89 protein-coding genes and 10 pseudogenes are annotated in these 99,109 nt (G+C 71.4%); 50 read left to right on the top strand and 49 right to left on the bottom strand.

Annotated features, from left to right (window positions below; genetic code table 11):
• Positions 1-117 precede the first annotated feature (117 nt).
• The 3 genes from IE97_RS0135835 (at position 118) to IE97_RS0135845 (ending at position 3,996) form a co-directional block, all read left to right on the top strand.
• Positions 118-495, top strand: coding sequence for an FAD-binding oxidoreductase (locus IE97_RS0135835; protein WP_030250794.1), 378 nt, complete (start codon positions 118-120; stop codon positions 493-495).
• Positions 492-1,931 (top strand): NAD-dependent succinate-semialdehyde dehydrogenase, encoded by a 1,440-nt coding sequence (locus tag IE97_RS0135840; RefSeq protein WP_030250797.1) that lies wholly within the window; start codon positions 492-494, stop codon positions 1,929-1,931. The genes IE97_RS0135835 and IE97_RS0135840 overlap by 4 nt, the downstream gene beginning before the upstream one ends.
• Positions 1,932-2,028: 97 nt before the next feature.
• Entirely contained in the window at positions 2,029-3,996 is a 1,968-nt protein-coding gene (locus tag IE97_RS0135845; protein ID WP_030250800.1) for a heavy metal translocating P-type ATPase, read from the top strand.
• 10 nt (positions 3,997-4,006) lie between these two features.
• Here the strand turns inward: IE97_RS0135845 and IE97_RS0135850 are convergent, their stop codons facing one another.
• From IE97_RS0135850 to IE97_RS0135860, 3 genes are all read right to left on the bottom strand, one after another.
• Positions 4,007-5,071: a LacI family DNA-binding transcriptional regulator gene (locus tag IE97_RS0135850; RefSeq protein ID WP_030250811.1), complete on the bottom strand. Its 1,065-nt coding sequence runs from the start codon at positions 5,069-5,071 to the stop codon at positions 4,007-4,009.
• A gap of 386 nt (positions 5,072-5,457) precedes the next feature.
• Positions 5,458-7,224: a glycoside hydrolase family 35 protein gene (locus IE97_RS0135855; protein ID WP_030250820.1), complete on the bottom strand. Its 1,767-nt coding sequence runs from the start codon at positions 7,222-7,224 to the stop codon at positions 5,458-5,460.
• Positions 7,225-7,253: 29 nt separating this feature from the next.
• On the bottom strand, positions 7,254-8,447 hold the full coding sequence (locus IE97_RS0135860) for an MFS transporter (RefSeq protein ID WP_030250823.1): 1,194 nt from the start codon (positions 8,445-8,447) through the stop codon (positions 7,254-7,256).
• A gap of 342 nt (positions 8,448-8,789) precedes the next feature.
• On the opposite strand from IE97_RS0135860, the gene IE97_RS0135865 reads away from it, so the two are divergent.
• On the top strand, positions 8,790-9,452 hold the full coding sequence (locus IE97_RS0135865; RefSeq protein ID WP_030250825.1) for a maltokinase N-terminal cap-like domain-containing protein: 663 nt from the start codon (positions 8,790-8,792) through the stop codon (positions 9,450-9,452).
• Positions 9,453-9,632: 180 nt separating this feature from the next.
• Here the strand turns inward: IE97_RS0135865 and IE97_RS0135875 are convergent, their stop codons facing one another.
• Positions 9,633-10,442, bottom strand: a complete 810-nt coding sequence (locus IE97_RS0135875) for a serine hydrolase (RefSeq protein ID WP_030250826.1) — start codon at positions 10,440-10,442, stop codon at positions 9,633-9,635.
• A gap of 60 nt (positions 10,443-10,502) precedes the next feature.
• On the opposite strand from IE97_RS0135875, the gene IE97_RS0135880 reads away from it, so the two are divergent.
• The 4 genes and pseudogenes from IE97_RS0135880 (at position 10,503) to IE97_RS0135895 (ending at position 14,575) form a co-directional block, all read left to right on the top strand.
• Positions 10,503-11,516, top strand: coding sequence for a 3-carboxyethylcatechol 2,3-dioxygenase (locus tag IE97_RS0135880; RefSeq protein WP_420706167.1), 1,014 nt, complete (start codon positions 10,503-10,505; stop codon positions 11,514-11,516).
• Between the two features lie 245 nt (positions 11,517-11,761).
• Positions 11,762-12,262: pseudogene (locus IE97_RS41815) on the top strand (acetylating acetaldehyde dehydrogenase); the annotation flags it as partial.
• A gap of 496 nt (positions 12,263-12,758) precedes the next feature.
• The gene (locus tag IE97_RS0135890; RefSeq protein WP_030250835.1) at positions 12,759-13,847 is read left to right on the top strand and encodes a catalase family protein; all 1,089 of its coding nucleotides are present in this window, start codon (positions 12,759-12,761) and stop codon (positions 13,845-13,847) included.
• A 101-nt stretch (positions 13,848-13,948) separates the two neighbouring features.
• The gene (locus IE97_RS0135895; RefSeq protein WP_030250837.1) at positions 13,949-14,575 is read left to right on the top strand and encodes a TetR/AcrR family transcriptional regulator; all 627 of its coding nucleotides are present in this window, start codon (positions 13,949-13,951) and stop codon (positions 14,573-14,575) included.
• Positions 14,576-14,866: 291 nt separating this feature from the next.
• On the opposite strand, the gene IE97_RS0135900 is transcribed toward IE97_RS0135895, so the two are convergent.
• Positions 14,867-15,367, bottom strand: coding sequence for a hypothetical protein (locus tag IE97_RS0135900; protein WP_158708392.1), 501 nt, complete (start codon positions 15,365-15,367; stop codon positions 14,867-14,869).
• Between the two features lie 401 nt (positions 15,368-15,768).
• On the bottom strand, positions 15,769-17,382 hold the full coding sequence (locus IE97_RS0135905; protein ID WP_030250843.1) for an MFS transporter: 1,614 nt from the start codon (positions 17,380-17,382) through the stop codon (positions 15,769-15,771).
• 186 nt (positions 17,383-17,568) lie between these two features.
• Here IE97_RS0135905 and IE97_RS0135910 point away from each other — a divergent pair, with 186 nt between their 5' ends.
• Together IE97_RS0135910 and IE97_RS0135915 are read left to right on the top strand one after the other, a co-directional pair.
• Positions 17,569-18,207 carry a TetR/AcrR family transcriptional regulator gene (locus IE97_RS0135910; protein WP_037845324.1) on the top strand — a complete coding sequence of 213 codons (639 nt, stop codon included), beginning with the start codon at positions 17,569-17,571 and terminating at the stop codon, positions 18,205-18,207.
• A 37-nt stretch (positions 18,208-18,244) separates the two neighbouring features.
• Positions 18,245-19,027: a DUF2993 domain-containing protein gene (locus tag IE97_RS0135915; protein ID WP_030250847.1), complete on the top strand. Its 783-nt coding sequence runs from the start codon at positions 18,245-18,247 to the stop codon at positions 19,025-19,027.
• Between the two features lie 2 nt (positions 19,028-19,029).
• Here the strand turns inward: IE97_RS0135915 and IE97_RS0135920 are convergent, their stop codons facing one another.
• Positions 19,030-19,665, bottom strand: a complete 636-nt coding sequence (locus tag IE97_RS0135920; RefSeq protein WP_030250849.1) for a TetR/AcrR family transcriptional regulator — start codon at positions 19,663-19,665, stop codon at positions 19,030-19,032.
• Between the two features lie 135 nt (positions 19,666-19,800).
• Between IE97_RS0135920 and IE97_RS0135925 the strand changes: the two genes are divergently transcribed.
• From IE97_RS0135925 to IE97_RS0135950, 6 genes are all read left to right on the top strand, one after another.
• The gene (locus IE97_RS0135925) at positions 19,801-20,943 is read left to right on the top strand and encodes a VOC family protein (protein WP_030250858.1); all 1,143 of its coding nucleotides are present in this window, start codon (positions 19,801-19,803) and stop codon (positions 20,941-20,943) included.
• Positions 20,944-20,979: 36 nt separating this feature from the next.
• Positions 20,980-21,918 (top strand): fumarylacetoacetate hydrolase family protein, encoded by a 939-nt coding sequence (locus IE97_RS0135930; protein ID WP_030250863.1) that lies wholly within the window; start codon positions 20,980-20,982, stop codon positions 21,916-21,918.
• 19 nt (positions 21,919-21,937) lie between these two features.
• On the top strand, positions 21,938-23,518 hold the full coding sequence (locus tag IE97_RS0135935; protein WP_030250866.1) for a bifunctional 3-(3-hydroxy-phenyl)propionate/3-hydroxycinnamic acid hydroxylase: 1,581 nt from the start codon (positions 21,938-21,940) through the stop codon (positions 23,516-23,518).
• Positions 23,515-25,482: an acetoacetate--CoA ligase gene (locus tag IE97_RS0135940; protein ID WP_030250870.1), complete on the top strand. Its 1,968-nt coding sequence runs from the start codon at positions 23,515-23,517 to the stop codon at positions 25,480-25,482. The genes IE97_RS0135935 and IE97_RS0135940 overlap by 4 nt, the downstream gene beginning before the upstream one ends.
• Positions 25,479-25,823, top strand: coding sequence for a DoxX family protein (locus tag IE97_RS0135945; RefSeq protein ID WP_030250875.1), 345 nt, complete (start codon positions 25,479-25,481; stop codon positions 25,821-25,823). Before IE97_RS0135940 ends, IE97_RS0135945 begins: the two co-directional genes overlap by 4 nt.
• A gap of 362 nt (positions 25,824-26,185) precedes the next feature.
• Complete coding sequence (locus IE97_RS0135950) at positions 26,186-26,428, top strand: hypothetical protein (protein ID WP_030250879.1); 243 nt, start codon at positions 26,186-26,188, stop codon at positions 26,426-26,428.
• A gap of 460 nt (positions 26,429-26,888) precedes the next feature.
• On the opposite strand, the gene IE97_RS0135955 is transcribed toward IE97_RS0135950, so the two are convergent.
• The 3 genes from IE97_RS0135955 to IE97_RS0135965 are packed head-to-tail and all read right to left on the bottom strand — an operon-like array spanning position 26,889 to position 30,255.
• Positions 26,889-28,418: an acyl-CoA synthetase gene (locus IE97_RS0135955; RefSeq protein ID WP_030250883.1), complete on the bottom strand. Its 1,530-nt coding sequence runs from the start codon at positions 28,416-28,418 to the stop codon at positions 26,889-26,891.
• Positions 28,419-28,444: 26 nt separating this feature from the next.
• The gene (locus IE97_RS0135960; RefSeq protein WP_030250886.1) at positions 28,445-29,017 is read right to left on the bottom strand and encodes a flavin reductase family protein; all 573 of its coding nucleotides are present in this window, start codon (positions 29,015-29,017) and stop codon (positions 28,445-28,447) included.
• On the bottom strand, positions 29,014-30,255 hold the full coding sequence (locus IE97_RS0135965) for an acyl-CoA dehydrogenase family protein (RefSeq protein ID WP_051705253.1): 1,242 nt from the start codon (positions 30,253-30,255) through the stop codon (positions 29,014-29,016). Before IE97_RS0135965 ends, IE97_RS0135960 begins: the two co-directional genes overlap by 4 nt.
• Positions 30,256-30,327: 72 nt before the next feature.
• On the opposite strand from IE97_RS0135965, the gene IE97_RS0135970 reads away from it, so the two are divergent.
• From IE97_RS0135970 to IE97_RS43320, 3 genes and pseudogenes are all read left to right on the top strand, one after another.
• Entirely contained in the window at positions 30,328-31,272 is a 945-nt protein-coding gene (locus IE97_RS0135970) for a LysR family transcriptional regulator (protein ID WP_030250892.1), read from the top strand.
• A complete protein-coding gene (locus tag IE97_RS0135975) occupies positions 31,259-31,834 on the top strand; it encodes a DnaB-like helicase C-terminal domain-containing protein (RefSeq protein ID WP_234310417.1) in 576 nt (191 codons plus the stop codon). The genes IE97_RS0135970 and IE97_RS0135975 overlap by 14 nt, the downstream gene beginning before the upstream one ends.
• A pseudogene (locus IE97_RS43320) lies at positions 31,831-32,034 on the top strand (IS21 family transposase); the annotation flags it as partial. The gene IE97_RS0135975 and the pseudogene IE97_RS43320, both read left to right, overlap by 4 nt.
• Before the next feature lie 78 nt (positions 32,035-32,112).
• Here IE97_RS43320 and IE97_RS0135985 read toward each other — a convergent pair.
• The gene (locus IE97_RS0135985) at positions 32,113-33,453 is read right to left on the bottom strand and encodes an MFS transporter (RefSeq protein ID WP_051705254.1); all 1,341 of its coding nucleotides are present in this window, start codon (positions 33,451-33,453) and stop codon (positions 32,113-32,115) included.
• A gap of 184 nt (positions 33,454-33,637) precedes the next feature.
• On the bottom strand, positions 33,638-34,078 hold the full coding sequence (locus IE97_RS0135990) for a DUF6069 family protein (RefSeq protein WP_030250905.1): 441 nt from the start codon (positions 34,076-34,078) through the stop codon (positions 33,638-33,640).
• A gap of 139 nt (positions 34,079-34,217) precedes the next feature.
• On the opposite strand from IE97_RS0135990, the gene IE97_RS43890 reads away from it, so the two are divergent.
• A complete protein-coding gene (locus IE97_RS43890) occupies positions 34,218-34,523 on the top strand; it encodes a MarR family winged helix-turn-helix transcriptional regulator (protein ID WP_420706170.1) in 306 nt (101 codons plus the stop codon).
• Positions 34,524-34,655: 132 nt separating this feature from the next.
• On the opposite strand, the pseudogene IE97_RS41125 reads toward IE97_RS43890, so the two are convergent.
• The 4 genes and pseudogenes from IE97_RS41125 to IE97_RS43895 form a co-directional block, all read right to left on the bottom strand.
• Positions 34,656-34,895 (bottom strand): annotated as a pseudogene (locus IE97_RS41125) (hypothetical protein); the annotation flags it as partial.
• Positions 34,895-36,040, bottom strand: a complete 1,146-nt coding sequence (locus tag IE97_RS0136000; protein ID WP_030250908.1) for an acyl-CoA dehydrogenase family protein — start codon at positions 36,038-36,040, stop codon at positions 34,895-34,897. The gene IE97_RS0136000 and the pseudogene IE97_RS41125, both read right to left, overlap by 1 nt.
• A 15-nt stretch (positions 36,041-36,055) precedes the next feature.
• Positions 36,056-36,244: an AMP-binding enzyme gene (locus tag IE97_RS0136005; RefSeq protein WP_030250911.1), complete on the bottom strand. Its 189-nt coding sequence runs from the start codon at positions 36,242-36,244 to the stop codon at positions 36,056-36,058.
• Positions 36,244-36,336, bottom strand: a pseudogene (locus tag IE97_RS43895) (IS5/IS1182 family transposase); the annotation flags it as partial. The gene IE97_RS0136005 and the pseudogene IE97_RS43895, both read right to left, overlap by 1 nt.
• 84 nt (positions 36,337-36,420) lie before the next feature.
• Here IE97_RS43895 and IE97_RS41130 point away from each other — a divergent pair.
• Positions 36,421-37,239 (top strand): annotated as a pseudogene (locus tag IE97_RS41130) (LysR family transcriptional regulator); the annotation flags it as partial.
• Positions 37,240-37,250: 11 nt separating this feature from the next.
• Here the strand turns inward: IE97_RS41130 and IE97_RS43330 are convergent.
• From IE97_RS43330 to IE97_RS38965, 5 genes and pseudogenes are all read right to left on the bottom strand, one after another.
• On the bottom strand, positions 37,251-38,279 hold the full coding sequence (locus IE97_RS43330; protein ID WP_420706171.1) for a maleylacetate reductase: 1,029 nt from the start codon (positions 38,277-38,279) through the stop codon (positions 37,251-37,253).
• Between the two features lie 38 nt (positions 38,280-38,317).
• A complete protein-coding gene (locus IE97_RS0136025; RefSeq protein WP_030250922.1) occupies positions 38,318-39,214 on the bottom strand; it encodes an intradiol ring-cleavage dioxygenase in 897 nt (298 codons plus the stop codon).
• 6 nt (positions 39,215-39,220) lie between these two features.
• Positions 39,221-40,987 (bottom strand): FAD-dependent oxidoreductase, encoded by a 1,767-nt coding sequence (locus tag IE97_RS0136030; RefSeq protein WP_030250926.1) that lies wholly within the window; start codon positions 40,985-40,987, stop codon positions 39,221-39,223.
• On the bottom strand, positions 40,984-42,381 hold the full coding sequence (locus IE97_RS0136035; protein WP_051705255.1) for an alpha/beta hydrolase: 1,398 nt from the start codon (positions 42,379-42,381) through the stop codon (positions 40,984-40,986). The genes IE97_RS0136030 and IE97_RS0136035 overlap by 4 nt, the downstream gene beginning before the upstream one ends.
• 761 nt (positions 42,382-43,142) lie before the next feature.
• Positions 43,143-43,631, bottom strand: a pseudogene (locus tag IE97_RS38965) (TetR/AcrR family transcriptional regulator C-terminal domain-containing protein); the annotation flags it as partial.
• Positions 43,632-43,949: 318 nt separating this feature from the next.
• Between IE97_RS38965 and IE97_RS0136045 the strand changes: the two are divergent.
• Positions 43,950-44,351 carry an SseB family protein gene (locus IE97_RS0136045; protein WP_030250933.1) on the top strand — a complete coding sequence of 134 codons (402 nt, stop codon included), beginning with the start codon at positions 43,950-43,952 and terminating at the stop codon, positions 44,349-44,351.
• A 39-nt stretch (positions 44,352-44,390) separates the two neighbouring features.
• On the opposite strand, the gene IE97_RS0136050 is transcribed toward IE97_RS0136045, so the two are convergent.
• From IE97_RS0136050 to IE97_RS0136070, 5 genes are all read right to left on the bottom strand, one after another.
• Positions 44,391-44,786, bottom strand: coding sequence for a MarR family winged helix-turn-helix transcriptional regulator (locus tag IE97_RS0136050; RefSeq protein ID WP_030250936.1), 396 nt, complete (start codon positions 44,784-44,786; stop codon positions 44,391-44,393).
• 243 nt (positions 44,787-45,029) lie between these two features.
• The gene (locus tag IE97_RS0136055) at positions 45,030-46,061 is read right to left on the bottom strand and encodes a LacI family DNA-binding transcriptional regulator (protein WP_030250938.1); all 1,032 of its coding nucleotides are present in this window, start codon (positions 46,059-46,061) and stop codon (positions 45,030-45,032) included.
• Positions 46,058-46,966 (bottom strand): carbohydrate ABC transporter permease, encoded by a 909-nt coding sequence (locus IE97_RS0136060; RefSeq protein WP_030250941.1) that lies wholly within the window; start codon positions 46,964-46,966, stop codon positions 46,058-46,060. The genes IE97_RS0136055 and IE97_RS0136060 overlap by 4 nt, the downstream gene beginning before the upstream one ends.
• Positions 46,963-47,889 (bottom strand): carbohydrate ABC transporter permease, encoded by a 927-nt coding sequence (locus IE97_RS0136065; protein ID WP_030250946.1) that lies wholly within the window; start codon positions 47,887-47,889, stop codon positions 46,963-46,965. Before IE97_RS0136065 ends, IE97_RS0136060 begins: the two co-directional genes overlap by 4 nt.
• Positions 47,886-49,205 (bottom strand): ABC transporter substrate-binding protein, encoded by a 1,320-nt coding sequence (locus IE97_RS0136070; RefSeq protein WP_030250949.1) that lies wholly within the window; start codon positions 49,203-49,205, stop codon positions 47,886-47,888. The genes IE97_RS0136065 and IE97_RS0136070 overlap by 4 nt, the downstream gene beginning before the upstream one ends.
• 184 nt (positions 49,206-49,389) lie before the next feature.
• Here IE97_RS0136070 and IE97_RS0136075 point away from each other — a divergent pair, with 184 nt between their 5' ends.
• From IE97_RS0136075 to IE97_RS0136145, 14 genes and pseudogenes are all read left to right on the top strand, one after another.
• Entirely contained in the window at positions 49,390-51,411 is a 2,022-nt protein-coding gene (locus tag IE97_RS0136075; protein ID WP_030250954.1) for a beta-galactosidase, read from the top strand.
• A gap of 142 nt (positions 51,412-51,553) precedes the next feature.
• Positions 51,554-53,113, top strand: a complete 1,560-nt coding sequence (locus tag IE97_RS0136080; protein ID WP_030250957.1) for a glycoside hydrolase family 53 protein — start codon at positions 51,554-51,556, stop codon at positions 53,111-53,113.
• A 207-nt stretch (positions 53,114-53,320) separates the two neighbouring features.
• Positions 53,321-53,578, top strand: a complete 258-nt coding sequence (locus IE97_RS0136085) for an ArsR/SmtB family transcription factor (protein ID WP_030250961.1) — start codon at positions 53,321-53,323, stop codon at positions 53,576-53,578.
• A gap of 290 nt (positions 53,579-53,868) precedes the next feature.
• A complete protein-coding gene (gene crcB / locus IE97_RS0136095; protein ID WP_030250964.1) occupies positions 53,869-54,327 on the top strand; it encodes a fluoride efflux transporter CrcB in 459 nt (152 codons plus the stop codon).
• Entirely contained in the window at positions 54,324-54,704 is a 381-nt protein-coding gene (locus IE97_RS0136100) for a DUF190 domain-containing protein (RefSeq protein ID WP_030250967.1), read from the top strand. The genes crcB (IE97_RS0136095) and IE97_RS0136100 overlap by 4 nt, the downstream gene beginning before the upstream one ends.
• Complete coding sequence (crcB, locus tag IE97_RS0136105; protein ID WP_030250971.1) at positions 54,701-55,048, top strand: fluoride efflux transporter CrcB; 348 nt, start codon at positions 54,701-54,703, stop codon at positions 55,046-55,048. Before IE97_RS0136100 ends, crcB (IE97_RS0136105) begins: the two co-directional genes overlap by 4 nt.
• Before the next feature lie 84 nt (positions 55,049-55,132).
• Complete coding sequence (locus IE97_RS0136110; RefSeq protein ID WP_030250975.1) at positions 55,133-55,969, top strand: undecaprenyl-diphosphate phosphatase; 837 nt, start codon at positions 55,133-55,135, stop codon at positions 55,967-55,969.
• A 175-nt stretch (positions 55,970-56,144) separates the two neighbouring features.
• Positions 56,145-56,822 carry a FadR/GntR family transcriptional regulator gene (locus IE97_RS0136115; protein ID WP_030250978.1) on the top strand — a complete coding sequence of 226 codons (678 nt, stop codon included), beginning with the start codon at positions 56,145-56,147 and terminating at the stop codon, positions 56,820-56,822.
• Positions 56,819-58,255: an amino acid permease gene (locus IE97_RS0136120; protein WP_030250981.1), complete on the top strand. Its 1,437-nt coding sequence runs from the start codon at positions 56,819-56,821 to the stop codon at positions 58,253-58,255. Before IE97_RS0136115 ends, IE97_RS0136120 begins: the two co-directional genes overlap by 4 nt.
• A gap of 32 nt (positions 58,256-58,287) precedes the next feature.
• Positions 58,288-59,304, top strand: coding sequence for an asparaginase (locus tag IE97_RS0136125; RefSeq protein WP_030250984.1), 1,017 nt, complete (start codon positions 58,288-58,290; stop codon positions 59,302-59,304).
• A 133-nt stretch (positions 59,305-59,437) separates the two neighbouring features.
• Positions 59,438-60,499, top strand: a pseudogene (locus IE97_RS38970) (aspartate ammonia-lyase); the annotation flags it as partial.
• 123 nt (positions 60,500-60,622) lie between these two features.
• Positions 60,623-61,555, top strand: coding sequence for a glutaminase (locus IE97_RS0136135; protein WP_030250987.1), 933 nt, complete (start codon positions 60,623-60,625; stop codon positions 61,553-61,555).
• A 202-nt stretch (positions 61,556-61,757) separates the two neighbouring features.
• Positions 61,758-63,173: pseudogene (mptB, locus tag IE97_RS0136140) on the top strand (polyprenol phosphomannose-dependent alpha 1,6 mannosyltransferase MptB); the annotation flags it as partial.
• Entirely contained in the window at positions 63,170-64,567 is a 1,398-nt protein-coding gene (locus IE97_RS0136145) for a glycosyltransferase 87 family protein (RefSeq protein WP_030250993.1), read from the top strand. The pseudogene mptB and the gene IE97_RS0136145, both read left to right, overlap by 4 nt.
• Positions 64,568-64,626: 59 nt before the next feature.
• On the opposite strand, the pseudogene IE97_RS43335 reads toward IE97_RS0136145, so the two are convergent.
• The 4 genes and pseudogenes from IE97_RS43335 to IE97_RS0136165 form a co-directional block, all read right to left on the bottom strand.
• Positions 64,627-65,463, bottom strand: a pseudogene (locus IE97_RS43335) (D-alanyl-D-alanine carboxypeptidase family protein); the annotation flags it as partial.
• Positions 65,464-65,564: 101 nt separating this feature from the next.
• Positions 65,565-66,707, bottom strand: coding sequence for a transcription termination factor Rho (gene rho, locus IE97_RS0136155; RefSeq protein ID WP_030250998.1), 1,143 nt, complete (start codon positions 66,705-66,707; stop codon positions 65,565-65,567).
• Between the two features lie 252 nt (positions 66,708-66,959).
• Positions 66,960-67,787, bottom strand: coding sequence for a class I SAM-dependent methyltransferase (locus IE97_RS0136160; RefSeq protein WP_030251001.1), 828 nt, complete (start codon positions 67,785-67,787; stop codon positions 66,960-66,962).
• 70 nt (positions 67,788-67,857) lie between these two features.
• Positions 67,858-68,256 carry a nuclear transport factor 2 family protein gene (locus tag IE97_RS0136165; protein WP_030251004.1) on the bottom strand — a complete coding sequence of 133 codons (399 nt, stop codon included), beginning with the start codon at positions 68,254-68,256 and terminating at the stop codon, positions 67,858-67,860.
• Between the two features lie 70 nt (positions 68,257-68,326).
• On the opposite strand from IE97_RS0136165, the gene IE97_RS0136170 reads away from it, so the two are divergent.
• Both IE97_RS0136170 and IE97_RS0136175 read left to right on the top strand, forming a co-directional pair.
• Positions 68,327-68,890 carry a PadR family transcriptional regulator gene (locus IE97_RS0136170; RefSeq protein ID WP_030251009.1) on the top strand — a complete coding sequence of 188 codons (564 nt, stop codon included), beginning with the start codon at positions 68,327-68,329 and terminating at the stop codon, positions 68,888-68,890.
• 4 nt (positions 68,891-68,894) lie between these two features.
• The gene (locus tag IE97_RS0136175) at positions 68,895-69,677 is read left to right on the top strand and encodes a class I SAM-dependent methyltransferase (RefSeq protein ID WP_051705256.1); all 783 of its coding nucleotides are present in this window, start codon (positions 68,895-68,897) and stop codon (positions 69,675-69,677) included.
• 48 nt (positions 69,678-69,725) lie between these two features.
• Here the strand turns inward: IE97_RS0136175 and IE97_RS0136180 are convergent, their stop codons facing one another.
• The 3 genes from IE97_RS0136180 to IE97_RS0136190 form a co-directional block, all read right to left on the bottom strand.
• Positions 69,726-70,892, bottom strand: a complete 1,167-nt coding sequence (locus IE97_RS0136180; protein ID WP_030251016.1) for an EstA family serine hydrolase — start codon at positions 70,890-70,892, stop codon at positions 69,726-69,728.
• Positions 70,893-71,003: 111 nt separating this feature from the next.
• Positions 71,004-71,972: an acetylxylan esterase gene (locus IE97_RS0136185; RefSeq protein WP_030251019.1), complete on the bottom strand. Its 969-nt coding sequence runs from the start codon at positions 71,970-71,972 to the stop codon at positions 71,004-71,006.
• Between the two features lie 118 nt (positions 71,973-72,090).
• The gene (locus IE97_RS0136190; RefSeq protein WP_030251023.1) at positions 72,091-72,675 is read right to left on the bottom strand and encodes a hypothetical protein; all 585 of its coding nucleotides are present in this window, start codon (positions 72,673-72,675) and stop codon (positions 72,091-72,093) included.
• A gap of 418 nt (positions 72,676-73,093) precedes the next feature.
• Here IE97_RS0136190 and IE97_RS0136195 point away from each other — a divergent pair, with 418 nt between their 5' ends.
• A complete protein-coding gene (locus IE97_RS0136195; RefSeq protein WP_030251026.1) occupies positions 73,094-73,897 on the top strand; it encodes a putative protein N(5)-glutamine methyltransferase in 804 nt (267 codons plus the stop codon).
• 52 nt (positions 73,898-73,949) lie between these two features.
• Here the strand turns inward: IE97_RS0136195 and IE97_RS0136200 are convergent, their stop codons facing one another.
• On the bottom strand, positions 73,950-76,028 hold the full coding sequence (locus tag IE97_RS0136200) for a SpoIIE family protein phosphatase (RefSeq protein ID WP_030251029.1): 2,079 nt from the start codon (positions 76,026-76,028) through the stop codon (positions 73,950-73,952).
• Between the two features lie 240 nt (positions 76,029-76,268).
• On the opposite strand from IE97_RS0136200, the gene IE97_RS0136205 reads away from it, so the two are divergent.
• Entirely contained in the window at positions 76,269-76,637 is a 369-nt protein-coding gene (locus tag IE97_RS0136205; protein ID WP_030251032.1) for a hypothetical protein, read from the top strand.
• 7 nt (positions 76,638-76,644) lie between these two features.
• Here IE97_RS0136205 and IE97_RS0136210 read toward each other — a convergent pair whose 3' ends face one another.
• Positions 76,645-77,811 carry a M20 family metallopeptidase gene (locus IE97_RS0136210; protein WP_030251035.1) on the bottom strand — a complete coding sequence of 389 codons (1,167 nt, stop codon included), beginning with the start codon at positions 77,809-77,811 and terminating at the stop codon, positions 76,645-76,647.
• 97 nt (positions 77,812-77,908) lie between these two features.
• Here IE97_RS0136210 and IE97_RS0136215 point away from each other — a divergent pair, with 97 nt between their 5' ends.
• Positions 77,909-79,924: an FAD-dependent oxidoreductase gene (locus IE97_RS0136215; RefSeq protein WP_030251038.1), complete on the top strand. Its 2,016-nt coding sequence runs from the start codon at positions 77,909-77,911 to the stop codon at positions 79,922-79,924.
• A gap of 31 nt (positions 79,925-79,955) precedes the next feature.
• On the top strand, positions 79,956-80,516 hold the full coding sequence (locus tag IE97_RS0136220; protein ID WP_030251041.1) for a PadR family transcriptional regulator: 561 nt from the start codon (positions 79,956-79,958) through the stop codon (positions 80,514-80,516).
• Positions 80,517-80,583: 67 nt separating this feature from the next.
• Here the strand turns inward: IE97_RS0136220 and IE97_RS0136225 are convergent, their stop codons facing one another.
• Both IE97_RS0136225 and IE97_RS0136230 read right to left on the bottom strand, forming a co-directional pair.
• The gene (locus IE97_RS0136225) at positions 80,584-81,132 is read right to left on the bottom strand and encodes a hypothetical protein (protein ID WP_030251044.1); all 549 of its coding nucleotides are present in this window, start codon (positions 81,130-81,132) and stop codon (positions 80,584-80,586) included.
• Positions 81,133-81,321: 189 nt separating this feature from the next.
• Positions 81,322-82,284, bottom strand: coding sequence for a fibronectin type III domain-containing protein (locus tag IE97_RS0136230; protein WP_030251046.1), 963 nt, complete (start codon positions 82,282-82,284; stop codon positions 81,322-81,324).
• 376 nt (positions 82,285-82,660) lie between these two features.
• On the opposite strand from IE97_RS0136230, the gene IE97_RS0136235 reads away from it, so the two are divergent.
• Positions 82,661-83,461 carry a glycoside hydrolase family 75 protein gene (locus IE97_RS0136235; RefSeq protein WP_078603524.1) on the top strand — a complete coding sequence of 267 codons (801 nt, stop codon included), beginning with the start codon at positions 82,661-82,663 and terminating at the stop codon, positions 83,459-83,461.
• A 78-nt stretch (positions 83,462-83,539) separates the two neighbouring features.
• Here the strand turns inward: IE97_RS0136235 and IE97_RS0136240 are convergent, their stop codons facing one another.
• Genes IE97_RS0136240 through dhaK form a run of 3 tightly spaced genes read right to left on the bottom strand, consistent with a single transcriptional unit; the run spans position 83,540 to position 85,584 of the window.
• Positions 83,540-83,950, bottom strand: coding sequence for a PTS-dependent dihydroxyacetone kinase phosphotransferase subunit DhaM (locus tag IE97_RS0136240; protein WP_030251052.1), 411 nt, complete (start codon positions 83,948-83,950; stop codon positions 83,540-83,542).
• Positions 83,943-84,542, bottom strand: coding sequence for a dihydroxyacetone kinase subunit DhaL (gene dhaL / locus IE97_RS0136245; protein WP_030251055.1), 600 nt, complete (start codon positions 84,540-84,542; stop codon positions 83,943-83,945). The genes IE97_RS0136240 and dhaL overlap by 8 nt, the downstream gene beginning before the upstream one ends.
• Before the next feature lie 49 nt (positions 84,543-84,591).
• Complete coding sequence (gene dhaK / locus IE97_RS0136250; protein ID WP_030251058.1) at positions 84,592-85,584, bottom strand: dihydroxyacetone kinase subunit DhaK; 993 nt, start codon at positions 85,582-85,584, stop codon at positions 84,592-84,594.
• Positions 85,585-85,928: 344 nt separating this feature from the next.
• Between dhaK and IE97_RS0136255 the strand changes: the two genes are divergently transcribed.
• The 3 genes from IE97_RS0136255 (at position 85,929) to IE97_RS0136265 (ending at position 87,704) form a co-directional block, all read left to right on the top strand.
• Positions 85,929-86,138, top strand: a complete 210-nt coding sequence (locus IE97_RS0136255; protein ID WP_030251061.1) for a hypothetical protein — start codon at positions 85,929-85,931, stop codon at positions 86,136-86,138.
• A 62-nt stretch (positions 86,139-86,200) separates the two neighbouring features.
• The gene (locus IE97_RS0136260) at positions 86,201-87,178 is read left to right on the top strand and encodes a Rieske 2Fe-2S domain-containing protein (RefSeq protein WP_420706168.1); all 978 of its coding nucleotides are present in this window, start codon (positions 86,201-86,203) and stop codon (positions 87,176-87,178) included.
• Positions 87,156-87,704: a DUF1360 domain-containing protein gene (locus IE97_RS0136265; RefSeq protein WP_030251068.1), complete on the top strand. Its 549-nt coding sequence runs from the start codon at positions 87,156-87,158 to the stop codon at positions 87,702-87,704. Before IE97_RS0136260 ends, IE97_RS0136265 begins: the two co-directional genes overlap by 23 nt.
• 232 nt (positions 87,705-87,936) lie before the next feature.
• Here the strand turns inward: IE97_RS0136265 and IE97_RS0136270 are convergent, their stop codons facing one another.
• The 3 genes from IE97_RS0136270 to IE97_RS0136280 form a co-directional block, all read right to left on the bottom strand.
• Positions 87,937-88,311: a hypothetical protein gene (locus IE97_RS0136270; protein WP_030901619.1), complete on the bottom strand. Its 375-nt coding sequence runs from the start codon at positions 88,309-88,311 to the stop codon at positions 87,937-87,939.
• Positions 88,308-90,020, bottom strand: coding sequence for a cytochrome c oxidase subunit I (gene ctaD, locus IE97_RS0136275; protein ID WP_030251076.1), 1,713 nt, complete (start codon positions 90,018-90,020; stop codon positions 88,308-88,310). The genes IE97_RS0136270 and ctaD overlap by 4 nt, the downstream gene beginning before the upstream one ends.
• A 295-nt stretch (positions 90,021-90,315) precedes the next feature.
• On the bottom strand, positions 90,316-91,518 hold the full coding sequence (locus IE97_RS0136280; protein WP_030251081.1) for an acyl-CoA dehydrogenase family protein: 1,203 nt from the start codon (positions 91,516-91,518) through the stop codon (positions 90,316-90,318).
• A 279-nt stretch (positions 91,519-91,797) separates the two neighbouring features.
• Here IE97_RS0136280 and IE97_RS0136285 point away from each other — a divergent pair, with 279 nt between their 5' ends.
• A complete protein-coding gene (locus IE97_RS0136285; RefSeq protein ID WP_030251084.1) occupies positions 91,798-92,907 on the top strand; it encodes a winged helix DNA-binding domain-containing protein in 1,110 nt (369 codons plus the stop codon).
• Positions 92,908-93,027: 120 nt separating this feature from the next.
• Complete coding sequence (locus IE97_RS0136290) at positions 93,028-93,609, top strand: hypothetical protein (protein ID WP_030251088.1); 582 nt, start codon at positions 93,028-93,030, stop codon at positions 93,607-93,609.
• Positions 93,610-93,852: 243 nt separating this feature from the next.
• Here the strand turns inward: IE97_RS0136290 and IE97_RS0136295 are convergent, their stop codons facing one another.
• From IE97_RS0136295 to IE97_RS0136310, 4 genes are all read right to left on the bottom strand, one after another.
• Positions 93,853-94,311 carry a hypothetical protein gene (locus IE97_RS0136295; RefSeq protein WP_030251093.1) on the bottom strand — a complete coding sequence of 153 codons (459 nt, stop codon included), beginning with the start codon at positions 94,309-94,311 and terminating at the stop codon, positions 93,853-93,855.
• 297 nt (positions 94,312-94,608) lie between these two features.
• Positions 94,609-94,959, bottom strand: coding sequence for a hypothetical protein (locus IE97_RS0136300; RefSeq protein ID WP_030251096.1), 351 nt, complete (start codon positions 94,957-94,959; stop codon positions 94,609-94,611).
• Between the two features lie 88 nt (positions 94,960-95,047).
• Complete coding sequence (locus tag IE97_RS0136305; RefSeq protein ID WP_030251100.1) at positions 95,048-95,398, bottom strand: DUF6479 family protein; 351 nt, start codon at positions 95,396-95,398, stop codon at positions 95,048-95,050.
• A 38-nt stretch (positions 95,399-95,436) separates the two neighbouring features.
• The gene (locus tag IE97_RS0136310; RefSeq protein ID WP_030251103.1) at positions 95,437-95,850 is read right to left on the bottom strand and encodes a ChaB family protein; all 414 of its coding nucleotides are present in this window, start codon (positions 95,848-95,850) and stop codon (positions 95,437-95,439) included.
• A gap of 124 nt (positions 95,851-95,974) precedes the next feature.
• Here IE97_RS0136310 and IE97_RS0136315 point away from each other — a divergent pair, with 124 nt between their 5' ends.
• On the top strand, positions 95,975-96,349 hold the full coding sequence (locus IE97_RS0136315; RefSeq protein ID WP_030251107.1) for a ferredoxin: 375 nt from the start codon (positions 95,975-95,977) through the stop codon (positions 96,347-96,349).
• Between the two features lie 120 nt (positions 96,350-96,469).
• Positions 96,470-97,648, top strand: a complete 1,179-nt coding sequence (locus tag IE97_RS0136320) for an acyl-CoA dehydrogenase family protein (protein ID WP_030251110.1) — start codon at positions 96,470-96,472, stop codon at positions 97,646-97,648.
• 667 nt (positions 97,649-98,315) lie between these two features.
• Here the strand turns inward: IE97_RS0136320 and IE97_RS0136330 are convergent.
• Entirely contained in the window at positions 98,316-98,801 is a 486-nt protein-coding gene (locus IE97_RS0136330) for a RidA family protein (RefSeq protein WP_030251117.1), read from the bottom strand.
• Positions 98,802-98,856: 55 nt separating this feature from the next.
• Positions 98,857-99,109 (bottom strand): annotated as a pseudogene (locus tag IE97_RS0136335) (haloacid dehalogenase type II); the annotation flags it as partial.

Here is a 99,109-nt window from a genome sequence, read left to right on the forward strand (position 1 = left end):
CTGGAACCAGGTCGTCCGCATGATCCCGGCGCTCGTCATCGACGAGACGGGCGTGGACGAGGGCCTCCAGGCCTGGGCGAACGCCGTCGAGGCCGGCACCTCGGGAGCGTCGGACCGATGACCACCGCCACCCGCGACCTGGCGGGCCCGACGGCCCACCTCGCCGAGATCGCGCCCGGTCGGCGGGTGGAGACCGGCCCGGGGGCGACCGGCCCCTATGCCTACGACGCCTCCAACTACCGTGTCCCGCCGCGGGCCGTGGCCTTCCCGCACACCGCCGACGACGTGGTCGCGGTGCTGCGGGCTCGCGGTCTGACCTGGGTCAGCACCGGCCGGCTGTCCGTCGCCCGGCGGATCATGACCCGCACCTTCGTCGCCGTCGGCTTCAGCTGCGCCACCCAGATCGACCACCTCGCCGGTGACCGGGACATCCGCGCCCTGCACCTCGCCGAACTGCTCGACCCCGCCGCCGACCGACCAGGAGAGACAACATGACCGAGGTACTGACCCAGTTGTTCATCGGCGGTGCCTGGGTGGACGCCGCGGACGGCGCCACCATGCCCGTCGACGACCCCGCCACCGGCGAGATCCTCTGCCACGTCGCCGACGCCGGTCCCAAGGACGCCAGGCTGGCCGAGGAAGCGGCCGTCCAGGCGCAGGCCGAGTGGGCGCGCACAGCGCCCCGGGTCCGCAGCGAGATCCTGCGCCGTGCCTACGAACTCATCCTCGAACGCACCGACGAACTCGCCCACCTGATGACCTCCGAGATGGGCAAGCCGCTGGCCGAGGCCAGGGGCGAGGTGGCGTACGCCGCGGAGTTCTTCCGCTGGTTCTCCGAGGAGGCCGTCCGCATCGACGGCGGCTGCGGCACCCTTCCCGACGGGCGCAACCGCATGCTGCTCTCCCGCCGCCCGGTCGGCCCCTGCCTGCTGATCACGCCCTGGAACTTCCCGCTGGCCATGGGCACCCGCAAGATCGGCCCCGCCATCGCCGCCGGCTGCACGATGATCCTCAAGCCGGCCCCGCAGACCCCGCTGGCCGGCCTGGCCCTGGCCGGGATCCTCAAGGAGGCCGGCCTGCCCGACGGTGTGCTGAACGTCGTCACCACCTCCCGCGCCGGCGAGGTGTGCGAGCCGCTGCTGCGCGGCGGACGCATCCGCAAGCTGTCCTTCACCGGCTCCACCGCCGTCGGCCGGCTGCTGCTCGCGCAGTGCGCCGACACGGTCGTACGCACCTCGATGGAGCTGGGCGGCAACGCGCCGTTCATCGTCTTCGAGGACGCCGACCTGGATGTGGCCGTGGACAGCGCGATGATCGCCAAGATGCGCAACATGGGCGAGGCCTGTACCGCCGCCAACCGCTTCTTCGTCCATCGCTCGGTGGCCGGCGAGTTCGGGCGACGCCTCGCTGAGCGGATGGGTGCGCTCGTCGTCGGCCCCGGCACCCGGGAGGGTGTCGACGTCGGCCCGCTGATCGACTCCGCCGGACGCGCCAAGGTGGCGGAACTGGTCGCGGACGCGGTCGAGCGCGGCGCCCAGGTGCTGGTCGGCGGCCGCACGCCGGAGGGGCCGGGCTGCTTCTACCCGCCGACCGTGCTCACGGACGTGTCCCCCGAGAGCCGTCTGATGGACACCGAGATCTTCGGCCCGGTGGCCGCGATCCTGACCTTCGACGACGAGGACGAGGTCGTCTCCCGCGCCAACGACACCCCCTGGGGCCTCGTCGGTTACGTCTTCACCGAGGGCCTGGACCGCGCCCTGCGTGTCAGCGAACGCCTGGAGGTCGGCATGGTGGGCCTCAACACCGGCCTCGTCTCCAACCCCGCCGCCCCCTTCGGCGGCGTCAAGCAGTCCGGGCTCGGCCGCGAGGGCGGCCGGGTCGGCATCGACGAGTTCCTGGAGTACCAGTACCTCGCGGTGCCCGTGCGGTGACACTTCGCGTGAGGCCGCACATGAAGGGATGAATGAGTCTTCATGTGTTCCTGTATGGTGAGGGGCGCCTGACGCGCCCCCGCCAGAAGGACCCCCGATGACTTCCACCCTCACACCGCGGCCGGTCGACCGGGCGCGGCCCTCCCGTACCGGACCGGTGGCCCGGCGGCGTACCCGTGTCCTCGCCCTCCCCGAGGCGCGCTGGGCCGCCGCGGCCACCGTCCTCTTCCTGCTCGCGCTGCCCCTGCAGCTGACCGGCGCCCCCGCCTGGACCTGGGGCCCGCTGTACGCCCTGTCGTACGTCACGGGCGGCTGGGAGCCGGGGTGGGAGGGGCTCAAGGCGCTGAAGGACCGCACGCTCGACGTCGACCTGCTGATGGTCGTCGCGGCGCTCGGCGCGGCGGCGATCGGGCAGGTGATGGACGGCGCGCTGCTCATCGTCATCTTCGCCACCTCGGGCGCGCTGGAGGCCCTGGCCACGGCCCGCACCGCCGACTCCGTCCGCGGCCTGCTCGACCTGGCCCCCGCCACCGCCACCCGGCTGGCCCCGGACGGCGGCGAAGAGACCGTTCCCGTGGAGGACTTGGCCGTGGGGAACACGGTCCTCGTGCGCCCGGGGGAGCGCGTCGGCGCCGACGGCCGTGTGCTGGACGGCGCGAGTGAGGTGGACCAGGCGACCATCACCGGCGAGCCGCTCCCCGTGGCGAAGGAGCGGGGCGACGAGGTCTTCGCCGGCACCCTCAACGGCACCGGGGCCCTGCGGATCCGGGTCGAGCGTGACGCGTCCGACTCGGTGATCGCCCGGATCGTCCGCATGGTGCAGGAGGCGTCCGAGACCAAGGCGCCCACGCAGCTGTTCATCGAGAAGGTGGAACAGCGCTACTCGCTGGGCATGGTGGCCGCGACCCTGGCCGTCTTCCTGGTGCCGCTCGCCTTCGGCGCGCAGCTCACCGACGCGCTGCTGCGTGCCATGACCTTCATGATCGTGGCCTCACCGTGCGCGGTCGTGCTGGCCACCATGCCGCCTCTGCTGTCGGCCATCGCCAACGCCGGACGACACGGCGTACTGGTGAAGTCGGCGGTGGTGATGGAGCGGATCGGCCAGACCGACGCGGTCGCGCTCGACAAGACCGGAACGCTCACCGAGGGCAGCCCGCGCGTCACCGATGTCCTGCCGCTGGACGGATCCGGCCTCGACGAGGGCCAGTTGCTGACGCTGGCGGCAGCGGCGGAGCGGCCCAGTGAGCATCCGCTGGCCCGGGCGGTCGTCGAGGCGGCCCGCGAGCGCGGCCTCGACCTGCCCGACGCGGACGATTTCACGTCCACTCCGGGGGTGGGGGTGACCGCCGTCGTCGGCGGCCGCACGGTCGCCGTGGGCGCCCCCGACCGCCTGCTGGACCACGCCGTCGCGACCGCCGCGGAGCTCGAGGAGTCCGGCCGTACCGCCGTCCTGGTCGTCGTCGACGGCACCCCCGCAGGACTGCTCGGCATCGCCGACCGGCTGCGCCCCGACGCGGCGGCCACGGTCCGCGCGCTCACGACCCTCACCGGTACCGCCCCGGCGCTCCTCACCGGCGACAACCCCCGGGCCGCCGCCCGCCTCGCCGCCGAGGCGGGAATCGACGACGTGCAAGCCGGCCTCCTGCCGCAGGACAAGCTGGCCGCGGTCCAGGAGATGGAGCGCGCCGGCCACAAGGTGCTGGTCGTCGGGGACGGCGTCAACGACGCGCCCGCCCTGGCCGCCGCCCACACCGGCGTCGCCATGGGCCGGGCGGGCTCCGACCTCGCGCTGGAGACCGCGGACGCGGTGATCGTGCGCGACGAACTCGCCGCCGTCCCCGCGACCGTCGCCCTCTCCCGCCGAGCCCGCGAGCTGGTCGTGCAGAACCTCGTCATCGCCGGTGTGTTCATCGCCGGCCTCGTCGTCTGGGACCTGGCCGGGAACCTGCCGCTGCCGCTGGGCGTCGCCGGCCACGAGGGCTCCACGGTCCTCGTCGCCCTGAACGGTCTGCGCCTGCTGCGGGAGACGGCCTGGCAGCGGGCGGCCGCCCAGGGAAGTGGCTGACGGAGCGGCTTCAGCGCGGCGGCGGGCCGCTGCTGGCGCGCACCACGAGGTCGACGGGGACCAGGGTGTCCACCCGGGGCCGCTCCCCGGGCCCGTCGATACGGTCCAGCAGCAGACGCAGGGAGCGCGTGCCGATCTCCGCGAAGTCGGTGCGGACGGTGGTCAGCGGGGGCAGCAGATGCGCGGCCTCGGGGATGTCGTCGTAGCCCACGACGCTGACGTCCCCGGGGACGGACCGCCCGGACTCGTGCAGGGCGTGCAGCAGCCCCAGGGCCATCTGGTCGTTGGACGCGAACACGGCCGTCACCTCCGGGCGTCGGGCCAGCCGACGGCCCAGCTCGTAACCGGTGTCCGCACTCCAGTCACCGACGAGCGGAGCCGGAACGTCGGCACCGGCCGCCTGCAGCGTGGCCTGCCAGCTAGCCCGCCGGTGGTCGGCGGAGGTCCAGCCGGCCGGGCCGGCGATGTGCCAGACGGTGGTGTGGCCCAGAGCGAGCAGGTGCTCGGTGGCCTTGCGGGCGCCGGTGCGGGAGTCGCCGGTGATCAGGGGAGTGTCGTCGCCCAGGGCGTTCTCCAGCACGACCAGGGGAGTGCCCAGGTCGGTCTCCGCCAGGGCCCGGCCCACCCACTGCTGCGGGGCGATCGCGATGACGCCGTCCGCGCCCTCGGCCGACAGCCGGTCGACGGCCTCGACGACGGTCGCGTGGTCGGCCGTGTCGAGCGCGATGGAGCTCACGAGGTAACCGGCGTCCTGGGCCGCCGTGTTGATCGCGGTCAGGATGGACGCGGGCCCGTACCGGGCGGCGTCGAAGGAGATGACCCCGAGCATCCGGGTCCGGCCGCTGGCCAGCGACCGTGCGCTGCGGCTGGGCCGGTAGCCCAGCGTCCGCATGGCGTCCAGGACCGCCGCACGCGTCTCGGGACGGACGGCCGGGTGGTCGTTGAGCACCCGGGAGACGGTCTGCTTGGAGACGCCGGCCAGCCGGGCCACGTCGGCCATCACCGGCCGCGTCCCCGCGAAGTTGCGCCTGCTGCGGCCCTTGGGCACAGGGCTGTCGGTGGCGCTCGGTGTCATGGCGGGGGAGTCCTCGAGGTCGGGAACGGCGGTCCTGGCCCGCCCGGCTGGAGCACAGCATAGGCCGGGCGGCACGCGCGGGGCTCTCGGCCTGCCCGGGCCGTCCACGCGCGCGTCGCCAGCCACTCCGCGTGCCGGGTCCCGGCCGCCCGCCGGGTGTCGCCGACCCGCCCCGGCACGTGCACCGGGGCGTTCGCGGCCACCTTCCGGCGCCCATCCCGCCCGCCTTCATCTTCAGCAGTTCCTCCTCCCACTCCCCGTGCCTGCAACGCGAGTAGTGCAACTCCCCGGAGACCGGGAACCAGGGGCGTCCGCCACAGGTGAGCCGGCCGCTGGTGATCCCGATCCGGTCGGAGACGCCGGGCGGGGACCGCGCGGCACGTGCGTCACCAGGTGTTCTCCGGCCCGAGGTCCGGCGTGTCGGTGAGCTGGGCGCGCGTGGCGGTGGTGCCGTGCAGTTCCAGCAGGACCAGCTCGTTCGCACCGGGACGCAGCACGGGTGCGGGAACGTAGAGCGTGCGCTGCGGCCCGCGGTTCCAGTAGCGGCCCAGGTTGAAGCCGTTGACCCACGCCTGCCCCTTCGTCCAGCCGTGGAGGGAGAGGAAGGTGTCGGCGGGCGTCTCCACCTCGAAGGTGCCGCGGTGGAACGCCGGCACGGTGACCGCCGCCTCGCCGGCCGGGGGGAACGGCACCGCGGCCGGATCGTCCAGCGGCAGCGGGTGGCTGTCCCAGCCCCGCAGGACGGTGCCGTTGAAGGAGACCGGTCCGAGCAGGCCCTTCGGTGCGCTGATGCGCGGTCCGTAGTTGACGCCGCCCATGTTCTCGACGAGCACCTCCAGCCGGGCGCCGGGGCGGGGGACGCGCACGGGCAGTGTCTCGTCGTGGCGTTCGCGCTCCAGCACGCCGACCGGGGCACCGTCGACGAAGACCTGGGCACGGTCGCCGACCCCGCCGGCGAAGTGCAGCAGGCCGTCCCCCGGGGCGGGGAGGGTGGTGCGGTAGAGCACGTAGCCGGTGCGCTGCCCGAGCTCGCCCATGGTCAAGGGGCCGTCGGCGTGAACGGGACCGGCGAGTGTGGCGGCAAGCGGCAGCAGAGGCGCCCGGTTGTTCAACTCGACGTCGGTCGGCGGGAGTTTGGGACCCGGAGCCGGGACGGGCTCGTCGGGAACGGGCGCATGGCGGGCGATGACCTCGCGGAAGGCGTGGTACTTCGGTCCCGGGTCGCCGCACTCGGTTAGCGCCGCGTCGTAGTCGTACGACGTGACGGTCGGTGTGTAGGCGTGCTTGTGGTTGGCGCCGTTGGTGAATCCGAAGTTGGTGCCGCCGTGGAACATGTAGATGTTGACGGACGCCCCGGCGGACAGCAGCCGGTCCAGGTCGGCGGCGGCGTCGGCCGCGTCCCGCACATGGTGGGGACCGCCCCAGTGGTCGAACCAGCCGATCCAGAACTCGGCGCAGAACAGCGGGCCTTCGCTCTGGTGCTCGCGCAGCCGGCCGAGGGCCTGCTCGACCCGACTGCCGAAGGTACTCGTGGCCAGGACCCCCGGCAGGCCTCCCGCGGCCAGGTGCTCGGGATCGGCCTGGTCGCAGGTGAACAGCAGCTCCTCGACGCCCCGGGAGCGGAACGCGTCGGCCAGGTGCTTCAGGTACGGGGTGTCGTCGCCGTAGGCCCCGTACTCGTTCTCCACCTGCACGGCGATCACCGGCCCGCCCGCCGCGGCCAGGTGCGGCCGGAGCACCGGCAGCAGCCGGTCGAGATAGCGGTCGACGGCTCCGGTGAAGCGGGGATCGCTGGTACGCAGCCCTACATCCGGGTCGGAGGTCAGCCAGTCGGGCAATCCGCCGCCGTCCCACTCGGCACAGATGAACGGCCCCGGACGCAGCAGCACGTGCAGGCCCTCGTCCTGGGCGAGTCGGAGGAACCGGGGCAGGTCGAGGAAGCCGTCGAGCACGAGCGGCCCCTCGGGGTCGGGCTGGTGGTGGTTCCACGGCAGGTACGTCTCCACCGTGTTGAGACCCATCAGCCGCGCCTTGCGCAGCCGGTCGGCCCACAGGTCGGGGTGGACGCGGAAGTAGTGCAACGCGCCGGAGATGATCCGGAACGGCTCGCCGTGCAGCAGGAATCCGTCGGGCGTGGTGGTCAGAGCGGGCATGCGGAGGCTTCCCTTCGGGACAGCGGGAGTCAATGGGCACGGGTGCTGCGGATCAGCCAGAGCGTGGCGGCCAGGCAGAGCGCCGAGACGGCGCACAGCAGAAGCGGCACCGCACGGACCCCGGACCATTCGATGGCCTTGCCCAGGGCCGGCCCGGCGGCGACACCGCCGGCCATGGAGGCCGCGATGACCAGGGCGCCGGCCCTACGGGCCCGCGGTGCGGCCCGGTTCAGCCAGGGCAGGCCGGTGGGGAAGATCGGCGCGATGAACAGACCGACACCCGCGTAGGCGTAGGGCGCGAGCGCCGGTACGGACGCGGCCAGCAGACACACCGTCATACCCGCGCAGGAGACGGTGATGATGGCCTGGGCGGAGAAGCGCAGCGCGAGCGGGGCGACCAGGAAGCGGCCCACGGTCATCATCAGCCAGTACACGGACGTGGCGGTGGCGGCGACGCCCGCGCCGTAGCCGACGGCCTCCAGGTGCGTGGGCTCCCAGCCGCCGACACCGGCCTCGATGCCGACGTGCAGCACGTACAGCCCGACGAAGACGGCGAGCACCGAGCCGAGGCTCCGCCGCAGAACCGGATCACCGCGCGTGTCGCTCCCGGCCGGGACCGGCGCGTCGTTCCGTACGCCCCTCAGGCACAGCAGCAGTGGCAGGTTGGCGAGGGCGAAGCTCAGGAAAACGGCCGGGTAGTGCTCGGCGCCGACCGCGCCGATCAGGGCGGGGCCGAGGATGGCGCCGATGCCGAAGTGGGCGTTGAGGATGTTCAGCATCGCGGTCGAACGGTGACCGAAGCCGATGGCGAACAACTGGTTGAGGCCGTAGTCGATCCCGCCGAAGCCGAGCCCGGCGAGCAGGGCAGCGGCCAGGGCGAGCGACCAGTCGGATGCCAGCGCGAAGCCCCCCGCGCCCACCGCCATCAGCAGATAGGAACTGCCGAGGATCTGCCGGTTGCCGACCCGGCCGTAGAGCCGGTCGAACAGCAGCACGCCGGCCACACCGCCGACGAAGTGCGCGCTGAGCCCCAGCCCCGCGGCGGACGGGGACAGTCCGAACTCCTCCCGGAAACCGGGGATCCCGGGCCCGTACAGGGCCTGCAACGCGCCGATGAGCACGAAGCCCACGCAGGAGGCGACCACGGCGGCCTTGCTGAAGACGGCAGCCGGCGGGGTCGGTGAGGAGGGAGCGGCTAGCTGTGCGGTGGGCTGGTCGGTCACGCGGACTCCGGAGGACGGCCCACTGGAAGAGGGTGGGCGGAGGACACAGTCGCGTACGACGGAGACAGAGGTGATGTTACCGGTAACATGCCGGGCGTCAACACTGCTCGGCGCTGCGGGAGTTGTCGTCGCCCCGGTTCACGGGATGCGCCCGACTCCCGGCGTCCACCGACTCGGCCCGTTCGAAAAGGTCTGGTCAGGCTGTTATCGGTTGCTGATCCAATCGGCCCCCGACGGGTCGGCCGAACCGCCTCCGGCCGGTGCCTGACCAGCCGGGACCCGCTCGAACGTATCCTGCGTGATCTCAGGGAACGCGTCGACGCAAGGGAAAGGGACCCCGGCATGGCCGTCATCCACCGCACCACGCTCAAGCCGACCAAGCTCGAGCTGCTCACCTCCTGGCTGCCCTCCCGCCCCTGGTACCGCGCTGGCACGACGGCACCGCAGCTGGCCAAAGCCGGCGGGTTCCGGCTCGACGACCCGCAAGGTGAGGTGGGGATCGAGTTCATGGTCGTCACCGACACCTCCAGCCCCCACCCGACCGCCTACCTGGTTCCCCTCACCTACCGCGGTGCCCCGCTCGACGGGGCGGAGCAGGCTTTCGTGGGCACCATGGAGCACGGTGTGCTCGGACGGCGCTGGGCCTACGACGGGTGTCAGGACCCGGTGATGGCCGCACAGTTGGCCGCCTTGATCGAGGGGCGGGTGCAGGCCCAGGACCAGAACAGCAGTGATGTCCCCGACCGTGAGGTCACCGCCTCCCTCACCGGCGAAGGCCCCATCCCTTCGGACTTCGCCGCCGCCGTCGACGACCGGAACGGCACCCGGCTGACCACACCGCACGGCACGACCCTTCACCTGCACCGGGTCCTCGAACCCGCGCCGGACGGTCCGTTCTCTCCTTCGCGGGCAGTCACCGGTCGCGTCACCGGCACCTGGCAGACACCGGACGGCACCCGTGCCAAGGGTGTCTTCGCCGTTCTGCACACCGGCCTGCCGGCCTAGAGGGGTCTTTGCCAACGACGGGTGTCAGAGGGTGGCGATGCCTCGCCGGGCCTTCATCCTGTTGACTGCGCCCTCGAGGGTGTTCCGTTCCCCTTCTATACCCGCACCTTCTTCAGGTCAGGGATGAACCGCGAGCCGGCCGTCGCCCGGCCCGCCGTCGTCACGAACTGGATACGCACCCTAGACCCATCTCGAACGGAGCTCGTCACGCAGGCGCCGGGCCACCTGGCCCATGAGGGCGTCGGCGCCCGGCTGCCTGCCGGCGGCCACCCGTGACTCCGTCAGGACGGCCACGGCATAGGTCTGGCCGTCGGCGTGTTCGACTACGCCGACCTCGTGGCGCAGGTTGAGCAGCATGCCTGTCTTGGACGACCACGTGGAGGAGTCGGAGTCGAAGTCCGGGCCGAGGCGGTTGCGCACGAGGTTGTTGGCCATGAAGCCGCGCACCCGCGCCGCGACGTCGGGGTGGATCGCCGGGGGCTCGGCGCCCTCAGTACCGGGCCGCGACCGCCAGAGTGCCTGCAGGAGGTCGACGAAAGCCCGCGCCGTCCCGGTGTTGGCGCGTGAGACGTCGAGTTGCGGCACCCGGTGGCCGCGCCCGGGGGTGCCGGCGTCGATCGCGAGGGCGTGCGCGAGGTGTACGTCCGCCGGGTCGAAACGCTCCACCGGGGTTTCCATCAACTCGCGCATGGTGTGCCGGACGGCGATGCCGCGCAGCCCGAACTCGTGCAGGACCGCCCCGACCCGGTCGGGCGGGGTGAGTGCGAAGAGAGCGTCGGCGGCGCCGTCGAGTTCCCCGCGCCGGATGCGTTCCAGTGTCACCAGGGCGAGCGGGATCTTCACGAGGGAAGCGACGGGTAACTCGATGTCGGGGTCGATACCGATCTCGTCGCCCGTCTCCAGGTCCCGGACGAGGAACGAGCCGTACAGCCCGCCGTCGCGCAGCGTCCGGCGAAGCTCCCCGAGCAGCCTCTCGGTACCCGTGGTCATGCGGCTGCCTCCGGCATCGATCTGTCGCCCGACGAACTCCTCACGCACCTTGATGACATCGTGACCCACACCGACGAGGAGCAGGACTTCGACGCCGATGACGCAATTCCCGGCGAGATCGGTGCCACCTGTCTGTACGCGGTGTACGACCCGGTCTCCGGTACGTGCTCAATGGCCGGCAGGAACGACCCCGAGCCCGAGGTTCTGGCCCGCGTCGACGAGGCCGTCGAGAGCGCCAGGGCCTTCGTCCGCCGCTTCGACCCGGAGCTCGTCGTCCTCTACGCGCCCGACCACTACAACGGCTTCTTCTACAAGGAGATGCCCCCGTTCTGCCTGGCCACCGAGGCCCACGCGGTGGGCGACTTCGGTTCCCAGGGCGGGCCGCTGTCGGTCGACACCGAGGCCGCCAGGACGCTGTCCAAGGGGGTGCTCGACCGCGGCATCGACCTCACCGTCTCGGCCCGGATGACCGTGGACCACGGCTTCGCGCAGCCCCTGGAGGTGCTCTTCGGCGGTATCGACCGCGTGCCGGTGGTGCCCGTCTTCGTCAACGGCGTGGCGACCCCGCTCGGCCCGGTCAGCCGTATCCGCGCTCTCGGCACCGCGGTCGGTCAGGCCGCGGCCGCCCTGGACAAGCGGGTGCTGTTCGTCGCCTCCGGTGGTCTGTCCCACGACCCGCCGGTGCCGGTGCGCGAGGGCGCACCGCCCCGGGTCGCCGACGCGCTCATCGAGGGAAACCCGCCCACCCCTCAGCAGCGTGCGAAGGGCGAGGAGCGGGTCGTCCAGGCCGGCCGCGACTACGCCGCCGGGTCGACGAAGATGATCCCGATCAACCCCGCCTGGGACAACCTCCTCCTCGACCATCTGGAGCGCGGCGACCTCGCGGAGTTCGACTCCTGGACCGTCGATGACATGGCCGCACAGGGCGGCGGCTCCGCCCACGAGGTCCGCACCTGGATCGCGGCGTACGCCTCCCTCGCGGCGACTGGCAAGTACGAGATGACGTCTCGCTTCTACGAGGCCATCCCCGCCTGGATCGCCGGATTCGCCGTGACCACGGCGGAAGGGCGGTGACCGGCATGGCAGTCACACCCGTCGAGCTGGCGGCTGCCCGGCTCGCCGCCGCCTTCGCCGAGGGACGGCCCGTGGTCCCGGTACGCGATCTGCTCGGTACACAGGACATCGACGCCGCGTACGCCGTACAGCAGGAACTCACCCGCAGCAGAGTGGACAGCGGTGCGGTCGTCGTCGGCCGCAAGATCGGCCTGACCTCCCCGGCCGTCCAGCGCCAACTCGGCGTCGACCAGCCTGACTTCCTGGCCAACGCCCACCGGCTCGCGCCCTTCGGAAAGCGGCTCATCGACCTCACCCCCGCCGCCATCGGCCCGTTCGTCGTCCCGCCCGTCAACCTCGACGAGCACCTGGCGGCCGGCGCGGACAACCTCAACATGGTCACCTGCGGCGGCCAGGCCACCATCCCCATGGTCGCGGCCATCTCCGCGGTGACCGACGTCCACTATGCGGAGATCGTCGCCTCCATCGCCTCCAAGTCGGCGGGGCCGGGCACGCGCGCCAACATCGACGAGTTCACCGAGACCACCTCCCACGCCATCGAGAACGTCGGCGGAGCGGCCCGCGGCAAGGCGGTCATCATCCTGAACCCTGCCGAACCCCCGCTGATCATGCGAGACACCGTCTTCTGCCTCATCGGGGACGCGGACCACGACGCCATCCGGGCCTCAGTCAAGGACATGGCGGCGCGGGTCGCGCAGTACGTGCCGGGCTACCGCCTCAAGCAGGAGGTGCAGTTCACCCCGATCGTGGGCTGGATCAACGACTTCGACTACTCCGGCGACCCACGCGGACTGCACACCCCGCTCGGCTCCCACATCCGCCGGATGAACCCGCGCGACACCAAGCTCACGGTCCTCACCGACGTCAACATCCGCCGCATCATCCGGCGCGGCACCTCCTACGGCACCTCTCTGCCCCAGGATCGCCTCAAGGACGACGGCACACCGCGCGGCCTGGACTTCATCGCCCTCGGCGCACGGGCCATCGACAACGTCGAGTTCCTCCAGAGCGAATGGGTCGGCTCCGGCAACTTCATGGGCCTGGGCAAGGAGAAGGACCCGATGATCTCGCTCCAGGACAAGGGCGCCTACTTCACCGTGCCCGGGACCCCGCCCCGCCGGGTGCAGAACATCCAGTCCTTCAACACCCTCCTCGGCGGCGAGTACTTCTTCATGCCCAGCCTGTCCGCCATCCGCTGGCTCAGCAGCAACTGACCCCCCACCCCGCGCGAAGGCACTGCCCATGACCTCGTACGTCCGCTACAGCCCCGACCTCGAACAGCCCTTTCCGGACGAGGACGAACTCGTCCGCCAGGTCGTCGCGGCCATGGGCAAGGCCAACCAGCAGGTCGCCGACAAACACCGGCACGGCCTGCGCGACGCCCACGCCAAGAGCCACGGCGTCCTCGCCGGCGAGCTGCGCATCCAGCCCGACCTGCCCGCCCACCTCGCCCAGGGCCTCTTCGCCGCACCGGCCACCCACCCGGTGATCGTCCGCTTCTCCTCCGCCCCCGGCGACCTGCGCTCCGACCAGGTGCCCGTCCAGCGCGGCCTCGCGATCAAGGTGATCGGCGCCCCCGGGCCCCGCGCCCTCGACGACGGCTTCACCACCCAGGACTTCCTCCTCGTCAACCACCCCACCCTGCCCTTCGGCAACATCGCCGAATACGCCAAACTCCAGGGCATCCTGGAGAAACAGCCCGGCCAGAGCGACCAGCAACTCCAGCTCACCGGCGCAGCCGCCCGAGTGGCCGCCAAGGCCCTCACGCGCGTCGGACGCCCGCTACCGCCTGCCGTCGAGACCCTGGCCGCCGCCAACGACCACATCCTCGGCGAGACCTTCCACTCCATGGCCGCGCTGCGCTACGGCGACCACGTGGCGAAGATGTCCGCCGCGCCCCGCTCGGCGAACGTCAAGGCCCTCACCGGCAGCCACGTCGACAAGAAGGCCGGCGAGTCGGCCCTGCGCGACCTCGTCACCGACTTCTTCGCGCACAACAGCGCCGAGTACGACATCCGCGCCCAGCTGTGCACGGACATCGACCGGATGCCGGTGGAGGACGCCTCGGTCCTGTGGCCCGAGGAACTGTCACCGCACCAGACCGTGGCCGTGCTGCACCTGCCCGCCCAGGACGCCTACAGCGACGCCCGCCGCCGCTACGCCGACGACGTCCTTTCCTTCAGCCCCTGGCACGCCCTGGAGGCCCACCGCCCGCTGGGCTCCATCATGCGCTCCCGCCGCGCCGCCTACCCCGCCTCCAGCGACTTCCGCCACCACTACAACGGCATCGAGCCGCAGGAGCCGTCCGACATCAAGGAGCTGCCCGCCTGACGAGGTCCCGACCGGCCCCGGATGCGTCTGGGGCCGGTCGGGACTCGCGTGCCAGAATGGAGAGGTCCATTCTCCGCCCTGGCTTCTTCGAGGTTCCTTTCGTGTCCCAGCCCGTCGGCCGTGTGCCCCAGCGACGCAACGCCCGGTCCAACCGGGCGCGCATCCTCGCCACCGCCCGCCAGGAGCTCGGCCGGAACCCCGACATCACCCTGGAGGAACTCGCCCGCGCCGCCGGCGTCGTACGGCGCACGCTGTTCGGGCACTTCCCCGGCAGGGCGGCACTCCTGGACGCGCTGGCAGAGGAGGCCACCGAGGCGCTCCAGGCCGCCGTCGCGGTCGGCGCGGAGGTGACGGAACCGGCCGACCGGGCGCTCGCCCACTTCACGTTGGCGCTCTGGCCCGTGGGCGACCGCTACCGGATGCTCCTGGCGCTGGCCCGAAGAGACCTCGGCATGGACCGCGTCGCCGGGATCCTGGAGCCCGCCCGGGTCAGGGTCACGGCCATCCTGGAGCAGGGACAACGGGACGGAGTCTTCCACACCCACCTGCCGGCCCCGGTGCTGAGCGTCGGCCTGGAGGCGATGACGGTCGCCCTGCTGGAGGAGGTCAACACCGGGGCGCTGGAGGACGACGGCACCCGGGTGGCCGTCACCACGCTCATCGCGGCCGGTGTGCCGGAGAAGCGGGCGCAGATCGTCGTCGACGAGATGGCCGCCACCGAGGCGTGAGTTCGCCCCCCACAGTTCGACGTGACCCCGATGCGAAGCGCCGGGGTCTTTCCCGCCCCCGCGCCAGCGTCGTGGCGATGCGGTAGTGCCGGGCCAGCGCCGCCACGTCATATGGGTAGGTCCACTCCGCCCGCCGGACCGGGTCCCGAGGGGCAGGACCAGATCTTCGACGATGCGCACCTCCTAGCGAAACACTTGGCCGGACCGCGCAGTTCGTCGAGGCCGACCTGCATGCCTTGGAACACATTCGGCGGAATCGGGACGGCAAGCGCCGCCTTGCCGTGGTTGAGGTCATCCAGATGCGCGTTGAATTCTCGTTCCCTGATCAGGTCCACGGGCACAGGCGACTACCACCGGCACGGCCGAACTACCTGGACATACCTCGGCTCGGAACTCCTCCAGGGCGTGTTCCGACGTCCCATCCGTGATCTGCTGACGGGGCTCAGCGAGAGCGCCGTCGTCCCGCCCGGGCTCCCAGCCCTTGAATGGTGCCTGCGCAGTGCGCTCCACCGCGAGCAGCCCGGCGGACGCGTGTTCAAGACGAGCCGCAGCCCCGTGGAACTGCAAGGGCACGGACGCGGCACATTGGCCGGCCACCCGCATGGCCAGACGCCGCCAGGCACACGCTTCCACCGCCTCGGCCTGCACCATCGCAACCCGGTTGAGGATCACCAGGGCCAACGGAACGCCGAACGAAGCGGTCGTCACGGACGAGAAGACAATGGTGAGGAACGCCTTGTCCGCCCAGAATCCCGCGTGATCTCGCCACCAGCCCAGGCCGAGCAGCGCCATGCCAACCATCCGCAGCGCCGCCCACGGCACTCAACCGCGCGGCGTCTCTTCTCAGATCCCCCCGCACCTGCCCCGCCCCTCCCCGAACGGCTTGATCACCAGCTCCCCGACGCTGCACCGCCCAACTCGGCGTCAAGCCAGTGGGGCCAAACCAAGCCGCCCCCGAAACCACCCCATAGCGCCTGATCTTCGACAATCATCCTGGAACTGGTCCCGGTTGGGGTCACCTATGAGGGTCCGCTGAACGCCACCCCAGCCACCCGGGACGGACAGCGAAAAAAGGGGGACGGTGCCGGGTGTCCCCTCCCGGCACCGTCCCGGGGCCGTGCGCCGCTCAGGCACAGCCCGTCCTGGGGGTGGAGGAGGCCGGAATCGGGGTTCCGGCCTCCGGTGTACAGGGCTCAGGCGCCCACGGTCTCGGTCTGCTCCTCGGTCACAGGCGTCGCTTCTTCCTCACCGTGCTTGGCGGTGTGCTTGCGGCCGGGCAGGACGGCGATGACGATCAGGGTCCCGGCGGCCATGATGATGCCGCCGATGAGGCTGGTGTGGGCGATGGCGTGGGCGAAGGACTCGTGCACCGCTCCCAGCAGGGTCTGGGCCTGCTCGGCGCCGCCCTGGGGGTTCTTGGCCACCTGCTCGGCGACCGCGATGCCGCCGCCGACGGAGTCCTTGGCGACGTCCATGGCCTCGGCCGGGAGGTGGCCGCCGACCATGTCGGTGAGCTTGTCCTTGTAGGACGTGGCCAGCAGCGAGCCGAGGATGGCGATGCCCAGGGCGCAGCCGAGTTCCAGGGCGGTGTCGTTGGCGCCGCCGGCGACGCCCAGCTCCGACTCGGGGAAGGAGCCCATGATGGTGTCGGTGGCCGGGGACAGGCTCAGGCCCATGGCGAAGCCGAGCAGCAGCAGGGGCGTGAGGAAGTCGGTGTAGGTCGAGCCCGTCTCGATCCGGGTGAGCAGGAAGACGCCCGCGGTGCCGATGACCATGCCGGTTCCGACCACGATCTTCACGCCCAGCTTCGGGGCGAGCTTGCCGGTAACCGCGGCGCCGACGAAGACCGCACCGGCCAGTGGCAGCAGGCGGATGCCGGTCTCCAGGGCGTCGTAGCCGAGGACGAACTGGAGGAACTGGGTGGAGTAGTAGATCGAGCCGAAGGTGCCGAAGAAGAAGAACAGCACTGCCATCATCGAGCCGCCGAAGGGGCGCTCGGTGAACTTGCGCACGTCCAGCATGGGGTTGGGGTGCTTCAACTCCCAGGCGACGAAGGCCAGCAGGCCCACGCCGGCGACGACGGCCGCGGTGATCGGGCCGGTGCCCCAGCCGAAGTGCGGGCCCTCGATGGTCGCGTAGACCAGGGAGCCGACCGACACGATCGACAGCAGACCGCCGACGTAGTCGATGCGGCCCATGCCCTCCGCCTTCGACGGCGGGACCAGCAGCAGCGCGCCGACGACGCCGAGGACGGCGACGGGGACGTTCATCAGGAAGGTCGAGCCCCAGGCGTGGTTCTCCAGCAGCCAGCCGGCGGCGAGCGGGCCGGCGGCGATGGCGAGGCCGGAGGTCGCGGACCAGGCGGTGATCGCCTTGGCTCGCTCGGCGCGCGGGAAGATCGCGACCAGCAGCGAGAGCGTGGCCGGCATGACGACGGCGGCACCGACGCCCATGATCGCGCGGGCTGTGATGACGAGGTTCGTCTCATCGACCAGGCCGCCCATCACCGAACCTCCGGCGAAGATCAGCAGACCGAGGACGAGCGCGCCGCGGCGGCTGTACTTGTCGCCGATCGCGCCCAGCACCAGCATCAGCGCGGCGTAGGGGACGGTGTAGCCGTCGATGACCCACTGCAGGTCACTGCTGGACAGCCCCAGGTCCTTGGTCATGTCGGGGGCGGCCACAACCAACGACGTGTTCGCCATGACCACGATCAGCAGGCTCAGGCACAGGACCAGCAGCGCCCACCAGCGCCGATGGTAGGGCTCCGTCATCTTCTCGACGGGCATGTTCGGAAAGAGCGGCATGGTCAGGCTCCTCAGCAGGAGGCGAAGCGCACGCTTCGGGGTGCGGAATCGATAGATCGGTGCACGCGGGGCCAAGAGGGGGGCCCGGCACCAGGGGCAGCTAATTGCCCGTTGATGTGCAGACTAGTTTATTGCCCGTGGACGTGCAACTATCGAGTCGCCCTCCCCGCCCATCGGAGGTTCGACATGATCCACGCACACTTGACAGCCGCCCCGGAGCGCAGCCGAACCCTGCTCACGCGCGCCCGCATCCTTGAGGCGGCCAGGCAGGAACTCGGACGCGACCCCGACAGCAGCCTCGGTGACATCGCCGAGGCGGCAGGGGTGGTGCGCCGTACGGTCTATGGCCATTTCAGCGGCCGGGCCGCACTGATGGAGGGGCTGGTGGAGGAGGCCACGTGGGCCTTGCGGCAGGCGCTCGCGGTCCCGCGTGTGCCGGTGGCGGATGCCGTCACGGAGCTGGCGCGCTTCGTCCTCGCGGTGTGGCCGGTCGGAGATCGCTACCGCACCCTGCTCCGCCTCGCTCCCCAGGACCTCGGGGCCGATCGGCTCGCTGAAGTCCTGGCCCCCGCTCGGGACATGGCGGAGGCGATCATCGGCCGTGGGCAACGGCAGGGCGCCTTCCAGACCGGCATCCCCCCGGTCGTCCTGACCCGGGCGCTGGAGGGACACCTGCTAGGGCTTCTCGACTGCGTGAACAGCGGGGTCTGGAGCGACGACGGCACCGGCACCGCGACCGCCGCCCTGATCGCGATGGGCGTGGCAGGAGACAGCGCTGCTGCGTGCGTCCGCGGGTTTGTCCGGCCCGAGGGCGACGCCGCGTAGGTGCGCACTTCCCAAGCACCACTCGAAGAGGAGAACCGTGTATCAGTCCCACCGCGACGAGGAGTACGTCGGCGAGCCCTACTACGGCGACGGCTCCGTGTACGTGAGCCCTCCGACCCGGACCAGACGACGCATGATCATCGCTGCCTCGTCCCTGGTGGTCCTGCTGGTCGGCGGAGTCGCGGTCGACCGGATCGCCGCTGTTCGCGCGGAGAGCCGTACGGCCAAGGCGTTCCAGGACGGCATGGGAACCGCCGATCGGCCGTCGGTGCACGTGAGGGGATTTCCCGTACTGAACCAACTGGCTGCGGGCAGCCTGGACCATGTCGACCTGACCGCCCACGACATTCCGGCCGGCGGTACCACCCGGCCGCTCCCGGTGACGAGGCTGACGGTCGGGATGGACGGGCTGAAGACGTCGGGGAGCGCCGACGAGGCTCACGCGGACGGCGTCACAGCGACCGCGTTCCTGTCGTACGCGGACGTGTCGAGGGCGCTCGGCGTGCAGGTGTCACAGGGGGACGAGTCCGGCCGGGTCGACGCGACCGCGAGTCTGCCGCTCGTCGGCGACGTGACCGTGAGCGCGGCCGTCTCGGCGGCCGGCGGCAACCACATCGCCTTCACGGACGTACGCGCGGAGCAGGGCGAACTGCTCCCGCCGCTGAAATCACTGCTCGACAAGGCCCTGGACGAGCCCATTCCGCTGCAGAACGTGCCCGAAGGGCTCCGGCTGCGGTCGGTCACCACCAGCGAGGACGGAATCGACGCCCGCTTCACCGGCCGCTCGGTCACGTTCCGCCCGGACTCGTCGTCCGCGTGAGGTCAGGGGGCGTCAGGCAAGGGGCGTCGGGCGACCTCGTGGGCGTCGTCCGCGGGCAGGCCCAGCATCCGCAGGACCATCTCGGCGAGGTTGACCGCGGCCTCGTCGCCGTCCACGTCGGGGTGGGTGAACCGCAGTTCCACCAGTGACAGCAGGGTTCCGCCCAGTGCGGACAGGGCGACCACGGGGTCGAGGGCAGTGAAGCGGCCGGAGGCGATGCCGACCTGGAGATCACGCAGGGCGCGTCGGGCCAGTCCCTTGCCCGAGTGGATGTGCGCGAGGCCGCGGCGGCGCAGGACCTGCATCAGCTCCGGGTGGGAGTCGGCCATGCGGGCACTGAGCCGAAAGCCGCCCGCGACCCGCTCCGCCGGGTCGTCGACCCCCGTCAGACGCTCGTCGAATTCCTGCGCGAACTCCTCGAGGGCGTCGATCACCGCCGCCTCGAACAACTCCGCCTTGGAGTCGAAGTGGTTGTAGAAGGAGCCGAAGCCCACGTCCGCGCGCTCGGCGATCGCCTGGATGCTCGCGCTGGTGTCGCCGGTCTCGGCGAGTATCTGCCGGGCCGCTCGCACGAGAGCTCCACGGGTCTCTGCGCGACGTCGCTCGAACCGGTTGCTGGGCGGGGCTGACGTAGACATGCGCAGAAGTCTAACGGTTACCCGATGCAGATCGCAGTCCTGATGAATTCATCATTTCCTGCAGCGAACGCCTTGACGACGGAACTGTCACAGTTGATGATTTCCTCATTGCGGCAATGTTGCTCGGAGGGCACCATGTCTGAAACACGCGTCAACGGGGACGTCATCACGGCCCACCAGGACCTCCACAGTGAGCAGGGCGCCCTGCGCGGCGAACACCCCGGCCGCTCCCGGAACCCCGTGATCAAGGTCGCGGACCTGGCCTGGCTGGAGTTCGAGAAGCCCGACCTGGACCGGGCGGAGGTCTTCGCCCGCGACTTCGGTTTCGGCGTCGCCGCCCGCACCGAGAGCGAGCTGTGGCTGCGGGGCAGCTTCGCGGGCTCGCCCTGCATGGTGATCCGGCGTGGTCGTACGTCCCGTTTCATCGGTCCGGCGTTCCGCGCCGCCGAGCGGGGTGACCTGGACCGGCTGGCCCGCGCGACGGGCAGGGACGTGCGGGACGCCGACGTTCCCGGGGGCGGCAAGGGCGTCGACCTGCTCGACCCCTCCGGCTTCCCCGTGCGGGTCGTGCACTGCGGCGAACAGCTCCCCGCCCTGCCGGAACAGCAGCCGCTGCTGCTCAACTTCGGTACGGATCACCGGCGTACCAACGCCGCCCAGCGGCCGCCGCGCGAGCCGTCCCGCATCCAGCGGCTCGGCCACGTGGTGCTGGAGACGCGGGTGTTCGGCCGGGCCCTGGACTGGTACCTGGACACCCTCGGGATGATCGTGTCCGACTTCCTGTTCCTGGACGGGCAGCGCGACCGCGGCCCGACGATGGCGTTCATCCGCTGTGACCTGGGCGGTGTGCCGGCCGACCACCACACCCTCGCGATGCATCTGGGGCCGGGCACGGGGTACGTCCACTCCGCCTACCAGGTCACCGACCTCGACTCCATAGCCGCCGGCGGCGAGTACCTCAAGGAGCGCGGATACAAGCGCAGTTGGGGCATCGGCCGGCACATCCAGGGCAGCCAGCTCTTCGACTACTGGCGCGACCCCGACCACTTCATGCTGGAGCACTTCGCCGACGGTGACCTGTTCTCCTGCGACGTCGAGCCGGGCTGGGCTCCGATGTCGACCAGCGGTCTCGCCCAGTGGGGCCCGCCCGCGACTCGTGACTTCCTCGGCGCCAGTCCCTCCCCGCAGCGGGTCCGCGATGTCATCGAGGCCCTGCGCGGCGACAACGAGATGGACCCGGCACGACTGTTCGGCCTGCTCAAGGCCGCCAACTCCTGAACCTCCGCCCGCCAATCCCCTGACAAAGGCACTGACATGAGCACCAATGTCCTGCGTACCGCCGACGGCTGGTGGGTCGTCCGCGGTGACCGGGCCGTCCCGGTCGACACCAAGGCCGTCACCACCGCCGAGCTGCTGACCGACCGTGAAGCCGTCCGTGAGGCCGCCGTCTCCGGCGAGCCGGGCACTCCGATCGCCGATCTGGTGGCGCTCTCGCCGGTCACCACGCCCTGCCGGGTGGTCGCCCAGATGGTCAACTACCGCAGCCACGCCCGCGATTCGGGCTTCACCGGCGACATCCCTCCCGCCTTCTTCCGCAAGGCGTCCGGCTCAGTCAGCGGCCCCGGCGACGCCGTCGTCCGCCCCTCCCACGTGAAGTTCCTCGACTACGAGATCGAGCTCGGCCTCGTCATGGGCGCGCCGCTGCCCGTCGGCACCGTCGTCGAGGAGCGGGACCTGCCGTCGTACGTCGCCGGACTGGTGATCACCAACGACGTCAGCGCCCGTGAGGTGCAGCTGACCAAGACGCAGTTCTACGAGAGCAAGTCGTACCCGACCTTCACGCCGACCGGTCCGTACCTGTCGTTGCTGGAGCCGGAGGACTTCGCTCATCTCCTGGACCTGCGGCTGAAGTTGAGTGTCAACGGCGAGCTGCGCCAGGACCGCACCCTGGCCGACATGATCGTCCGCCCGGCGCGGGCGCTGACCCTGCTGGCCCGCTTCCAGACCCTGGACGCCGGCGACCTGCTGCTCACCGGTACTCCCGGCGGCACGGCCCTGAAGGCCCCGCCGAAGGCCGTCGAGAAGATCGGCGCGCTGCTGCCGCCCGCCGTGAAGTGGAAGGCCTTCTTCAAGAGCCAGGCCAAGAACCCGCACTACCTGAACCCGGGCGACGTGATCACGGCGACGATCGCGACCCCCGACGGCCGCATCGACCTCGGCGAGCAGCGCACGCACGTCGCGGCCGCGAACTGATACCCGAGGTGAGCCACACATGACCGTCGATGAAGCCGCACGTGTGCCCGTCGTGATCGTCGGGGCCGGGCCGGTGGGCGTGACCGCCGCCCTTCTCCTGGCCCGGCGCGGAGTCCGCAGTGTCGTCCTCGAACGCCACCGGGATGTCTACCCGCTCCCCCGCGCCGTCGCCAATGACGACGAGATCCACCGGATCCTCCAGGCCGCGGGCGTCGGAGAGGAGTTCACCGCGATCTCCCGTCCGGCCAACGGGCTGCGGCTGCTGGATGCCCGGCACCGGGTGATGGCCGAGTTCCGGCGTTCCCAGCACGGCCATCACGGTTATCCGCAGTCCAGCATGTTCGACCAACCCGAGTTGGAACGCGTGCTGCGCGACGCCCTGGCCCGGCGCCCCGAGTGCGAACTGCGCGGTGGTGTGGAGGTCACCGGCGTCGGTCCGGACACCGCGGGCCCCGTCCGCGTGACCTACCGCGACGACGCCGGCGATCACGAGCTGTGGGCCGAGGCCGTCCTCGGCTGCGACGGCGCGGGCAGCCTCACCCGTGAAGCCATCGGCGGCGCCTGGGAGGACCTGCGCTTCGAGGAACGCTGGAAGGTCATCGACGTCGACACGACGGGCCCCGTCCGCTGCTGGGAAGGCGTCGACCAGGTCTGCGACCCGGCCCGGCCGGCCACCTTCATGCGTGTGAGCGAGAGCCGCTACCGCTGGGAGTTCCGGCTCGGGGAAGGACGGGAGACGGTCCGTGAGCTGGTCGCCCCGTGGCTGCCGCCCTCGTACGACGGGGACTTCGTGGTGGTCCGCGAGACGCAGTACACCTTCCGGGCCCGCGTCGCCGACCGCTGGCGCAGCGGACGGGTCTTCCTGCTCGGCGACGCCGCCCACCTCACCCCGCCGTTCATCGGACAGGGCCTGTGCTCGGGGCTGAGGGACGCCTACAACCTCACGTGGAAACTCGCCCGCGTCCTTCAGCAGGGCGGCGACGAACGGCTGTTGGACACCTACGAGAGCGAACGCAGGCCGCACGCCCGGCATGTGGTCCGCCTCGCGGTCGCCATGGGCTGGGCCATGACCGGCGGCCAGGACGGCGCCGCCGCGATCCGCCGCCGGGCGCTGGCCGCGGCCTGCCGCATACCCGGCCTGACCGAGCTGGCCGGCCGCGACCTCAGCCCGCCCCTCACCGCCGGGCTCCTGGTGCGGCGCGGGGTCCGCCGGGGCCTGGCAGGCACGCACTGCCCCCAGCCGTGGGTGAACGTCGGCGGACGGCATACCCGTCTCGACGAGGCGCTCGGCGACTCCTTCGCTGTGCTGACCGCCGCCGAGCCCGGCCCTTCCCTGACCGCGCTCGCGCACGGTCTCGGCGTGCACGCGATACCGGTGGCCGACCTCGGCGACGACGGCACCCTCACCGCCTGGCTGCGCGGCGGACGCGCGGACGCGGTCCTGCTGCGGCCCGACCGCGTCGTGATGGACGTCATCCCCTCGGGCGGCCGCGACTTCACGTCGACCGCCGCCTGGGCCTCCCTGCTGCACACCACCCGAAGCCCTGTCCCTTCCGAACGGAGGGCCCCGAAAAGCCTGTTGAGGAGTACGACGCGATGAGCACGCCCTTCTTCACACCCGATCCGCAGACGGCGGCCGCCAGTCGCATCGCGGACTTCGCCCGGCTCCAGGGCATGGACCCGGAGGACTACGCCGCCCTGCATCAGTGGTCTGTCACCGACCTGGAGGGCTTCTGGGGCGCGGTGTGGGAGTACTTCGACATCAACGCCGACACCCCCTACGAGCAGGTGCTGGCCGAGGAACGCATGCCCGGCGCCCGCTGGTTCACCGGCGCCACCCTCAACTACGCCCACCATGCCCTGCGCAACCTCGCCGACGACCGACCCGCGATCATTGCCCTCGACGAGACCGGCTCCGGATACGAGGTGACCGGCGCCTTGTTGCGTACCCTGGTGGCATCCGTGGCCGCCACCCTGCGCGACCTCGGCGTCGGCAAGGGCGACCGGGTCGTCGGCTACCTCCCCAACACCCCGCACGCCATCGTCTCGTTCCTCGCCGCTGCGAGCCTGGGCGCCGTGTGGTCGGTGTGCGGTCAGGACTACGCCCCCAAGGCCGCCGCCGACCGGTTCGCCCAGCTGGAACCCACCGTGCTGATCGCCGCCGACGGCTACCTCTTCAACGGCACCACCCACGACCGCCGCCACGCCGCCCTCGAACTCGCCCAGGCGCTGCCGACGTTGAAGGCGACCCTGCTGGTGGACCACGTCGGCCTGCCCTGGCCCTCGCAGGCCTACCCGTCGCTGGTCGTCCCCTGGGAGGACGCCTCGACCCGCACCGAGCGACTCGACTGCGTACCGGTCCCGTTCGACCATCCGCTGTGGGTCGTGTTCTCCTCCGGCACCACCGGCCTGCCCAAGGGCATCGTCCACGGCCACGGCGGCGTGCTCCTGGAGCACCTCAAAACCCTGGCGCTGCATTCGGACTTGGGCCCCGGCGACCGCCTGCTCTGGTACACCACCACCCACTGGATGATGTGGAACCTGGTCGCCTCCACCCTCCTGACCGGCGCCACGACCTGCACCTACGACGGCAGCCCGGCCCCCTACACCAAGGTCGACCGCCTCTGGGAACTGGCCGCCCGCCACCGGGTCACCGTGTTCGGCACCAGCCCCCAATACCTGCTCGGCATGGCCAAGTTCGGCATCGACCCCTCCGCGCACGGCCTCTCGGCGATCCGGGTGGTCGGCTGCACCGGCTCCGCGCTGCCGGCCTCCGCCTATCCCTGGGTCCGGGATCACGTCGGTGACCGCGTGCTGCTGGCTTCCATCAGCGGCGGCACGGACGTCGTCTCCGGCTTCGCGGGCAGCGCGCCCAACACCCCCGTCTGGGCCGGAGAGCTGTCGGCTCCGAACCTGGGTGTGGCGCTGGCCGCGTACGACGCCGAGGGCTTCCCCGTCATCGACCAGGTCGGCGAGCTGGTCGTCACCCGCCCCATGCCCTCGATGCCGCTGTACTTCTGGAACGACCCGGAGGGCACGCGCTACCGCGACGCCTACCTCTCGGCGTACCCCGGGGTGTGGCGGCACGGCGACTGGATCACGGTCACGGGGCACGGCTCGGTGATTATCCACGGCCGCTCCGACTCGACGCTCAACCGCAACGGTGTACGGCTCGGCAGCGCCGACATCCACGATGTCGTCGAACGCCTCCCCGAGATCACCGAGGCCCTCGTCATCGGCGCGGAGGAACCCGACGGCGGCTACTGGATGCCCCTGTTCGTGGTCCCGGCGGCCGGGGTGACCCTGGACGACACCCTGCGCGAGAAGATCCGCGACGCCGTCCGCACCGGCGCCTCACCCCGCCACGTCCCCGACGAAGTCCTCGAAGTGCCGGGCATCCCGCACACACGCACCGGCAAGAAGCTGGAGGTCCCGATCAAGCGGCTGCTCCAGGGAGCCGCGGTGGAGCAGGTCGTCAATCCGGCCACTGTGGACAGCCCCGAACTCATCGACCACTACGTCCGGCTGGGCGCCGAGCGCCGCAAGGGCAGGTCCGCCTCATGACCACCGCGCTCGCTGTCGCCCTGTCTCTGATCTTCCTTCCGCTAGGGCTGGCGAAGCTGGCCTCGGCGCCGTTCATGCGCCAGGCGGCGGCCCATCTCGGCTTGCCGGTACGGCTCTACCGCGTCGTCGGCGCCCTGGAGGTGGCCGGGGTCGCCGGACTGCTGACGGGGCTGACCTGGACGCCGCTGGGCGTGGCCGCAGCGACAGGCCTCGCCCTGCTCATGGCCGCCGCGGCGGTGGTCCACCTGCGCCACGGCGACCCGCCGCCCCGAGCCGTCCCGGCCGCCGTAATGGCCCTGATCTCCTTGACATACGCGGCAACGGCGATGACGTCCGGCTAACGCGTTCTGGACGGCCGGGCACGGGCGGCGGCCCCCTGTGAGGGGGCGGCCGCCCCTCCCCGGCTCCGCGTGGGCTGCCATCGCACATCGGCCTCCCCCTCCCCCCCTCCGGTCGGCCCTGGACGCGCTGGGGTTGGTCATCGGCGTCGTGGTGCAGGCCGCCTCGGCCCACGACAACACCGCCGGCACCGCAAAGGTGGATTGTGGAGCAGGTCAACGGCGTTGTACCGCCGTCTGGCCCGTGAATACGACCACCGGCCCGGCACCTCTGCCTCACGGATCTAGTGGGCCTCCATCGCGAACATGACCCGCTGCCTCACCGCCCCGGGTCCGGCCTGGCGCGACACTCTCGAGCTGGCTGCGTGAACGTCATCGAGCTCCTGGCGGACCTCCAGGCGCTGCACGAGAAGGCCACGGCCCGGGCCGGTGAACTACACGCCCAGATCAAGCACTTGACCGCCGCCTTGGTCGAGATCGAAGCACGACTCACGGACTGGCGACCACCCGGCAAGTCATCGCCGAACTCGCACCGACCCAAGAAGACTCCGATCGAGCACGGCCTGCTGCCGCTCGTTGAGGCCCCTGTGCATACGGTGCTCCCGTAATTTCCTGGGGCGTGCTGCCCCGGACACAATGCCCGTCGCTTTCGCAGGAATTCCGGGTGTCACGAGAGAACCCTCGTTCGGATGAGGCGTCCTGTGCGGCCCATTTACAGGGAGAACACGTTTGAACGAGGCTGTCGATGAAGGAGTGAACGACGTGGTCCGGTGCGAGCATCCGGGTGAACCAGCGCTCGCGCAGCTCGCTTTCAGCACGTCGACGACAAGGCCGGCGCGGTGGTGGTCGGCCATCGAGTAGCGACGATCCATCGGGTAGCAGACCCCTGCTCATCTCAAACCGTGCTGGATTCGTGCTGGGAAAGACGAGAGCGCCCGTGCTGGGGCTTGCACTGTCCAGATTCCCGCGGCGGCAGGAAGCGCGCCGGCGAACGGCCTCCGCACCCCTTTCGCGACCGTGAGGTCGAACTGGATCAGCCGCCACCCGGCGTTTTCGGGTCCCCTGGCCTCATGCCTCCTCGGCGCCTCGGGCCGGCATTGAGCCGTACTGGCTGCGCAGGCGGGCCTTGAGGATCTTGCCGGTGGCGTTGCGGGGCAGGGTGTCGACGAGGACGACCGATTTGGGGAGCTTGTACTTGGCGAGTCGGCCGGACAGGGAGTTCATGATGTCGTCGGGCGACACCTCGGCGCCCGCGCGGGGCACGACCAGCGCTCTGCCGACCTCGCCCCATCGTTCGTCGGGTACGCCGATCACCGCGCATTCGGCGACCGCGGGATGCTGGTAGAGGAGTTGCTCGACCTCTGCGGGGTAGACGTTCTCCCCACCGGAGATGTACATGTCCTTGATCCGGTCGACGATCGTGACGTACCCCTCCTCGTCGACGGTGGCCCCGTCTCCGGAGCGGAACCAACTTCCGTCCACGAAGGCGTCCTTGGTCGCTTCGGGCCACTGCCAGTATCCCTTCATCACGTTGGGGCCCTCGATGATCACCTCGCCGACCTCGCCCGGTGCGACATCGGTGAGGTCGGGCCGCACCACGCGTACGTCGGTGAAGAAGCAGGGCGTGCCGGCCGAGCCGGCCTTGCGGATGCTGTCCTGTGCGCGCAGGCCCAGCGCGGCGGGAGAGGTCTCGGTCAGGCCGTACGCCTGGAGGAAGGTCAGGCCCCGGTCCTGGTATGTGTGGATGAGGTCCTTGGGTACGGGTGCCGCCGCGCACTGCAGGATCCGGATCGACGACAGGTCGGCCGTCGCCCACCGCGACGACCGGGCCATGGCCTGGTACATCGCGGGCACGCCGAACATCCTCGTCACCCGGTGCTCGGCGATGACGTCGAGCACCCGTTCCGGGTCGAAGCCGCGCATCAGCACCGACGTCCCTCCCTTGAGGAAGCCCGGCAGGAAGACGGTGTTGAGGGCGGCGGTGTGGAACATCGGTGCTACCACCAGAGCGACGTCGTCGGAGGCGATGTCCCCGTCCAGCAGCATGTTGAAGCAGTTCCAGGCGATGTTGGCGTGAGTCAGCATGACGCCCTTGGGACGGCCGCTGGTGCCGGAGGTGTACTGGATCACGCACACCTCGTCGAGGCCGACCGTCTCGTCCAGAGGGTCGTCGGGTGCGTTCGCCAACAGCCCCTCGTACGAGCTCCCCACCTCGACGTAGTGCTTCCCCTCCGCGTCGTCCCTCAACGCGTCCACGACATCGGTGAGTTCGGCGCCGTACAGCAGTACCGCCGCCCCCGCGTCCCCCTGGATGAAAGCCAACTCAGGTGCTGCGAGGCGGGTGTTGAGCGGTACGAAGACGGCGCCCAGCGCGTTCGCGGCGAACAGGGTCTCCGCCAGGGCCGGATGGTTCGCGCCCAGGTAGGCCACCCGGTCGCCGTGGCCGACCCCCAGGGCACGCAGGGCGTGAGCGAGCCGCGTCACGCGGGCGGCCAGCTCTCCGTAGGACAGGGATCCACCGTCGTGCACGACGGCGGTGGCCTCCGGTGCCATGCGGGCGCGCCGCGCGGGCCACGAGCCGAGCCCTTGATTGCGCATGGTGCGTCTCTCCTCTCTCGGATCTCTCAGAGCCAGTCGGGCCATGTGTAGTCGGCTGAGTCGTCGTGGTCCCGGCGGGGCGGCAACGGGGCGAGCCGCCCCCGGGAGAAGACCAGCGGCGAGACGCCGGTCTTCTCCACCCCGAGTTCCCGTACGCGGCCGAGGACGAAGTAGTGGTCGCCGAGGGTCCACACGTCGGCGATGTCGCAGTCGATCCAGGCGGCGACGCCCGCCAGGACGGGGCTGCCCGAGGGCGCGCCGCGCCACGGGTGGCGGTCGAAGACGTCGGGGGCCTTGGCGCTGACATCCCGGCAGAGGCCCTCCTGGCCGGCGGCCAGCACGTTCACGCAGAAGGCGCCGCCGGCCATGATCTTTGGCCAGGTGGTGGAGGAGCGGCCGGGGAAGAACGCGACGAGCGGGGGGGCGAGGGACACCGAGGTGAACGAGCCGATGACCATGCCGACCGGGGTGCCGTCGGGTTCCTTCGCGGTGACCACCGTGACACCCGTCGGGTAGTGGCCGAGCACGTGCCGGAACAAGCCGGGGTCGTCCGCCGGGCCACCGCCGGGCGCCGTCGTGGCGGGCGTCTGCCGGTTCACGCCGGGGTCTCCAGCCCGAGCAGAACACGGGCGTACCCCGTGGCCCACGAGCCGTGCTGCGCGTTGATGTGGGTCTTGTACGTGGCGACGTCGCGCAGGTACCGCTGCATGCGCTGGCCGTTCGCCAGCGCGCTGGAGCCACTGGCCGAGACCAGCATCTCGACGGCCTGGCAGGCGAGTTGGCCGGACTGCCGGGCCGCGAGGGAGAGAGCCCGGTCGTCCAGTTCGGAGAAGGGCTCGCCCCCTGCCAGGCCCCGGGCCGCGTAGGCGGCGTAGTCGTCCGCGACCGACAGGATGATCCGCTGCGCGCTGTCGGCCAGGGCCGTGGCCAGACCGAGGTTGCGCTGGTGTTCCGGATCGTGGCTGCGCGGCTTGAAGGGCGGCAGCGGGCTGTTCTTGGTGGTGATGATCCGCCGGTACTCGTCGACCGCGGCCCAGGCGGTGCCCGCCACGACCGAACACAGCTGGATGTTGAAGAACGACATCAGCCGGCCCGCGTACATCGGGTTGCCGTGCAGTTCCACCCCCGGCCCGTCGGTGGCGTCGTTCGCCAGGAGGTGGGTCCTGGACACGTACTCGTACGGTACGAGGACGTCCTCGGCCACGACGCTGTTGGAGCCGCTGCCGCGGAAGCCCAGGATCTCGCCCCAGTTGTCGAGCATCCGCCAGCCGGAGGGCACGAGCACCATGCCCGGCGTGGGCATACCGCCCTCTTCGTCGATGATGAGCACGCCACCCAGGAAGTGCGTGGAGACGTTGACTCCGGAGGAGTAGTCCCAGCGGCCGTTGACCCGGTACCCGTCGGGGGTCCTCGTCGCGGTGGCGCTCGGGGCGATCGGCAGCGGGGCCCGGAAGTCACCGTCCGGACCGAACACCTCGCGCTGGGTGCTCTCGGGGAAGCGGCCGGCCACCACCAGGCTGTGGGAGGCGGCCAGACACAGGTTCCAGCCGCTGGACGGGCAGCCGCGGGCCACCTCGGTGACCATCCGGGAGTAGGTCCGCAGGTCGAACTCGTAGCCGCCGAAGCGGCGTGGCTGGAGGGACCGGTAGAAACCCGCCTCCAGGAACGCCTTGTGCGTGTCCTCGGAGATACCGGTTCGCTGTTCGGTCTCGTCCTGGTGATCACGTAGCCAGGTCCTCATGCCGGCGGCCCGGCGCACCAGTTCCTCCGGTGTCAGGTCCGGCTCCGGCTGCGGAATCTCGATGACTTTCTCGGCTGTCTCGGTTGTCTCGGACAATTCGCACCCCATCCGCTGCTGTTCTGGGTCGGCCTGAAGGGAGTGTTGGCGGCGCGGTGGGAACTCCGGAGTTTGCGCCATTTCTCGGCGCTCGCCGAGACCTTGAATTACCGGGTCGCCGCCGAGCGTCTGCACCTCACCCAGCCTGCGCTGACGCGATCGATCGCCGCCCTGGAGCGTGAGTTGGGCGTCCAGCTGTTCGACCGTGACAAACGGCATGTGGCGCTCACCGCCGACGGCGCGGAACTGCTCGTACGGGCGGGCGAGGTGCTGGCCGATGCCGACCGGCTCGCCGCCGCCGCGGGCGCCATCAGGGCCAGGCGGCGGGGCGAGGTGCGGGTCGCGCTCTACGGGATGGCTCTCGCGGAGCTGACGCATCCGGTCATCGAGGCGTTCTGCGAGCGGTATCCCAGAGTCACGATCCGGGTGCACGAAGCGGACTTCCACCAGGGGCACGCCCCGTTGCTGGCCGGCGAGTGCGACGTGGCGCTGATGTATCTGAGCGTCGACATGCCGGGCCTGACACGCGTACCGATCTTCACCGAGCCCGTTTCCGTCGGGCTGTGGAAGGGGCACCCGCTGGCCTCGGCCGCCGCGGTGGACATGGCCGAGGTCTATGACCAGCCCTGGGTCACCCCCCACCCGGGCGACGACTGGTGGGTGGGGGGACGCCACGGGGACGACGACGCCCCGACGGTCGCCTCCCACGCCCGCTCGGTCCTGGACATGTCCTCGAAGATCGCCTACCAGCACATGGTGGGACTGATGCCACTGTCGGGCACCCGGATGTTCCCGCACCCGGGAGTGGAGGCCGTCGCTCCGAAAGAGCCCCTCGAGGCGGTGGCCGCGCGCCCCGAGAGCGACATCGACCGCACGGTCCACGTCGGCGGCGGTCAGGCCCAGGTCGGCGAGCGATCGCGGGATGCCCAGCCGCTCGCCCAGCTCGCGTACCGGATCCGCGGTGAAGCAGCACGAGCCCAAGCCCCGGGTCCTGACCGGCTTGATGACCCTCGATGATCTCCTCGGTGGCGGGCTGCGGCCTGGACGGGTCACCGTGGTCGCTGCCCGTACCTCGATGGGCAAGTCCATGCTCGCTCTGACCATGGCCCGTAACTGTGCCTTCCGCCAGGGCCGTCCCGCTCAGGTCGCTTCTCTGGAGAAGTCGAAGGAGGGACTCCTCGAGCGGACGCTCGCCGCGGAAACCGGCGTGCCGACCGAGAAGATCCGCCGCCGGACGCTGGATCCCTCCGAACTCGACCTCCTTCACGCAGTCGCTGCGGAGGCCGACAGCAAGGCGCTGTTGAGTTTCGGAGGTGACGGCACCACGCCTGCCGTCGCGGAGATCGAGCGCCGGTGCGCTGCCGTGGTGGGTCGGCACGGCCGCCTGGACTTTCTGGTCGTCGACTGTCTCGGCCTGATGGACGGCGCGTTGCTGCAGTGTGCATCGGGGGACCGGAAGAAGGAGGTCGCCGGTGTCGTGACAGATCTCCAGGAACTGGCGACCCGCTTGGAGGCGGCCGTGGTGATCGTGGAACAGCTCACCCGGGCACCGGAACTCCGGCACGATCACCGGTACTGATCGACAACCGGGTCTGGGCCCGCTTCCACGGCGACGAACTGATCGTCACCGCGGGCGGCGAGGACGGCTCGGCCCGCGAGGCCGCCCGCCACCGCCGCGGCCGGCCGAGCACCCCGGTCCTGGACGACGCCCACTACCCGCCGCGGGAGAAACAGGACAACGACCGCGCCCCGAAGGCCACTTCGGCAGAAGAGGCTGCCTTGAAGCATGAACGCCGTCAGGCCTTCTCGTGACGTTCAGGCAGTGCCGGGGCGGAGGCCACGTGGTGTCGCGCAGGGTCAGGGCGCTGCCGGAGCGGTGACCGGCTCGCCGGGGGACGGGTCCAGCGGGTCGTGCTGGTGGCGCAGGCCCAGCAGGACCGTCGCGGCGAGCAGGGCTGCCGCGAGCGCCAGGACGCCCAGGGCCGGCTGGAGGCCTCCGGACGCGGTGCTCAGGCCCGCGACGACCAGGGGGCAGAAGAACTGCCCGAGATTCAGCGCGCCGCTCCACCAGCCGGTGCCCCGGCCGCGCTGGGAGTAGTTCAGCCGGTGGATCGCCCAGACCAGCAGGGTCGGCAGCATGACCCCGGTGCTGAATCCGGTGATGATCGCGCCGGTCACGACGACGGGCAGCGCCCCGGTCGCGAAGACGGTGGCCAGGCCGACGGCCACACCCGCGAACTCGAGGGGAACCAGGACGCGCGCCGGTCTGGCGGCCAGCCGGGGGAAGAGTGCCGAACCGGCGGCCGTGGCCAGCGCCATGACGGCGGAGATGGTGCCCACGGCGGCGGTCGAGTGGATCCCGATGCCGTCCAGGATGAACGGCAGTTCGACGACCAGGGTGAAGAAGTACAGCCCGCCGAACAGCGTGACCAGGCACGGGACCAGGACCTGACGGCGCGGCAGCGGCTCCAGCCGTGTCCCGACGCCCGGCGTACTGGTGCGGGGCGGCTGCCACAGCAGCCTGGCCATCGGCACCAGCAACAGCAGCGGAAGCACGTACATCCAGAACGGGGTCCGCCAGCCCGACACCCCGAGCACTCCGCCCACGGCCAGGAACGCCGTCGCGGCCAGTGACGTGGCCAGCGTCGATACGGAGAGGTACTTCGCTCGCCGCGCTCCCGTCCAGTAGTCGCCGATCAGAGACGTGCAACAGATCAGGATCACTCCCTCGCAGGCCCCCAGTAGCACCCTGCTGACGGCTATCGCCACCAGCGAGGCCAGGTAGAGCGGGGCGCTGCCGACCACGGCATAGAGCGCCACGGCGATCAGCAGGAGCGCCTTGCGGTTGGTCCGGTCGGCGACGGATCCGAGAAGTGGCGCGGACAGGGCGAGGAACAGTCCCGGCAGGGCGACCACCATCGGGACCAGGACGTCGCTGCCAGGTGTGTTGTGGAAATGCCGTTGCATCTGCGGCAGCACGGGCGAGATCAGGGCGGAGCCGAGCACGGGCATACAGATCCCCGCCACCAGCAGCGTCAGCTGGGCACGTCCTGCTGGGCGTTCGACTGTGCCGGGGACCGTTTGGTCCGGTGGGGTCGCCTGGTCCGGTACAGGCGTCAGGTGCGGTGCGGGCGCCAGGTTCAGTGCGGGCGGCGACGGCTCGGTCTGCGGCCGGTCGCGGTCGATGTCGTCGGTCACGGTGACACACCTCCTTGTGATGTCACGAGCGGGGGACGTGGGGGGAGGTTCGGTGGCGGCCGTCATCGGCAGCAGGCGGGCGCCGGACGCCGGGCGCAGGATCGGGAAGAGCCCGTTCACGGCCGTACGGCACTCACCGGATGCCATACGACCGTGGCGGCCCGCACTGCGACGGGACGCGGGGTCAGTTCTGGGCGGTGGGGAGAGGGAGCAGGCGCTGGTAGGCGGGGACGGCGACGGCGGCGATCACGAGGTGCATCACCACCAAGGCGACGACGGCCCCCCAACTCGTACCGGGCTGGCCGGCGGTGGCGCCGACCATGATGTCCGGGACCAAGCTGACGAGCACGACGGCTGGGACCAGGACGCGCAGCACTCGGGCGGGGCGGGTCGATCGTGCGCGGATGATCGCCCAGGCGGCAGCTGCGGCCAGGACGCCGAAGACGGTGAAGGGCACGTAGGCGGACGGCTGGAGCGGCTGGAAATCGTGCGAGGCGCCGAGGGCGTGGGCTGCTGTGGCGACAACGGCGTTGAGGACGGCGGCGACGGCCGCGGTGCCGATCAGACCGCCGGTGACGACGAGGCCGCGGGGGCGGGCCGGCTGGGTGGCGAGTTGTTCACTCATGGTGTTTCTCCGGATCAGGTGTCGGGTGGGGACAGGGAGCGGGTCGAGTCGGTCGGTGATGACGACGGGCCGGCGGCTGGCGGTGAGGGCAGTGAGCGTGATGGCGGCTCTGTCGGAGGCGTCACAGCGGGAACTGCGCATGAGCGCCCTCGCCGCGTTCGCCGAGGGTTCGCTCTCCCGCCTGTCCCAGGTCGTGGCCCGTCTGGAACGCAAGGGCTACGTCCGCCGCCACCCCGACCCGGCTGACGGCCGTCACACCCTTGCCACGCTCACCGACGAGGGGTACCGGAAGATGGTGAGCGCTGCTCGGCCGCATCGGCCGGCGCATCCTGTACGCCATCGCCCCCGAGCACGCCGACGCCGACCTGCACCGAGACTCCTCAGGCTGACCAGGCGCGCATGCACGGCCCCGGCTGCCTCGTTCATTCCGGGTCACCGAGCTTGAGGAGCAGCTTGCCGGGCTGTTTTCCACTGAACATCGTCGGCAGCAGGGCGGGCGCGTTCTCGAAGCCGTCCACGACGTTCTCCTCGACGTGACGACCTGGCCGATGCCCATGGTCCGCATCGGCTCACCGACCTGGATCGGCGGCAGGCAGCCCCCGTCGTCGGTGAGCCGGATGCGCTGGCCGGCGTCGTAGGCGAAGTACAGGGTGCGGACCAGGATCTCCCCCTCTCCGGGGGCCGGCGGGTCCGACTCGGCGTAGCGGAAGTGGTCGGTGGTGACGGCGCCGACGGGGCGGCGGGCCGGCAGCCATTGACGGTTGACGGTGCGCACGGCCATGAGCGGTTCTCCCTCGGGGATTTCGGCGTGCGGCATTACAGGCCCAGGTCGCGGCCGATGACCTCTTTCATGATTTCGTTGGACCCGGCCCAGATCTTCGTCACGCGGGCGTCCCGCCAGGCGCGTGCGATGCGGTATTCGTTCATATAGCCGTAGCCGCCGTGCAGTTGGACGCACTCGTCCAGTACGGAGTTCTGCGTCTCGGCGGCCCACCACTTGGCCTTGGCCGCGTCCACGGGGGTCAGTTCGCCTCGCGTGTGCGCGAGGACGCACTGGTCGACGTACGCCTGGGTCACCTCCACCCGGGTAACCAGTTCAGCTATCAGGAACTTGTTGTGCTGGAAGGAGCCGATGGTCTCTCCGAACGCGCGGCGCTCCTTGGCGTATTCGATCGTCTCGTGCAGGAGCCGCGCGACATGGCCGGTGCTGGTGACGGCGGTCGACAGCCGTTCCTGCGGCAGGAGCCGCATCATCGAGGCGAATCCCTGGCCAACCTCGCCGAGACGGTGGCTGTCGGGGACGCGGACGTCGGTGAAGAAGAGCTCGGCGGTGTCGGCCTCCTCCTGCCCGACCTTGTCCAGCTTGCGGCCGCGTTCGAAGCCTGGCGTGCCGGCCTCGACGACGAAGAGGCTGATGCCCTTGGCCCGCTCGCCGGGGCCGGTGCGGGCGGCCACGATGACGAGGTCCGCCTGGTGGCCGTTGGTGATGAAGGTCTTGGAGCCGTTGACCAGCCAGTCCTCGCCGTGCCGGACCGCGGTGGTCTTCAACGCGGCCAGGTCGGAACCGCCGGAGGGTTCGGTCATGGCGATGGCGCTGATCAGGTCGCCCGAGGCGATGCCGGGCAGCCAGCGCTGTTTCTGTTCCTCTGTGCCGAGTTCCACGAGGTAGGGCGGGCAGGTGTCGGTGTGCAGGGCGAGACTGGCCCCGACGCCGAAACTGAAGCCGGCGAGTTCCTCGTCCGCGACGGCGTTGAAGCGGAAGTCGCTCGCGCCTGTCCCGCCGTACTCCTCCGGGACGGACAGGCCGAGGATGCCGAGTGCGCCCGCCTCCTGCCAGATGTCCCGGGGGATGGACTTCCGCCTGAGCATCTCCTCGTGACGGGGCGCGAGAACGCGTTCGGTGAACTGGCGGACGGCATCGCGGAAACTGTCGTGATCCTTGTTGAAAAGGGTGCGGTGCATGTGGTGCTCCGATCCTCAGATCTGTCGCTCGTGACCGCGCCAGAACGGCTCGCGTACGTCCTTCTTGAGGATCTTTCCGTTGGCGCTGCGCGGGATTTCGGGCACGAACACGACCCGCTCAGGTGTCTTGGTGCCGCCGAGTCGCGGACGGCAGTAGGCGATGAGTTCCGTCTCGGTGAGTTCCTCGCCGTCGTTCAGCTCCACGTGTGATCCCGGGCGGGCACGAGGGTGCCGTCCACGATGAGCACGGTGTCCTTGGAGAACCGCTTGCGGGACTGGAGAGCGAGCATCCAACCTCGGAGATACCGGTTCGCTGTTCGGTCGGTTGTCTCGGACAATTCGCACCCCATCCGCTGTTGTTCTGGGTCGGCCTGAAGGGAGTGTTGGCGGCGCGGCGAAGGGAACTCCGGAGTTTGCGCCATTTCTCGGCGCTCGCCGAGACCTTGAATTACCGGGTCGCCGCCGAGCGTCTGCACCTCACCCAGCCTGCGCTGACGCGCTCGATCGCCGCCCTGGAGCGCGAGTTGGGCGTCCAGCTGTTCGACCGCGACAAACGGCATGTGGCGCTCACCGCCGACGGCGCGGAGCTGCTCGTACGGGCGGGCGAGGTGTTGGCCGATGCCGACCGGCTCGCCGCCGCCGCGGGCGCCATCAGGGCCAGGCGGCGGGACGAGGTGCGGGTCGCGTGCTACGGCGTGGCTCTGGCCGAACTCACGCATCCGGTCATCGAGGCGTTCTGCGAGCGGTATCCCAGCGTCACGGTCCGGGTACATGAAGCGGACTTCCACCAGGGTCTCGCCCCGCTGCTGGCCGGCGAGTACGACGTGGCGCTGTTGCCCCTGAACGTCGACATGCCGGGCGTGACACGCGTACCGATCTTCACCGAGCCCGCTTCCCTCGCGCTGTGGAAGGGGCATCCGCTGGCTGGGGCAGCCGCGGTGGACGTGACCGAGGTCTTCGATCAGCCCTGGGTCACCCCCGAGCCGGGCCTCGACTTCTGGGTGGGCGGACGAAAGGGGGACGCCGACGCCCCGACGGTCGGCTTCCACGCCCGCTCGGCCCTGGACGTGTCCTTGAAGATCGCCTACCAGCACATGGTGGGACTGATGCCGCTGTCGGCCACCCGGATGTTCCCGCACCCGGGGGTGCATAACGTCGCTCCGAAGGAGCCCCTCGGCCTGGTGGCCGCCGTCGTGTTTCCGGAGGCCGGTCACTCGCCCGCCGCCCCGGCGTTCGCCGAGGTCGCACGCCGGGTGGCCCGACGCGCGACCGGCGTTCCGTACGCCGAGATCGCCCCGAGAGCGACATCGACCGCACGGTCCACGTCGGCGGCGGTCAGGCCCAGGTCGGCGAGCGATCGCGGGATGCCCAGCCGCTCGCCCAGCTCGCGCAACTCCCTCACCGGATCCGGGACATCGAGCGCCCGGCGCAGCCCAGCCAGTGCCTCGGGAATGGCCGGCGCGTTGAAGGCCAGCACATAGGGCAGGACGACGGCGTGTGTCTCGGCGTGCGGCAGGTCGAAGGTGCCGCCGAGCACATGGCAGAGCTTGTGGTGCAGCCCCATGGTGGTCGCGCCGAGACAGGCACCGCACAGCCACGCCCCGTACAGCGCGCGGCTGCGCGCGTCATGCCCCGAGGGGTCGGCGACGATCTCGGGAAGGGCCGCGGCCAGCGCCCGCACACCCTCCTCCGCCATGAGGGAGACGATCGGAGTGGAGTCCGGGGCGTACAGAGCCTCGACGGCGTGCGCGATCGCGTTCATGCCGCTCGTCGCGGACCCCACGGGCGGCATGGTGAGCGTGAGCAGCGGGTCGTACACGACGCTGCGCGGCAACACCTTCGGGTCGCGCCCGGTGCGTTTGACCGCGCCCTCGGTCAGGCCCCAGACGGGTGTCATCTCAGATCCGGCGTACGTCGTCGGGACGGCGACGATCGGCAGGCCGGTCCTGAGCGCGACGGCCTTGGCCAGGCCGGTCACGGAACCGCCGCCGACCGCCACGCAGCCGTCGGCCCGGGCTTCGCGAGCCGCCTCGACGGCCAGGTCGGCGACCTCCACCGGGACGTGCGTCACCGCCCCCGCGTGCAGCCCGGCGCAGGCGTCGCCGAGAGACGCGGCGACGGCACGGGCCGTGTCCAGGCCATGGTCGTCGCACAGCACGAGGACGCGGCGCAGGCCGAGAAGCGCGACCTCGTCGGGCACCGCGTCCGGGACGGCACCCGACCGGAAGAGGACGCGCATCGGCTGTGCCTGGTAGGTGAAGTCCCGGGCCTCGCCCTTCACACGATCACCGGTTGCAGCACGATGTCGAAGCGCGCCCGGCGGAAGGGGTTGGCCAGACCCAGCTCCGCGGCCTCCGCGGGGGAGTCCACCTCGACGAACTCCTCGACCAGGCTCTCCTTCACGGCGAAGACGGCGTCCGACTCCAGATAGTCGCTGCCCGCCACGAAGATGTGCGTCGTCACCGGGCTGTGCCCCTCGGCGCCCACGATGAAGTGGACATGGGCCGGACGGTAGGGGTGACGGCCGGTCGCCTCCAGCAGCGAGCCGACCGGCCCGTCCGTCGGAATGGGATACGGGCTCGGAACGCACGAGCGGAACCAGAACCGCCCCTCCGCGTCCGCGGTGAACAGCCCGCGCCCATTGCCCGGCGGCTGCTTCTCCGGCTGCTGGACGTCGTAGAATCCCTGGTCGTCGGCCTGCCACACGTCCAGCGTCGCACCGGGCAGCGGGGTGCCGTCGACGGAGACGACCCGTCCGCTGATCACACACGGCTCGCCGCCGCCGACCAGATCGATGTTCGCCCCGAGCTCACGGACCGGGGACTCGGTCATGTGGAAGGGGCCGAGCACCGTCGAGTCGGTCGCGGCGGCCGCCTTGTGGTCGTTGATCGTCTCGACGAGCATCGACACACCCAGGACGTCCGACAGCAGGATGAACTCCTGCCGGGTGTCGTCGCACATGTGCCCGGTCGCGGTGAGGAAGTCGATCGCCCGCTCCCACTCGGCCTGGGTCGGCTCGATGTCCCGTACGAAATCGTGCAGGTGACGGGTCAGGGAGACCAGCACCTCGCGCAGTCGGGGATCGGAGGTGTGGGCGAAGCTTTCCAGCACCGCCGTAGTCGTCGCGGTCGTCGCGGTCTTCGAGGTCTTCGCGGTCTTCGTGGTGAGGTCCATGGCCGCTCAGCCCCGCCCGAGGATCTGCCGCAGCGCGTCCCGCAGTGCGGCCGTGACGTCACCGGTGGCGTCCTGGCGGCGGAAGGCCACGTGGTTGTCCGGCCGCACCAGCAGCGCGCCCGAGTCGCCGATCTCCCGCAGCCGGGCCCAGTCCCCGTACGGGTCCTCGTACTCCTGGCCGGGGCCGATGACTGCCGTGGCGATCTCCAGGCCGAACTCCTTGCCGAGGATGCGGGCGGCCTCCGTCCAGGGCTCGCCGCCGATGCCGGTGATCAGGGTGAACCGGCCGTTCCCGCCCAGGTCCAGGGTGGACAGATTGCGGGTGCCCGCGGAGAGCCAGGCGTGCGGGAGCTTGGCGCCGGGGCGGGTGCTCGGCTGGAAGTGCAGCTCGGGGTCGCGTGCGAAGCCGGGGTCCTCGGTGCCGTCCGGGACGATCGCGGCGGAGGTGTAGCGCTGGTTGAGGTCCACGCCGTGGGCGTTGAACTCGTATGCCTTGCAGGCGATCGCCTCCCGCAGCCGCGCCCGCTGCTCCTCGGCCTCCGCAGTGGCGTCCTTGCGGGCGGCGATGTTCCGCCACAGCTGCTCGGGGGTCTGCGGCGCCAGGCCGCCGAGCGCCTCGAAGACGGGTGCCGTCTCACCGATGGACTGGTTGGCCCGGGTGACGACCTGCTTGCCGACCGGTGCCCGCTCGTCACTGTAGGTGTCCAGCAGGGACGGGGACGCGGTGCCGTCCAGGACGAGCTTCAGCTTCCACGCCAGGTTGTAGGAGTCCTGGATGGAGGTGTTGGAGCCCAGCCCGTTGGACGGTGGGTGCCGGTGGCAGGCGTCGCCCGCGCAGAACACCCGGCCGCTGGAGTACGTCTCGGCGTACATCTCGTTGACCGTCCACGCGGAGGACGACTTGACGGTCACCGGGATCTCGTCGTCGCCGATCAGCTTGCGGACGACGGACAGGGCGTACTCCTCGGTGAGGTCCGGCGGCCCGGCGTCGACGTCGTAGCCCCACACGATCAGCCACTCGTTCCACGTCCGTACGCAGCGCACCAGGCCGGCTCCGATGCCGCCCACGGTCGCGCCGGGCGCCAGCACCCAGTAGAGGGTGGCCGGTCGGTGCGCCACGTATGTGCTGAGGTCCGCGTCGAAGACGATGTTGATGCTGCCGGCCACGCCCATCTGGCCGCCCATCGGCAGTCCGGCGTCCTCGGCCACCTTGCTGCGGCCGCCGTCCGCGCCGATCAGGTACTTGGCGCGGATGGTGTACGTGTCGCCGCGCAGCCGATCGCGGACCACGGCGGTCACGCCGTAGGCGTCCTGCTCGTGCGACAAATACTCGGTGCCGAACCGCAGTTGGCTTCCGCGCGCTATGGCCGCGTTCACGAGCACCGGTTCCATCAGGTGCTGCGGCATGTCGCACATGCGGGTGGGGCTCGCCAGCTCGTGCGCGGCCTGCACGAGCGGTTCGTTGCCCCAGGACCTCAGCCGGCCGAGCTCCTCGCCCGCGATGGCGGTGCAGAAGACGGTGTTGCCCATCAGGTGCTGCGGGGTGGCCTGGGCGATCACATCCTCGTCGACACCCAGGTCACGCAGCACTTCCATGGTGCGCTGGTTGGTGATGTGCGCCCGGGGCGTGTCCGCGAGGCGTGAGTAGCGGGTGACCATGACGTTCGGCACGCCATAGGTGCTCAGCGCCAGTGCGGCGCTCGCTCCCGCGGGCCCGCTTCCCACGATGAGCACATCGGTCTCGACGGTCGGCACGGTCGGCACGGTTGTCATCGGGACGTTTCCTCCACATCGGCCAGTCGCTTGTTCAGCCAGGTCATCAGTGCCTCGGCCACGTCGTCGGAGTTCTTCTCGCCCATGGGCAGGTGACCGTTGCCCGTGAGCCCCAGGTCCGCCAGGCGCAGCAACTCGGCGTCCGCACCGGCCTGGGCGAGGTAGTCGGCGACACCGTGCTGGAACGGCGCGAACGGCGAGGTGTCGGCCGCGACCACGGCGATCGGGAAGCCCTGGAGCCCTGGCAGGGATCGCACGGGGCCGGCCTGTTCGTCCTGGACGAGGCAGTCCTGCAGCCCGTCGCCCCCGGCCTCGCGCAGCCGGAGGCGCAGTTCCTCCGGGGTCCGCGCCGGCGGCTCGTAAGTGATCGGGGCCGCGGTGAGCCCCCACTCCAGCTTTCCGAGGCCGGGCAGTTCGATGAACGGCGGCCCGATCGGCTCGATGGAGACGACGGCCTTCACCAGCCCGGGCCGGGCATCGGCGACCAGCCAGCCGAACGGCGCCCCCATGGAGTGGGTGATCAGCACGGCCGGTCCGATACGGTCCAGCAACTCGGCCCCGCAGCGCCGCATCTGCTCCTCGTTCTCGGCGAAGGTGGGCAGCGTCGGGCCCTGGCTCGCCATCAACTGGTCCAGCGCGGAGTCGTCGCCGATCTCGCCGCTGCCGGGCCACTGGCTGCCAGGTCGTCCCGCCCCGTCGCAGAACAGCCAGCGGATGAACTCGTACGTCGGCGCCGCGCCCTCGATGGGCCCGAGGACATCGGGGTGGTACGGGGAGCGCCCGTGACCTGGACGGTCGACCACGTACACGGCGTAACCGGCCTGGAGGAACCGGGTGGCCCAGCCGGGGCGCCCGTCCGGCGTCGACAGGTAGTCCGTGCCCTGGCCGCCGCCCCCGTGGACCATCACCACGGGCAGCGGATGCCGGAGATCGGCCGGGATCTGGTACTGGACGTACATCGCGGCCTCGGCGGCGGTCCCGGCCTCGGTCGGCTTGCGCCCGACACCGACCCAGAACGCGCCTTGCTCGCTGATCGTCAACGGCGAGGCGGCACGGGCCGGCTCGGCGGTTCCGGGTGATGGGGAGATGGTCATCGGCGAACCTCCGTCACGGCGTCTGCGCCCATGCCCAGCACTATTGGTGACCGGCTCAGGGGCGGTCCAATGCCGGTTGGGGACGCCGTGATGCATGGCGCTCATCAGCGTCCCCGAGGGCGGCTGCTTCACCGGGAAGGTGCGCGTGGCGGCGAGGGTGACCAGGGCGTCGGTGTAGAGCGCGGCCTCCAGATGCTCGACGACCGGCAGCTGCGGGTCGTGATCGGACAGGCCGGTCAGGTGGAAGCTGCCGGTGCCGACTCGTCGCTTGGCGCGCACGACGTCGAAGGACGACTCCACAAACTCGCGGCGTCCAGGTCGACCGAGTCGATCCGGTCTGGAGACCCGAGCCCGATGATGGGCGCGGACTCCGGGGCCTTGGCTGTTGCGAGGACTCAGGTCCTGGACTCGGACCATGGACCTCGTCCCAGTCGCGGCCGAGGCCGCGACTGGCCTGTGGGCACCACGCGTTGGTCGAACGACTCGTGGCGGAGGCCGAGTCGGACCTGTGCGACCGCGACGCGCAGGCCGCCTCGGCCGAACCGCGCTGGCCCGAGGTGTGTTGCTCCGCGCCACCGAGCCCGGCGCGGGCCGCCGAGCACTTCGCCGAGGTGTACCACAGGTGGCAGGACATCGGCCGTCCCAACGAGGTCGCCAAGGCCGCCGAATGCCGGGGTGAGGCCTTGACCTGCTCGTCTACCGAAGACGCGGCGGCGCACCTGGCCGACGCCGCGCGGATTCACCGGGCTCGGCACGACCGGCGACGCCGCACGCTGCCAACACCGCCTTCGCGACCTCGGTGTCCAGACATCGCGGCGAGCGGGACGCCGCGGCTACGGAACCCAGCTGTCGCCCCGCCTCCATGATCGAAAACCTCACTCGCGCCCTGCATCGCCAGGGCGTCCCCCGCCGGCATCTCCACGCCGAGCACTTCGCCTTCCGCTGACGAACCGCCGACCGCACGAGATCAGGCGCTCAGCACCAGCAGCTGTGGCGACGCTCCATGCCGACCGAGATGACTCCGTAGGTGGGCAGCCTCAGGTTCGCATCGTCCTGGCTGGTCAGGCGTCGTCGCGCAGGTGGGCAAGCCCGCTGAGAAGGAGTTCGAGGCCGAAGGAGAACTCGTCCTCGATCGGAACGGGCATCGACTCGGCGACGGTGACCGTTGCCGGGAACAAGGCTGGCTCGACGCTCTGAAAGACGGCGGACGGTTGCGCGTCGTCGAGTTGCCCGCCGCCATGACCGTTGACCTGTATGGCGAATCCGAGGACGTAGCGGGAGAGGGTGGCAAAGGCGTGCGCGGCCAGTCGCGGCGGGAAACCGCTGTCGAGCAGCGCCGCGACACAGTGCTCCCGCAGCGCCATGGCGTTCGGCCCCAGAGGAATCTCTTCGACCATCAGGCGCGCCGCGTTCCGGTGCCGGGCCAGGGCCTCGAACATGGTGTGCGCGACCGTCCGCAGCGCTTGCTGCCAGCCCATCGCGAGGAGTTAGTCGCCCTTCAGTTCCACGGCGCCGAACATGCGGTCCACGACATGGGCGACCAGCGCGGCCCACGCGAGTGCAACGGACGGACCCGGCAGTGGCGTAACGCCGGGGTCTTCAGGGCCCTGCTGGACGGCCTGGACCTGACGCGGACCACCCAATGATCACAACTCGATACCCGCCCTGGGACAACCGCCTCGCCCCGACCGTCCCGGCCGCCCCTCCGGTCACGTCCCGCTGATCCCCTGGAACTCTCCGCACATCCTCCGAACCTCCAAGATCCAGCAGGATTGCCCGGGGCCCGATCGGGTACGCGAGCAGGACCGCGCCCGGGGCGGATCTTGTCCCGGGCGGGCCGCACGACCGCCGCTATCAGGGAATCTGCCATGGAGACACCCGCAAACGACCCCACGCCCACACCCGCCCAGCGGGCTCTGGACGTCCTCGCCGAGAACACGGAGGACGCGGCGGCTCTGGACGCGCTCGCCAACAGCGACGTGCTCATCCCCGTGCCCGACGACGCGAACGACGCCGACGCGGCCAACACCTCGGCGGTGGCGCTGCCAGTGCTGGAGCAGCCGGGCGGCGAGCCGGTGGTGCCCGTGTTCACCTCCGAGGTGGAGATGGCCGGGCTGCTGCCGTTCGTATCCCGCTACCGCCTGGTGCCGCTCGGCGCCCTCGCCGCCCAGTGGCCGGCCGACGACCTGTCGCTCACCATCGACGGCAGCTCGGAACACCGCCTGACGCTCACCTCGGAGGGAGTCCGCACCCTGCTGGCACGCCCGTAGGACCGGACAGGCCGGAGCCAGGGCCGGACGCCGGGCGGGCTATGCGCCCTCGCCCAGCGTCCGGGCCAGTGCGGCCCGCTGCAGCGGCAGCACCTCGGCGTGCAGATCACGGCCCTTCGACGTCAGGGAGACCCACACGCCGCGCCGGTCCTCCACACACACCGAACGTGTCACCAGCCCGTCCTTCTCCAGCCGGGCGATGAGCCGCGACAGCGCGCTCTGACTGAGATGCACCCGCCCCACCAGGTTCTGCACCCGGCACTGCTCGCCCTCCCCGGGCGCCGCGGTCGCGAGTATGTCCAGGACCTCGAAGTCCGACGCGCCCAGGCCGTGCGGATGCAGCGCCCGGTCGATCTCGCACATCGTGCGGGCGTGCGCCGACAGGATGTCCCGCCAGCGTTCCTCGAGCCGCGCACCAGCCTTTTCAGCCGCCATGTCCGAACCGTACACCGCTGTTCGATGACTGTGCATGGAGTGGGGACCGGGAGCCCGCCGCACGGCAGAGGGAACCCGATGCACGCCGGCTGCCGACTGTTCCGCGGCACGCCGGTTCCCGGGGCGTGTGTGCGGGGCGCGTTGGGCCGACGTGGGCGAGGTGGGCGGAGCCCGCGTGAACGGGCCGGCCGCAGTTCCGGTGTGGCTGAGCGGGCCGGGCCCCGGCTCAGCCACGCACCGTCCCTACGTCGACTCCCGCTTCACCAGCTCCGTCGGCAAGATCACCGCCGCCGGATCGTCGCCCCCGATCTGCGCGAGCAGCACCCGGACCATCTCGGCGCTGATGCGGTCCCAGGGCTGCCGGATCGTCGTGAGCTCCGGGCTGGACGCCACGGCGGCGGGGGAGTCGTCGAAGCCGCCGACCGCCACATCCTGCGGCACCCGCCGCCCCGCCCGCTGCAGGGCCGCCAGCACGCCCTGCGCCATGAGGTCCGAGGCGACGAACACCGCGTCCATGTCCGGGGCCCGCTCCAGCAGCCGCTCGGCACCCGCCTCACCGCTGGCCCGGCTGTAGTCGCCGGAGACGACGAGGCGCTCGTCGAACTCCAGGCCCGCGTCCGCCAGGACCTCCTTGTAGCCGGCCAAGCGCTCGACACCGCCGGGCGTGTCCAGCGGACCGGTGACCATGCCCACCCGGTGCCGCCCGAGCGACAGCAGGTGACGCACCATGTCGCGGGCGCCGTCACGATCGTCGGCGGCCACATAGCTGACCTTCGAGCCGAGTCCGATCGGCTTCCCGCACGCCACCAGCGGTACGCCGGCCGTGCGCAACCGCTCGGCGACCGGGTCGCCGGAGTGGCTGGAGACCAGCAGCACCCCGTCCACGTGCCCGGCGGTGATGTACCGCGTGATGCGCCGCCGTTCGTCCTCGGTGCCCGCCAGCATCAGCAGCAGCGGGATGTCGTGCGCGGCGAGCGCCTGGGTGCAGCCGCGCAGCAGCACGTTGAAGTTGGGGTCCTCGAAGAACCGCTCCTGCGGTTCCGTGAGCAGGAAGCCGATCGAGTCGGACCGACCGGTGATCAGGGAGCGGGCGTGCCGGTTGACGACGTACCCCGTCCTGCGGATGGCCGCGTTGACCGCTTCCTGGGCGGCCGGGCTGACGTAGTGGCCGCCGTTGAGCACGCGCGAGACGGTGCCGCGTGAGACCCCCGCCTCGCGCGCCACGTCATGGATCGTGGGCGGTCTGCGCCTGCCCCCCGCAGCGTTCATGGTCATGACTTTACGGCTCCGGAGAGCAGATCCAGACTCCAGAACCGCTGGATGAGCAGGAAGAGAGCGACCAGCGGGAGCACCGCGAGGAACGCGCCCGTGATCACCAGCGTGTACAGCGCCGGGGCGTTGGCGCCCTGCTCGAGCAACGTGAACAGCCCCAGCGTGATGGGGAACTTCTCGTCGTCGCTGAGCATGATGTACGGCAGCAGGAAGTTGTTCCAGATCGCCACGAACTGGAACAGGAACACCGTCACCATGCCGGGGATCATCATCGGCAGCGCGATCCGGGTGAAGATCCGCCACTCGCCGGCCCCGTCCATCCGTCCTGCCTCCACCACGTCGGTGGGCACGGCCGCGGCGGCGTAGATGCGCGCGAGGTAGACGCCGTACGGCGAGAGGATCTGCGGCAACAGGACCGCCAGGTACGAGTCCGTGAGGTCGGCCTTCGCCAGCAGCAGGTACTGGGGGACGGCCAGGATCACCGGCGGCATCAGCACACCCGCGAGCAGCACGCTGAAGAGCGTCTCGCGGCCCCGGAAACGGTAGGTCGCCAGCGCGTAGCCGCTGAGGGCCGAGACACAGGCCGACAGCAGGGCGCCCAGCCCGGCGTGCAGGGCGGAGTTGCCCATCCACTCCCAGTAGACGCCGTCGCGGTAGGCGCTCAGGTCGCGGATGTTGTCGGCGAAGCCCGTGCCCGGCAGGAAGGTGAACGTGGAGAACAGCTCCCGGCCGGATTTGGTGGCCGCGATGACCACCCAGGCCACCGGCAGCAGGCAGTAGAGCGCCCCCAGGAGCAGGGTGACCGTGGGGATCAGGGCGGTCCGGCGGCGGAGCGGCGGGCGCCCCTGGGCGGCGCCGGGCGCGCTGCCCGCCACCGGTTCGGTCTGGGGGACGGCGAGGGAGCTCATCGGGCGGCCTCCTGCTTCTGACGTCGGTTCGCGGCTCGCAGGAAGCCGAAGGAGAGCAGCAGGGTGGCGATCGCGATGATCACGGCCTGTGCCGCGGCGCTGTAGGTGTCGCCGTCGCCGAACGCGTCCCGGTGCACCTTCATCAGCGGACTCCACGTGGTGGACACGGAGTTGGTGAGGGGCTTGAGGGTGGTCGGCTCGTTGAACACCTGGATGGTGGCGATGATCGAGAAGAAGAAGGTCAGCACCAGCGAGGGCGCCACCATCGGGATCTTGATCCGCAGGGCGATCTGCAGCGGGGTCGCGCCGTCCAGCTTCGCCGCCTCGTACACCTCGGCCGGGATCGCCTGGAGCGAGGTGTAGATGACGATCATGTTGAAGCCGGTGCCGCCCCACACGGCGATGTTCGACAGCGCCAGGTAGAGCGGCCCACCGTCCAGCAGGTCCGGCTGCGGCAGCCCCAGCCTGTCGAGCACGAAGTAGAAGGGGCTGACGTCCGGCAGGTACAGAAAGCCCCACAGCAGCGCCGCCACCACCCCGGGGATGGCGTACGGCAGGAAGATCGCGAGGCGGGTGAGCGGAGCGAACCGTACCTTCTCGGAGTCGAGCATCAGCGCGAACAGCAGGGCAAGGCCCAGCATCACCGGGACCACGATGCAGCCGTAGCCCAGCACGCGCAGGGCCCCGTGCACGAGCTCGCTGTCGGTCAGGGCGTCGGTGTAGTTCTCCAGACCGGCCCAGACCTCCTTGCGGGCGCCGGAGCCGAGTCCGAGCCCGGACACCTTCACCTTGTGGAAGCTGAGCCAGACCGCGTAGCCGATGGGCAGCGCGAAGAACAGCGCGAACAGGATCGTCGCGGGGAGGAGGAAGGCGTAGGGGGCACCCTTCACTCCGTACGACTTCCGGCGTGCCGTGCTTTTCACCGAGCGACCTCGAAGCCCTGCTTCTTCATGTCGGCGACGGTGTCGTCCTGCATTTTCTTCAAGGCGGCGCCGAAGTCCGACTTGTTCTTGGCGGCGGCGCCGAAGGCGTCCTTGAAGCTGGTGTAGGCGACGTTCACGTTCGGGCCCCAGGCCGAGGGCGCGGTGGTCTCGGCGATGTCGGCGGCCTTGGCGTAGAAGTCCGCCTGGTTCGAGAAGTAGGCCGGCGGCTTGAGGAAGGCGCCGCTGAGCTGGGCGTTCTTGGCGGCTGGGTAGATGCCGCTCTCCCTGGCCAGCGCGTTCAGGGCCTTGCTGTCGGTGTTCAGCCAGGCGGCGAACTTCGCGGCGGCCTCCTGGTGATCGGAGTCCGTGGTGACGGCGGTGGAGGAGCCGCCCCAGCTGCCGGTGCGGTTCTCGCTCGCCGACCACTGGGGGAGCGGTGCCATGGCCCACTTGCCCTTGGTGTCGGGAGCGGCGGTGGTGAGCGTGCCCGGTGCCCACACGGCGCTGACCCAGGCGATCTGCTTGCCGGTGTTGAGCGCCTTGTTCCAGGAGGGGGTGTACATGGGCTGGTTGTCGATGGCGCCCTCCTCGACCAGGCCGCCCCAGAACTTCGCGACCTTCTGGGTCGCGGCGTCGTCGATGGAGACCTTCCACCGGTCGCCGGAGGTCGTCCACCACTTCGCGCCGGCCTGCTGGGCGAGGCCCGCGAAGAGCCCGGAGTCGTTGGCGGAGAAGGTGGTGAGGTCCTTGTCGGGGGCCGCCTTCTTGAGCTTGCGGGCGGTCTCGGCGAACTCGTCCCAGGTCGTCGGTACCGACAGGCCGTACTGCTTGAACAGGTCTTCGCGGTAGTAGAACATCATGGGTCCGATGTCCTGCGGGACCGCGTAGACGGCGTCCGTCCCGAGGGTCGTCTGCTGCCAGACGCCGTCGGCGAAGCTGCCCTTCGCGTCGCCCACGTTCTCCGATATGTCCGCGAGGGCGTCGTTGCTGACCAGCGTGGGCAGCGCCTGGTACTCCGCCTGCACCAGGTCGGGGGCCTTGCCGGCCTTGTGCGCGGTGAGGATCTTGGTGACAAGCGTGTCGCCGGAGGCCTGCTTCTTCGCCGTGACGGTGATCTGCTCCTTCTTGCCCGCCCCCTTGTTCCACAGATCCACGACCTTGTCCATGCCGGGCGTCCAGGTCCAGTACGTCAGTGAGACCGGGCCGGACCCGGCCCCACCGTCTCCGGACTCCGTGCCGCAGGCGGCGAGGGCGGTGGTGCCGAGCACCAGGGCGACGGCGGATCTCACGAGGCGTCGGCGCTTCGTGTACGGCATGGATCTCTCCCCTGACCTGGGGTCCTCGCCTGTTGCGGGGACCTGCCATGCTTCTGTGAGCGTTCACAGTAGAGAAACATCCCGGACACTTGTCAATGGTTGTTGCTGTGCGGTTATGTTGGGCTCCGCGCTGCATTGCTGTGTGTGCACGTTCCCATTTGATCGACCGACCGGGAGACCATCCATGCCGGAGACCACCCCCAGGGGCCTCACCAGGCTCGCCTTCGGCGGGGACTACAACCCTGAGCAGTGGCCGGAGAGCGTCCGGCAGGAGGACGTCCGGCTGATGCGGGAGGCCGGCGTCACCCTGGTGAGCGTCGGGATCTTCTCCTGGGCGCTGCTGGAGCCCTCGCCCGGGAGGTACGACTTCGGCTGGCTCGACCGGATCCTGGACCTGCTGCACGAGCACGGCGTCCGCGTCGACCTCGCCACGCCCACCGTCTGCCCGCCGGTGTGGTTCTACCGCGCCCACCCCGAGGCCCTGCCCGTCACGGCCGAGGGCACGCGCCACGAGTTCGGCTCCCGCGCCGCCATCTGCCACAGCAACGCCGACTACCGCACGGCCGCTGCCGCCATCACCACCAAGCTCGCCGAGCGCTACGGCGACCACCCGGCCCTGGCGATGTGGCACGTGCACAACGAGTACGGCGTCCCCGTCTCGGCCTGCTACTGCGACTCCTGCGCCGCGCACTTCCGCCGCTGGCTCGCGACGGCCTACGGCACGGTCGACGCCCTCAACGACGCCTGGGGCACGGCCTTCTGGGGCCAGCACTACACGGACTTCGAGCAGATCAACCCGCCCCGGCTCACCCCGACGGCCGTCAACCCGGGCCAGGCGCTGGACTACAAGCGGTTCGCCGACGCCACCATGCGCGAGAACTTCCGTAGCGAGCGGGACATCCTGCACCGCCTCTCACCGGGCGTCCCGGTCACCACCAACTTCATGACGGCCCTGAGCCAGTGCGACTCCGTCGACTACTGGGCCTGGGGCCGCGAGGTCGACATCGTCACCAACGACCACTACCTGATCACGGACGGCCGCCGTACCCACGTCAACCTCGCCATGGCCGCGGACCTCACCCGCTCCGTCGCGGGCGGCGCCCCCTGGCTGCTGCTCGAACACTCCACCTCGGGCGTCAACTGGCAGCCCCGCAACCCCGCCAAGGCCCCCGGCCAGATGGCCCGCAACTCCCTCACCCATGTGGCGCGCGGTTCCGAGGGTGCCCTGTTCTTCCAGTGGCGCCAGTCCCGGCGCGGCGCCGAGAAGTTCCACTCGGCGATGGTCCCGCACGGCGGTACCGACACCCGAGTGTGGCGCGAGGTCCTCGAACTCGGCACGGCCATGGAGTCGTTGAGCGCCGTGCGCGGCACCCGTACCGAGGCCGACGTCGCCATGCTGTGGGACTGGCACTCCTGGTGGGCGCAGAACCTGGACTGGCGACCCAGCGAGGACCACGACGCCCGCGAGCGCGCCGACGCCTTTTACGAGGCCCTCTACGACCGGCACCTCACCGTCGACTTCGCCCACCCGGAAGCCGACTTGTCGAGGTATCCCCTTGTCGTCGTACCGGCCCTGTACCTGATGACGCGGGCGGCCGGGAACAACCTGCGGGCGTACGTGGAGAGCGGCGGCACGCTGGTCGTCTCGTACTTCTCCGGCATCGTCGACCAGCACGACGCCGTCCACGAGGGCGCCCACCCCGGCCCGCTGCGGGACGTCCTCGGCCTCACCGTCGAGGAGTTCTCACCGCTGCTGTCCGGTGAACGGGTGCGCGTCACCGGCCCCGACGGAAGTGAACTGGGCGCCGACGTATGGACGGAATTCGTGGTGCCGCGCGGCGCCGAGACCGTCCTGACGTACGCCGACGGCCTGACCGCCGGCCGGCCCGCCGTCACCCGGAACCGCCTGGGCGAGGGCACCGCCTGGTACCTCTCCACCCGGTTCGGCGCCGACGGCCTGGACACCCTGCTCGGCCAGGCGATCGAGGACGCGCGGCTCACCCCGCCCGCCGATCTGCCCCGGGACGTCGAAGTGGTGCGCCGCACCGGCGACTCGGGCACCTACCTGTTCGCCGTCAACCACACCGGATCGGACACCAAGGTGCCGCTGGAGACCCCCGGCACCGAGCTGCTGACCGGTGAACGCGCCGCGGGCCGGCTGGCCGTCCCGGCCGGAGCCGTCCGGGTCGTCCGGCTCGACGGCTGAACCGGCCCGACGGCGACCGACTGGACGGCTGAACCGACTCCCTCCGCCCGCGCGAGCCACGAGCCGCGGGCGGAGGGGCCCCTCACCCCCCTCCCGGCGAGGGGCACCCCCACACCCCACGTCGAAGGGACGACGGACGACGATGTTCCATCCCAGACGCACACTCAGAGCCCTGCTGCTTCCGCTCGCCGCCGGACTCGCCCTCACCGCCCTGCCCGCCCAGACCGCCCACGGCGCGAGCACCCTCACCAACGGCGGCTTCGAGGCCGACGGCTCCGGCGCGGCCACCCCCGCCGGCTGGTCCGAGTACGGCGACACCGGCGCCTCGTTCACCGAGTCCGGCGGCCACACGGGCGGCTACCGCCTGAGCCACTGGGCCTCCACCGCCTACAAGGCGGAGACCTACCAGTACCTCTCCGGACTCACCAACGGCAGATACAGGCTCACCGCCCGGGTGCGCTCCGGCGGCGGGCAGAAGTCCGCCTACATAGCGCTGAAGAACTGCGGCGGCACCGAACAGCGCACCGACCTGCCGGTGTCTGCGACCGGGTGGATCCGGATCGTCGTGCCGGTCGACGTGACCGCCAACCAGTGCACCATCAGCATCAACAGTGACGCCAACGCCGGCAACTGGATCAACGTCGACGACCTGACCTTCACACCGGGCACGTCCGGCACGTCGATTAAGGGCGCCGACGTCTCGTCGCTGGCCAAGAGCGAGGCCAGGGGCGGCGTCTACCGCAACGGCTCCGGCACGGCCGGCGACGCCCTGGCGATCCTCAAGTCGTCCGGCATGAACTACGCGCGCCTCAAGGTCTGGGTGAACCCGGCCGACGGCTACAACGACAAGGCCCGCGTCCTGGCCCTGGCCCAGCGGGTCAAGGCGCAGGGCATGAAACTGCTGGTCGACTTCCACTACTCGGACTTCTGGGCCGACCCGGGCCGCCAGGACAAGCCCGCCGCCTGGGCCGGGCACTCCTACGGTCAGCTCAGGACGGACGTGTACAACCACACGTACGACGTGCTGAACTCCCTGAAGGCCCAGGGCACCACCGCCGACATGGTCCAGGTCGGCAACGAGATCAACGGCGGCATGCTGTGGAACGAGGGATCCACCTCCAACTGGCCCCAGCTGGCCGGCCTGCTGGGCTCCGGCTACGACGCGGTCAAGGCGGTCGACTCGTCCACCACGGTCGCCCTGCACCTCGCCGAGGGCGGTGACCTGGACAGCACCCGCTGGTGGTTCGACAACGCACGCGCCCACGGCGTGAGGTTCGACGCCATCGGCCTGTCCTACTACGGCTACTGGCACGGCACCCTGGCCGACTTCCAGACCACCCTCGACGACGCGGCCTCCCGCTACGGCAAGCCGGTCTTCGTCGCCGAGACCGCCTACCCGTTCCGCCTGGACAGCGAGGACTCCCACGAGAACATCATCGACACCGGCGGCGAACTGGTCCCCGGCTACCCGGCGAGCGTGGCCGGCCAGGCCCGCTGGATGAACGACGTGGCGAGCATCGTGGAGGCCGTACCGGGCGGCCGCGGCCTCGGCGTCTTCTACTGGGAGGCGACCTGGACCGCCGTCGGCGGCAACGGCTGGGACCCGACCGACGCGTCCTCCGGCAACGCCTGGGAGAACCAGGCGCTGTTCGGCTACGACGACCGGGCGCTGTCGTCGACGTCCTGGTTCCGCCACCGCTGACCCGAGGGGGAGAGGGACCGGCCGCACACCCGCGGCCGGTCTCTCTCCCGTTCCCGCACGCAGCACACCGGACGGGCCGAATCCCTCCCCGGCGCACGGCGGTTCGGTATCGGTCAAGGATGCGGAGTGCCCGGCGCGGCGGCGCCGACTGCGAGACAGTGGGAAGACGCGGTCATGAGGACGAGAGCCGCGAGGCAGGGGTACGGCATGCTGAGGACTCCCACCGACGAGACGCGGCTGCGCATCCTGGCCTGGATGAAAGAGCCCGGACCCGCCACCCGAGGCGTCACCGCGGACGCCGTCGCCGAGAGGTTCTCGTTACCCCGCCCGGCCGCCGTCACCCACCTCCGGCTGCTCGAGGCCACCGGCATGCTCCGCACCAGCCGGTCGGAGGGCCGCGTGCACTACCACCGCGACGAGGTGCGCATCGCCGAGGTCGCGCGGATGTTTGAAAAGGACTGGTAGGCACGCCCGCGGTCCGGGTCCCCCCATGGTCACCAGTGTCTGCGAGGCGGCCGGCCACCTGGTGCTGGGCGGCCTCTGGGAGCGGGGTGTGGCGGTCTGCGAGCCACCTGCCCCGAAGTGACCCCGCTCTGTCCCAGGCGTTAATCTGAACCAGGCCGCGAGCATCTGTCGCGGCACGGCGGTGGGGCCCGCCGTACCCGAACCGCGGCAAGGACGCCGCCAACGGTCCCTACTTGCGACGGCACGCGCCCGTACGACCCCGGGCCCCGGCGAGTAGGAGACGCACCACCATGACACTCCCTGAAGAGGGCCTCCGCGTTCCGGCGCTCGCCCGGCGTTCGCCCAGCCGGCGTGCCCAGGCGCCCGTCGTCGCCGTCGTGGCCATCGGCGGGGGAGCGGGGGCCGCCGCCCGGTACGCGGCCTCCCTGGGGTGGCCCGCGCCCGCGGGAGGCTTTCCCTGGACGACTCTCTGGGTGAACGTCGCCGGGTGCGCCGTGATCGGCGTGTTCATGGTGCTCGTCACCGAGATCAGGGCCGTCCACCCGCTCCTCCGCCCCTTCTTCGGCACCGGCGTCCTAGGCGGCTTCACCACCTTCTCGACGTACGCCGTCGACATCCAGAAGCTGATGAACGGTGGTCATGTCGCGACCGGTCTGGCCTACCTCGCGGCGACCCCGCTCGCGGCCCTCACGGCGGTGTGGCTCGCGGCGGGAGCGGCCCGCCGCGTCGTGAAACGGAGGCAGCCATGACGAGGCTGACCGGCAGGGCTCTGCGCCTGACCGTTTTCGTCGGCGAGAACGACACCTGGCGTCACAAGCCCCTGTACTCGGAGATCGTCCACCGGGCCCACGCGGCGGGTCTCGCGGGCGCCAGCGTCTTCCGCGGCATCGAGGGCTTCGGCGCCTCCTCCCTGATCCACACCACGCGGTTGCTGTCCCTGAGCGAGGATCTGCCGGTCGCGGTGGTGATCGTCGACACGGAGCCACGCGTCCGCGCCTTCCTGTCGCAGCTCGACGACATCGTCACCGAGGGGCTGGTGACCCTCGAGGACTGCGAGGTCATCCGGTACGTCGGACGCGGGGGCATTCCTGGCGCAACGGACACGAGGGGTAAGGAGTCGTCGTGAACTGGCTGCTGGTCGTCGGCGGCGCGATGGTCGGCGCCCCGCTCCGCTACCTCACCGACCGGGCGGTGCAGTCCCGGCACGACTCGGTTTTCCCCTGGGGCACCTTCACGGTGAACGTCACCGGCTGCCTGATCCTCGGCCTGCTCACCGGAGCGGCCGGTCAGCTCCAGCTGCTGCTCGGTACCGGTCTGTGCGGGGCTCTGACGACGTACTCGACGTTCTCCTACGAGACGCTGCGACTGGCGGAGACCGGGGCGCGTCTCCAGGCCGCCGTCAACGTCGTGTCGAGCGTGGCGGCCGGTCTCGCCGCGGCGTTCGCAGGGGCGGCGCTGGTCCGTATGTGACGCGCGTCCATGAGCTCCGTTCTCGCCGGCGTGTAGTAAGACGGTCCTCTCCGCTGCCGTACGCCCCGCACAGAACGGGATCCCATGAGCGTCATCAACGTCGGTCAGGCCGTCGTCCTCGGAGCCGTCGAGGGGGTGACCGAGTTCCTGCCCGTCTCCTCCACCGGCCATCTGAAGATCGCCGAGGGGCTGATGGGCATCCCCGTCGACGACCACGCCGTGGTCGGGTTCTCGGCCGTCATCCAGGTCGGCGCGATCGCCGCGGTGCTCGTGTACTTCTTCAAGGACATCGTGCGGATCGTCTCCGCCTGGGGGAGGGGCCTGCGGGACCGTGAGCAGCGGTACCGCCACGACTACAAGTTCGCCTGGTGGGTCATCTACGCGACTGTCCCGATCGTCCTCGTCGGACTCGCCGCCAAGCCGCTCATCCAGGGCCCGCTCGCCTCGCTGTGGGTGGTGGCCGGCTCGCTGATCGCGGGCAGCGGGGTGATGTGGGCGGCGGACCGGATGGGCCGGCACAAGCGCGGCGAGGACGACACCTCGTTCAAGGACGCGATGCTGGTCGGAAGCTCCCAGATCCTCGCCCTGCTCTTCCCGGGCTTCTCCCGCTCCGGCGCCACCATGTCCACCGCCCTCATGCTCGACCTGGACCGCGTCGCCGCCACCCGGCTCTCCTTCTTCCTCGGGATCCCCGCCCTGACCGGCGCCGGCCTCTACGAACTCAAGGACGCCCTGGGCACCGGCGTGGGCGCGGCCCCGCTCGCCGTCGGCACGACCGTGTCCTTCGTGGTGGCCTACGGCTCCATCGCCTGGCTGCTGAAGTTCGTGGCCAAGCACTCCTTCAACGCCTTCGTGATCTACCGGATCGCCGTGGGAGTGCTGCTGTTCGGCCTGCTCGGGACGGGCGTGATCCAGAGTTGACCGCCCTGGCGGGCCCTGTACGGATCAAGGGGCCGGGCGCCTGAACGCAGACTTCCGGCCCCCTGAATGATTCCTTACGAGCTCTTGACAGGTGCCTCCCGCGGCCCGCAGGATCACCACCGTGAACCTGTCAGACAGCCGGACAGCCGGACAGCCTGTGCGTCGCGTCAGCGCCATGGAAGCGGTGCTGGAATACCTGCGCGGCGCCATCGAACGCGGCGACTACGCCATCGGCGACAAGCTCCCCTCCGAGGCGGAGCTGTGCCGCACCCTCGAGGTGTCCCGGCCGGTGCTGCGCGAGGCGCTGCGGGCGCTGCAGACCATGGGGCTGACCGTGTCCCGGACCGGCAAGGGCACCTTCGTCGTCGCCAACACGGTGGAGGACCCCACCTTCGGCGACTACTCGGCCAGCGACCTGCTGGAGGTGCGCCGCCACGTCGAGATCCCCGTCGCCGGGTACGCGGCCCGTCGCCGCACTCCGGAGAACCTCGACCATCTCACCCACCTGCTGGACCGCATGGAACGGGAGACGGACACCACCGCGTGGGTCGCCATGGACACGCTGTTCCATCTCGCCGTGGCGGAGGCCGCCCAGAACCCGGTCTTCCGCCGGGTCATCGAGGAGATCCGGGACGCGCTGGCCCGCCAGTCGGCCTTCCTCAACGAGCTGGGCGGCCGACGCGAGCAGTCCAACCGGGAGCACCGGGCCATCGTCGAGGCGCTGACCGACGGTTCCGAACACGACGCGGTGGAGGCCATGTCCCACCACCTCGACCGCGTCGAAACCACCCTCACCGACATCGTGCGTCCCCCACGCACGGACAGTTCCACGGAAGGCGGACCCGAGGCGTGAGCGAGTCACTCCAGGAAGCCGTACGGAAACCGGCGCACGTCGACGCCGGCGACGCGGGCTACAGCAAGTCCCTCAAGTCCCGGCACGTCAACATGATCGCCATCGGCGGCGCCATCGGCACCGGCCTGTTCCTCGGCGCCGGCGGTCGTCTCGCCGACGCCGGCCCGTCCCTCTTCGTCGCCTACGCGGTCTGCGGCGTCTTCGCCTTCCTCGTCGTGCGTGCCCTCGGCGAGCTCGTCCTGTACCGGCCCTCGTCCGGTGCCTTCGTGTCGTACGCCCGCGAGTTCATGGGGGAGAAGGGCGCCTACACCGCGGGCTGGATGTACTTCCTCAACTGGGCGACCACCGGCATCGCCGACATCACCGCCGTCGCCACCTACACCCACTACTGGGGCATGTTCTCCGACATACCGCAGTGGGTGATCGCGCTGATCGCACTCGCCGTGGTGCTCACCGTGAACCTGATCTCGGTGAAGATCTTCGGCGAGCTGGAGTTCTGGTTCGCGATCATCAAGGTAGGCGCGCTCGTCGTCTTCATGTGCATCGGCATCTTCCTGCTGGTCACCCAGCACCCCGTCGACGGCCACAACCCGGGCCCGTCCCTGATCAGCGACAACGGCGGCGTCTTCCCGCACGGCCTGCTGCCCATGCTGCTGATCATCCAGGGCGTCGTCTTCGCCTACGCCTCCGTCGAGCTGGTCGGCGTCGCCGCCGGTGAGACCGAGAACCCCGAGAAGATCATGCCGAAGGCGATCAACTCCATCATGTGGCGGGTGGGCCTGTTCTACGTCGGCTCCGTCGTCCTGCTGTCGATGCTGCTGCCGTGGAACAAGTACACGGCGGGGGAGAGCCCCTTCGTCACGGTGCTGTCCAACATCGGCGTCCCCGCGGCCGGCGGAGTGATGAACCTGGTCGTCCTCACCGCCGCGATGTCCTCCCTCAACTCCGGCCTCTACTCCACCGGCCGCATCCTGCGCTCCATGGCCATGTCCGGCTCCGCACCGAAGTTCACCTCCGTGATGAGCCGCAGCCAGGTCCCGTACGGCGGCATCCTGCTCACCAGCGGCGTCTGCGTGCTGGGTGTCGGCCTCAACTTCGTCGTGCCCGCCGAGGCGTTCGAGATCGTGCTGAACTTCGCCGCGATCGGCATCCTCGCCACCTGGGGCATGATCATGGTCTGTCACCTCCTCTTCTGGCAGAAGACCCAGAAGGGCGAGCTGACCCGCCCGGGCTACCGGCTGCCGGGCTCCCCCTGGACCGAGATCGTGACGCTGGCGTTCCTCGCCTCCGTCCTGGTCCTCATGTACGCCGACGGCGGCGCGGGACGCACCACCGTGCTGTGCCTGCCGCTGATCGTCGGGGCACTGGTCGCCGGCTGGTTCGCCATCCGCGGCCGTATCGCACGCAAGTCCACCACCGGAGCCGACGCGTGACGAACGCGCCGCTCCCCGAGAAGCAGGCAGTGATGTTCAGCAGTTCCCTCGCGGACGCACCCCTTGTCCGTGAACCCGTCCACGCCCCCGTCGCCCACCTCATACGCGGCGGAATCGTCGAAGGCATCCACTACGGCTCCGTCGTCGTCCTCGGAGCCGACGGAGAGGTCCAGCTCCAGATCGGAGACATCGAGGCCGCCTTCTACCCGCGCTCCGCGCTCAAGCCCGTGCAGGCCGCGGCCATGGCGCGGGCCGGGCTCCCGCTCGACGGCGAGCTGCTGTCGCTGACCGGGGCCAGCCACTCCGGCGAGGAACGCCACCTCGCCGGAGCCCGGCGCATCCTCGACCTCGCCGGGCTCACCGAGGGCCATCTGCGCAACGTCCCGGACATGCCGTTCGACCCGGTCGTCCGGGACGCCTGGGTGCGTGAGGGCCGGCTGCCCTCACGGCTCGCCCAGAACTGCTCCGGCAAGCACGCGGCCATGCTCTACACCTGCATGCTCAACGGCTGGTCGCTGGAGGACTACCTCGACCCGGGCCACCCGCTCCAGCAGGCCATCGCCGAGATCCTCGAGGACCTCACCGGGCAGCGCGTCGCCGGGGTGACCGTCGACGGCTGCGGCGCGCCCCTGTTCTCCATCTCCCTGCACGGCCTGGCCCGCGCCACCGCCCGGATCACCACCGCGGCACCGGGCACGCCCGAGGCCCGCGTCGCCGACGCGATGCGCGAACACGCCGAGATGGCCTCCGGCTCCGGCCGGGACGTCGCGGCGCTGATGCGGGCCGTGCCCGGGCTGCTCACCAAGGACGGCTTCGAGGGAGTGCAGGTCGCTGCGCTGGCCGATGGGCGGGCCGTTGCGGTGAAGATCGCGGATGGGGCGAACCGGGCGCGGGTGCCGGTGACCGCCGCCGCGTTGGCCCGGGCGGGCGTCGACCCGGAACTGCTCACCGAGTTCGCGGGTGAACCGCTGCTCGGGGGTGGGGAGCCCGTGGGATGCGTGCGGCCGGTGCGTGCGCTGGATCCGATGTCGTCCTCGGCTCGCGTCTAGGGCCCCACCCGCCAGGGGCGGGGCCGTGGTCCGTCGTCGGGCTGCGGGCCGTCCGTGGCTGATCGCGCAGTTCCCCGCGCCCCTTGAGGGCGTACATCCACCCTCATTGCTTAGAAAAGGGACCCTTCCGCTCATGACCGCCCCCACCCGCTCCGAACACGACCTGCTCGGTGACCGTGACGTTCCCGCCGACGCGTACTGGGGCGTGCACACCCTGCGGGCCACGGAGAACTTCCCGATCACGGGCACGCCCATCTCCGCCTACCCGCACCTCATCGACGCGCTGGCCGCCGTCAAGGAGGCGGCCGCGCTCGCCAACGAGGAACTCGGCCTGCTGGACCCGAAGAAGGCCGCCGCCATCGTCGAGGCCTGCCGGGAGATCCGCGACGGGGAGCTGCACGACCAGTTCGTGGTCGACGTCGTCCAGGGCGGCGCCGGCACCTCCACCAACATGAACGCCAACGAGGTCGTGGCGAACCGGGCGCTGGAACTGCTGGGTCACGCCAAGGGCGAGTACCAGCACCTCCACCCGAACGAGGACGTCAACCTCGGCCAGTCCACCAACGACGTCTATCCGACCGCCGTCAAGATCGCGACGGTCTTCGCGGTCCGTGGACTGCTCGAGGCGATGTCCGTGCTCCAGGACGCCTTCGCCCGCAAGGCGGTCGAGTTCCACGACGTGCTCAAGATGGGCCGTACCCAGTTGCAGGACGCGGTGCCGATGACGCTCGGTCAGGAGTTCTCCGCGTACGCCGTCATGATCGACGAGGACCGCGCCCGTCTCGCCGAGGCCGTCGAGCTGATCCACGAGATCAACCTGGGCGCCACGGCCATCGGCACCGGCCTCAACGCCCCCGCCGGATACGCCGAGGCGGCCCGCCGCCACCTCGCGGCCATCACCGGCCTGCCCCTCGTGACGGCGGCCAACCTGGTGGAGGCGACCCAGGACTGCGGCGCCTTCGTCCAGATGTCCGGGGTGCTCAAGCGCATCGCGGTCAAGCTCTCCAAGAGCTGCAACGACCTGCGGCTGCTCTCCTCCGGTCCGCGGGCCGGGCTCGGCGAGATCAACCTGCCGCCGGTGCAGGCGGGTTCGTCGATCATGCCCGGCAAGGTCAACCCGGTGATCCCGGAGGTCGTCAACCAGGTCGCCTTCGAGGTGATCGGCAACGACGTCACCATCACCATGGCCGCCGAGGGAGAAGGGCCTGTTGCCCGCCGACCGGCTCGCGGACCTGCTCCACCCCGAGGTCCTGGCCGGCAGCGGCCCGGCCCCGCTGGCCTGACGCACGCGAGTGCGCCGGGACCGGCAGAGGGGAGAATGCTGATCATGACGTCGCCGACGACCTTCCAGCCGGTCCTGGAGCGCATCGCCGAGGAGATCGAGCGGACCCCCGGCCGCGGCCGGCCCGCCGACTACATCCCGGCGCTCGCCGCCCGCGACCCGCGCAGCTTCGGCATGGCCGTCGCCGAACCGGACGGCACGGTGTACGGCGTGGGGGACTGGCGGCAGCCGTTCTCCGCGCAGTCCCTCACCAAGGTCTTCACCCTCGCCCTGGAGCTGGCCCGCGAGGGCGACGCCCTGTGGGAGCACGTCGGCCGCGAGCCCTCGGGCAACCCCTTCAACTCCCTGGTCCAGCTGGAGTACGAGAACGGCATCCCGCGCAACCCCTTCATCAACGCGGGCGCCCTCGTCGTCACCGACCGCCTCCACACCCGCACCGGTGACGCGTCGGGCGAACTGCTCGAGTTCCTGCGGGCGGAGAGCGGCAACCCTGCGCTCACCTTCGACGAGGAGGTCGCCGCCTCGGAGTCCGCCCACGGCGACCGCAACGCCGCGCTCGGCCACTTCATGGCGTCCTACCGCAACATCGACAACCCGGTGCCGGTCCTGCTCGAGCAGTACTTCCGGCAGTGCTCGATCGCCGCGTCCTGCGCCGACCTCGCCCTGGCCACGACCTTCCTCGCCCGGCACGGCATACGCGCCGACGGCACCCGCCTGCTGACCCGCAGCCAGGCCAAGCAGATCAACGCGATCATGCTGACCTGCGGGACGTACGACGCGGCGGGCGACTTCGCCTACCGGGTCGGCCTGCCCGGCAAGAGCGGCGTGGGCGGCGGCATCATCGCGGTCGTCCCCGGCCGTTGCACGCTGTGCGTGTGGAGCCCGGGCCTGGACGAACGGGGCAACTCGGTGGCCGGCGTGGCCGCCCTGGACAGGTTCACGACACTGACGGGCCTGTCGGTGTTCTGACCGTACCTTTCGACGTGGCTGGGCACACCCCTTCAGGGGCGCGGGGAACCGCGTGACCAGCCACCGCGCACCCGCACCCCGCGCACCACCGCACCCGGCAGACGGGACGCAGCCCTTGACGCACCGCGGCTGATCACCGGCCGGTCACACCGCCGCTTCCTCCCGGCACCAACCGCGTCAACTTCCAGCCACCCGGAATCGAGAGGCTGACCGAGTGTTGGCCATGGCTCCCCTCGTAGATCTCCGCCGCTGCCAGATACTGGGTCTGGCCGGCACCGCCTTCCTCGCAGCGGGCGGTGAGACATCCGGAGCGCTGCCCGTGCGGGAACTCCTCCACCCGGCCTCCGCACGCGCCGCCCTCGGGCTGGTCGGTGTCTACTTCGGCCTCGTCCTGCTGATCGCGGCCTGGGCCCTGCTGGGCCGTCTGGTCCGCGGACCCAGGCCGCCCACGCCCCGCGCCCTGCTGGCCGTCCTGGCCGTCTGGGCCGCCCCCCTGCTGGTCGCCCCGCCGCTGTTCAGCCGGGACGTCTACAGCTATCTCGCACAGGGGGCGATGGTCGAGGCCCACCTGGACGTGTACGCGCACGGGCCCTCCCGGCTCGGCGGCCCGCTCGCCGACGAGGTCGCCCCGCTCTGGCGGCACACCGGCGCCCCGTACGGCCCGGTCTTCCTCGCCGTCGCGGCGGCGCTGTCCGGTGTGACGCGTGGTGACCTGCCCGCGGGGCTGTTCGGGATGCGGCTCGTCGCGCTCGCCGGCGTGGCCCTGATGGCGGCCGCACTTCCTCGCCTCGCCCGCCGCAGCGGCGCCGACCCGTCCGCCGCGCTGTGGCTGGGCGCCCTCAACCCGCTCGTCCTGCTGCACCTGGTCGCGGGCGCCCACAACGACGCCGTCATGCTGGGCCTGCTCGGCGCGGGACTGGTGGCGGCGCTCGGCCGGTGGCCGGTCCTCGGAGCGGTCCTGGTGACGCTCGCGGCCCTGGTCAAGGCGCCCGCCGTGCTCGGGCTGGCCGCCGTCGTCGTCCTCCAGGTCCGCGCGGGGCGCGGCCCGGCGAGTGCTGTCCTGACGACCGCCGCCGCGGCGGCGGGGACGACCGTCGCCGCCACGGCCGTGGCCGGTACCGGCTACGGCTGGATAGCCGCCCTGAACACCCCCGTCTCCCCTCAGAACTGGGCCCTGACCACGCTGCTGGGCCGTGCCACCCGGTCCCTGCTCGAACACCTCGGCAGCGATCTCGCGCCCCTGGCGATCCCCGCCTGGCACGCCCTGGGGGTCGTGGCGGCCGTCGTCGCGGTCGTCCTGATCTGGCTCCGGCTGCGCCCCCGGCCGTTGTACGCACTCGGCCTGAGCCTCGCGGCGGTGGCGGCCCTCGGCCCGGCGATCCGTCCCTGGTACGCCCTGTGGGGGCTGTTCCTCATCGCCGCCGCCGCGCCCAGCACCTCCGTACGCCACCGGACGGCGGTCGTGACCGGTGTCCTCGCGCTCCTCGTCCTGCCCGGCGGCGGTCCGGCGGACACGGGGCACCTCGTGCTGGCCGTCTCGGGCGGCGCACTCGCGGTCGTCGTGCTGTGGCAGGCACACCAGGCCGAGCTCGCTCCGGCGCTGGGACGCGCGGCATGATCCCGGGCCTGCCGCGCACCGACCGGGGCCGGACGCTGCTGGTGCTCCTCCTCGCCACCGTGGTGACCGCCTTCACCGCGACCGTGCCCCTGCTGCGGGACTGGTTCGATCTGCGCGTCTACTACGGAAGCATCGACAGCTGGGTCCACCACGGCGGCCGGATCTACGACTACCGGGTGCCCGGCACGACCTACGGCTTCACCTACCCGCCGTTCGCCGCGGTCGTCATGCTGCCCATGGCCCTGCTGGACCTGCGCACCGCCATCGCCGCCGCCCTGCTGCTCAACCTGGCGGCCCTGGCGGTGATCCTGCGCCTGCTCGCCGGGCCGTCCTGGCGGCGCCACGGCCGGTACGGGTGGGCCCTGACCGCCTGCCTGCTCGCCTTGTTCGAACCGCTCCGGGACACCTTCAGCTTCGGCCAGGTGAACCTGCTGCTGCTGGCTCTCGTGCTCACCGACGCGACGTTGCTGGCCACCGGGCGCACCCGCTGGGCGGGCATCGGCATCGGACTCGCGGCCGCGATCAAGCTCACCCCGGCGCTGTTCATCGGTCTGCTGCTGGTGGCCGGACGATGGCGCGCGGCGGCGGTCGCCACGACCGTCGCCCTCGGGGCCACCGGCGTCGCGGCCTGGGTGGACCCCGACGCCTCGCGCTTCTACTGGACCGAGGCGCTGTGGGACACCGACCGCGTAGGCCGCCTCGGCTACGTCTCGAACCAGTCGGTCCAGGGCATCCTGGCACGCCTGGGCGAACCGGACCGGGCGGTGTGGGCGGCCGCGGTCGCGCTGATCTGTGCCGTGTGGGCGGTGCGGGCCCGCCGGGCGGTCGTCGCGGAGGACTGGACGGCCGCGTTCGCCCTGACCGGCCTCGCCGCCTGCCTCGTCAGCCCGATCACCTGGGTGCACCACCTCGTGTGGCTGCTGCCGTCCTTCGCCGTGCTGCTCCGTACCGGGCACCCGCGGATCGCGGGCGCGCTCTACGCGGTGCTGTGCACCAGCGTGGTGTGGCTGTGGTTCGACGACGCGTCCGGAGCCGACGGGTTCCTGGGCAGCAACACCTATGCCTGGATCACCCTGGGCCTGCTGCTGTGGCTGCCGGCCGGTCAGCTCCCCCGGGGCCGGCGGACCGGCAGCCGCAGCACCAGCACCAGCACCGTGGCGCCCACTCCGGTGGCACCGGCGATCAGCCCCGCCTCCCTCCAGCCGATGTCGTCGGGTTCCTCGGGCACGGCGGCACCGGCGGCCGCTGCGGCCGCCGGTGCTGTCCCCGACGGACTCGGGGAAGGCCGCCAGGCGTCGAGCGAACCCACCGCGTCGACGCGTCCGCCGGCCCTGAACCCCCAGTCGAGCAGCGCGCGGGCCTCCTCGTACACAGCCGATCCGCCGCCCTGCTGAGGGTTCATCACCGTCACGACAAGGGTGCGTCCGTCCCGGCGTGCCGCCGCGACGAGCGTGCTGCCCGCCTTGCTGGTGTAGCCGTTCTTGATGCCGATCAGTCCCCGGTACGGCCTCACACCGGGGGCGCCGCCCAGCAGCCGGTTGGTGTTGCGGATCGGGTACGACCAGCCGCCGCCGCCCGGGAATCTGGCCTCGACCGTGGCGCAGTACCGGGCGAAGTCCGGGTCGCGCAGCCCCACCCGGCCGAAGACCGCCAGGTCGAACGCCGATGACACCTGTCCCGGCGCGTCGTAGCCGTCCGGTGACACCACATGCGTGTCGAGGGCGCCCAGGGACCGGGCCTTGACCTGCATCTGCCGGGCCGTGGCCCGCCAGCCGCCGTTGAGCTCGGCCAGGACATGTACGGCGTCGTTGCCCGAGTTGAGGAAGACACCCCGCCACAGGTCGGCGATGCGGTAGGTACGGCCCTCGGCGACCCCGACCAGGCTGCTGCCCTCACCGATGCCCCGGAGTTCCTCCGCACGGACCGTGTGCCGGACGCCGGCCGGCAGTTCGGGCAGCACCGTGACGGCGAACAGGGTCTTCAGGGTGCTGGCCGGGGGCAGCCTGCGGTGCGCGTTGCGCGCGGCGAGCACCTCGCCGGTACGCGCGTCGGCCACCAGCCAGGACAGAGCGGAGAGCCGGGGGACACGGGGCGCGCCGGCACGCGGGCGCACCTGGACGCCGGGCCGGTTCAGCAGCAAGGGGTGCGGCCCCGCCGCCCGGGGCCCGCCCGGCGGACTGGGTTCCGCCCGGCCGGGGCCGGCGACCGCGGTCGGCATGAGGGCCAGCAGCCCGGTCGCACACAGCACACCGGCTGACACGGCCACCCGGGAAGAGAATCCGAAGATCATACGATCAACGTAGAAACAGACCTGCTCCGTTCGGTGACAACCCGGCCGGACACCACGCTCGGACACCCGGATGCCACACGCACGGCCCAACGGCCTGTGCCTCAGCCCGAGGGCAGCGTCGGCTGGACGCGCCGCAGGAACGCCGCGTTGTCGGGGGCCTCGCGCATCCGCTCCAGGAGAGTCTCCAGGGCGCCCTGCCCTTCCCGGTTCCGGAGCACGCGGCGCAGGCCGTGCACGGCCGCCAACTCCGCCGGTGGAAGGAGGAGTTCCTCGCGCCGGGTGCCGGAGGTGAGGATGTCGACGGCCGGGAACACGCGTCGGGAGGCCGGTTCGCGGCTCAGGCGCAGCTCCATGTTGCCGGTGCTCTTGAGTTCCTCGAAGTAGAAGTCGTCGGCCCGGGAGCCGGTCTCCACCAGTGCGGTCGCGAGGATCGTGAGGGAGCCGCCCTCCTCGGCCGACCGGGCGGCGCCGAAGAACCGCTTCGGACCGGCCAGTGCGGACGCGTCGACGCCCCCGGAGAGGATGCGGCCACCGGGGCCGGCGGAGTTGTTGTGCGCCCGGCACAGCCGGGTCAGCGAGTCGAGGAGGAGGACGACGTCCTCGCCGGCCTCGACCAGCCGCTTGGCCCGCTCGATCACGAGCTCGGCCAGTGCGATGTGCTGCTTGGCGCTGCGGTCGAACGTCGAGGCGTACACCTCGCCCCGCACGGAGCGCCGCATGTCGGTCACCTCCTCGGGCCGTTCGTCGAGCAGCAGCATCATCAGCCGGCACTCGGGGTGATTGCCGGTGACCGCGGCGGCGAGCTGCTGGAGGAGGACGGTCTTGCCGGTCTTGGGCGGGGCCACGAGGAGCCCGCGCTGGCCCTTGCCGACCGGTGCGATCAGGTCGACGACGCGTCCGGCCAGTCCGGCGGCCGGGTGCTCGAGACGGAGGCGCTCGTGCGGATGCAGGGGCGTCAGCTCCCGGAAGTGACGCCGGCCGCGCAACCCCTCGGGCGTACGGCCGTTCACCCGTACGACGTCCGTCAGGCCGCGCCGGTCGCCGCGCACGCCCTCGACATGGTCGCCCTTGCGCAGGCCGTACCGGCGGATCAGCGCGGCGGAGACCGGGGTGTCGGTGGGTGAGGGCAGGCAGCTCCCGGGCCGCAGCTGCCCCTTCCCGCCCGCGTCGACGTCCAGGACGCCGGTGGTGGTCTGGGGCACGGGCTGCTGCCGGGCGGGTGAGGTGTCGAGTGTGGTGGTCATGGTGGTGTGTGTCCTTTCACGGACGGCAGGCATCGGACATGCGGAGGGAAGGGGGGAGTGAGCCGCGAAAGGAGGGCCTGGGGCACGACTCCGGGCGGCGGGAGAACAGCACCTCGGATACGACAGATCACGTCGTGGTGCTGGAAATGAAGGAGAGAGTTGAAGAACTGCACCGGCGCCCATCAAGACGGGGCGTGCACGAGTGCTGTTTGCAATGTACCACCCGGACGCGGCGGACGCGCGTCGGCTGTCTCAACGAGCGGCCAGCAACCCGTACAGCAGCGGGATCCGCGGCTCGGGCAGGCGCCACCAACCGGACTCCGTACGCACCATCTGCGGCCAGCGCGGCCAGGGAAGTTCGTCGCCCTCCCGCAGTCGCCGGACGGTCAGTCCCGCTCCCGTCAACGCGTTGACCACCTCACCCATACCGTGCATCCACTCGTAACTGTCCGTGGCGCCCTCGACGGCCGGGCCGTCCGTGTACGTGTGGGTCGCGTCCCGGTGCACGGGTCCGCCGCCCCCCAGGTAGTCGTGGCGCAGGAGCAGCTCGGGTCCCTCGCCCGGGGCGGGCTTCGGGCCGAGCGAGTTGAGCAGGGGATGGAACTCGACGACGTACAACCGGCCGCCGGGACGCAGGAGCCGGCCGACCGTGTCCGCCCAGCGGTCCAGGTCGGGCAAGTAGCACAGGGCGCCCTTGCCGGTGTAGACGACGTCGAACCGCCGGCCGTCCAGGGCCTCGACGGCGTCGTACACGTTGGCCCGCACGTAGGTCACGTCGGCGCCGGCCCGTGCGGCGACGCCGTTCGCGGCTGCCACCGACGCCTCGGAGAAGTCGAGGCCGACGGCCCGGGCCCCGCGTCGCGCGAAGGCGATGGTCTCCGTGCCGAGATGGCACTGCAGGTGCAGCACGTCACGGCCGGTCAGCTCGCCGAGGTCCTCCCACTCCCACGGAGCGAACCACCGCTCGGGGTCGAGATCCTGGTCGAGACCGTAGAACCGGCTGGCGAGATGGACGGGCGTGCGGGCGTCCCAGTTCGCCTGGTTGGCCCGCATCAGCCGGTCGTGCTCGGCGGACGTCATGGGGACATCCAACCGCGAACGGGCGTCGAGGGGCGGCAGAACGCGGGAAACGAACCGCCGGACGTGTCGCTCACACGGAACGCGCCCGTGCCTCCTCGGCGATCTGCTCGAACCGCTCGCCCATCGCCGCCGCCAGCGCCTGCGCCGCCGACAACGGGCGCACCATCACCGTCAGTTCGTCGATGAGCCCGTTCTCGTCGACATGGATGAAGTCGCAGCCGTTGATCTCCCGGTCGCCGACCCGCGCGGTGAAGACCAGGGCGTGGTCACGGCCGTGCACGTCGTTGATCTCGCGCACGTAGCGGAAGTCCTCGAAGACCTGGGAGACGGTGCGCAGGATGGCCGCCGTGATCGCCTTCCCGGTGTACGGCTTGAACACGGCCGGACTGGTGAAGACGACGTCCGGCGCCAGCAGCGCCTCGGCGGCGTCGAGGTCGAGCGCCTCGACCGCTTCCCGGAATGCACGCATCGAACCCCGCCTTATTCAACTAATTGAGTAGGTGCGGAGTAGATTAGTCAACCGCTGCTACCGTGTCCACATGTCCCTGAAGTACGCCGTGCTGGCCGCCCTCCTGGAGGGCGAGGCCTCGGGCTACGAGCTGTCCAAGGTGTTCGACGTGTCACTGGCGAACTTCTGGGCCGCGACCCCGCAGCAGCTCTACCGGGAGCTGGAGCGCCTGGCGCAGGACGGGCTGATCGAGGCGAGGGTGGTGCGTCAGGAACGGCGGCCCGACAAGCGGATGTTCACGCTCACCGAGGCGGGCCGCGAGGACCTGTGTGCCTTCGCCGCCGCGCCGCCCCGCCGGCCCACCGCGATCCGCGACGAACTGCTCATCAAGATCCAGGCCATGGACGGAGCAGACCCCGAGGCGACACGGACGCTGGTCGAGGAGCGCGGGGCGTGGGCCCGCGGCAAGCTCGCCCGTTACCGGCGCGTACGCGAGCGCCTGCTGGCCGGCCGTGATGAGGAGGAGTACCTGCGGGAGGCCGACCGGGTCGGCCCCTACCTCACGCTCATGGCGGGCATCGCCTTCGAGGAGGAGAACCTCCGCTGGTGCCAGCGCGTACTGACAGTCCTCAGGCAGCGAACTCCTCTAGGCTGAGACGGTGTTCAGCCCCGAAGGCCCCAGTCTGCGCGAGCTCGCCGTCCAGGCGCTCTCGTCCGTCGAGCGCGGCTACGACCTTCTCGCGCCGAAGTTCGACCACAGCCCCTTCCGGACGCCCGACTCGGTCCTCGACGCCGTCGGGGCGGCACTGCGCCGGACCGGGCCCTTCGACACCGGACTCGACCTGTGCTGCGGCACCGGCGCGGGTGTCGGCGTCCTGGCGGGCGTGTGCCGGGAGCGGGTCACCGGGGTCGACTTCAGCGCGGGCATGCTCGACGTGGCACGGCAGCGGGTCCGGCCCGGCGGCCCGCCGGTCTCCTGGGTGCGTGCGGACGCCCGCGCCCTGCCCTTCGCGCCCGCCTTCGACCTGGTGGTGAGCTTCGGGGCCTTCGGGCACTTCCTGCCGCGCGAGCTGCCGGGACTGTTCGCCCAGGTCCGCTCCGTGCTGCGCCCGGGCGGCCGCTTCGCCTTCCCGCTGGTGGCCCCGCCCCGCCCGGGTTCGCTCGGCTACTGGACGCTGCTCGGCTTCGACACGGTGATGCGGGTGCGCAACGCGCTGTGGCGGCCCCGGTTCGTCATGTACTACCGCGCGTTCCGCCTGGGCGACGTCCGGCGCGAGCTCACGCGGGCGGGGTTCAGGGTGGAGCTGCACGCGCTGCCGGAGTTCGGGCGGCGACGGGACGGCAGCCCGCGGGTGCGGCTCGTCGTGGCCCGGCTGCCGGGTCAGTCGGCCCCGTCGCCGGTGGCGGAGGTCCTCGGCCGGCCCGGGCAGGGGCCTTCGTAGGCGAGCGGCGGGGCGGCTCGTCCGGAACCGGTCCGCTCGCGCCCGACGTCACAGCGCGTCGTACAGGGCGTCGACCAGTGTCATCTTGCGCGGGTCGTCCGCGATACGAGGCCCCATGCGGTTCATCACGTACCCCATCGACACCTCCGTCTCCGGGTCGGCGAGCCCGCAGGAGCCGCCGTAGCCGTCATGACCGAAAGCGCGCGGGTTGGGCCCGTACGAGCCGTTGACCCCGCTGAGCCACAAGCCGAGCCCCGCCTCCGTCTCGCCCTCGAACCCGGCCCCGAGCACCAGATCCCGGCAGCTGCCCTGACCTTCGCGCACCCGCTCGACCGCCTCGGGGGACAGGATGCGGCGGCCCCGGTACGAGCCGCGCCCCGCGAAGACGCCGTACAACGCGGCGACCGCACGCGCGGTGCCGTGCCCGTTCGCCGCGGGGATCTCGGCGGCCCGCCACCCGGGGGTGCCGGCCGCGGCGGCGGACACCGGCGGGTTCGTCAGTGCGGCGACCGCGGCGGGCGCCAACTGAGCGAACACGGCGGCCTGTTCACTGCTCGCCGCGACCGTCGGCTGCACCAGCTCGGCCACCCGCCCGGACTCCTTTTCCGGCAGGCCGATGGTGAAGTCGATGCCGAGCGGCCCGGTCACCTCCCGCTCCAGGAAGGCTCCCGGCAGCAGCCCCGACACCCGCCGTACGACCTCGCCCACCAGATGGCCGTAGGTCAGCGCGTGATAGCCGGACCTGGTTCCCGGTTCCCACCAGGGCGCTGTCGCCGCGAGCCGCTGGGTGGTCAGCTCCCAGTCGCAGAGCTGCTCCAGCGTGTGCGCTTCGCGCAGCCCGGACAGGCCCGCGCGGTGCGACAGCAGATGCCGGACGAGGACCTTCTCCTTGCCCGCCGCAGCGAACTCGGGCCAGTACACGGCCACCGGCGCGTCGAGGTCCAGCAGCCCCCGGTCGACGAGGATGTGCGCGCACAGCGCCACCGGTCCCTTGGTCGTCGACCACACGTTGACCAGCGTGTCCCGCTGCCACGGCCGGGTGCGCGCCGAGTCGGCCCAGCCGCCCCACAGATCCACGACCGTCCTGCCGCCGACGATGACGGCCACCGCGGCGCCCAGCTCACCGCGATCCCGGAAGTTCTCCTCGAACGCCCTGCGTACCGCGGTGAAACGCGCGTCGCAGTGACCGTGCACCTGTGCCTCGTTCTCGGACATGGGCCCCTCCCGCCGACGGTCTCCGGCCCGGGCCGCCGACGGCGGCCCGGGCGGGATGAACGTACCGACTGGTCGGACCGGGTGGAAGTCCGCCGAGCGTGAACGGCCGGATCAGATGCGGGAACGCATCCAGCGCAGCTGGGCCGCCTCCTGGAAAGGACCGCCGCCCTCGTGGTCGTTGAAGTCGTACACCTCGATCGTCTTGTCCTCGTGGCCCCAGGCGTTGAAGGCCGCGAAGACGGTCGAGGGCGGGCAGGTCTGGTCCTCCAGGGCGGCCGAGAAGAGCGCCGGGGCCCGGCCGCGGGTGGCGAAGTGGACGCCGTCGAAGTAGGAGAGCGTGCGGAGCGCCTCCTCCGTGCGGCCCCGGTGCGTCTTGAGGTACAGCCCGATCTCCCGGTAGGGGTGACGGTCCGTGAGCGTCGCCGCGCGCGGGAAGTCGCACAGGAACGGCACGTCCGGCGCGATGCCCGCCACGTCCGGGACCAGACCGCCCACCGCGATCGTGATGCCGCCACCCTGACTCCCACCGAGGAGCACCGTGCGCGTCGCGTCGGTGAGGGGGTGAGAACGGGCCGTTTCCACGGCACGCACCGCGTCCGTGAACACCCGGCGGTAGTAGTAGTTCTCCGGCGCGTCGATACCGCGCGTCATGAAGCCGGGGTACGCGGGGGCGCCGCCCACCGGATCCGCCGTGCCGCCGCCCGCACCCCAGGCGCTGCCCTGCCCCCGGGTGTCCATCACGAAGTGCGCCCGGCCCGTCGACGCCCACAGCAGGTGCTCGTGCGGCAGTCCGCGGCCTCCGCCGTATCCGATGAACTCCACGACCAGCGGCAGCGGGCCGTCCGCCCCGGCCGGCAAGGTCAGCCAGCCCTTGACCGGGTGACCACCGAACCCGGCGAACGTCACGTCGAACACCTCGACGGTGGACAGGCCGGTGTCGACCGGTTCGAAGCGGGCGTCAAGATCGTGCTCACGCGCTTCCTGGAGGGTCTTGGACCAGAACGCGTCGAAGTCCTCGGGCTCGGTGGAGGCACTGCGGTACTCGCGGAGCTCGTCGAGCGGAAGGTCGAACAGGGCCATGTCGGACCACCTCGGATGAAGGACAGGTACGGAGACAGTTCGGATGATCACCCTATGGGGGCGGTCGGATGGCTGGCCAGGGCTTCACCGGGAGCTCACCGCGCGTCCGCCGGCCCCCTCACGCGCGGCGATGCGTCCACTCCGGCTCTGTGCGCGCCCACGCGCGCTCCCACTCCGCGAGCCGGCGGCGCAGGGCCACCCGGCGCACGACGCCGTGGCCGAGGAGCACCACGAGCACCACACCGCTCGCGGCACAGGTGCCGATGGTCAGGGTGTGCTGCCAGACCGCCGTGCCGTCCACCGGCGGGCCCACGCTCCGTCCCCGGGAGTCGAACCAGACGTCCACGACCTCACCCCGGTCAGTGCCCGCGGGGACCCGTGCCGTCGCCGTGCGCGTGCCCTCGCCCGGCTCCGTCCAGCGCACGGTCGCCCGGTACGGGTGCCGGCCACCGGCCTGCACCGACGGCAGGGCGTCGTCCTTCCTGCCGACCACCTCGGCACGGACGCGATGACGCTCCGCGCGCTGCTCCGCGGAGACCGAGCGCGCCTCGCCGTGAGCCCACCAGGCAGCGGCCGCCCCCACGACGGGCGCACCCACGCACAACAGGACGGCGACGGCCACGACCGTCCACGCCTCGACGACATCCGACCGGCGCCGCAGCGGACTGCGCCGCCAACGCCAGCCGCGTGCCCGGGTTCGCATGCAGACCTCCTCGCCGTCACCGCGGCCGGAGGACCGTACCGGCCGTGCGGTGGCGACGCCGCCGCTCCCTCCGCGTCACGCCACACGTGCGAGGGCCCACACGGATCTGGTACCCCGTCCGGCATCCATCGATCGCTCGGCGCGGCCCGGGTCGCCGCGTGCCGGAGCCTTGCGGCAGGGGTGCCCGGGCCGGCCCCGGCGAAACACCGGGCCGCCCCCTGTGGCGAGCCACACGGCGTCCGGCCGGTCGGGTAGTGTTTCCGTCCGGCTGCGGACCGTCCCAGCCGTGGGAAGCCGAGGAGGTGGGACCCATTACCGCTGTGTCAGCTCGGGTGCTCGCCCTCCGACATCGCGCGGATCGCCGGCCCTAGGCGATCCGGCCGAGCGCCCTTCGGCTCTCGAAAGGCTCCTGGCTTCCATGCCGTCTGTGTCTTCTGTCCCACCCGCCATGCCGTCGTCGCGTGAGGCGATGGTCGTCGCCCTGCGCACCGCCGGGTGCGTCTTCGCCGAGGACGAGGCCGACTTGATCCTCGCCACCGCCCGCACCCCGGCCGAGGCCGCCGCCATGATGGAGCGTCGTGTCGCCGGGCTGCCCCTCGAACTCGTCGTGGGCTGGGCCGAGTTCCGCGGCCTGCGCGTCGCCGTCGCTCCGGGCGTCTTCGTGCCGCGCCGCCGCACCGAGTTCCTGGTGGAAGAGGCCCTCGCCCGGTCACCCGGCGCCACCGTCGTCGTGGACCTGTGCTGCGGCTCCGGCGCCGTCGGCGCGGCACTGGCCGCAGGACTCGGCCGCGTCGAACTGCACGCCGCCGACATCGACCCCGCCGCTGTGCGCTGCGCCCGCGGCAACGTCGCCGCTGCCGGCGGTCACGTCCACCAGGGTGACCTGTTCGAGGCGCTGCCCGGTGAGCTGCGGGGCCGCGTCGACATCCTCGCGGCCAACGTGCCGTACGTACCGAGCGACGAGATCGGCCTGCTGCCGCTGGAGGCGCGTGACCACGAGCCGCTGGTCGCCCTCGACGGCGGCACGGACGGCCTCGACGTCCTGCGCCGGGTCGCGGCCGAGGCGCCCCGCTGGCTCGCCCCCGGCGGCTGCGTCCTGGTGGAGACGAGCCGGCGGCAGGCACCGACCGCCCTCACCGCCTTCGAACGCAACGGCCTGACGACGCACCTGGCCGTCTCGGAGGAGCTGTACTCCCATGTCGTGATCGGCGTCAGACCCTGACCACGCCGTCGGCTCCTGGCCGGCCGGCCAGGAGCCAACGGCGGCGCCCGGCTCAGTCCGGCGCCGTCGCGCGCGCGATGAGCAGGGCCACGTCGTCGAAGTTGTCCGGCTCGTGCAGGGTCCGCAGCAGCAGGTCGCAGACTTCCTCCAGCGGCCGGTCGGGCCCTTCGAGCAGGGACAGCAGCGTGTCCAGCCGTTCGTCGAGCGGATCGCGGCGCGTCTCGACGAGACCGTCGGTGTAGAACACCAGCCGGTCGCCCGGCTCGAGGTCGACGGTCGTCGTGGAGAAGGCGACGCCACCGACGCCGAGCGGCACGCCGGTCGGCAGGTCGAGCAGCTCCGGAGACCGGCCGGCCCGGACACGCACCGGCGGCAGATGCCCGGCGTTGGCGATCCGGCACTGCCGCAGACGCGGGTCGTGGACGGCGTAGGCACAGGTGGCGATGGCCTGTTCCAGCCCTTCCGTGATCTTGTCGAGGTGTTCGAGGAGCAGGGCCGGATCCATATTGAGGGAGGCCAGCGTGTTGGTCGCCGTGCGCAGCCGTCCCATGGTCGCCGCCGCGGGGATGCCACTGCCCATCACGTCACCCACGACGAGCGCCGTCTTGCCGCCGTCCAGCTCGATCACGTCGAACCAGTCGCCGCCGACCTCGCTCGTGGCCCCGGCCGGCTGGTAGCGGGAGGCGACCTCCAGTCCGCACGTCGTGGGCGGATGGCTGGGCAGCAGGCTGCGCTGCAGGGTGAGCGCGGTGTCGCGGGCGCTCTGGTACCAGCGGGCGTTGTCGATCTGCACCGCGGCCCGGGCGGCCAGCTCGCGCGCCAGCAGCAGGTCGTCCTCGCTGAACGGCAGCGGATTGCGGGTGCGTTTGAGGTCCAGGGCACCCAGCACCTCGCCCCGCGCGATCAGCGGCACCGCCAGATAGGAGTGCACCCCGGCCCGGCGGAGCAGCTCGGCCGCCTCCGGGGAACGCGCGATGCGCGGCAGGTCCTCGTCCTCGACCTGCGGCAGCATCACCGGACTGGCCGTGCGTACGCACCGGGTGACGAGCCGGTCGGACGCGTACCTGGCCACCTGGCCGGGCGGGTCGGCCGCCTCCAGCGCCTCGGCGGAGTCGTACCCCTGGACCGCCAGCGCCCGGATCACCGCCGACTCGGCCGGCCCGAGGCTGGTGCGCCGGCCCTGCACCACCGCGTCCAGCAGGTCGACGGCCGCGATGTCGGCGAGCTCCGGCACGGCCACCTCGGCGAGCTCGTGGGCCGTGCGATCCAGGTCCAGCGTGGTGCCGATCCGCCCCGAGGCGTCGGCGATCAGTGCCAGGCGACGACGGGCGGCCTCGGCCTCGATGCCCGCCCGGTACTGTTCGGTGACGTCGACGATCGAGACGGCCACGCCGAGCACGGTCCCGAACGCGTTCTCCAGCCGGTACAGCGAGATCGACCATGCGTGGTCCTGGTCGGGGTCGGCCGGGGTGCGGCCGATGGTGGACTGGTCGACGACCGGCCGGCCGGTCTCCACGACCCGGCGCGCCGCGGCCTCCAGGGCGTCGACGTCCATCCGCGGCACCACCTCGCGGATCGTCCGGCCGAGGTGCTCCTCGGCCGGCACGCCGTTGATCTGTTCCAGCGCCGCGTTGACCGAGACGTACCGCAGCTCCGTGTCCAGCACGGCCAGCCCGATCGGGGACTGCGCGATCATCCGTGTCGACAGTGCCACCTCGCGCTCCAGCCGGTGCACGGTCGACTGGTCGGCGCACAGCCCCAGCGCGTAGACGTCCCCCTGGTCGTCCAGCAGCCGCATGTTGCGGAACTCCACGAGCCGCGTGCTGCCGTCCTTGTGCCGGACGGGAAAGGCGCCGGCCCAGCTCTGCCCGGTTCCCATCACGTCGGCGAACAGCTTGACCACGAGATCGATGTGCTGTTCGTGGACCATGATCCGGGCGGCGTACTGCCCCAGCGCCTCACCCGCCTCGTAACCGAACAGCTCCTCGGCCTGCGGGCTCCACAGCACGATGCGACCCTCGGCGTCGAGGACCACCGAGGCCACGCGCAGCACGTCGAGCAGCCCGCTCGGGCGCGCCGACCCGCGCGCCGGTTCGTCGCCCTCGGCCAGGGGAGACCCGGCTGCACTCATCCCACGCCCCGCCTTCGCCGATCCTCGCGGCACGCCGTCACCGTGCCTACTCCCCATGTTCTACCGCGCGGAGCCGATTGTCCGAGGCCCCTTACGTCACCTTCCACCATCGCCCAACACGGAGCCGCCCGCTCCGCAAACCCGTCAGTACGACGGAGGCATCGCCGGTAGTGCTCGGCGCACGGTGATGCTTTGCTGGGGTAGGGGTGGATACGAGGTCCCATGAGAGGAGTGGTCACCATGGACCTTGAGCAACCGCACCCCCACTCCGTCTCCGTGGAGATCAGCGGGTGCGACAAGCACGACGCCCGGATCGTGTTCGACACGCTGTGCGCCTGTTTCGAGTCCGACCGCCGCGCCGACGACGTACCCGAGGTACTCCACGAGACCCGCCCGACCGTGTGGCTCGGCACCTTCGACGTCGCCGACGAGCACGAGGGCGCGCGACCCGCCCGGCTGGCACACTCGGTCGACGCCGACCTGTACGGCGGGTACTGGGCGATCGAGCACTTCCGCACGAGGCTGGACTCGCTGTTCACCGTGCGGGATCTGAGCACCGTCTCCGGCGACCAGGAGAGGGAACTGCATCTGCGCCTCGAGAGCCGGTGACCGCCCCTCACACCCGGAGCAGGCCGAGCACCGCGCGCCGGTAGACAGCGTGCACCACGGGCAGGTCCGCGAGGTCGACGCACTCGTCCACGCCGTGCAGCCCCTCGTAGCGCAGGCCGAAACCGGCCGTGGCCGGGATGCCTTCGGCCGCCAGCAGGTTGCCGATGTTCGACGGGCCCGCCGTCTTCGCCCGCACGCGCAGCCCCTCCCCGGCGGCGGCGCCCAGCAGCCCGGCGGCCGGCTGCTGGTCCTCGGTGAGCCGGTACGGCGGCCAGACCGCCACCACGTCGACATCGGTGGCCCCCGGGCCGGGCAGCAGCGCGTCCAGCTCGGTCACCGCCGCCCGGACCAGGTTCTCGGCGGCCCCGGCGCCGAAGTCCGGTGTGGTGCGGAGGTCGACACCGACCTCACACAGGTCCGGGACCACGGAGAAGCCCTCACCGCCGTGGCAGTAGGTCACCGTCAGCTTCGGCGGCAGCGGGAAGTCCCCGCTCACGCCGGGCAGCGGGGCGTCGTCCAGCAGACGGATCAGACGCGCCGCCCGTGACACCGCACCGACGGCCGCCCGGCGCGACCCGGAGTGCCCTGAGGTCCCGTGCACGGCGATCCTGGCCCGCCACAGCCCACGCCCGCCGACCACGACCTCGTCCAGCCCCGGGTAGCCGATCATCACCCCGGCGGGTCGGGCCGCGTCCGGATCGGCGACATACGCCCGGGCGCCCCCGAAGCCCCCCGTGTGCTCGTCGGCGTCCAGCAGCACCGCGAGCCCGCCGCGCAGGTCACCGGCCCGGTCGTGCACCTCGGCCGCGAGGCGGCAGAACAGGGACGCGGCGAGCTTCGAGTCGGCCGCCCCTCTGCCTCGCAGCCGGCCGTCCACGACGTCCCCGGCGTCGGGCGGGAAGGACCAGGCCGTCTCGTCGCCGTACGGCGCGGTGTCCACACAGGCGTCCAGCGCCCACCAAGGCCCGGGCCGGCCGCCTCGGATCTCCACCAGCAGCGCGACCGGGCGACCCGTGTCGTCGCGGAGGCGGCGGCAGGGCAGCCCCCGGGAGGTGAGCCAGTGCTCCAGGGCGGCCAGGACGGGCTCGTGGTCGTCCACACCGGCCCGGCTCGGGCGGCGGATCAGTTCACCGGCGAGCTCCACCACCGAAGCGAGGCCAGGATTCCACGTCATGGACCCACTGTGCTCTCCATCACCTTGTGCAACTAGTTGCATAAAAGGTCGGCGGTCCTCTACAACTACAGACACGACACCGCGCACGGAGGGCCCCATGAGCCGTTACCCGCACCTGCTGACCCCCCTCGACCTGGGCTTCACGACCCTGCCCAACCGGGTCCTCATGGGCTCCATGCACGTCGGTCTGGAGGAGGCCGAGGGCGGTTTCGAGCGCATGGCCGCGTTCTACGCCGCCCGTGCCCGCGGGGGAGTGGGCCTGATCGTCACCGGCGGCATCGCACCCAACGACGAGGGACGGCCCTACGAGGGCGGCGCCAAGCTGACCACCGAGGCGGAGGCCGAACAGCACCGGGTGATCACCGACGCCGTGCACCGCGAAGGCGGGCGGATCGCCCTGCAGATCCTGCACTGCGGCCGGTACGCCTACCACCGGGACCTGGTCGCGCCCAGCCCCCTCCAGGCCCCCATCAGCCCCTTCCCGCCCCGCGAACTCACCGACGCGGACATCGAGCGGACCATCGACGACTTCGCCCGCGCCGCCCGCCTCGCCCGCGAGGCGGGGTACGACGGCGTCGAGATCATGGGCTCCGAGGGCTACCTCATCAACGAGTTCATCGCGCGGCAGACCAACCAGCGCACCGACCGCTGGGGCGGCTCGTACGAGAACCGCGTGCGGTTCCCCCTCGAGATCCTGCGCCGGGTGCGCGAGGCGGTCGGCGAGGACTTCATCGTCATCTACCGGCTGTCCATGCTCGACCTCGTCCCCGGCGGCTCGACGCTCGACGAGGTGATCACGCTCGCCAAGGCCGTCGAGACCGCCGGGGCGACCATCATCAACACCGGCATCGGCTGGCACGAGGCCCGCATCCCCACCATCGCGACCTCCGTACCGCGCGGCGCGTACACATGGGTGACCAAGCGGCTCATGGGCGAGGTGTCCGTACCGCTCGTCACCACCAACCGCATCAACACTCCCGAGCTCGCCGAGCAGTTGCTCGCCGAGGGCGCCGCCGACATGGTGTCGATGGCCCGCCCGATGCTCGCCGACCCCGACTTCGTCACCAAGGCCGCCGCCGGCAAGCCGGAGGCGATCAACACCTGCATCGGCTGCAACCAGGCCTGCCTCGACCACACCTTCAGCGGCCTGATCACCTCCTGCCTGGTCAACCCGCGCGCCTGCCACGAGACGGAACTCGTGCTGTCCCCGACGCGGCTGCGCAAGCGGATCGCGGTCGTCGGCGCCGGACCGGCGGGGCTGGCGTGTGCGGTGTCCGCCGCCGAACGCGGACACGACGTGACGTTGTTCGACGCCGCGAGCGAGATCGGCGGTCAGCTCAACGTCGCCCGCCAGGTCCCCGGCAAGCAGGAGTTCGACGAGACGCTCCGCTACTTCCGCACCCAGCTCGACTGGCACGGTGTCGACGTCCGGCTGAACACCCTCGTCACGGCCGCGGAGGTCGACGGCTTCGACGAGGTCGTCGTCGCCACCGGCGTCACCCCGCGCACTCCCGACATCCCCGGTGTCGACCACCCGAGCGTCCTCGGCTACCTCGACGTCCTGCGCGACGGCGCACCCGTCGGCGACCGGGTCGCGATCCTCGGCGCGGGCGGTATCGGTTTCGACGTCGCCGAGTACCTCACCGACAGCGGCGACAAGGCCCACGAGAACCCGCAGACGTACTTCCGTCAGTGGGGCGTCGACCTCGACTACCGCGGACCCGGCGGCCTCGCCGCGCCGGAGCGGCCCGCCCCGCCGCGCACCGTCCACCTGCTCCAGCGCAAGACGTCCAAGGTCGGCGCCGGCCTCGGCAAGACCACCGGCTGGATCCACCGCGCCGAGCTCAAGCACCGCGGCGTCACCATGGTCCCCGGTGTGCGGTACGACCGCATCGACGACGCCGGACTGCACATCACGGTCGACGGCGAGAGCACGGTGCTGGAGGTGGACACGATCGTGCTGTGCACGGGCCAGGAGCCGCGCCGCGGCCTGTACGAGGAACTGGTCGCCGCCGGACGCAGCACCCACCTGATCGGGGGTGCCGATGTCGCCGCGGAACTGGACGCCAAGCGTGCCATCAAGCAGGGCACCGAGGTCGCGGCGGCGCTGTAGTCCCCTGCGGCCCGTCCCTAGGATGACTGCCATGTCACTCCCGCACGCGATCCTCACCGCCTTGCTCGAGAAGCCGTCGTCCGGGCTGGAGCTGACCCGCCGGTTCGACAGGTCGATCGGCTACTTCTGGTCCGCGACGCACCAGCAGATCTATCGCGAGCTGGGACGGCTGGAGAGCGACGGCCTGATCCGGGCCCTGCCGGCCGAGCAGCCGGCCCGCGGGCAGAAGAAGAGCTATGAGGTCCTGCCGGCGGGCCGCGCCGAGCTGGCCCGCTGGACCGCGGCCTCCCAGGACCCCAAGCCGCACCGGGACCCGCTGCTGCTGCGGCTGAGGGCGGCGGCCGTGGTCGGCACGGCGGGTCTGGAGGCGGATCTGCGACGCCATCTGGAGCTGCACGAGCGGCAGCTGGCGGAGTACCAGGAGATCGAGGAACGGGACTTCCCGCCCGGCCGGGACGGAACCGAGGACAGGCTGCGGCATCTGGTGCTCCGAGCGGGCATCGACCTGGAGACGTTCTGGACCCAGTGGCTCAGGCGTGCCCTGGCGGACTTCCCCGGGCTCCCGGACAGCGAGCGGAACCACCTGGCCTGACCGCGTCCATGACGGCGGCCCGCCCGACCGGAGCGCTTCGGGGGGCCGGGCCGCCGTCCGTACCGGATCAGAGCCGGTACGGCTTGTTGCGCCGGCGCAGGTACCAGGCCGTGGCGAGCAGGCCGGACCCGACCAGCGTGCCGCCCGCCACCAGGGTGAGGGTGCCGTAGTCCGTCGTGGACCCGCCGACCCCGCCCATGACGCCGCGCGACGGGGAGGGCGAGGCGGTGGGGGACGGGGACCTCGTGGGGGAGGGGGCGGCGGTGACGACCACCGACTGGGTGCCCGCCGTGGTGCCGTCCGAGCAGATGACGATGACCGTGTACGTGCCGGGACTGACGCTGGACCAGGCGGCCGACTGACGGGTGGACGTCCCCGACAGGGTCACCTGACGTCCCTGGGCGAAGCTGCCCTGGCTGCTGGTGAGGAGTGAGGCGGTGCCCCAGCTGCCGCTGATCTCGGTGCACGCGCTGGTCGTGACCGACACCGTGGAACCGGTGGTGCTCACGGAGATGCCCGGGCCGGCGGCAGCGGGCACCGCGGCCAGGGCGAGGGGGAGCGCGGCGGCGGCTGCCACGGTCAGGCCGGAGCGGAGAACTGGCGAGGAGTTGCGCATGTTGACTGCCCTCCGGCGGCACGGTCGGCGGTACATCCCTTGCGCCGCCGAGGGTCGGGAAGGCCCGTGCTGCCTCGGGGCCAGCCAATGCGCCCCCGGCCCCGGCCGCACGCCGGGGGCCTCCGTGCAGGTGACGGGGTCCCTCGGGAGGCCCACCCGGGACGGCGCGTCACCGCCCTGCGTCCGGTGTCATCCCTGTGCTCCCGTCGTCACCGTCCTCTCCTGCGAGAAGCCGCCCCACGTGCCGTCCGGCAGCATCGCCCGGATCCGGACCCGGTGGGTGACACCGGCGGCCTGCCCCACGTAGAAGCTGTACGTCGCCCGGCCACGCGGGGCACTCCCGCCGTACACCAGGGACGTGGCCGGACGGCCGTCCAGATGGATCTGGTATTCGGCGACCTCGCCGTCGACGCGGGGCGGCACCCAGCTCAGGTCGACGCGGTACGCCCGGCCCTCGCGGTGGCTCGCCGCCCGGAAGCCGGTGGGTGCCGTGCCGCGGCCGTCGTCCGTGCCCCGTGTGGTGAGCCGGACGGCGGCACTGGCGGGGGAGAGGTTACCGGCCGCGTCCCTGGCCCGGACGGTGAACGCGTAGGACGTGCCGGGCCGCAGCCCCGTGACCACGGTGGCCGTCCGGCCCCCGCTCACGCTGTGGATCTTCGTGCCGCCCTGGTGCACGTCGTACGACACCACGCCCCGGTCGTCCGTCGAGGCGGACCAGGACAGCTGGACCGCCCGGCTGCCGGCCACCCGGCCGCGGGGCGCCGACGGGCGGGTCGGTGCCGACCGGTCGTCGGCGACGGCTGCCGGAGTCTTCGCCCGTACCTCACGGCTGCGCGGTCCGAGCCGCCCGTCGGCGCCCCGCGCCCGCACGGTGAAGACGTACACCGTGGAGGGCCGGAGCCTGGTGACATCCACCATGTGCTCGGAACCCGGCACTTCCCTGACCTTCCTGGTGCCGCGATACACCTCGTAGACCTCGGCGTGTGCGGTCGCGTTCCACATGACGTGCACGCTCGTCGCACTGCCCGCCGCGGCTGTGAGACCCGTCGGCGCCCCGGGCACACCACCGCCGTCCTCCTCCTCCGCACCGGCCCAGCCGCAGGAGGCGACCAGCGTGAGGGCTCCGCAGAGCAGGGCGAGAACGCGTCGCACGACACAGCCTCCCCGGGCGGGACTCGGGAATGGTCCGTACCAATATGGGTGACTGGTGCGGTCACATCAAGAGGGCGAGGCGTCACCCCTCTGCATGTGATCACCCGGGAGAGTTACGTATGCTGAACTCCGCACGGCCGAACTCCCACCGGAGGTCGCGGAGTTCGTGCCCTGTCGCGCGGTTCGCTGTCGTCGCAGATCCCGCGCCGGCGCGGGTGGCCGGGCGGCCCTGGGCCTCATGCGGACTCAGGCCCCTGGCCCCTGCCGGAGGTTGGGGCAGTGCTCCGTCCGGCCCTGCGGCCGTGGCTCGGCGACCGCCCCGGGAAACAGATGTGCCTGAGTGCCCGTCAGTTTCCCCAGGAGAGGTGCCCGTATCGTGCGTGTCCAGTCGTTCACACTGGCCGCGGCCAGCGCCGCCCTGCTCGCCCCGACGACGCCCCCCGCCGCCCAGGCCCAGCCCCAGGCCCAGCCCCGGCCCCGGTCGTACGCACAGCCCGTGGTCGGGCGCGAGATCCCCGTCCGCGCCACCGACCTGCTGGCCAGGGTCCGGGACTGCGTCCCCGTCTCGCGCGGCCGGTACCGCAGCGACTACGGCGCACCCGCGAAGATCCCGGTCTGCGGCACTCCGGACGCCGTGTTCTGGAAGGCCGACATGGACATCGACTGCGACGGTCGCCCCGGCCCGCGCTGCAACCGCCGCACCGACCCGCATTTCGCCGCCGCCACGGCCTACGCCCAGTCCGACGGCCGCCCCTTGAGCGCCGAGCGCCTCCCGTTCGTCGTCGTGCCCGCCCCGAGCCCCATCTGGGACTACCGGGACCACGGCGTGGGCGGCGGTTCGGTCGTGGCCGTGGTGTACCGCGACCGCGTGCGCTACGCGGTGGTCGGCGACACGGGCCCCCGGAACATCATCGGAGAGGCGTCGTACGCGACAGCCCGGGCACTGGGCATCCGCCCCGACCCGCACGGCGGCGGCACACCGTCGGGCGTCACCTACATCGTCTTCAAGAACTCCCGTGTGTCACCCATCGAGGACGACGCTGCGGCGGTGGCGACCGGGGAGCGGCTGACGAGGGAGTTCATCGGCGCCGGCTCAGCGGTTGACGGGACGCCGGCCGTACGGGCGAGCGAGACGGGTCCCGCCGGTCGCGCGTCGGCGGCCGGACGCCGGGGGTGACGCCCGGGCACACCTCCAGGCCGGCGACGCCCGGAACCGAGCCCGGGCACACCGTCTCCGGTGTGCCCGGGGCCGTCCTCACGCCTTCCGGTACGTGTACGCCTCCGCGGCGGCCGACTCCACCTCCGCAAGGCCAGCCCCCGTGGCCGCCGTGACGACCGCGGCAACGGCTCCCTCCACGAACGGCGCGTCCACCAACCGCGTCTGCTCCGGGAGTTCGTCGCCCTCCGCGAGCAGCGCCTTCACCGTGAGCACCGCGCTGCCCAAATCGGCCAGGACGGCGACACCGGCACCGCGATCGACGGACGCGGCCGCGGCCGCGATCAGTTCGGCACTGGTGCCCAGACCGCCGCCCTCGGTGCCACCCGCGGGGGCGACGGGCACCGCCGGGCCACCGCCCGCGAGCCCCTTGGCCAGCGCGGCGACCGACGAGGCCACCTCCGCGCTGTGCGACACCAGCACGATCCCCACGAGCCGCTCGTCACTCACCGGCGGCCTCCGCGAGCGCGGCCACCAGCAGCGCCGACGACGTGGCTCCCGGGTCCTGGTGACCGATGCTGCGTTCGCCCACGTAGCTGGCCCGGCCCTTGCGCGCCTGCAGGGGTGTCGTCGCCACGGCGCCCTCCTCCGCCGCGGCCCGGCCGGCGGCGAACGAGGTGCCGAGCGCGTCCACCGCGGGCACCAGAGCGTCGATCATGGTTGCGTCGCCGGGCGCGGCACCGCCGAGCGTCATCACCGCGTCCACCCCGGCCCGCAGCGCCTCGGTCAGCTGCTCCGGGCTGACCTCGGCGGCATCGCCGAGTGCCTTGCCGGTACGGCGCAGCAGCGTCCCGTACAGCGGCCCGGAGGCGCCGCCGACCGTCGAGACGAGCTGGCGTCCGGCCAGCGTCAGGACCCCGCCGGGCGTGTCGGGGGCCTCCTTCTCCAGCGCGGCGGTCACGGCCGTGAACCCGCGCTGGAGGTTGCTGCCGTGGTCGGCGTCCCCGATCGGGGAGTCGAGGGCGGTGAGCCGTTCCGCCTCGCGCTCCACGGACGCGGCGGTCACCGTCATCCAACGGCGGAAGAAATCGGCGTCGAGCACTGGGTCTCCTTGCCTGGTAGGTACGTGGTGATCCTCTGCCCCTCCCGCGTCACACGCCCCAGCGCAGACCCGGTGTCTTCACCGGCGCGTCCCACAGCCGCAGCAGCTCCTCGTCGGCCTGGCACAGGGTGAGCGAGGCGCCCGCCATGTCCAGGGAGGTGACGTAGTTGCCCACCAGGACCCGGGCCACGGAAACCCCGCGCGCGGCGAGCACCCGGTGCACCTCGGCGTTGAAGCCGTACAGCTCGAGCAGGGGGGTCCCGCCCATGCCGTTGACGAGGACCATCACGGGATTGCGCGGCCGGAGGTCCTCCACCACCGCCTCGACGGCGGCTTCGGCGATCTCGCCGGACGTCATCATGGCCCGCCGCTCCCGGCCGGGCTCGCCGTGGATACCGATGCCCAACTCCAGCTCGCCGGGCGGCAGATCGAAGGTGGGGCTGCCCTTGGCCGGCGTGCTGCAGGCGCTCAGCGCGACACCGAAGCTGCGCGCGTTCTCGTTGACCTGCCGGGCGATGGCCTGCACCCGCTCCAGCGGCATGCCCTCGTCGGCGGCGGCGCCCGCGATCTTCTCCACGAACAGGGTGGCGCCGGTGCCGCGCCGGCCGGCCGTGTAGAGACTGTCGGTCACCGCCACGTCATCGTTGACCAGTACCTTCGCGACCTGGATGCCCTCGTCCTCGGCCAGCTCGGCGGCCATGTCGAAGTTGAGGACGTCGCCGGTGTAGTTCTTCACGATGAACAGCACTCCGGCCCCGCTGTCCACGGCGGCGGCCGCACGCAGCATCTGGTCGGGCACGGGAGACGTGAACACCTCGCCGGGACAGGCCGCCGACAGCATGCCGGGACCCACGAATCCACCGTGCAGCGGCTCGTGCCCCGAGCCACCGCCGGAGACCAGTCCCACTTTTCCGGCCACGGGAGCGTCCCGCCTCACGATCACCCGGTTCTCCACGTCCACGGTCAGCTCCGGGTGGGCAGCCGCCAGACCGCGCAGTGCGTCCGCGACGACGGTCTCCGGGACGTTGATCAGCATCTTCACGGGAACCTCCTGGTGAGAGGAGCAGATGATGAGCCTCTGGCCTCGATTCTCGCAGGCCAGTGCTGGCTTGGCGAGCCGTCGATCTTGACGGCCCGGCGGTGGACGGGAGCACGTCACCAAGGTGCCGTCGCTGACGTAGCGCTGACTCGGTGACGGGACGTCAGGCGCACCCGATGGTCGTTCCCGAGCCGACTGCGCCGCCTCGTGACGTCCTGTCGGCAGTCGCCGTGCGGGGCCCCGTGCCTCGGATCTCGGGTCGGCCGTTCAGGCCTGCCGCACATGCGGCATGGTCTTCGTCCTCGGCGTGTTCGCCGGGGCCGCCGACACGTTTGCCCCCGGGCGCGGTGATCAACAAGGGCCTGGCGGTACGGGGCGCCCAGCAGCACGGCCGCCGCTACCTCCCGATGCTGATCCACGGCCTGGCGGCCGGAGAGCTGAGCACCGCCCACCTGGCGACCCGCACCTTGCCGTCGGCAAGGACGCCGCGGGCCTACGACACGATCAAGGAGAAGAGCTACGGCTGTGTCCGCGCCGTCCCCCGGCAGGGCCGCTGACCAGGGCATGCCGCCGTACCCCGCTCCGTTTGCCGTCGGTGCGGGTGGGGACCCGGGCGAGCATGAGAGCAACGCCTCGCCGCCGCGTGATGCGGCAGAACCGGGTCCTGTGGCTGCTGGACCGCCTGGAGCGCGAGCCCCGGGCCGACGCGGTGATCGACACGCTCCGCAGGGGCGTGCGCGCCCTGCCCCTGGGCCCCGGCCGGGACCTGCTGCACGGCCGGTGGCTGGGGCACCCCGCCCATCCCCTGATGGTGCAGGTGCCGATCGGAAGCTGGCTGTCGGCGGCGGTGCTGGACCTGCGGCCCGGCCGCTCCCGCGAGTCGCGACTGCTGGTCGGTCTCGGTCTGGCCGCCGCCGCTCCCGCGGCCCTGGCCGGCGCCGTCGACTGGGCGGATCTGCACCGTCAGCAGCAGCGCGTCGGACTGGTCCACGCCCTGTCCAACGCGGTGGCCGTCGGCCTGTACGCCGTCTCGCTCGCCCACCGCGTCCAAGGACGTGAGGCTGTGGGCCGGGCGTACGGCTTCGTGGGGCTGACGGCGGTCGGTATCAGCGGCATGCTGGGCGGGCACCTGGCCTACCGGCAGGCCTCCGGCGCCAACCACGCCGAAGAGGTTCCGCACGTCGTCTCGGAGGGCTGGCACCGGATCGGCGCCGTGGACGAGTTCCCGGCCGGCCGGCCGGTGCGGCGCAGCGTGGACGACGTGCCGGTACTCGTCGTGCGCGAATCCGGCGGGGTGATCCACGCGCTGGCCGAGCGGTGCAGCCACCTCGCGGGACCGCTCTCCGAGGGCACCGTCGCCGACGGCTGCGTCCAGTGCCCCTGGCACGGCAGTGTCTTCCGGCTCTCCGACGGCTGGAACGTGCGCGGCCCCGCCACCTCCCCCCAGCCCGCCTTCGAGACCCGGATCACCGACGGTCATGTCGAGGTGCGCCTACGGCACCAGGACGGAGGCGCGCCCGCGAGGAGCGACCGGGAGATGGCCGGGCAGGGAAGCGGAACAGGAACAGGTGCGCATGAACACAGCCACGACAGCTGACAGCCGCCTCGCGCGCCGTGTGCACGGGCTCCTGCGACGCACCCGGCAGGACTACGCGGCAGGCCATGACCGGCCCCTGGGCGGCTATCTCATGGCCATGGCGAGCTTCGCGGCCTACACCACGGCCTGGTCCACTGCCGTGAGCCGCAGCGGACGCCCGCTGCCCGAGCGGCCCGAACCATGGGACGTGGTCCTGACCTCGGTGGCGACGTTCCGGCTCAGCCGACTGCTGAGCAAGGCGTCGGTGACCAGCCCGCTGCGCGCCCCCTTCACGCGCTACGTCGGCCCGCAGGGCCCCGGCGAACTGCATGAGGAGGCGCAGCCCGAGCAGGGCAGGCACACCGTCGGTGAACTCGCGACCTGCCCGTTCTGCGTGAGCGTGTGGGTGGCCTCGACCCTGACCGCCGGACAGCTTCTCTGGCCCCGTGCGACGCGCACCGCCATGGGCGCCCTCGCCGCCCTGGCCGGGGCGGACACGCTGCAACTGGCGTACGGCGCGCTGGTGAAGAGAACGACCCGCGACTGACCGCGGGCGTGGGAACGCCCCTCGCGGCCCGGGCGGGCCGCCGGCCCGGGCTTCAGGGCCTGTTCTGAATTCCCCGCCTGCGCCCCGACGCCCGGCACGCACCCTCGCCGCACGGCGCCACAGGACAGGTGGCTCCGCCACATGACCTGCGACGCCGCACGCCGAGGGCACGCACCGAACGCCGCTGTGCCCGCGCTCCGCGCGGACGACGGGGAACTCAGAACAGGCCCTGCTAGCGGCCGAGCCGGCAGATCAGCGTGCTCACCGCGGCGGCGCAGGCCAGGGTCACGCAGGCCCCGGCCGCGTGGCGGCGGAGCAGGGTCTGCCGGAGGTCGGCGTAGCGGCTCTCGTACTCCTGCCGCAGCCGGCCGGCCCGCTCGACCGTGCTGAGCAGCATCTGCCGGGTGAGGGCGATGCGCTGGCGGATGTAGTACCGGGAGAGCTCCTCGGCCTGGGCGGTGGTCAGCCAGGGCAGCCGCGCACAGAGGTCCTCGGCCTCGCGGTGGGCGTCGTCGTGGTGGAGGCGGGCCAGCAGGTAGCCCTCGGCCTCGTCGGCCAGCGGATGATGCCCGTCGTCGTGCGGCGCGCTGTGCCTGGTGCGTCTCATGGCCGTTCGCCCTTGTGGCCCTCGGCTTCGATGACGTCTCGCTTGCCGGTGTTCTCCGCCTCGTCCAGCTGGGCCACGCCGGGGTGGTGCAGGTCGAACGCCGGGGACTCGGAGCGGACGCGCGGCATGGTGACGAAGTTGTGCCGCGGAGGCGGACAGGACGTCGCCCACTCCAGGGAACGCCCGTATCCCCAGGGGTCGTTGACCTCCACCCGCTTGCCCTCCTGGGCGGTCTTCCAGACGTTGTAGAGGAAGGGCAGGGTGGACAGGCCGAGGAGGAAGGCACCGATCGAGGAGACGGTGTTGAGGGTGGTGAAGCCGTCGGCGGCGAGGTAGTCGGCGTAGCGGCGGGGCATGCCCTCGGCGCCCAGCCAGTGCTGCACCAGGAAGGTGGTGTGGAAGCCCACGAAGAGAGTCCAGAAGTGGATCTTCTCCAGGCGTTCGTTGAGCATGGTGCCGGTCATCTTCGGCCACCAGAAGCTGAATCCGCCGAACATGGCGAACACGATGGTGCCGAACAGCACGTAGTGGAAGTGCGCGACCACGAAGTAGCTGTCGGTGACGTGCCAGTCGAGCGGTGGTGAGCCGAGGATGACGCCGGTCAGGCCGCCGAAGAGGAAGGTGACCAGGAAGCCGGCCGCCCACAGCATGGGTGGTTCGAACGACAGCGAGCCCTTCCACATCGTGCCGATCCAGTTGAAGAACTTCACGCCCGTCGGCACGGCGATGAGATAGGTCACGAAGGAGAAGAACGGCAGCAACACCGCACCGGTCGCGAACATGTGGTGCGCCCACACGGTCACCGACAGCCCGGCGATGGCGATGGTGGCGCCGATCAGCCCCGTGTAGCCGAAGATCGGCTTGCGGGCGAAGACGGGAATGATCTCGCTGATCACGCCGAAGAACGGCAGCGCCAGGATGTACACCTCGGGATGGCCGAAGAACCAGAACAGGTGCTGCCAGAGGATCGCGCCGCCGTTCTCCGCGTTGAACACCTGCGCCCCGAAGCGGCGGTCGGCCTCCAGCACCAGCAGCGCGGCGGCCAGCACCGGGAAGGCCAGAAGCACCAGTACCGAGGTGAGGAGCACGTTCCAGGTGAAGATCGGCATCCGGAACATGGTCATGCCGGGGGCGCGCATGCAGATGATGGTGGTGATGAAGTTGACCGAGCCGAGGATGGTGCCGAACCCGGACAGCGCCAGGCCCATGACCCACAGGTCACCGCCGACGTAGGAGGTCCGTTCTGCGCCGCTGAGCGGGGTGTAGGCGGTCCAGCCGAAGTCGGCGGCGCCCTGGGGCGTGAGCAGGCTGCCGAGCACGATGAGGCCGCCGAAGAGGAACAGCCAGTACGAGAGCATGTTGAGCCGGGGGAAGGCCACGTCGGGTGAGCCGATCTGGAGCGGCATGACGGCGTTGGCGAACCCGGCGAAGGTGGGCGTGGCGAACAGCAGCAGCATGATCGTGCCGTGCATGGTGAACGCCTGGTTGTACTGCTCCTGGGACAGGATCTGCAGCCCTGGCCGGGCCAGTTCGGCGCGGATGGCCATCGCCAGCGCTCCGGCGATCAGGAAGAACCCGAACGACGTGATCAGGTACAGGTGCCCGATCTTCTTGTGATCGGTGGTCGTCAGCCAGGAGACGATCACCTGGCCCCTGCTGCGGCGCTCGGCCGCGGCTACTGGCGCAACCGGTTCTGTGTGTGTCGCCATGAGTTCCTCGATCGGCAGCAACGGTGCATGGATGGGAGGCCGGGGGTGTCTCCAGCCCGGAGGAAACTAGCCCTGTCGATGCGTCACTACTGCGTGGGATCGAGTTCTTCTCGGCTGAACGGCTGAATGATCCATCCGTCCGGGCGGTCCACCGGCGTGGTTCACCGCGTCCGGCCGCCCGCCGCCCTGCCCTCCCGGTGGGCCGGTGTCCTCTCGGCACAGGCAATCCCGGTAGTCGGCCGCCGAGTTGACGCTGTGCGCTGTTCACCATCACAGCGGAAGGGCCGGAGAAGGGTCAGACGGGGAGGACGAAGGGAGGGTGCGCGCCGTTGAGGAAGTAGTCGCCGACATCACGGAGCCGGTGGGCGACGGGCTCGTACAGGGTGTGCGTCCGGGCGTTGCGCCAGAAGCGGTCGAAGCCGAGCCGCGACGACGCTGAGCGGGCACCGATGATGTCGAGGGCACGGGCGGTGGACTCCTGCGCGGCCCTGGACGCGGCGGCTTCGGCCATCGCCACCAGGACGGAGATGTCCGCGTACTCGTCATAGGTGAGGTCCTCGCCGCGCGCCAGCCCTGCGGCCACGGCCTCCCCTGCCTGGTCGGCGAGAGCGGACGCGGAGCGGGTGAACACGGTGAGTTCCCCGTACGCGGTCAGCACCTGCGGGTCCTGCGGCGAGCCGACCGGCCGGTCCGGGTGCCAGTGTGAGTGGCCGGTCCTGCTGTACTCACGGGCCTCGGCGAGCACCCCCTCGGCCATGCCGAGGCGAAGCTGGACCGAGAGCAGCCGTCCCACCGGTGACAGCAGGGCGGTCCGGGGCGACAGGACGTCCTCGTCCACGGCCAGCGAGCCCAGGACGTCCTCGGCGGCGACCGGTACGGCGTCGAACTCCACACTGCCGCCGGCCGCGAGCCGCTGACCGAAGGGGTCGGTGTCGCCGTCGACCGTCACGCCGTCGAGAGCGGGATCGACCACGACGGCGAGTGGTTCGCCGGTGCCTGCCGGCACCGCCCGCACGGCGAGACGGTCGGCGACCAGGACCCCGGCGGCAAAGCTCTGCCGACCGCTCAGCACAAAGCCCTGCGTGTTCCGGATGAGCGTCAGTTCCGTTTCCTGACGCGCCAGTCCACCGCCCCAGCACCACCCGTCCGCCGCGGACCGCTCCTCCAGCCCGGCGGCCGCGGGATCGGTGAAGAACCGGGCGCTCCAGGACAGGAAGTAGTGGCAGCCCAGGAGTTGGCCTATGGCACCGTCGGCCGTGGCGATCTCGCGGACCACGGCGCAGGCCGTCGGCCAGTCCCCGTCGCCGCCCCCGAGCGCCGCCGGGACGAGGAGCGTCAGCAGTCCGGCTTCACGCAAGCGTGACACCTCGTCGAACGGGGGCTTGCCGGCCTGCTCCCTGGCCACCGCGTCCGTGGCCAGGTCGTCGGCCGTTTCGCGTGCCACGCGCAGCCAGTGCGCCTTCGAGGCGGATCCGGACAGCGCAAGGGCAACGCCCATGACGGAGGTCTCCTCACCTGGATGTGCGGGGCATCCGCATCATCCTGTGCGGGGCCGCGGGACACCGTCAATGATTTCCCAGTAATTCTATAGGGAATATAGGAAAGGTGGGTCACCCGTGAGGCTGGCACAGCGCCCCGGCCGGGTGCGCCACCGCGCCGGCGTGACGCCGCCGCATGCGGTCACACGCTGACCGCATCTCCTGCGACCGTGCTCGGGCAAGCCGCCCGGGCACCTGGGCCACGGGCCGGCACACGACTCGAAGGCCGAGGTTCCCCGATGACCGTCCTCGACGCCCGGGCGCTCAACCGCGCCACTCTCGCGCGGCAGTTGCTGCTGGACCGTGCCGACCTGCCGGTACTGGACGCCGTCGGGCACCTGTGCGGTCTCCAGGCACAGGAACCGCAGGAGCCCTTCGTCGGTCTCTGGTCCCGGCTGCGGGTGTTCGAACCGGCGGTGCTGTCGGCCCTGCTGACCGGGCGGCGCGTGGTGCGGACCCATCTCATGCGCCGCACCGTCCATCTCGTCACCGCCGATGACCTGGTCGCCTGGCGGGCCCGCCACGACGGCATGCTGCGCCAGCGGGTGCTCGCGACGTACCGGCGCGAGCTGGAGGGAGTGGACCTCGGCGAACTCGCCGCGGCGGGCCGGGAGATCATGGCCGACGGCGAGCCCCGCTCGATGGGCGAGCTCGCCCGAGCCGTCGCCGGCCGCTGGCCGACGGTGGGACACCGGCCGCTGGGCGAGATGCTCGTCGCCGCTCTGCTCCCGATGGTGCAGCTGCCGCCTCGCGGACTCTGGCGTACGACGGCCGGCGTGCGCTACGCACTGGCCTCCTCCTGGCTCGGGCGCGAGATCGGCCCACCAGCCGCGGACGGCCCGGACCCCGTGGGGCGGGCGTTGCTACGGCGGTACCTGGCCGCGTTCGGCCCCGCCGCCTCGGCGGACCTGCGCGCCTGGTGCGGTCTGGCCGGACTGCCCGCCGCTGTCGCCGCCCTGCGCGAGGAACTGGTCTCCTTCCGCGACGAACACGGCCGGGAGCTGCTGGACCTCCCCGACGCGCCGCGCCCCGACCCCGACAGCCCCGCGCCGGTGCGGTTCCTCCCCGCCTTCGACAACGCGATCCTCGGCTACCGCGACCGCAGCCGGATCATCGACGACGTCCATCGCGGGCTGTCGGTCGAAGGCGCCCGCCTCGTCCTGGTCGACGGGCGCGTCGCCGCCACCTGGACCGTCGTGGAGGGATCCGTGTCGGTCACGCCGCTGCGCCGCTTCTCGCGGGCGGACCGGGCCGACGTCGCCGAGGAGGGACGGCGGCTGGCATCCTTCCTCTCCGGCGGTGAGAGCAGCCGGGTGCGGATCGCCACTTCTCCCGTCCGAGCTGCGTGACCACGCCGTCCCATCCACCGGGACGACCGCGTTCAAGGCCTCACGGCCGACAGGCCCGCCGGGGAGGCCGGGAGCACACTGGAAGGGTGCTGCCGGTGCTCACGAGGAGGGTGTCGGCCGATGAGGAAGTCAGAGCGGGTGACCGTGCGCCGGTGGCGGTGCCGGGGCAATCCGCTCACCCGGCGGGTCGACGTCGTCGAAGCGTGGGTCGTGCTCGCCGGCTGGGTGCTCGCCCTGCTGGGAGGGGTGTTCGCCGGGCTGGCGGCGTCGGGGGCGGTCGACCAGGCCGTCGAACGGCAGCGGGCCGAGAACCATCAGGTCATGGCGGTGGTGGTCGAGGACGCGCCGGCCCCGGCTCCGGCCCGCGCCGCGAGCGACCACCGGGTGTGGGGCAAGGTGCGGTGGACCGCGCCGGACGGCTCGACGCACCGGGAGGAGGCGCGGGTGCCGCCGAGGGCTCCGGCGGGGAGCACGATTCCCGTGTGGGTGAACAGGAGCGGTGCCCTCACGACCCCACCGGTCACCGAAGGCGAGGCGTGGTTGCACACGGCCATGGGCGGCGGACTGGCCGGGGCCTTCGCGGGTGGCGTCGTGCTGGGTGCCGTATGGCTGGCACGGCTGTCGCTGGACCGGCGGCGGATGGCCCGGTGGGACGCGGAATGGGAGCGGATCGACACGCGGCGGGGGTGGAAGACGGGCTGACCGGGCGGCCACCGCCGTGAAAGCCCCTCGCGACGGCCCCGGCGACCGGGTCGCGCCCTCGGCAACCTCGCTGGTCAGCCCAACCAGGACGGCCCCACGTCCGCCGACACCCGCAGCCGCGGCCGACCCCGGTGGCCCGCAGGGGTACACCGAGCACGGCCGGCAGCACCTGCCCTCCGTCGGCCTGGGTGTTGCCCTGAGGCGCCGGCCAGGGCCGCGCCGGGCGTGCCCGTCCTGCGTGCGCTACCTGGAGAGTCCCGGGAACGGGGTTCCGGACGGGAAGGGCGTGGCCGTGGGCGTCCTGGCGGTCGCGCCTTCCACCTGACGCACGGTGCCTTCCCCCGGGCTGCTCCCCGTGCCCGTGCCGGTGGACAGCTGGGACCAGGCGCCCAGTGCCACAGCCACGGCGGCGGCGGTGGCGACGACACGTGCCACACGCCGGGTCCTGGCACGCCGGTCCAGATCCCGCCAGGCCACCCGGACCCAGGGTTCCTCCGGTTGCCACAGGTCCCCTACTGCGTGCTGTGGTTGAGGCTGTCGTCCCCGTGCCCTCTCCCGGGCGGAGGGTTCCCGCGGGGCACGGGTGCGTATGGCGTGCTCGCTGTCCGTGAGGAACTTCAGCCACTCCGCGTCCGGGATCGGGGAAGCGCCGTACGGCTCGTCGGGCGTTCCCCGTCCGCCGCCCGCTCCTTCGGTGGTCACGTCTCGTCGTCCCCTCTCCGACCGTCGGCCTGATCATCACGCAGCGCAAGATCAGTATGCCGCCCGGACGTCCGGGGTCGCCGCCGCTCGGTGCGCGGACAGCACATCCGAGACCTACTTGGTACCGCCGTGTGCGCTGAGGCCAGGGGGACGGGCGTCACGCGACGGCGGGCGCCGCCGGCAGGACGTGGTCGCCGACCGTGTCGGGGCAGTGGCGCCCGGCAGTGGCGCGTGAAAAGGGCCCGTGCATCGGCACGAGCCCTTCGGTCTGCTAGTTCGCCGTCCGGCGGGTGGCGTCTACGTGCGGTCACCCTTCGGCTTGCCCCGCTGGTCGGGCGTGCCGTGCGGCGGCGGGCTGAACGGCTGCGGGGAGGTGCCGGGCGACACCGGGGAGCCGCCGTGCCCCTCGCCCGTCTCGGGACGCATCGCGCCGGGATCGCCGGAGGAGGGCTCCGCGCCCTCGCGCAACTGCTCAAGCCGCGACCCCAGCAGCTCGGTCACCGGCAGCCGGTCGGCGTGCGACCGCTCGTACGCCAGCAACTCCTCGACCTCGTCCGCGGACAGTGACCGCACCCGGCTCTCCAGGCCGCCGACCGGCAGATGGTCGTAGTCCGGCAGCGGCAGGGTGTGGCGGGCGGGATCGGCCATGGTTCTCACTTCCCTGTGTACGACGTGTGCGACGTGTACGAGTTCACGTACGACGTGAGGTACGGGGCACGGTGCCGCGGAGCGGCTGTCAGCCGCCGCCCGGACCGCCGCTGCCGAACGAGCCGCTGCTGCCCTCGTTCCAGCGCGGACGCTCCTGGGACGCGCTCGTCCGGTCGCCCTGCGTCTTCAGCTCGTGCGGCGTCAGACGCCCGCGGCCCTGGGGCACTTCATCGGGCTCCCTGTGCTCCCTCGTCTCCCGGACCGGGCCCCCCTCGGGCATCCTGGGCTGTTCCTCGGGCCGTGGCGGGCGCCTGCGCTTGAGCCGGACACCCAGGATGAAGGCACCCAGCAGCAGGGCCACGACCGCCAGACCCGTCACGACGAACCCGAAGCCGGGGGCGTCCCCGCCCGCGGCGATCTCCATCCATGCGGTATTCATGGCCCGCGAGTACCCCGCGTCCTCACCTCATGAACCGGTTACCTCGACCTCGACGACCGGGCCGACCGGGTCTTCGACCGGTTCTCCTTGCGGACGGCGTCGAGCAGCTCGGCCTTCGACATCCGCGAGCGCCCCTCGACACCCAGCCGCTTCGCGACGTCGTACAGGTGCTCCTTCGAAGCCTGCTCGTCGACGCCCTCGCCGCTGCGGCCGCCCTGCTGCCGGGGCCGGGCCGACCTCGGGTCCGAGGGGGCCTTTCGGCCGCCCTCCTTGCGCTCCCAGTGGTCGCCGACCTTCTCATGCGTGTGCTTCAGCGCGCCGAAGGCCGTGCGGTGTGCGCGCTCGCCCTCGCCGTACTGCTCCACGGCCGAGTCGTGCGCCTTGATCCAGGTGCGCTGCGCCTCCTCGGAGGACCGCTCCAGGGTCGACGGAAGCTCCTGTCGCCCGGGCATGTGACTCACCTCCGTACATGGTCGTTCCGGGGCCGCCCGGGTGCCCGGGAGCCGGTGCGGAAAACCGGACGGAACCCTTGGGGACACCGGGTTTGACCGGGATCGGCGGGGCTACCCGCGCGGTGTGACTTCGACGACATCCCAGCAGGAGCTGTTCCGGTTCCTGGAGGACCGCTTCGCTTGCGCGCAGGCGTGCACCGAGTGCGCACGGGCGTGCGCGCTGCGCGCGAGCCTCGTGGATCCCGACGGCACCGAGAACCAGGAACTCGTACGACGCAAGGGCATCATGTGCGCGGAGGTCTGCGACGCGACCTGCCGTGTGCTGTCCGAGCAGAACCAGGTGGACGAGACCAGCATCCGTGTGCAGGTGGAGTGGTGCCGGACCGTGTGCCTGGAGGCCGCGCACGTCTTCGACCGGCAGCCAGGGGCGGAGGACTCGGCGGCGATGTGCCGCGCGTGCGCACGGGCGTGCACGGACTTCCTCGCCACGCTGAACTGAACACATGACACCGGCGTGACGGCGGACTCCCGGCCCGTTCGCGCCCCGCCATTCCCAATTTCTGCAACACGTTCTACGGTGTGCGCCGACAGGACCGGCCTTGGGGAGCCTGGAGGCGCCGTGCACCTCGACTACACGCCCGAGCAGCAGCGGCTGCGCACCGAGCTGCGCGCCTACTTCGCCGGACTGGTTCCGGACAACGCCTACGCCCGGCACGGCGACCCGGCGGAGCGGAAGCGGTTCTACCGCGAGACCATCCGGCGGCTCGGCGCGGACGGCTGGCTCGGCGTGGGCTGGCCCGAGGAGTACGGCGGGCGCGGCCTGACGGCGATGGAGCAGTTCATCTTCTTCGACGAGGCCGCCCAGGCCGGCGTCCCGCTGCCGCTCATGGCGCTGAACACCGTCGGCCCGACGATCATGCAGTACGGCACCGACGAGCAGAAGGCGTACTTCCTGCCGAGGATCCTCAGCGGCGAGATCGACTTGGCCATCGGCTACAGCGAGCCCGGAGCGGGCACCGACCTCGCGTCCCTGCGGACCCGAGCGGTCCGCGACGGTGACCACTACGTCGTCAACGGCCAGAAGATCTGGACGACCAACGGCGACACGGCGGACTGGGTCTGGCTGGCGGTCCGGACGGATCCCGCCGCGCCACCGCACAAGGGCATCACCATGCTCCTGGTGCCGACCTCCGACCCCGGCTACTCCTGCACCCTGATCAACACCCTCGCCTCGCACGACACCACGGCCAGCTACTACGAGAACGTCCGCGTGCCCGTCTCCCGGCGGGTCGGCGCCGAGAACCAGGGCTGGCGGCTGATCACCAACCAGCTCAACCACGAGCGCGTGACCCTGGCGGCCCACGGCACCATGGCCATCCGCGCCCTGCACGACGTGCAGCGCTGGGCGATGGAGACCAAGCTCGCCGACGGCCGCCGCGTCGCCGACCTGCCCTGGGTGCGCCGCCTCCTGGCCCGCACACACGCCCGGCTGGACGCGCTCAAGCTGCTCAACTGGCGGATGGTCGGTGCCGTCCAGGACGGCACCCTCACCCCGCAGGACGCCTCCGCCGTCAAGGTGTACGGCTCCGAGGCCCGGCGCGACGCCTACGCCTGGCTGATGGAGATCGTCGCCGCCCCGGGCGCTCTGAAGGAGGGCTCGGCGGGTGCGGTCCTGCACGGCGAACTGGAACGCGGTTACCGTTCCGCGGTCATCTTCACCTTCGGCGGCGGCAACAACGAGATCCAGCGGGAGATCATCTCGTGGATCGGGCTGGGAATGCCCCGGGTTCGGCGCTGATCTGATGTTGTGACGAGGCTTTTCAGTTGGCACAAAAGCGGGGTAGTTGGCACTGAACTCCGTTCGGCGGTGGCGGTGCAGATTCCTCAGTGATGCTGCTGACTGGGCCGTGAACTGCTGTTATGTGGGGCGAGACTGCAGTGTTTGAGGCACGGATGGCCGTCTCCTCCGGTGCTGCGACGGCATTGTTGCGCGCTGGTATGGGAGGTGAGGGTCCGGGTTCAGAGGAGCGGCGTCGGACCCTGGGACACCTGAGACAGTGATGTGGCTGGAGTGGCGGCGATCTCGTCGATGTCGATGTCCAAACGTCTCTGCAGGTCGCAAGCCTGGGACAGCAAGGAGGCGTAACGGTCGAGACGGAGGCGCAAGAGTCGACGAGGTGTGTGTAGCTGACCGTGGAAGATGCCTGCCCGGCCGACGACGTACTCGGCCATGGATTTGTTGTCCTCGCGGAGCACCGGTACCAAAGGGCTGAGGGCGCGTTCTCCCTGGGTGACGCTGCACCACACGAGGATTTCTCCAATGTGTGGGTTATGTCCGTAGTGCGCGGATCGGAAGCGTGGAATGTCACGGCAGATGGCATCCCAGTGTTGCTCGGGGAGATGCGAGGGCGTCGAGTGCCCGTCGAAGCCGGGCCACCGCCGCACTGCTCATGAGTGGCTCGCCGCTACACAGCGGTGCAGACGACCTGGATCTCGACAGGGGTGTTGAGCGGCAGCCCAGCGACACCGATCGCGGTGCGGGCGTGCCGTCCGTTCTCACCCAGTACCTCGATGAGCAGTTCGCTGGCCGCGTTGGCGACCTGCGACTGCTGACCGAAGTCCGGCGTGCTGGCCACGAAGACCAGCATCTGCACGATCCGGACCCGGTCCAGATCGCCCACCGCCTGCAAAGCGGCAGCGAGCGCGTTGAGCGCGGCATGGCGTGCGAGTTCCTGCGCGGTCTCCAGCTCCACGTCCCGGCCGACAACGCCCTCACCCACCAGCTCGCCGTCCTTGAAGGGGAGTTGGCCGGAGAGATGGATGGTGGAGCCCACCGTCCGGTGGGGCACGAGGTACGTGGTGCCGGCGAGGGCGGGTAGCTTCAGTCCCAGGGCCTGGAGCCTTTCTGAAGCCGAGTCACCCTTGACGGTTTGAGGCAGGGGCTGAGTCATGCCGCCACCGTCTTGCTGTGGATCATTTCCTCAGTTCTCCGCTCAGGCTCAGGCGTCAGGGGCGCGGGAGGCCGAAGAGGACGGGGAGGTCGGCGATGTCGGTGATCCGCTCGTAGCCGAGCCAGTGCTCGTCGTGCTCCCAGCCGCGGTCCATGTACACCTTGTTCTTGATGCCCATGATGGCCAACATGTACTCGAAGGCGCGGAGCCGCGGCTTGTAGACGCCCATCTCCTCGGCGCTGATGACGACCTCGAACGGGGCCTTGAGGTTCTCCGCGAGGCGCACGGCGTGCGCGGTGTCGCTGTTC

The organism is Streptomyces sp. NRRL S-455 (assembly GCF_000717875.1).
GTDB lineage: Bacteria > Actinomycetota > Actinomycetes > Streptomycetales > Streptomycetaceae > Streptomyces.

Bases quoted from the DNA above. Each gene is read 5' to 3' on its own strand.
- IE97_RS0135905 (WP_030250843.1), bottom strand. From the start codon at position 17,382: ATGCCGCTCTTTCCGAACATGCCCGTCGAGAAGATGACGGAGCCCTAC.
- IE97_RS0136280 (WP_030251081.1), bottom strand. From the start codon at position 91,518: ATGGGCGTTGCCCTTGCGCTGTCCGGATCCGCCTCGAAGGCGCACTGG.
- IE97_RS0135840 (WP_030250797.1), top strand. From the start codon at position 492: ATGACCGAGGTACTGACCCAGTTGTTCATCGGCGGTGCCTGGGTGGAC.
- IE97_RS0135925 (WP_030250858.1), top strand. From the start codon at position 19,801: ATGTCTGAAACACGCGTCAACGGGGACGTCATCACGGCCCACCAGGAC.
- IE97_RS0136180 (WP_030251016.1), bottom strand. From the start codon at position 70,892: ATGTCCGAGAACGAGGCACAGGTGCACGGTCACTGCGACGCGCGTTTC.
- rho (WP_030250998.1), bottom strand. From the start codon at position 66,707: ATGACCACCACACTCGACACCTCACCCGCCCGGCAGCAGCCCGTGCCC.
- IE97_RS0136300 (WP_030251096.1), bottom strand. From the start codon at position 94,959: ATGGCCGATCCCGCCCGCCACACCCTGCCGCTGCCGGACTACGACCAT.
- IE97_RS0136080 (WP_030250957.1), top strand. From the start codon at position 51,554: ATGTTCCATCCCAGACGCACACTCAGAGCCCTGCTGCTTCCGCTCGCC.
- IE97_RS0135855 (WP_030250820.1), bottom strand. From the start codon at position 7,224: ATGCCCGCTCTGACCACCACGCCCGACGGATTCCTGCTGCACGGCGAG.
- IE97_RS0135845 (WP_030250800.1), top strand. From the start codon at position 2,029: ATGACTTCCACCCTCACACCGCGGCCGGTCGACCGGGCGCGGCCCTCC.
- IE97_RS0136085 (WP_030250961.1), top strand. From the start codon at position 53,321: ATGCTGAGGACTCCCACCGACGAGACGCGGCTGCGCATCCTGGCCTGG.
- IE97_RS0136205 (WP_030251032.1), top strand. From the start codon at position 76,269: ATGGACCTTGAGCAACCGCACCCCCACTCCGTCTCCGTGGAGATCAGC.
- IE97_RS0136060 (WP_030250941.1), bottom strand. From the start codon at position 46,966: ATGAGCTCCCTCGCCGTCCCCCAGACCGAACCGGTGGCGGGCAGCGCG.
- IE97_RS0136215 (WP_030251038.1), top strand. From the start codon at position 77,909: ATGAGCCGTTACCCGCACCTGCTGACCCCCCTCGACCTGGGCTTCACG.
- IE97_RS0136270 (WP_030901619.1), bottom strand. From the start codon at position 88,311: ATGAGACGCACCAGGCACAGCGCGCCGCACGACGACGGGCATCATCCG.
- IE97_RS0136160 (WP_030251001.1), bottom strand. From the start codon at position 67,787: ATGACGTCCGCCGAGCACGACCGGCTGATGCGGGCCAACCAGGCGAAC.
- IE97_RS0135930 (WP_030250863.1), top strand. From the start codon at position 20,980: ATGAGCACCAATGTCCTGCGTACCGCCGACGGCTGGTGGGTCGTCCGC.
- IE97_RS0136055 (WP_030250938.1), bottom strand. From the start codon at position 46,061: ATGACCATGAACGCTGCGGGGGGCAGGCGCAGACCGCCCACGATCCAT.
- IE97_RS0136260 (WP_420706168.1), top strand. From the start codon at position 86,201: ATGAGAGCAACGCCTCGCCGCCGCGTGATGCGGCAGAACCGGGTCCTG.
- IE97_RS0136190 (WP_030251023.1), bottom strand. From the start codon at position 72,675: ATGCGAACCCGGGCACGCGGCTGGCGTTGGCGGCGCAGTCCGCTGCGG.
- IE97_RS0136220 (WP_030251041.1), top strand. From the start codon at position 79,956: ATGTCACTCCCGCACGCGATCCTCACCGCCTTGCTCGAGAAGCCGTCG.
- IE97_RS43330 (WP_420706171.1), bottom strand. From the start codon at position 38,279: ATGCGCGTCCTCTTCCGGTCGGGTGCCGTCCCGGACGCGGTGCCCGAC.
- IE97_RS0136170 (WP_030251009.1), top strand. From the start codon at position 68,327: ATGTCCCTGAAGTACGCCGTGCTGGCCGCCCTCCTGGAGGGCGAGGCC.
- IE97_RS0136045 (WP_030250933.1), top strand. From the start codon at position 43,950: ATGGAGACACCCGCAAACGACCCCACGCCCACACCCGCCCAGCGGGCT.
- IE97_RS0136070 (WP_030250949.1), bottom strand. From the start codon at position 49,205: ATGCCGTACACGAAGCGCCGACGCCTCGTGAGATCCGCCGTCGCCCTG.
- crcB (WP_030250964.1), top strand. From the start codon at position 53,869: ATGACACTCCCTGAAGAGGGCCTCCGCGTTCCGGCGCTCGCCCGGCGT.
- IE97_RS0135910 (WP_037845324.1), top strand. From the start codon at position 17,569: ATGATCCACGCACACTTGACAGCCGCCCCGGAGCGCAGCCGAACCCTG.
- IE97_RS0136050 (WP_030250936.1), bottom strand. From the start codon at position 44,786: ATGGCGGCTGAAAAGGCTGGTGCGCGGCTCGAGGAACGCTGGCGGGAC.
- IE97_RS0136145 (WP_030250993.1), top strand. From the start codon at position 63,170: ATGATCCCGGGCCTGCCGCGCACCGACCGGGGCCGGACGCTGCTGGTG.
- ctaD (WP_030251076.1), bottom strand. From the start codon at position 90,020: ATGGCGACACACACAGAACCGGTTGCGCCAGTAGCCGCGGCCGAGCGC.
- IE97_RS0135990 (WP_030250905.1), bottom strand. From the start codon at position 34,078: ATGAGTGAACAACTCGCCACCCAGCCGGCCCGCCCCCGCGGCCTCGTC.
- IE97_RS0136115 (WP_030250978.1), top strand. From the start codon at position 56,145: ATGGAAGCGGTGCTGGAATACCTGCGCGGCGCCATCGAACGCGGCGAC.
- IE97_RS0135920 (WP_030250849.1), bottom strand. From the start codon at position 19,665: ATGTCTACGTCAGCCCCGCCCAGCAACCGGTTCGAGCGACGTCGCGCA.
- IE97_RS0136125 (WP_030250984.1), top strand. From the start codon at position 58,288: ATGTTCAGCAGTTCCCTCGCGGACGCACCCCTTGTCCGTGAACCCGTC.
- IE97_RS0136305 (WP_030251100.1), bottom strand. From the start codon at position 95,398: ATGAATACCGCATGGATGGAGATCGCCGCGGGCGGGGACGCCCCCGGC.
- IE97_RS0136135 (WP_030250987.1), top strand. From the start codon at position 60,623: ATGCTGATCATGACGTCGCCGACGACCTTCCAGCCGGTCCTGGAGCGC.
- IE97_RS0136265 (WP_030251068.1), top strand. From the start codon at position 87,156: ATGAACACAGCCACGACAGCTGACAGCCGCCTCGCGCGCCGTGTGCAC.
- IE97_RS0136290 (WP_030251088.1), top strand. From the start codon at position 93,028: ATGAGGAAGTCAGAGCGGGTGACCGTGCGCCGGTGGCGGTGCCGGGGC.
- IE97_RS0136165 (WP_030251004.1), bottom strand. From the start codon at position 68,256: ATGCGTGCATTCCGGGAAGCGGTCGAGGCGCTCGACCTCGACGCCGCC.
- IE97_RS0135850 (WP_030250811.1), bottom strand. From the start codon at position 5,071: ATGACACCGAGCGCCACCGACAGCCCTGTGCCCAAGGGCCGCAGCAGG.
- IE97_RS0136100 (WP_030250967.1), top strand. From the start codon at position 54,324: ATGACGAGGCTGACCGGCAGGGCTCTGCGCCTGACCGTTTTCGTCGGC.
- IE97_RS0135835 (WP_030250794.1), top strand. From the start codon at position 118: ATGACCACCGCCACCCGCGACCTGGCGGGCCCGACGGCCCACCTCGCC.
- IE97_RS0136195 (WP_030251026.1), top strand. From the start codon at position 73,094: ATGCCGTCTGTGTCTTCTGTCCCACCCGCCATGCCGTCGTCGCGTGAG.
- IE97_RS0136030 (WP_030250926.1), bottom strand. From the start codon at position 40,987: ATGACAACCGTGCCGACCGTGCCGACCGTCGAGACCGATGTGCTCATC.
- IE97_RS0136310 (WP_030251103.1), bottom strand. From the start codon at position 95,850: ATGCCCGGGCGACAGGAGCTTCCGTCGACCCTGGAGCGGTCCTCCGAG.
- IE97_RS0135865 (WP_030250825.1), top strand. From the start codon at position 8,790: ATGGCCGTCATCCACCGCACCACGCTCAAGCCGACCAAGCTCGAGCTG.
- IE97_RS0136225 (WP_030251044.1), bottom strand. From the start codon at position 81,132: ATGCGCAACTCCTCGCCAGTTCTCCGCTCCGGCCTGACCGTGGCAGCC.
- IE97_RS0136185 (WP_030251019.1), bottom strand. From the start codon at position 71,972: ATGGCCCTGTTCGACCTTCCGCTCGACGAGCTCCGCGAGTACCGCAGT.
- IE97_RS0135945 (WP_030250875.1), top strand. From the start codon at position 25,479: ATGACCACCGCGCTCGCTGTCGCCCTGTCTCTGATCTTCCTTCCGCTA.
- IE97_RS0136210 (WP_030251035.1), bottom strand. From the start codon at position 77,811: ATGACGTGGAATCCTGGCCTCGCTTCGGTGGTGGAGCTCGCCGGTGAA.
- IE97_RS0135935 (WP_030250866.1), top strand. From the start codon at position 21,938: ATGACCGTCGATGAAGCCGCACGTGTGCCCGTCGTGATCGTCGGGGCC.
- IE97_RS0135955 (WP_030250883.1), bottom strand. From the start codon at position 28,418: ATGCGCAATCAAGGGCTCGGCTCGTGGCCCGCGCGGCGCGCCCGCATG.
- IE97_RS0136285 (WP_030251084.1), top strand. From the start codon at position 91,798: ATGACCGTCCTCGACGCCCGGGCGCTCAACCGCGCCACTCTCGCGCGG.
- IE97_RS0135890 (WP_030250835.1), top strand. From the start codon at position 12,759: ATGACCTCGTACGTCCGCTACAGCCCCGACCTCGAACAGCCCTTTCCG.
- IE97_RS0136110 (WP_030250975.1), top strand. From the start codon at position 55,133: ATGAGCGTCATCAACGTCGGTCAGGCCGTCGTCCTCGGAGCCGTCGAG.
- IE97_RS0136000 (WP_030250908.1), bottom strand. From the start codon at position 36,040: ATGCACCGCACCCTTTTCAACAAGGATCACGACAGTTTCCGCGATGCC.
- IE97_RS0136075 (WP_030250954.1), top strand. From the start codon at position 49,390: ATGCCGGAGACCACCCCCAGGGGCCTCACCAGGCTCGCCTTCGGCGGG.
- IE97_RS0135875 (WP_030250826.1), bottom strand. From the start codon at position 10,442: ATGACCACGGGTACCGAGAGGCTGCTCGGGGAGCTTCGCCGGACGCTG.
- IE97_RS0135900 (WP_158708392.1), bottom strand. From the start codon at position 15,367: ATGGCGCTGCTCGGCCTGGGCTGGTGGCGAGATCACGCGGGATTCTGG.
- IE97_RS0136200 (WP_030251029.1), bottom strand. From the start codon at position 76,028: ATGAGTGCAGCCGGGTCTCCCCTGGCCGAGGGCGACGAACCGGCGCGC.
- IE97_RS0135940 (WP_030250870.1), top strand. From the start codon at position 23,515: ATGAGCACGCCCTTCTTCACACCCGATCCGCAGACGGCGGCCGCCAGT.
- IE97_RS0136330 (WP_030251117.1), bottom strand. From the start codon at position 98,801: ATGACTCAGCCCCTGCCTCAAACCGTCAAGGGTGACTCGGCTTCAGAA.
- IE97_RS0135975 (WP_234310417.1), top strand. From the start codon at position 31,259: ATGACCCTCGATGATCTCCTCGGTGGCGGGCTGCGGCCTGGACGGGTC.
- IE97_RS43890 (WP_420706170.1), top strand. From the start codon at position 34,218: ATGAGCGCCCTCGCCGCGTTCGCCGAGGGTTCGCTCTCCCGCCTGTCC.
- IE97_RS0136025 (WP_030250922.1), bottom strand. From the start codon at position 39,214: ATGGACCTCACCACGAAGACCGCGAAGACCTCGAAGACCGCGACGACC.